Source organism: Saccharothrix sp. ALI-22-I (assembly GCF_001984175.1).
Lineage (GTDB): Bacteria > Actinomycetota > Actinomycetes > Mycobacteriales > Pseudonocardiaceae > Actinosynnema.
The window spans coordinates 57,085-172,427 of sequence record NZ_MTQP01000065.1 but is presented as its reverse complement, the minus strand read 5'-3'; the positions used below and the strand labels follow the sequence as shown (position 1 = coordinate 172,427).

Genomic DNA, 115,343 nt, shown 5'->3' with positions numbered 1-115,343 from the left:
GATTTCGCCGCCGAACGCCGGTCAGATGGGTAAGTACGACGGACGAAAGGCCGAGGCATGTCCACACTCACCATCACCGCGAACTACCGGCGCGATGGCGACGATTGGGCGAGATCGCGGTCGGGTGCACCGACCGGCTGTCGCACACCTGCTGAACGGCGACGCGTTCGTGTTCTCGGTGGCCTACCTGCCCACCCCCGCGCGGACCTCCCGCCACCACCCCAACGGGTGAAACCGAAGCGAGTACCGCTCATGAGCAGGTGATCGAAGTCTGAACCCCGGGCGCCGCGGCCTAGGATGTCCGGCCAAAGGCGACAGGAGCGCAAAATGGCCACACCGGTGTACAGCGGGCCGGCACGGACCCCACAGCGAGGCAGACCGAGGGACGCCAGCCGGGACGACGCGCTGCGGCAGGCGGCGCTGGAAGTGATGGCCGAAGTCGGCTACCGGGCGTTGACGATGGACGCCGTCGCGGCACGCGCCCGTGCGGGCAAGGCGACGATCTACCGGCGGTGGGAGTCCAAGCTCGACCTGGTCATCGACACGTGCACACAGCTGGCGCAGCAGAACCTGGCCGAGCCGGACACCGGATCGCTCGGCGGCGACCTGCGGGAGTTCCTGAGCGCGTTCGCCGCGTTCCTGTCCGGCCCGATCGGCAAGGCGGCGCAGGCGCTGGTCGGCGAGCTGCCGCACGAGCCGGAGCTGGCGGCGGCGTTCCGCGACACGTTCCTCATCGCGCAGCGCGACGTGCTGCGCCGCATCCTGGAGCGCGCCGAGGAACGTGGCGAACTGCGCCAGGACGCGCCGCGCGGCATGGCGGTCGAAATCGCGGGCGCGGCCCTGATCTACCGGTTGATGCTCACCGGTGACCCATTGGACCTCGCGTTCGTGGACCGCGTGGTGGATCAGGTGCTGCTGCCCCTCGTCGCCAAGGGGCATTAGGTCACCGGAAGAGCTTGCGCAGCAAGGCGAACCCGACGAGCACGGCCACCGCGATCAGCGAGTACCGGATCTTGGGTTCGTCGAGCTTCGCGCGCACGCTCTCCTTGCCGGACTCGACGAAGCGCTGGGGATTCGCCCTGGTCCCCAGCTCGTCCAGGGTCGCGGCCAGCGCGTCACGAGCCTGCTCGATCTCGCGCTGGATGGTGTCGGGATCGCGGGCCACATCTCCTCCTAGCTGCGGTCTGGGCACAACCGTAGATCAGACGCCGGAACGCCGTTGACCGGACCGGCCGGTCGATGGTTCCATAACGATGTTTCCATTCAAGTGGAGGAGCGTCATGGCCGCCATCCGGTTGTCCCTCGCCTCCCGCCGGCTGGCGGGCGTGTTGTTGCTGAGCATCGTCGGCGTCGAGTTCGGCGGTCGGTTCATGACCACCGTGGTGCAGGGCGAGGTGGAGCTGACCGAGTTCCAGCAGTCCTTCTTCCGCGCTGGTCACGCGCACGCCGGCGTGCTGCTGATCCTGGGCCTGGTGTGCCTGCTCTACGCCGACGTGGCGGACGTGCGCGGCACGCTCGGGTGGGTCACGCGGCTGGGCGTGCCCGTGGCCGCGATCTTCATGCCGGCCGGGTTCTTCCTGTCCGCGCTGGGTACGGGCGTGACCGAGGCCAACGGCCTGATCGTGCTGCTCTACCTCGGTGGACTGAGCCTGGCGGCGGGTGTGGTGTCCCTCGGCATCGGCCTGCTGAAGCCTGCCGATAAGCTGGTGACGACGGGCTCGTAGCCCAATTGGCAGAGGCACACGGTTTAGGTCCGTGCCAGTGAGAGTTCGAGTCTCTCCGAGCCCACCGTCACCGGTGGCCCTCGGCGTTGTCGCGCCGGGGGCCACTCATGCGGTGTAGCGCAGGACTTCCAGCATCGACTGCGGGTCCACCTCGGACGGGTTCGGTTCGACGCAGGCGGCCAGCTCGGCTTTGATCGCGGCGACGTCCAAGCCCGTGCCGATCAGCACCAGTTCGGTGCGCCGGGGTCCCGGCCAGGCGGAGCGTTCGAACCGCAGGAACGCGCCGACGGTGTGCAGGCTGAAGCGCTGCCGGTGCCCCGGCACGTCGAACCGCACGAAGCCCTTGATCCGGTACAGACCCTTCGGGCGGGCGTCGAGGAACGCCATGAGCCGCACCGGGTTCATCGCTTCACCGGTGAACTCGACGCTGTCGTAGCGCACGTGGTCGTGCTCTTCGTCCAGCAGGTCCTCGAAGGACAGCTGGCCGATCCGTTCGCGCGGGCGTGGGTCGAACAGCAGGGCCGGGTCGACGCGGCCGAACGACGAGAGCAGCACGGGCACGCCCGGCTTGAGCCGGTCGATCTCGGCGGCCAACGCCGACGGGTCGTCGACGCGGTCGACCTTGTTCAGCACCACCAGGTCCGCCACGCGCAGGTGTTTGGCCAGGTCGTCCGGGAACTCCGCCGCGTCCACCAGCAGCACCAGGCCGCCGTAGGTCAGGCGCGGGTTCTCGCTCGCGAGGACCATCCGTGCCATGGCCTGGGGCTCGGCCAGGCCGCTGGCCTCGATCACGATGACGTCGACCAGCGAGTCGAGCTTGGCCAGCATCTCGTCGAGTTCGCTGACGTCGACCGCGCAGCACAGGCAGCCGTTGCTGAGGGAGACCGTGGAGTCGACCTGTCCGGCCACGCTCATCGCGTCGATACCGATGGCGCCGAAGTCGTTGACCACCACGCCGATCCGAGTACCGCGACTGCCGCTGAGCAGGTGGTTGAGCAGCGTGGTCTTGCCGGAGCCGAGGAACCCCGCGACCACGATCACCGGGATCCGCTTCACGTCGACCGATCCTAGCGGTTTCCGCAGGTCGCATGTTCTGGGCGTTGAACTCGGGTGTTCCCGACGTTGGACACGCGCGTTCCGAACGTTGGACACGCGCGTTCCGAACGTTGGACACGCGCGTGAGTCGAACGTTCGCGTCGCGAGTCGAACGCTCAGGTACCCCGAATTCAACGCTGCGCAGGTGATGCGCATGGGGTCGGCGAGGTCCGGGTATCCACAACCGAGGCCGCACAGCGCTCACGAGGGAGGAGATCGTCGAACTGACGCCGAACCGGCGGGTGGGTTACGTCCTGCTGTCGGGTCTCGCCATTCGCGACTACCAGGCGTTCATCGACCTCGCGCCGGACGGCGACGGCACGGCGATCCGCCTGCACTCGTCGTTCGAGCCGAAGACGCGCGGGACGGGTTGGCTGTACCGGCTGGTGCTCCAGGCCGTAATCTCGCGATACGCCAAAGGCTTGGCCGGGTACGCCGCCAAGAAGGCCGCACCCGGTAACAAGCAGCACTGAGGTTTTCCACACCCCGGTGTGCGGTCAGCTTCATGGTGGTCGCCTCGGCGCGTTCGTAATGTGAAGATCATGGATGTCGTCTCATGGGTAACCGACCTGATGGAAACGCTCGGCGCGCCCGGCGCCGGGATCGCGATCGCGATGGAGAACCTGTTCCCGCCCCTGCCCAGCGAGTTGTTCCTGCCGCTGGCCGGGTTCACCGCGAGTCAGGGTGGGATGAGCCTGATCGCCGCGATCCTGTGGACCACCACCGGGTCGGTCGCGGGCGCACTCGCGCTGTACTACCTCGGCGCGATGTTGGGCCGTGACCGGATCAGGGCGATCGCACAACGGATGCCGCTGGTGAAGGTGTCCGATGTGGACCGCACGGAGGAGTGGTTCGCCCGGCACGGCAAGGCGACCGTGTTCTTCGGCCGGATGGTGCCGATCTTCCGCAGCCTCATCTCCATCCCGGCCGGCGTGGAACGCATGCCGTTGCCCGGTTTCGTGCTGCTGACGGCGGCGGGCAGCTTGATCTGGAACACCGCGTTGATCCTCGCCGGGTACGTCCTGGGCGCCAACTACCACCTGGTCGAGCAGTACATGGGTGTCGTGTCGAAGGTCGTGCTGGGTCTGGTGGTGCTGGCCGTGGGGTGGTTCGTGGTGTCACGGATCACCAGGAAGAAGTCCGGGGACGAGGACGTGGAACAGGCTCAAGCGCGCAGGTAGCGCAGGATCGCCAGCACCCGCCGGCTGTAGCCGTCCACATCGGACAGACCGAGCTTGTCGAAGATCGAGTTGATGTGCTTCTCCACCGCGCTGCGCGACACGTGCAGCCGGGACGCGATGGCGTTGTTCGTGTGCCCCTCCGCCATGTGCGCCAGCACCTGGCGTTCCCGCTCGGTGAGCACGTCCAACGGGTGGCTGGTGCGGGCCAGCAGCCGTCGCACCACCTCCGGGTCGAACGCCACGTCGCCGGCGCCGACCCGGCGCAGCGCGTCCAGGAACTCCTCCACCTGGACCACCCGGTCCTTCAGCAGGTAGCCGACGCCGTCGGCGTGCTCGGTGAGCAGGTCGACGGCGTAGCGCTGCTCGACGTACTGCGACAGCACCAGCACGCCGACGCCGGGGAATCGCCGGCGGATCTCCAACGCGGCCTTCATGCCCTCGTCGGAGTTCGTCGGCGGCATCCGCACGTCGGTCACCACGACGTCCGGCCGGTGCACCGCCACCGCGCTGACCAGCGCTTCCGCGTCGCCCACGGCCGCCACGACGTCGTGCCCCTCCTCGACCAGCAGCCGCACCAGGCCCTCGCGCAGCAACGTCGAGTCCTCGGCCAGGATCACCCGCACGGGACCTCCGCGGTGATCACCGTGGGACCGCCGGCCGGGCTGGTCACGTCGAACGTGCCGTCCAGCGCGAGCACCCGCCGCGACAGGCCGGCCAGCCCGCCGCCCGCCGGGTCCGCTCCCCCGACGCCGTCGTCGGCGACCCGCACGCGCACCGCGCCCGCGTCCTCGGTGATGTCCACGCCGATCATGGTCGCACCCGAGTGCTTGGCGGCGTTCGTCACCGCCTCGCACACCACGAAGTACACGGCCGTCTCGACCTGTGGTGCGGCGTGCAACTCGGCACAGCTGATCCGCACCGGGATGGCGGAACGGTCCGCCACCGCCTCCAGCGCCTCCACCAGGCCCAACGAGTCCAAAGCCGCCGGGTAGACCCGCCAGGCGACTTCGCGCAGGTCCTCCAGCACGTGCCGGGACTCCTCGTGCGCCTGGGCGAGCAGGTCGTCGGCGTGGGCGGGGTTGCGGCGGGCGCGGCCGAGCAGCATGCCCAACGCGACCAGCCGCTGCTGCACGCCGTCGTGCAGGTCCCGTTCGATGCGGCGGCGTTCGGCGTCCACGGCCGCCACGATGCCCGCCCGGCTCGTGGCCAACTCGTCGATGCGCAGGCGCAGCAGTTCGGCTTCGCTCGGACCGAGCCACCGACGGGCGACCTTCCCCTCCAACGCGACCACGCCGATGATGCCCTGGATCTCGATGTAGAGCAGGACCACGCCGACGGCGCCGGTCCACACGAACTCGACCCAGTCGGCGGCCCAGTCCAGACCGTCCTCGATCCCCTCGCCGAACAGCCGGAACGCGATCACCCCGGCCATGGCGAGCCCGTAGAACAGCCAGGCCAGCACGAACCCGCCGAACAGCCCGACCGGCGCGCGGACGGCCAGGTAGCGCACCGCCTGCGCCTTCGTCGGCTCGGCGCTGTCCACCCCGAGGAACGACCGCAGCCGCCGTCGTTCCCACCCGGCTACCGAGACGGCCGCCTTTCGGGCGAACACCACGACGAGCAGATCTACCAGCGCCGACAAGAAGCCGAGAAACAGACCGGCAACGACGCGCAACCCCCTGTGCACCTGGTCGAGGCTAGTAGACCCGATTGCGCTATTGGCGAGTGCACATACCTCTGCCAAGGATTTGTCCGTGGGCACAATTGCCGTCATCGGCGCCGGTCAAGCGGGTTTGGTGTTATCGGCGGCGTTGTTACGCGCCGGGTGGCGGGTCTCGATCTACTCCGACCGGACGGCAGAGGACTACCTCGCCGATCGGGGCCGACCGACCGCTTGCCTCTTCGGTGACCAGGTCGAGTACGAGGCTGAGCTGGGCCTCGACTTCTGGCCCGAGGCGTCCCGGATGCGACGCATCCACCTGGACCTGTTCACCGACGGCGGCGCGGTGGCGTTGTCCATCGACGCGCCGCTGCGCAAGGCCGCGCTGGCCGTCGACCAGCGGCTGAAGTTCTCGTTCGGCCTAACCGAGCTCGAATCGCGCGGCGCGACGGTGGTGATCGGCGCGGTGTCGGCGGAGGACCTGGACCGGCTGGCCGCGACGCACGACCTGGTGGTCGTGACGTCCGGGCACAAGTCCCTGACCGGCCTGTTCGAGCGGGACCCGACCCGGTGCGTGCACTCCGAGCCGCAGCGCAGGCTGTTCATGATCAACATCCACGGTTACGACATGGCGGCCCGGCCGCAGCACCGGGAAGGGGTGTTCTCGTTCCTGCCGGGGACCGTGGAGATGTTCTGGATCCCGTTCCACGACAAGGACGTCGGCGAGTCCCGCAGCATCGTGGTGGAGACCGCGCCGGGCGGCCGGGCGGACCGGTTCGGCGACGTGACCTCGGCCGACGAGGGACTGGACGTGCTCAAAGCCGTGGTGGACGACCTGCTGCCGCACGAGTCGGCGTTCCTGCGGCCCGCGCGGCCGACCAGCCCGGTGACGTGGATCAAGGGCGAGATCCTGCCTGTGGTGCGCAAACCGGTGGCCGTGCTGCCGTCCGGCCGGCACGTGCTCGGCCTCGGTGACGCCGTCGTGCTCAACGACCCGCTGGCCGGTCAGGGCGCGAACAACGCCACCCGGATGGCCCGGTTCTTCGCCGACGAGCTGGCCGGGCACGACGGGCCGTTCACCCCGTCGTGGCTGACCGGGCGGTTCGACCAGTGGTGGGAGCACGGCCGCTACACCAACGACTTCTCCAACGGGCTGCTCGCGCCGCTGACCGGCGCGCAGAAGAACGTGATGATCGCCGCGTCCCGCCGCGAGGACATCGCCGAGCAGCTGTGGGAGGGGTTCAACGACCCGTCGTCGCTGTTCCCGTGGTTCTTCGACGCGGCGGCCACCCGGGAGTTCCTGGCCCGGCGCAAGATCGGTCAGCTCGACCTGCTGCGGTACAAGCTGGGTGTCGGCGCGGGGTTGCTGGCCGGAAAGCTGTTCAAGCGGCCTGTCGGCGGGACAGCAACTCCTTGATCTCCTTCGCCGCCGCACGCCCCGCACGCGTAGCGCCGACCGTGCTGGCCGACGGGCCGTAGCCGACCAAGTGCACGCGCGGATCGGCGACGACCCTGGTGCCGTCGAGCTGGATACCGCCGCCGGGCGCGCGCAGGTGCAGCGGGGCCAGGTGGTCGAGCGCGGCGCGGAACCCTGTCGCCCACACGATCGCGTCGACCTTCTCGTGCCTGCCATCGGGCCAGACCACGCCGTCCTCGGTGATCCGCTCGAACATCGGCCGACGGTCGAGCACACCTGTCTTCAGGGCTTCACGAACGGCCGGGGTGAGGCTCAAGCCGGTCACGCTGACCACGCTCTGGGGCGGCAGGCCCTGGCGGACCCGCTCCTCCACCTTCGCGACCACGGCACGGCCCAGTTCCGGTGTGAACGGCTCGTCGGAGAACTCCGGCTCACGGCGGGTGACCCAGGTGGTGGCGGCCGCGTGCTGGGCGATCTCCAGCAGCTGCTGGACCGCGGACGTGCCGCCGCCGACCACGACCACGTGCTGCCCGGCGAACTCCTCCGGGCCCCGGTACCGCGAGGAGTGCAGTTGGCGGCCGGTGAACAGCTCCTGGCCGGGGTAGCGGGGCCAGAACGGGCGGGTCCACGTGCCGGTCGCGTTGACCAGCGCGTCGGCCTCCCAGATGCCGCGATCGGTCTCGACGCGCAGCCGGCCGTCGTGGTCGCGGACGGCGTGCACGCGCACCGGGCGTTCTACGGCGATGCCGTTGCGGCGCTCGAAGTCGGCGAAGTACTCGGGCAGCACCTCGTTGGCGGGCGCGGTCGGGTCCGGCTCGGTGAACGGCATGCCCGGCAGGTCGTGGATGCCGTGCACGGTGGCCATCCGCAACGTCGGCCAGCGGTGCCGCCACGCGCCGCCGGGGCCGACGCCTGCGTCCAGCACGACGTGGTCGAGGTTCGCGCGCTTGAGGAAGTAGGCCGCGGACAACCCCGCCTGACCTGCACCGATAACCACCGCGTCCATATCCCGACCAACGCCGGGCGAAGCCGCGCGCTTCCCGGTGTGATCGTCGCGACGGTCACACCCCGGAAGGCATCCGAGGGCGCCCGCGTTGGATCACAACATGAGCCGACTTCGTGACGTACCGCTGTCCGCACTCGACCTGGCCCCGGTCACCACGGCGACGGACGCGCGCACGGCCCTCGCGCACACGCGTGAGCTGGCCCAACACGTCGAACGGCTCGGCTTCACCCGGTTCTGGCTGGCCGAGCACCACAACATGCCCGGTATCGCCAGCTCCTCCCCCGCGATCCTGATCGGCCACGTCGCCGACGCCACCACCACGCTGCGGGTCGGCTCCGGCGGCGTGATGCTGCCCAACCACCCGCCGCTGGTGGTGGCCGAGCAGTTCGGCACGCTGTCCGCCCTGCACCCCGGCCGCATCGACCTCGGCATCGGCCGCGCGCCCGGCACCGACCAGCGCACCGCGCAGGCGTTGCGCCGCACCACCGGCCCGCTGTCGGTGGACGACTTCCCGCAGCAGCTCAGCGAACTGACCGGCTACTTCGACGGCACCGAGGAGCTGAACGCGATGCCGGCCGAGGGCAACAAGCCGGACGTGTTCCTGCTCGGGTCCAGCGGGTACAGCGCGCAGGTCGCCGGTCTGCTCGGACTGCCGTTCGCGTTCGCCCACCACTTCAGCGCGGAGAACACGCTGCCCGCGCTGGCCCTGTACCGCGAACGGTTCCGGCCGTCGGAACGGCTCCAGCAGCCGTACGCGCTGGTCTGCGCGTCGGTGATCGTGGCGGACACCGACGAGCACGCCCGCTGGATCGCCGGTCCCGGCGCACTCGCGTTCGTCCGGCTGCGCAGCGGCCGGCCCGGTCCGCTGGCCACCGACCAGGAGGCCGCCGACTACCCGTACACCGATGTCGAGCGGCTGATCTTCGAGGACCGGATGGCGTCGCAGATCATCGGATCGCCGAAGACCGTCGAGGCGGAGCTGGAACGGCTGCTGGAGGACACGAAGGCCGACGAGCTGATGGTGACCACGATGGTCGCCGAGCAGCCCGACCGCCTCCGGTCATACGAACTCCTCGCGGAGATCGCACAGCGTTCAACTCCCGTTCGTTCACCCGAACGAGTGAAGACTGAAGTAGAGGTGTAGCGGTTGGCGCACCGCTGACGATGATCAGAGTGGAGCGCGCACGCCCCCCGACGCGCTCCCCAACTTCCGGGCGGATCACGCCCGATGCTCGGCCGCCGCCGAGCCGCGTGGGCGCTGCCCGGTGTGGCGCCGCCCACGCGGAAAGCCATGTGTCATCACGGCTTGGCCACAGGCAGGCACCAGGTGCGAATCAAGGCCCTGGTTCGGTCCCCGGGCACCCTCCGACACCGTCATGGTGGTGGCAGTCGCAGTCAAGCCCACCGCCGGGCGGGAAGGGGAGGTTCGTGAAGTTCGCCAGTCTGGCCGCCGGCATCTGCCTGGGCCTGGCCTTGGCGGGATGTGCGGACCCTTCCGACATTTCCACGCCAACGGTCCCGTCCGCGGTGGCCGAACAAGGTGCCGACACGGCCTCCGGGTCCGCGTACACCGCGTTCGGCGCGCAGCGGGTGTGGGCCAACGGCATGGCGGTCACCGTGTCGCCGCCCACCTCGCTCAAGCCGAGTGACACATCGTTCCCGCCGGCACCGCGCACCGCGGTGTTCACGCTGACCCTGGTCAACAGCTCCAAGACCGCCTACCGCACCAGCCAACTGGCCGTGCGCGCGATCGTCGCCGGCGTGCCGGTGGCCGAGGTGCGCGACTCGGTGCAGGGCCTCAACGGGATAGCCGCCGCCGTGACGGAGGTGGAGCCCGGTGCGGAGACCGTGCTGACGATGGCGTTCGCCGTGCCCGCCGACCCCGTGCTGCTGCAACTCGTGGTCGAACCGAACGGCGCCAACCAGGAGCCGAGCGCGCGGTTCGAGGGCATCGCCTGACCCGGTGACGTCGGGGTTGTCGGTCCCGGGTTGTAGCGTCTGGGGCCATGACCGAGCAGAAGCGCCTGTCACCGGGTGACCAGGCCCCGGCGTTCACGCTGCCCGACAGCAAGGGCAAGCCCGTCTCGCTGTCCGACTACGTCGGCCGTTCCGTGGTCGTCTACTTCTACCCGGCCGCGGGCACACCGGGCTGCACGAAGCAGGCGTGCGACTTCCGCGACAGCATCGGCGACCTGGAGTCGTCGGGCTACGAGGTCGTCGGCATCTCGCCGGACAAGCCGGAGAAGCTGGCCAAGTTCGCCGCGGCGGAAGGCCTGAACTTCCCGCTGCTGTCCGACGTGGACCGCAAGGTGCTGGCCGAGTGGGGCGCGTTCGGGGAGAAGCAGAACTACGGCAGGACCGTCATGGGCGTGATCCGCTCGACGTTCCTGGTCGACCCCGAGGGCAAGATCAAGAAGGCCATGTACAACGTCCGCGCGACCGGCCACGTGGCCAAGCTGCTGCGCGAACTGCCCGCCTGATCACCGGGAGGACGCCATCACGGGGTTGGAGGCGGCCGCGGCGAAGATCGGCCAAGCCGTGGCTCAGCACGCCACGAAGTCGTGGCTGGAACGGCGGCGCAAGTCGCGTGACCGCACGGCTTCGTTGGCCGAGCTGGCCGCCGAGGAGCTGTCGTCGGTCCGCCAACGGGCGCGCCTCGACCACCTGATCACGGGCATCGGCCACCAGGTCGGCGACCAGCTCGAACCTCTGCTCGCGGCCAAGTTCGCGTCCTCGCCGGAGCACGAGATCGGGGCGGCGATGGACGCCGTGGTCGACGGCCTGGCCGAGCTGGACCTGTCCGACGAGGCACTGCTGGCCACCGACGCCGATCCCGAACTGCTGGCCCGCCGGGTGCGCGCCACGCTCGTCCGCGACGCCGGCCTCTCGGAACCGGCGACCCGGCTGTACGAGATCGCGCTGGACCAGGCGTGCCGCTACCTGATCCAGGTGATCCGCCACCTGCCCGCGTTCCAGCCGCGTGCGTTGGCGGAGGTGCTCAACCGCGCCTCTCAGCAGACAGCGATGCTGGAAGACGTCCTGTCGAGGCTGCCGCGCACCAGCCTGCACGCCCCGACCGGCACGGACACCGACGAAGAGTTCCGCGACGAGTACCTGCGGCACGTGGCGAACAGCCTGGACCGCCTGGAACTCCTCGGCCTGACCATGCGCCACCGGCCGAAGCTGGCGCTGAGCGTCGCCTACCTGAGCCTGAGCGTCACCGACCAGGACAACCGCGGGTCCCGCTTCGAGTTCGACCGCTGGTTCGGCGCCGACGTGGACCACGTGCACGGCTCGCTGCGGGTGGAGGCGGCGATCGGCAACGCCGACCGCACGCTGGTGCGCGGCGAGGCCGGGTCCGGCAAGACGACCCTGCTGGACTGGCTGACCGTCACGGCGGCACGGGAGGCGTTCACCGACCGGCTGGCGTCGTGGAACGGCCTGGTTCCGCTGGTCGTCCGGCTGCGCCGGTACGCGGACTCGCCACTGCCCCGGCCCGAGCAGTTCCTCGACCACGCGGCCGGGTGGCTGGTCGGGCTGATGCCGTCCGGCTGGGTGCACCGCGTGCTGCGGTCCGGGCAGGGGTTGGTCCTGGTCGACGGCGTGGACGAGGTGCCTGCGGGCCGCCGGAGGCTGGTGCGCGAGTGGCTGCGGGAGCTTGTGACCGCGTTCCCGGCCGCACGGGTCGTGGTGACGTCCCGCCCGGCGGCGGCCGACCAGCGGTGGCTGCACGACGAGGGCTTCGGCTCGGTGCTGCTGGAGCAGATGAGCCCGGCCGACGTGCGGGTGTTCCTGCAACGCTGGCACGAAGCCGCCCGCGACGCCGAGTCCCTGCCGTGCGCGCCCGAGGACCTGCCGGTGGCCGAACGCAGGCTGCTCCAGCAGTTGGACAACCGGCCGCACCTGCGCGCACTGGCCGCGAGTCCGTTGCTGTGCGCGATGCTCTGCGCCCTGAACCTAGGGCGGACCTCCGAGCTGCCGCAGAGCCGGATGGAGCTGTACCAGGCTGCGTTGACCATGCTGCTGGACCTGCGTGACGCCGAACGCCAGATCGCCGGGATGCTCACCGGCACCGAGAAGACCGTGCTGCTGCGCGACCTGGCCTGGCGCCTGATCCAGGCCGGTCGCAGCGAACTGCCACTGGACCGGGCGACGTCGTTCGTGTCCCGGAAGCTCCCGAACCGGTTCGCCCTCCTCCACGGGGTTCCCAACCTGAAGCAGCTGATCCAGGACGACGTCACCGGTGAGGTCGACCTCTCCTCGCTGCTGGAGCACCCTGGACTCGAACAGCTCCTCGTCGACGGTTCGCACAGGTATCTCAGCCTGCGGTCGCTCGAACGATTACCGGCGCTGCGCTTGCTGGAGCTGGGCAGCCTGACCGAACTCGACGCGTTGGAGCGACTGGAAAGGCTCAACTACCTCTCTGTCAAACTCCCTGACCCGGGAACAACCCTGGCGCCTTTGCGCCACCTGCCCGCGCTGCGGATGCTCAGCCTGAAATGGGATACCGCGCCGGAAGTCGTCTACGGCATTCAGAGCCAGCTGCCGGACCTTGCAGAGCTGTCGCTGTTCGGAAAAGCCGCCCACGCCATCGCCACCGTGGCCGATCTGGAGCACCTGCGCCTACTGAGGCTGGGAGCCAGCGACTCCGGACCGCTCGATCTGCGCCCCCTCCGTGGGAGAAGCCTCGACCTCTGGCTCGCGCGGGAGGACGAGCACATCGGCTTGGACGTGCTCGGCCCCGGCGTGCGGATCCGCTACTACGGTTGAGCGAGTTCTCGCAGGTGGGGCAGGAGGAGGCGTAGGGCGCGGCCTCGGTGTGAAAGTTTGTCCTTTTCCTCCGGCGACAGCTCGGCGGACGTGACGCCGTGGCCCTCGGGGCGGAAGATCGGGTCGTAGCCGAAGCCGTTCTCGCCGCTCGGCTCGCGGGTGATCGTGCCGCGCCACTCGCCGCGCACCACGGTCTCCGTGCCCGGACCGGCCACGAACGCGGCCGTGCAGACGAAGGCCGCGCCACGGCGGTCGTCCGGCACGTCACGCAGTTGGCCGAGCACCAAGTCCAGGTTGGCCTGGTCGTTGCCGTGCGAGCCGGACCAGCGGGCCGACAGCACACCCGGCATGCCGTTCAGGGCGTCGATGGCGATACCCGAGTCGTCCGCGACAGACGGCAGGCCGGTCGCGGCGAACGCGTCCCGTGCCTTGGCCAGGGCGTTGCCCTCGAACGTCGGGTCGGTCTCCGGGGCCTCCGGGAACGGCGGCACGTCGTCCAGGCCGAGCACCTCGATGCCGGCCAGCCCCTCGGCCAGCAGGATCCGGCGCAACTCGCCGAGCTTCTTCTTGTTCCGCGACGCGAGCAGCAGCTTCACAGCAGGCCCTTCACTTCTTCTTCGCCCTCGGCTCGGGCAGCACGCCGGGGTACGGCAGGGCCAGTGCCTCGGCCTGGATCTGGTTGAGCTGGGCGCAGCCCTCCAGGGCCACGTCGAGCATCTTGTCCAGCGTCGAGCGCGCGAACGTGGCGCCCTCGCCGGTGCCCTGCACCTCGATCAACGTGCCGGCGTCCGTCGCCACCACGTTCATGTCGACCTCGGCGCGCGAGTCCTCTTCGTACGGCAGGTCGAGCCGCACCCGACCGTCCACGACACCCACCGAGACGGCCGACACGGCGCACGACAGCGGCTGGGGGTCGGCGAGGCGGTTGGCCGCGCCGAGCCACGTCACGGCGTCGGCCAGGGCCACGTACGCGCCGGTGATGGCCGCGGTCCGGGTGCCGCCGTCGGCCTGGATCACGTCGCAGTCGATCACGATCGTGTTCTCGCCGAGTGCGGCCAGGTCGATGCACGCGCGCAAAGATCGCCCGATCAGGCGGCTGATCTCGTGCGTGCGTCCCCCGATCCGGCCTTTCACCGACTCGCGGTCGCTGCGGGTGTGGGTGGCCGACGGCAGCATCGCGTATTCGGCGGTGACCCAGCCGAGGCCCGAACCGGAGCGCCAGCGCGGCACGCCCTCGGTCACGCTGGCCGCGCACAACACCCGCGTATTACCGAACTCGATCAGCACCGACCCGGCCGGCCACTGCTGGTAGCCACGGGTGATCCGAATATCGCGCAGTACGTCGTCGTTCCTGCCATCGGTCCTCAGCACGGCACTACCCTATGTCGCTGAACCCGGGAGCAACCCACCGGCGTAGGGAGAGGCATGGCACTCGCAGACGACCTGGTGACGATCTTCGGTCTTCCGGCGCACCCGTTGCTGGTCCACGCGGTGGTGGTGTTGCTGCCGCTGTCGGCGGTGGCGGCCGCCGCGTTGGCGGTGGTGCCGCGCTGGAGGCAGCGGTACGCGTGGCCCCTGCTGGGCGTCACGCTGATGGGCGTCGGCTCCGTGCCGTTGGCCCAGGTGGCGGGCGACCAGCTGAACGCCAAGCTCGCCAGCCTGGAGAACCCGCTGATCCAACGGCACGCCGAGCTGGGCAACGACCTGCTGCCGTTCGCCCTGGGCTTCGGCGTAGCAGTGGTCGCGCTCCTGGTAGCCGGCCGCCTGGCCGACCGTGAACGCGCCGCCGCAGCGGACGACACCGCCGTTCCGAAAACCTGGCGGCGCATCGCCGTGGTGGTGGCCGTCCTGGTCATCGCCGCCGGCGCCGCCACCACGGTCCAGACGGTCCGAATCGGACACAGCGGCTCGACGGCGGTGTGGGACGGCGTCGGCACCACCTGACCGAGCGTCGAACCTCCAGCCCCCGAGGGTCAGTCGGGGAGGGACAGGGGGGTGGTGGGGGCGTTTTTGAGGGTGCGCGTCACCGTGCAGAGTTGGTCGATGGCGCGGCGGATCGCGGTCTCCAGGGCGGCGCGCTGCTCGTCGTCCAGCTGTGAGATGTCGTAGTCGAGCGTGACGGGAACGACGTCGAACTCGTGGGCGCCGGCGGGGCGCACGTCGTCGGCACGTGCGACCACGTCGCCGTCCACGCGGCGGGTGATCAGGGTTTCCGCGGTGACCACCGCGCAGCCCGCGGCGGCTGCCAGCAGCAGCTCGACGGGCGTGAACGTGCCCTCGACGCCCTTGCGGCCGACGCGCACCGAGGCGCCTCGGCCGTTCGTGGCCACGAACTCGTGCTGACCGACCCGACGCACCTCGACGTTCGACACGCCATCGACGTTAGTCGATCCGGTCCTCGGTAGCGGCGGCGATCTTGCGCACGTAGGTGATGTCGCCGCAGTCGTCGCCCAACCGGTCCTGGCGGATCTCCACGAACAGCCGACCCAACTCGTCGCGCCGCTCCTCGGACACCTGCTCCCGCGCGTCGTTGAGGATCGTGCGCTCCTCCTCGTCCACGTGGTGGTTGAGCGCCTGGACCAGCTCCTCCAGCTTGCTCTCCCACTCGTCGGACTGGGTGTCGCCGACCTCCATCAACGCCAGCAGCGCCTGGTGCCCCTCGGCGTGCTCCTCGGCACCGTGGTCGACCTCAGCGTTGTCGACCTCCCGGTACCGCTTGAGCGCCGGGTACACCTCGGCTTCCTCGGCCTCGGCGTGCGCCACGAGCAGCGCCGCCAGCTCCGCCAACAACGTCGACCGGTCGGAGTTCCGGTCGCGCAGACCGCGGAACAGCTCCTCGAATCTCCGGTGGTCCGCCAGGATCAGCTCGACGACATCAGTTGCCATGGCCGCCGATTACCCGGACCACCGGCTCGCCAACCGCGTACGTGCCGCCCTGGTTGACCACCTCCACCGGCCCGGCGAACTGGCCGCGCGCCTCGGCCAGCACGGTGTCCCGGTCGGTCCACGGCGCGATGTGGGTGAGCAGCAGCCGGCCGACACCGGCCTCCGCCGCCACCCGCCCCGCCTGCACGCCGGACAGGTGCTTGCCGGTCGGCCGGTCGTCGGCGTGCGTCCACGTCGCCTCGGACAGCAGCACGTCCACGCCCTGCGCCAGCGTCCGCAACGCCTCGCACGGCCCGGTGTCGCCGGTGTACGCGAGTGTCGCGCCCTTGGTGGCGATGCGGAACCCGTACGCCTCGGTCGGGTGATCGACCCGAACGGCGGTGATCCCGAACGGCCCGATGCGGGTCTCCGCGCTCTCGTCCAGAGTGTGGAACTCGAACACGTCGGACAGGTCGGTGGTGAGCAGTTCCTCGTCGGTCTCCGCGTAGGCGCGGGCGAACCGGTCCGCGGTCTCGGACGGCCCGTACACGGGCAGGCGGCGTTCGCGCGTGTCGTACGGCGGGTGTGTGTGGTAGCGGCGTGTGACGGCCAGGGTGGTGAAGTCTGCGCAGTGGTCCGGGTGCAGGTGGGAGAACAGCAGCGCGTCCAGCGAGAACGGGTCGTGGTGCGTCTGGAGCTCGGCCAGCACACCGCTGCCCAGTTCGATCACGAGCCGGCAGCCGTCCGCCTCGACGAGGTAGCCGGATGCGGGCCCGTGCGGTCCCGGCAGGCTGCCCGAGCAGCCGAGAATGGTCAACAGCACTCGTGGCAGCCTGCCAGGTCAGCCGTGGGCTTGGAAGGACGCTTTTTCCAACCCGGGGAGGAATCGCCGGGCGAGCCGGGCGAACGGTTCCACTGGACCGGTGCAGCTGAACCGCTGGTCGGCGTCGCCGGTGCGGAACAGGTCACGCTCGGTCAGCACCCGGACCACGTCCTTGACGGTCTCCTCGGCGCTGGAGACCAGCGTCACCCGATCGCCCATGACGATCTGGAGCACGCCGGTCAGCAGCGGGTAGTGCGTGCAGCCCAGGACCAGGGTGTCGACTTCGGCGCGCTGCAACGGTTCCAGGTAGGCCTGGGCGAGGCCGAGGACCTGGCGGCCCGAGGTGATGCCGCGTTCCACGAAGTCCACGAACCTCGGGCACGGGACCGCGGTGACCTCGATGTCGCGTGCGGCGGCGAAGGCGTCCTGGTAGGCGCCGGACGTGACCGTGCCCAGCGTGCCGATGACGCCGACCTTGCCGGTGCGCGTGGTCGCGACGGCCCGGCGCACGGCGGGCAGCACGACCTCGATCACCGGGATGTCGTAGCGCTCGCGGGCGTCGCGCAGGCACGCCGCAGAGGCGGTGTTGCAGGCGATGACCAACATCTTCGCGCCGTCGGCGACCAGCCGGTCGGTGACTTCGAGGGCGAACTTGCGCGCCTGGGCGATGGGCAGCGGACCGTAGGGGCAGTTGGCCGTGTCGCCGACGTACCGGATGCGTTCGCCGGGCAGCTGGTCCATGATCGCCCGTGCGACGGTCAACCCGCCGACGCCGGAGTCGAAGATCCCGATGGGCGAATCGGCGGTAACGGTCACGCGTTGAGCGTAGTACCGGCGCTCTTCCTGGCATCCCGGGCGACGCCCCAGGCGGCGAGGACACCGCCGAGCGCGCCGAACAGGTGGCCTTCCCACGAGATGCCGGGCTGGCCGGGCAGCACGCCCCACAACGCCGCGCCGTACATCGCGAACACCACGACGGCCAGCACGATCTGCAGCGCGCTGCGCGCGAAGATGCCGCGCACCAGCAGGAACACCAGGAAACCGAAGACGAGGCCGGACGCGCCGATGTGGCTGCCGTACGAGCCGAAGATCCACACACCGAGGCCGCTGGTGAGCCAGATGACGGCGGTGATCTGGAGGAACTGCTTGACCCCGCCGGACGTGGCCAGGTAGGCCAGCACGAGCAGCGGCACCGCGTTGCCGGTCAGGTGGGTCCAGTCGCCGTGCAGCAGCGGGAACCAGAGGATGTTGTCCCACTGGGAGAAGTCGCGCGGGATCACGCCGTCGTCGTCGAGCCGGCCACCTAGGACGGTGTCGATGCCCTCGATCAGGTAGAGCACTCCGACGAAGCCGAGCACGACCACGGCCGACAGCACGGGCCTGGGCGGCACGACGCGCTTGGCCAACGGCTTGGCGGGCCTGGCCGGCTTCGGCAGCTTGGGCGCGCCGACCACCGGCTCGGGTGTCGGTGAGGCGAAGGGGCCGGTGAGGTCCACAGCTCCAGGCTACGCGTCGATCAGGGCGTTGAGCGGTGAGTTCGCGGTGATCAGAGGGGTGACCCGCAGTGCCGGAACCGATGAGCCGCGGGATAGGGGTTGAGGGCCCGCGGGTGACCGTAGGCTGTCCCGGTGTCGATCGAAGTGGCGGTGCGGGCCGAAGCGGCGCTGGGTGAGGCCCCCACGTGGGACCACGCCAGCGGAACGTTGCTCTGGGTGGACGTCCTCGGCAACGAGGTGCACCGCTACAGCCCGTCGCGTGACGACGACGCGGTCCTCGAAGTGCCGCAGCACGTGGGTGCGGCGAAGCCCCGGTCCAGCGGTGGTCTGGTGGTGAACCTGCGCGACGGGGTGGCCTTGATCGACCGGGACGGCGCCAAGACGTGGCTGGTCTACTGGGCGCGGGACGGCGTGCGCGGCAACGACGCGGCGGTCGACCCGGCGGGGCGGCTGTGGGCGGGCACGATGCGCTACGACGAGGAGCCGGGCGGCTGGCTGGCGCGGGTGCAGCCCAGCGGTGACGCGAAGGTCGTGCTGGACAAGGTGAGCGTCAGCAACGGCATCGGCTGGAGCCCCGACGCCAAGCTCATGTACTACGTCGACTCGGCGGAACGGCGGATCGACGTGCTGGACTTCGACCGCGACACCGGTGAGGCGACGAACCGCCGTCCGCTGGCCGACGTGCACCGGGGGTTGCCGGACGGGCTCACCGTGGACTCGTCCGGGGCGGTCTGGGTGGCGTTGTGGGGCGGGGCGGCGGTGCACCGGTACACGCCGGACGGGCGACTGGACGTGGAGATCGAACTCCCGGTGGGCCAGCCGACCGCGTGCTGCTTCGGCGGCATCGACTTCACCGACCTCTACGTGACGACCGCTCGCGTCGGGCTGAGCGAGGACGCGTTGAGCGAGCTGGCCGGTTCGGTCCTGGTGATCCCCGGCGCAGGCGAAGGCCTGCCCTCCACCGCCTTCGCCGGCTAGCCACTCCTGAACGTTCAACTCAGCCGTCCCGAACGTAGGACACGCGCGTTCCCAACGTTGGACACGCGCGTTCCCAACGTAGGACACGCGCGTTCTGAACGTTCGGCTCTCGGGGTCTGGGGTTCGACTCTCGGGGGTTAGAGGGTGTAGGTGGCGCCGGGGGTGGCGAGGGTGACGGGGCCGGGGAAGGCGTTTTCGGCGTCTTTGAGGATGCCGTCGCGGTCGGACCAGGGCAGCACGTGGGTGAGGACGAGGCGGTGCGCGCCGGCGGACGTGGCCACCTCGCCCGCTTCGCGGCCGCTCATGTGCAGGTAGTTGGCGCGGCCCGCCTGTTCCCGCCACGCCGAGTCGGCCAGCAGGAGGTCGGCGCCTTCGGCGAGCCGGACCAACTCCGGGCACGGGACCGTGTCGCCGGAGAACACCAGCGACGCGCCCTCGTACGAGATGCGGAACCCGTAGGCCTCGCAGATGTGCCGCATGGCGGCCACCTCGACGTCCACCGGCCCCACCGCGTACTTCCCCGGTGCGAGCGGCACGAAGTCGAACGTGTCGGTCAAGTCCGTCGCCGCCAACTCGGCGCGGCCGGCGGCGTGCGCGGCGGCGAGGCGGGACGGCGCGTGCGCCGGCGCGAACACCGGCAGCCGGCGTTCGGTGACGTCGTAGGGCGGCTCGGGGTGCTCACGCCGGTAGACGGTGAGCGAGCTGAAGTCGGCGCAGTGGTCGAGGTGCAGGTGCGACAGCAGGACGGCGTCGATGTCGAACGGGTCGCAGTGCCGCATGAGCGCGCTGAACACCCCGCTGCCCAGTTCCACCACGATCCGGACGCCGCCCGCCTCCACCAGGTACCCGGAGGTGGGCAGATCAGGTCCCGGGGCACTGCCCGCGCACCCGAGCACCGTCAATTGCATGGGCGGAACGATAGCAGCCCAACGGACGGCAAAAATGCGGGAAAGACCATGGGTCGGAGCCGCGAACATAGATCCCCTATAAGTTCACTCGAATGCATCAACCCGCGCAGGACGGAACTATCTGCGGCTTACCGAAGTCGGGCGAGAGCCCGGCATGTCGACCAACGGATGCGCAGGTGAGCGGCTTATCACAACGACCACATCGCGTTGGACTGAACGGGCGGCGGTATTCGTGGAAGCGTCCAGTGGCGAACTTCCCGCCCCCGAGCCCGGGCCGACACCCGAATGGCTTCTTGAAATCGCGTGGCGGTCACGCAAAGGACGTCCGCGAATCAGGTGAGCGATAGCTCTCGCCCCTCCCCCGGAGCAGGCGGCGTGAGACGGCACGAGGCGGCACGGGTGCTCGACCCACGATCGGGCGAGCCGGCGGTCGCGCGGTCGGCAACACCTCGCCGGTCGCCCGAAAGTTTCTCCGTGTAAACCACGCCACCAAATGGGTGCATTGTGTGTTCGTGCAGCTCAGCACACCATTTGAGACTCGCAACTTCACGAAACTCGTTGTCGACGGCGGCGCGGTGAACACATAGTGACGACAGCTCTCGACGTGACCTCAAGGAGGAGGAAATGGTCTTGAGAAGCCTTCTGGCCGTGGTGCTGATGCTCGCCGCTGCGTTGTTCTCCACGAGCGCCGCCGGCGTCGCCGGCGCCGCGAACGCCGTATCCGGCGGACCCACCGCCCTCGCGTGCAACGGGTACGTCGCACTGACCTACGACGACGGGCCGAACCCGCAGACCACTCGCTCCCTGCTGGCCGCCCTGCGCGCGGCGGGTGCTCGGGCCACGTTCTTCGACATGGGCTCACGCGTGCAGCAGCAGCCGCAGTTGGCGCGGGAGACCAACTCGGCCGGCATGTGGTTGGCCAACCACTCGTGGTCGCACCCGTACCTGACGAACCTGAGCGCGGCGGCCGTGGCCAAGGAGTTGGGCGACACGCAGAACGCGATCCGCAACGCCACCGGCGTGACGCCGACCCTGTTCCGCCCGCCGTACGGCGCGACGAACGCCACCGTGCAGAACGAGGCGAGCAAGCTCGGCCTGCGGCAGGTCACCTGGTCGGTCGACACGCAGGACTGGAACGGCGCGTCCACCGACGCCATCGTCCGCACGGCGACCGGCGCGAACGCCGGCGCGATCGTGCTCATGCACGACGGCTACCAGAGCACGATCAACGCCGTGCCGCGGATCGTGCAGGGCCTGGCGGCCAAGAACCTGTGCCCCGGTCGCATCAACAGCTCCGGACAGGTGGTGGCACCGTGAGAACCCGCGCGAAGGTCCTGAGCGCCCTCGCCACCTCAGTCGTCGCCACGGCGGCCTTCGTGCTGGCCTTCGTGGCCGCACCGCAGGCGTCGGCCGCCACGCTCACCGAAGTCACCGGCCCGGCGTTCCACTCGGGCACGGACTTCGCCCGGCTGGCCGACCAGTACGGCCAGGTGCTCAAGACGCCGCAGGAGTGGGGCGACATCGCGCGTTCCGCCTACCCCGGCTACAGCGGCGCACGGCCGCGCGTGCAGCTGTGGCACGACACGGCGGACGACATGCTGCGGTACCCGAACTTCGGCGAGGAGATCGACCAGTGGACCAACGTCCTGTCCACCACGCCGACGGCCACCGACAGCCCGCAGTCCGGCTGGACCCGCACCCGTTACTAGCACCACAACCACCACGCCGACGACAACCACCACGGGCAACCCGCCGACCGGTGGCTGCAAGGTCACCTACGGCGTCAACGCCTGGAACACGGGTCTGACCGCGAGTGTCACCGTCGCCAACACCGGCACCAGCGCCATCAACGGCTGGCAGCTCGCGTTCACCCTGCCCAGCGGGCAGACCATCACCAGCGGGTGGAACGCCACGTACTCACCGACCAGCGGTGCCATCACGGCGCGCAACGCGTCCTACAACGGCACCATCAACCCGAGCGGGTCGGTCGACATCGGGTTCCAGGCCACCCACAGCGGCAACACCGGCAAGCCGACCTCGTTCACGCTCAACGGAGCCGCGTGCGCGATCGCTGAAATACCGGCTGGAATACCGGCTGCAACGAGGAGAAGGGCCCCGCGCGCTGCGGGGCCCTTCTCCTGTCCTACCAAGGCTTTCCGGTCCTACAAAGGCTTCCGGTCCTACCGACGCTCCCGGGGGCGTCACGCCCAGAGGTGTCCGTCGAGCCGTTCAGCGGCCTCGTCCAACGTGCCCGCGTACGCGCCGGTGGACAGGTACTTCCACCCCGCGTCCGCCACCACGAACGCCACGTCCGCCGACTCGCCGCGCGCCGCCGCCTTCTCCGCCGCGGCCAGCGCCGCGTGCAGGATCGCGCCGGTGGAGATGCCCGCGAAGATGCCCTCCACCTCCAGCAGCTGCCGGGTGCGGCGCAGCGCGTCGTACGAGCCGACCGAGTAGCGGCCGGTCAGCACCTCGGCGTCGTACAGCTCGGGCACGAAGCCCTCGTCGAGGTTGCGCAGGCCGTACACCAGCTCGCCGTACCGCGGCTCGGCCGCGATGATCTGGATGTCCGGCTTCTGCTCGCGCAGGTACCGACCGGTGCCGACCAGGGTGCCGGTGGTACCCAGGCCCGCGACGAAGTGCGTGATCGTCGGCAGGTCCTTGAGCAGCTCGGGCCCGGTGCCGTCGTAGTGCGCGCCGGGGTTCGACGGGTTGCCGTACTGGTAGAGCATCACCCAATCGGGGTTCTGCCCGGCCAGTTCCTTCGCCAACGCCACGGCCTGGTTCGAGCCGCCCGCCGCGGGCGAGTACACGATCCGCGCGCCGTAGGCCTGGAGCAGCTGCTTGCGCTCGGTGGACGTGTTCTCCGGCATCACGCACACCAGGCCGTAGCCCTTGAGCTTGGCGGCCATGGCGAGGGAGATGCCGGTGTTGCCCGACGTCGGTTCGAGGATCGTGCAGCCCGGCGTGAGCACCCCGGTCCGCTCGGCCTCCTCGATCATCATCAGGACCGGGCGGTCCTTGATCGAGCCGGTCGGGTTGCGGTCCTCCAGCTTCGCCCACAGCCGCACGTCCTTCGACGGCGACAGCCGGGGCAGGCCCACCAGGGGCGTGCCACCGACCGTGTCGAGCAGTGACTCGTACCGGGCCACGATGAATCCTCCGTCGGTGGATCAGGCCGGATCGGCCTGGATCGGCCTGGCTCAGCCGCCGGCGACGGCCGGGAGGATGGTCACGGTGTCGCCGTCCTTGACCGCGGCTTCGAGGCCGCCCGCGAACCGCACGTCCTCGTCGTTGACGTAGACGTTGACGAACCGGTGGAGCGCGCCTTCCTTGACCAGGCGCTGCTTCAGGCCACCGTGGTTGGTCTCCAAGTCGTCGATGACCTGGGCGAGCGTCTCGCCCGCGGCCTCGACCGACTTCTTCCCGCCCGTGTGGGTGCGCAGGATCGTGGGGATGGAGACGATGACGGCCATGCTGGAACCTCCGAGGAGCCGGGTTTGGTGAAGGTGGTGCGAAGACGCAGCTCAGGGACAGTCGGGCGTGTCGTCGGCGCCGGTGTGGGCGAACATGTACGACTCGACGACCTCGACCGGTTCTTCGGTCACCACGCCGTCCACGATCCGGTAGGAGCGCAGCTCGTGCTGCTCCGGGTCCCGGGTGGAGATCAGGACGTAGTGCGCGTTCGGCTCACTGGCGTAGGAGATGTCCGTGCGGGACGGGTACGGCTCCGTCGCGGTGTGCGAGTGGTAGACGACGACCGTCTCTTCGTCGTTGCGTTCCATCTCGCGGTGCACCCGGAGCTGTTCCATCGAGTCGAAGCGGTAGAAGGTCGGCGAGCGCTCGGCGTTGTCCATCGCGACGAACCGCTCCGGGCGGTCGGAGCCCTCGGGGCCCGCGATGATCCCGCATGCCTCATCCGGGTGGTCACGACGGGCATGAGCCACCATCGCGTCCACGAGGTCACGGCGAATCACCAGCACGCCTTCATCCTACGTGGTGGGGGAAGGTGTCCCGCCGTGTGAGAACCCGCACTACACCGGTTCGCGGACCGGCTCGCGGACGCTCGCGGAAGCCGTCGAATACCCCGGCCGGGCGCCCAGCAGACCGCCCCCGCCCAGCAGACCGCCCGCGCCGAGCGCCGCCAGCCCGAGCGCCGAGACGCCCCTGGCCACCACGCCGAACCCGTGCCCGCGCAGCCGGAACGACGTGAGGTAGCACACGTCCGCCGCCGCGTTCGCGACCAACTGCACGAACGCCGCCCGCCGCTGCTTCTCGTCCAACGTCCCGTACTCGGCCAGCTCCGTCGCCAACGACGCCGGCGCCACCGCCAACCCGGCCCCGATCGCCACCCGAGCCGCCCTGCTGCCACCCGGCATCAAATCCAACGCCGCCGACGCCGCGTACAACCCGATCGGCAACACCACCACAGCCGGATGCACCGGCCGCCCCCAAGCCCGCTTGCCCAGCAGCCCCGTCACCTCACGCCGCCGCAACGCCGCCGGCACCACCTCCGCCAACGCCCCGGCCGCCTTGTCCACCGCCGGACTAGTCCGCACCCACCTGAACACCCTCTGCACACCCGACATGCCCTCCGGGTACCCACCCCCAGCCCTCCACACCCCCTCCACCCCTTCGAGGCCCATCCCACCCCTCACTCCCTCACCCCCGAGAGTCGAACCCCCAGGACCGATGAGTTCAACGCTCAGAACGCGCGTGTCCAACGCTCAGAACGCGCGTGTCCAACGTTCGGAATGGGTGAGTTGAACGTTCGGAATGTGGGGTGGGTGGGCGGTTAGGGGTTTTGGGCTGCGTGTTCCAGGGCGTCGGCGGCGGTGGTGCAGAGGTCGTTCAACGGGGTGCCGGTTGGCGCGCCTGTGGCCACGGCGAACACGGTGGCGGGCACCGTCACGCCGGCTCGTGCGAACCCGTCGTGCGCCGACATCGCGACCCTTCGGCATTCGGCCGGACCGACTTCGGCATCCACCACGACCAGGCCCACCGCTGTGTCGCCGACGACGGCCAGGGCCGTGGGCACGTCGTCGGACGCCGCTTCACAGGCCGCGTACCCGTCGCCCGAGGCGAGCCCCAAAGCCGCCGCCGCGGGCACGATCGGCACGACCTCGAACGGCCGCACGCCCACCGGGAACCCGTGCCCGCGCTCCGCCAACCACCGCACGACCCCGTCGGCAGCCGCCAGTCCACCACCGGCCAGCACCACCGCGTGCACCCGCTGCACCAACGTCGACGGGTCCAGCAAGTCCAGCTCACGCGTCCCTACCGGCGCACCGCGAACGTCCACCCCGGCCACCGCGCCGGCAGGCGTCAACAGCACCGCCACCCCTGGCGCGCGCCCGACCAGCATCAGCTCATGACCGCTTCGACCAGCGTCTCCTGCACCCACGTCAGCCAGTGGTACACGCCGAGGTGCGGCGACCGCGGGTCGTCCGGTGGCAGCTCGTCCGGCATGTCCTCCTGCACGTCCAACGCCGTCCCGAGCGCCAGCCGCACGTCGTTCAACGCCGACAGCCAAGCCTCGGCCTGCTCCAACGCCAACCGCACCTCACCGCCGTCGGGCGGGCACGTCTCCAGCACCACCGCCGCGACACCGGTCTTGAGGTCCAGCAGCTCCGGCTCGTGCAACGACCGCAGCGCGTTGGCCGAATCGACCTCGGCCGGGTCGGGCGCGTCCGGATCGAGCCGGTGGAAGTCGGGCAGGAGTCTGCCCAGGATCGGGTCGTCGGGCGGCGTGGACGGGCCGGTGCGGATGCCGGTCAGCTCCGCCAACTCGTCCTGCGGCGCCTCTTCGGCACGTGCCAGCAGCATGTCCTGGATCTGGCTCACCAGGCCGCGCACCACCGCGGCCTCCTGCCGGTCGAACCGGCCGAGCACCACATCGCCGGTGCGTGTCCACTTCTTCACGACGAACGCTGCATGGTCGCCCAGAGCCCGGCCGCGTGCAGCTTGGCCACGTCGGCCTCCACTTTGTCCTTGCTCCCCGACGACACGATCGCCCTGCCCTTGTGGTGCACGTCCAGCATCAACTTCGTCGCGTGGTCGCGGCTGTACCCGAACAGCTTCTGGAACACGTACGTCACGTAGGACATCAGGTTCACCGGGTCGTTCCAGACCAAGGTCTGCCACGGGCGGTCCTCCGTGCGGACCTCCTCGCCGGCCGGGTCAACCTGCGTCCGCTCATGCTCGACGGGCGTGGTCATACCGCCAATGGTGTCATGTTCTCGTCGGTGGTGGAGCCCACAGGTCCACGTGTGTGCACGGGCCTGGGCTTCTGCGCGCACGGGCCTAGGCTCTGTCCCCATGTCGACGTCGCTGTTCACCGACCACTACGAGTTGACGATGCTCGCCGCAGCGCTGCGCGACGGCACCGCCGACCGGCCGTGCGTCTTCGAGGTCTTCGCCCGACGATTGCCCGAAGGCAGGCGGTACGGCGTGGTCGCCGGCACCGGCAGGCTGCTGGACGCGATCGCCGACTTCACCTTCTCCGAGCGTGATCTGGAGCTGCTGGAGCGGACGAACGTGGTCGACCGGGCCACCCTGTCGTGGCTCGCCGACTACTCGTTCACCGGGGACGTGGACGGCTACCCGGAGGGTGAGCTGTACTTCCCGGGCTCGCCGATCCTGTCCGTGCGGGCGCCGTTCGGGGTGGGCGTGGTGCTGGAGACGCTGGCGCTGTCGATCCTCAACCACGACAGCGCGATCGCGTCGGCGGCGGCGCGGATGGTCGGTGCGGCCAACGGCCGGCGGATGATCGAGATGGGGTCGCGCCGCACGCACGAGGAGGCAGCGGTGGCGGCGGCCCGTGCCGCGTACCTGGCGGGGTTCACCGCGACGTCGAACCTGGAGGCGGCGCGGCGGCACGGCATCCCGACCGCCGGGACGTGCGCGCACGCGTTCACGCTGTTGCACGACAGCGAGGAGGAGGCGTTCCGGTCGCAGGTCGAGGCGTTGGGTGTGGGGACGACGCTGCTGGTGGACACCTACGACATCACGAACGGGATCAAGACGGCCGTGCAGGTCGCGGGGCCGTCGCTGGGGGCGGTGCGGATCGACTCCGGTGACCTCGGCGTGCTGGCGCGGCAGGCGCGGGACCAGCTGGATTCGTTGGGGGCGCGGAACACCCGGATCGTGGTGTCCGGCGACCTGGACGAGTACTCGATCGCGATGCTGCGGGCGGAGCCGGTGGACGCTTACGGCGTGGGCACTTCGCTGGTCACGGGGTCCGGCGCGCCGACCGCGGGCATGGTCTACAAGCTGGTCGAGGTGGAGGGGCGACCGGTGGAGAAGCGCAGCTCGCACAAGGAGTCGCGCGGTGGGCGGAAGAACGCGTTGCGGCGGCACAAGGAGACCGGGACGGCATTGGAGGAGGTCGTGTTCCCGCACTCGGCGGAGCCGTCGCTGGGGGCGCACGACCGGCTGCTCGCCGTGCCGCTGATGCGTGCTGGACAACGGGTGGACGGCGTGGACACCCTGGGGGAGAGCCGGGAACGGCTGCGTGCCGCCCTGGTGACCGTGCCGTGGGAGGGGCTGAAGCTGTCCCGCGGCGAGCCCGCGATTCCGACGACTTTCCTGCAGGGGGCGTGATGAGCAAGGCGCTGATCGTGGTGGATGTGCAGAACGACTTCTGCGAGGGCGGCTCCCTGGCGGTGGCGGGTGGTGCGGCCGTCGCGGCGGCGATCTCGGCGCACGTGGCGTCCTCGTCGTACGACCACGTCGTGGCGACCCGTGATTATCACGTGGAGCCGGGGTCGCACTTCAGCGAGACGCCGGATTTCGTGGACTCGTGGCCGGTGCACTGCGTGGCGGGGACGGCCGGGGCGTCGTTCCACCCGGAGTTGGACGTGACGGCGGTGGAGGCGGTGTTCTCCAAGGGGGCTTACGCGGCGGCGTACTCGGGGTTCGAGGGGGCGTCGGGGGCGGGTGAGCGGCTGGCGGACTGGTTGCGGGCGCGTGGGGTGGAACAGGTGGACGTGGTGGGGATCGCCACCGATCACTGCGTGCGGGCCACCGCGTTGGACGCCGCTGCCGCCGGGTTCTCGACGACCGTGCTGCTGGACCTGACGGCCGGGGTGGCGTCCACGACGGTGGACAACGCGTTGACGCAGCTCGGCGAGGCCGGCGTGACGCTGTCCGGAACACCCCGCCTCAGCTGACCCAACCGCGATCCGCACGTTCTGAGCGTTCAACTCGGGTGTTCCGAACGTTGGACACGCCTGTTCTGAACGTTGGACACGCGCGTTCTCAACGTTGGACACGCGCGTGAGTCGTACGTTCGCGTCGCGAGAGTCGAACGCTCAGGTAGGGCGAGTTCAACGCTCAGGACGGGGCACGGGTGTCCTGAGCGTTGAACTCACGGGGCCTGAAGGTTCGACTCTCGGGGTCTGGGGGTTCGACTCTTGGGAGTTGGGGGTTGGGGTCAGGGGGTGGGTGAGCAGGCGGTGGTGCCTAGGAGTACTTCGCCGGTGAGGGTGGAGGCGGGGGTGAAGCGGAGGTGGAGGAGGTTCATCGCGATGCTGCCGTCGTTAAGGGTGGGGAGGGTCGTCTCGCCGAAGGTGGCGGTGGCCAGGAGGGTGCCGTGGGGGTCTTTGACCTCGTGGACGTGGTTGGCGGGGAGCTGCTCCGGTAGGCCGGGGAAGCCTTGAATGCCGCCGAGCGACAGGCCGGCGTTGGTGCCGGACTCGGTTGCGGTGCAGGTGACCTTCCACCTGGCCACGCGCAGGCGTGGGCCGCCCGCCGGGATCAGGGCGGACAGTTCGAAATCGGTGCCGGTCGCCTCGGACGTCGTGGTCGTGGTGCTGTTCGCCGGGTCCACGACCGTCGTGGTGCACGACGACGTCCCGGCGCCGAACCGGACGCCCGGGCGGACCACCGGCTCGGCTTTGTTGGACGTCGTCCCGTCCACCGCGCACGGCGCCAGCGGCGGCACGCTGACCTGCTTGCCCGCCTTGCCGAACTCGGCGGAGCCGACCGACGCGACGCCCGCCGGGTTGGCCGCCCACGCGGGCGGCGCGACGACCAGGCCGAGCACGAGCGCCGCGGTCAGAGCCCCGACCCGGCGCGCTCTGATCTGCTTCATGGTGTTGCCCTTTCGGTTTCCATCCCAGAGGGACTATCGAACTCAGGGGCAGGTGAGCTGACGGTCTCGCGCGCACATCACCCGTAAGAGGAAAGACCGATACCCGGTCGAGTGACTAATAACCCGGTGCGATCAAGATGGAATCCGCACAGGCAAGGGCAGACTGGAAAAATCACTCGGCAAACCGATCAATCGCTCCAACGCGCCGCGCACCCGGGACGCGGCGCAGCCGTCGCCGAACGGGTTGTGCCCCAGCGGCAGCCGCAGTCGCGCGCCGAGCACCCACCCCGCCTCTGCGACGATCCGGATCGGATCGGTGCCGACCAGCCACGCGCAACCCGCCTCCACCGCGGACATCCGCTCGGTCGTCTCGCGCAGCACCAGCACCGGCACCCCGAACGACGGGGCCTCCTCCTGGATGCCGCCGGAATCGGTGAGCACCAGCGCGGCCCGGCGCAGCGCGCGCACGAGGTCCGAGTAGTCCAACGGCTCCGTCACCACGATCCGGTCGTGCCCGCCGAGCACGTCACGTGCCGCCGCCCGCACAGCCGGGTCGGGGTGCACGGGCAGCAGCACGCGCACGTCGGGGTGTCGGTCGGCGATGGTCCGAACGGAGTGCAGCACGCGTCCCAGCGGCTCACCCCACGACTCACGCCGGTGCACGGTGACCAGCACCAGACGTTCGGAGCGCTCGTCGAGCACGCGTTCCAGCAACGCGAGGTCCGGGTCGCGGGCGGGCAGGTCGGCGGCGGCGACTCGTTGCACGGCGTCGACCACGGTGTTGCCGGTGACGACGATCTCGCGGCCCGGCAGGTTCTCGCCGACGAGCACGGCGGCGGCGTCGTCGGTCGGCGCGAGGTGCAGGGTGGCGATCCGGGCGATCATCTGCCGGTTGCCCTCCTCGGGGAACGGTCTCGCGAGGTCACCGGTGCGCAGGCCGGCTTCGAGGTGCGCCACCGGGATGCCCCGCCAGAACGCCGTGAGCGCGCCCGCCAGTGCGGTGGTCGTGTCGCCCTGCACGAGGACGACGGCAGGGTCGCGGGTCCGCAGCACCCGGTCGAACTCCAGTACCAGGCGCGCGAGCAGTTCCGCCCGGCTGCCGGTGGCCCGTGGCACGTCCAACTCGATGTCCACGAGCAGGTCGAACGCGCGCAGCGCCGGTTCCACCATGCCGGGATGTTGTCCACTGCGGACGATCACGGGCCGGAGCACCGGGTGGTCGGCCAGCGCCAAGGCCACCGGTGCGATCTTCACCGCTTCGGGTCGGGTGCCCACCAACAGCATTACTTCCTTCACCTTGCTCCCTACGTTCAAATAGTCCAAAGCCGAGTAGTCCAAGCGCAGGTAGTGCAGAGCGGGTGCGGTGCCCCGGAGCGCCCTGGGGGTGTGGGCGGCTCCGGGGCACACGCGCGCTACTCGTCGGCTGTCGCTCGTCGCCCGCGGACCGCGTGGGTCGGGAACAGGCCGGTCACGAGGAGCACCGCACCGGCCACGACCCACCACGTGACGCCGGCGCCGGTAGCCGCCAACGAGCCGATTCCCGTGCCGACGGCCACGCCACCGCCGGGGAACCGGTACACGCTCAGACCGCCACGAGTTCGTGCCGGCCGCGGATCGCCGCGGCGACGACGGGCGCACCGAACAGGGCGAGCAGGCCGAGTCCGATCCACAGGCCCTCACCGGAGGCCATCGCGATGGGCAGACCGGCCGGGCCGCAGGTGGCGGACGACAGCACCAGGTCACCGGTGCCGATGGAGCCGAGCGCGCCCCCGATGAGGATGAGGCGGAGGGCGTTGACCGTGAGGCTGCCGTCGGCATTGTGGATCTGCTCGTTGAACACGAACTTCGCGATGTCCACGCCGAGGAGGTCGACGTCGACGGCGGTGTTGGGCGCGGGGTCGGCGTCGATCGCGCCCAACCTGCCGAGCTTGAGCCCGGCGAGCTTCGACTTGCCGGTGAGGCCCTTCTGGGTGGCCGCGCACTCGGCTTCGACCAGTTCGGCGGACACACCGCCGGTGACGGTTTCGAGCAGGTCCAGCCGCACGTCTGCGGCGCCGGCCCTGGAGTGGACGCCGCCGGTCTTGTCGTCCCTGGAGGCGGACGCGTTGATCACGCCCGTGTTGACGGTGTGCGGCAGGTCCACTCCCGCGAACGTGGTGGAGGTCGGGCCGTTCGCGTCAGCGTCGGCGAACGGGCCGGCGGCGAAGGGGTCGGCGGCGAAGGGGTCGGCCGACACCGCGTGGCCGCCCAGCAGCGACAGGTTGAGCTTCGCGCCGTAGGCCGAGGCGTCTCCGAGTGCTGCCGAGGCAGGCGCGGCGCCGACCACCACCGCCGCGACGGCGACCAGTCCCGCCACAGCGGCGCGGCGCCTCATTCGCACACGCATCGAACTCCTTTCTCGAAACCTCGTATCGAGACAATCACCCCAATCGACGCTCAACCGGTTGAGTTAGAGATTGCCGACCGTAAAGGGGGACGACCACCACTCGAATCGCCCAACTGCTGCCACCGAAAGTGGGTCAACAAGACCGAAAAGGTTTCACTTTGTCACTCGATCCGGGGGTGATGTTTGCCGTACGCATGTCCGATGACCATCAGCAGCCCTATCGGGCTATCCCCGATCGATGAAACGGAAGCGTTCAGTGACGTTTGCTGTGCTCCGTACCGAACACCTCAGCGCATCTCAACCGGGTGGTCGTCGTCGTCCTGGTGACGGCTGCGGCCGGCCTCCGTGCCCATCACGTCGTGGCGCGCGTTCCTGCGTGACGTGGCCAACTTTGTAGAGCTTCGACAAAGACCGAACGAGTGATCGCCGGTTAGCCTGCGGGAGAAGTCGATCCCTCTGGGAGGTCCCTCGTGTCCGTCCTCGCCGTTCCCGGCCGTCGCGCGGTGCTCGCCGACTTGGTCCCGGGCGCTCTCGCGCGTGACATCGCCCTGGTCGTCGCGGGCGCCGGGCTGACCGGGCTGGCCGCCCAGGTCGCGCTGCCCGTGCCGGGCAGCCCGGTGCCGATCACCGGCCAGACGTTCGCCGCCCTGCTGGTGGGCGCCGCCCTCGGGTGGCAGCGCGGTGGCGCGTCGATGGTGCTCTACCTGATCGCCGGTGTCGCCGGTGTGCCGTGGTTCCAGGGCGGTTCGTCGGGCACGCCCGCGTCGCTCGGGTACGTGGTCGGGTTCGTGTTCGCCGGCGCGCTCGTCGGCCACCTGGCCGCGCGTGGCGGTGACCGGACGCCGTTGCGCACCGTCGGCACGATGGCGTTGGGCAACCTGGCGATCTACGCGTGCGGTGTGCCGTGGCTGATGGCCGCCGCCGGCGTCGGCTTCACCAAGGCCCTGCAACTGGGCGTAACCCCGTTCCTCCTGGGCGACGCACTCAAGATCGCCCTGGCCGCCGGCCTCCTCCCCACCACCTGGGCCCTCCTCAACCGCAAGTAACCCCAGAGCCCCACCTCCACAACCCGCGTGTCCAACGTTCGGAACGCGCGTGTCCAACGTTCGCGTCGCGCGTGTCCAACGTTCGGAACACCCGAATTCAACGCTCAGAACACGAAACGCGGGTCCGGCCGACTGTGACGGGGTGGGCGGGTACGGTCTTCGCCGTGCCCGCCACCACCGCGATCCCCGACACCAGAACGTTGCTCGCCGTCGCCGTGGAAGCGGTAGGCGGAGCCGAACGCCAAGGCCAGGTCGACATGGCCGAAGCGGTCGAGCGGTCGATCCGGACGGGCGAGCACCTGGCCGTCCAGGCGGGCACCGGCACCGGCAAGTCGTTGGCGTACCTGGTGCCGTCGCTGCGGCACGCGGTGGCCGAGGAGTCGACGGTCGTCATCTCCACCGCCACCATCGCCCTGCAACGCCAGCTCGTGGACCGCGACCTGCCCAGGCTCGCCAAGGCGTTGCGCAAGGAGCTGGGCCGCGAGCCGCGGTTCGCCATCCTCAAGGGCCGCCGCAACTACCTGTGCATGCACCGCCTGCACACCGGTGCGCCGGACGAGCCGGAGGAAGCGGGCCTGTTCGACCCGTTCGCGGTGTCCAAGATGGGCCGTGAGGTCAAGCGCCTGCACGAGTGGTCGTCCGACACCGAGACCGGTGACCGGGACGAGCTCGTGCCGGGCGTCACGGACCAGGCGTGGCGGCAGGTCTCGGTGACGGCGCGCGAGTGCCTCGGCGTGAACAAGTGCCCGATCGGCGTGGACTGCTTCGCGGAGAAGGCACGTGCCGAGGCGGGCAAGGCGGACGTCGTGGTGACCAACCACGCGATGCTCGCCGTGGACGCCCTGGAGGGCTACCAGGTCCTGCCGGACCACGACGTGGTCGTGATCGATGAGGCGCACGACCTGGTCGACCGGGTGACGTCGGTGGCGACGGAGGAGCTGAGCGCGTCCCTGGTGGCCACGGCCGCACGGCGTTGCGGGCGGCTCATCGACCAGAACGTGGCCGACCGGATGGCCGAGGCGAGCGACGGCCTGGCGATGATCCTGGAGGAGTTGCCGGTCGGCCGGCTCGACAGCCTGCCTCAGGCGCTCGCCGGGGCGTTGCGGGCGACGAAGGACGCGGCGCACGCGTGCATCACGTCGTTGGGGCCGGAGCGCAAGGAGGACGTGGACGGCGCGACGTCACGCAAGCTGGCGTTGTCGCTGTTGGACGACGTGCACGACTGCGCGGCGCGGATTCTGACGGCGTTCGACGAGGACCACGACGTGGTGTGGGTGTCGGGTGACTTCGCGGATCGCAACAAGGCGCCGTCACTGCGGGTGGCGCCGTTGGGGGTCGGCGGGCTGCTGCGGGAGCGGCTGTTCGCGAAGCGGACCACAATCCTGACGTCGGCGACGCTCACGTTGGGTGGCACGTTCGACACGTTGGCCCGGCAGTGGGGGCTGCCGGCGGCTTCCAACGCGAAGAAGGCCGAGGGGACGGCGACCGACAAGGAACCGCCGTCGGACGTGAGCGGGCCGCGGTGGAGCGGTCTGGACGTCGGCTCGCCGTTCGAGCACGGCAGCAGTGGGATTCTGTATGTGGCGAGGCATTTGCCGCCGCCGGGGCGTGACGGGCTGCCTCCGTCCTATGTGGACGAGATCGAGGGTCTGGTGAACGCGGCGGGTGGGCGTACTTTGGGGTTGTTCTCGTCCATGCGTGCGGCGAAGGCGGCAGCCGAGGCGTTGCGGGGCAAGGTCGACTACCCGGTGCTGTGCCAGGGTGACGACGCCACGGGGCAGTTGGTGAAGCGGTTCGCCGAGGATGCGGAGACGTGCCTGTTCGGCACGTTGTCGCTGTGGCAGGGCGTGGACGTTCCGGGGCCTGCGCTGCAACTCGTGGTGATGGACCGCATCCCGTTCCCCCGGCCGGACGACCCGTTGGCGTCGGCGCGGCAGAAGGCGGTGGAGTCCAGGGGCGGCAACGGTTTCCTCACCGTTGCGGCGACCCACGCGGCGCTGCTGCTGGCTCAGGGCGCGGGGCGGCTGCTGAGGTCGATGAGCGACAAGGGTGTCGTGGCCGTTCTGGATTCGCGCCTGGCCACGGCACGGTACGGCGGGTTCCTGCGCGCCTCGCTGCCGCCGTTCTGGACGACGTACGACCCGGAGGTCGTGCGGGCGGCGCTCAAGCGCCTCGACGCGGCGAGTGCCTGACCCTTCGCCATCACCACACAAACGTGCAGGTCGCGTGTTCTGAGCGTTCAACTCGCCTGTTCTGAACGTTGGACACGCGCGTTCCCAACGTTGGACACGCGCGTTCTGAACGTTGGACACGCGCGTTTTGGACGTTGGACACGCGGGGGTGGGGGTTAGCCGTCTACTAGGAGGCCGCGTAGGGGGCCTTGTAGGCGGCTGGCTCGGCGGGAGACGCCTGGTAGGGCGGTTATTCGGTGTTTGCCGGGGGAGTTCAGGGTGGGGCGCCAGAGGGTGTCGATTACGTGGTCCGGGGGGCCGGAGACGTCTGGTTCGGGGAGTTGCAGGTGTTCGGACCAGAGGCGTAGGCGGGTGTGAAGGGCGATCTCGGGGTCGTCGGTTACTACGTTGACCTCGGTGTCGTTGAACAGGGAGTGTTCGTTGAGGTTCGCTGAGCCCAGGGTCAGCCATCGGTCGTCGATGATGGCCAGCTTGGCGTGGACGTAGACCGAAGAGGACGTTTCGCCGTCGTGTGACGACAGGGTGGCGGCGACCAGGCGGTGGTTGCCGTCGTCGGCGTCCAGCAGGCGTCCTAGTTGGCCGCGGGTGGTGTCGGCGCCGTTGGTCGGTTTGCGGGGTAGGACCAGGACGATGCGGAACCGCGGGTCTGGTGGGTTGCGCAGCTTCGAGATGAGGATCTCGGTCACTTCGGGGGACCAGAGGAACTGGTTCTCCAAGTAGATCAGGCGAGAAGCGGAGCGCAACGCTCTCAGGTACGAGTCGAGCAGGCTGAATTCGCCGCGTGGTGCGAAGTCGTAGGTGCGCTCCGGGATTGTTCGCACCAGTTGGGCTGAGGACGACCCTGCCGGGGTCAAGGGCGGCACGGATAGCGGAGGTGGCAGGGACTCGCGGGCGATCTCCTGCCAGCGCTGTCTGAAGTGTTCGGCGACGTCGGCGACGATCGGGCCTTCGAGGCGCGCGCTCAGGTCGTGCCAGCCCAGTGGTTCGCGGGGCGGGTGGGACGCCGTGTCGTGCCGGTCGCCGTCCAACGCGGTCAGGTCCATTCCGCCGACGAACGCCACCGAATCGTCCACCACCACGATCTTCTCGTGGTGGCAGTGCAGCGTCCGCTCCCGCGAGTCGACCGCGCACGACACCGCGCTACCGCGCATGAACTCCCGTTGAGCCGCCAGCACCCGCGCACGGGTCGGCTCGAACAGCGGCACCGGCGGCCCCGCCCACAGCAGCACCCGCACCGGCACACGAGCGGCGGCGGACGCCAGCAACTCGCGCAACGTCGGTGAGTCAGGGGTTCGGGTCAGGCGGAAGTCCGGGCTGGCGCACCACCCGGCGATGTGCACGGATCGCCGTGCCGAGGCCACGGCCGACGCGATGGCGGGCAGCACCTCGTGCCCGTCGATCAGCACCTCGATCCGGTTGCCGGACCGCACGGGCCGTCGAGGCGTCCACCACCCCGTGTCGGAGGAGAACACCGAGCCCCAGCCCAGCTTGCGCAACCGCCTGGTGTGGTGCGAGCACAACAAGCTCTCCAGCCCGTCACCGAGCCGGGCGTCCAGCACGTCCAACAGGCCCACGACGGGGATGGTTACCGCAAAACCGGCAAACCAAACGTCAGCCCGAACGTCAGCGGAAGTCGGCGACGTGGTCCAACTCGGCGGAGTCGGACGACTCCGAACCGTGAGGACCGATGTAGGTCAGCTCACGGCCTGTTCACGGCCACCGTCGCCGTTCCGGGCGCGACCTCCGTGTACCCGGCGTCCCGCACCAGCACGACGTCCGGACGCGCCACCAAGGCGTCCCAAGCGGCGGCGGACGGTGTCCGGACCGCGCACCGGTAGTCCAGCGCCGCCCACTCCTTCAGCTCGGCGTCGGACAGGTGCGGTGCGAGCAGCATCGACGCGTGCCCGACCTGGGCCGCCGCCTTACCCGCCGTCATCTCCACGCGCGGGTTCAGCCACAGTTCGTGCGCACCGGGGGGCACGGGACCGGGCGTGTCGGAGGGCAGCTCACTGCCCGAGATCTGCAACCGGCTCAGCTCCTTGGGCAGGTCGACGACCCGACCGGGCACGAACGCCCGCACCGAAGCGCTGCCCACGGTGATCGTCACGCCCGGCAACGCCTGCACGGCCTCCCAGTGCGCGCCACGGGCCCGCCGCGACACCTTCCGGATGCGGCCGCGCACCCACGCCACCAGCTCGTCGTGCCACTCCCCGTCCGGCTCCGCGCGCTCGTCCAGGCACACCGCGATGGCCGCCGCAGCCGCAGCCTCCAGCACGTCCGTCCGGGACGGCGGCGCGGACCGTTCGATCCGCAGCACCACCGGCATGGCCCGCACCGACTCCGGGTCTTCGGTATCGGCCGCGTAGTGCCGGTCGACGAGCATCCGCAGGATCGGGTTCACAGCCGGTTCAGCTCCATACCGTCCGCCGCGTCCGCGGCCTCCACCTCGGCCCGGGTCACGCCGAGCACGAACAGCACCGCGTCCAGGAACGGGTGCGACAGCGCGGTGTCGGCGACCTCCCGCAACGCGGGCTTGGCGTTGAACGCGATACCCAGCCCGGCCGCGCCCAGCATGTCGATGTCGTTCGCACCGTCACCGACAGCAACCGTCTGGGCCGGCGGAATCCCCTGCTCCTGCGCGAACCGACGCAACGCCACCGCCTTGCCCGCCCGGTCCACCACCTCGCCGAGGACCCGACCGGTCAGCTTCCCGTCCACGATCTCCAGCTCGTTGGCCGCGCAGAAGTCCAGTCCCAGCTCGTCCACCAGCCGCTGGATCACCCTGGTGAAGCCGCCGGACACCACACCGCAGCGGAACCCGAGCCGCTTCAACGTCCGCACGGTCGTGCGCGCGCCGGGCGTCAGCTCCAACGACACCGCGACCTCGTCCAGCACCGACTCGTCCAGACCCTCCAGCAACGCCACCCGCCGCCGCAGCGACTCGGTGAAGTCCAGCTCCCCGCGCATCGCCGCGTCGGTGATCTCCTTGACCTGCGGTTCCACCCCGACGTGCGCGGCCAGCATCTCGATCACCTCGCCCTGGATGAGCGTGGAATCGACGTCGAACACCACGAGCCGCTTGGCGCGCCGGGTCAGCCCGGCCCGCTCCACCGCGATGTCCAACCCGCCGCGCACCGACACCTCGGCCAACGCCGACCGCAGCTGCGCGTCACTCTCCGGCGTGTCGTCGGCCACGGAAACCCGCAGCTCAAGGCCGGTGACCGGGTAGTCGGCCACGCCCCGGATGGCGTCGATGTTCACGCCGAGCGACGCCAACCGCCGGGCCACCTCGGTGAACGCGCGGGCGGTGACCGGGCGGCCGAGCAGGATCAGCACGTGGCTGGACTCCAGCCGGGCGGTGCGCTTGGAGTCGGCGCCGATCTCCACCTCGACGTGCATGGACACCGTCGCCATGGCTTGCTCGACGGCCTCCTGCAACCCCTCCGGGTCGTGGTCGGCCGCGACGAGCACGCCGAGCACCAGCCGGCCGCGGATGACGACCTGCTCGACGTCGAGGATTTCCACGCCGTGCCGGGTCAGCACCGCGAACAACACCGAGGACACCCCCGGTTTGTCCGGTCCGGTGACCGTGATCAGGACGGGCGTGGCGCTGGGCTTGCTCACTGGTGGCTCCTATGCCAGACATGCCAGACAGAGGCGAGCCCCGACGACCAGGAGGAGGTCGTCGGGGCTCGTCGTTGAACCTGGGTTCAGGTTACAAGCGTTACTTGTGGTCGCCCTCGGTGTTCTCCGAGGCTGTGCCCGATTGCACAGCGCCGGCGGCCACTTCGGACGGCGCGCGCTTGGCGTCCTCGTGCGCGATGGCCTTGCCGGTGAACGTCACGTGCGCTTCGCTGTGCAGCCGCTCGATCATGTGCGGGTAGTGCAGCTCGAACGCCGGACGCGCCGAGCGGATGCGCGGCAGCTCGGTGAAGTTGTGCCGCGGCGGCGGGCAGGAGGTGGCCCACTCCAGCGAGTTGCCGAAGCCCCACGGGTCGTCCACGGTGACCGTCTCGCCGTAGCGGTAGCTCTTGAAGATGTTCCAGATGAACGGCAGCGTGGACGCGCCCAGGATGTACGCGCCGATCGTGGAGATCGTGTTCAGCGTGGTGAAGCCGTCGCTGGGCAGGTAGTCCGCGTACCGGCGCGGCATGCCCTCGTTGCCCAGCCAGTGCTGCACCAGGAACGTGGCGTGGAAGCCGAGGAACGTGGTCCAGAAGTGCAGCTTGCCCAGCGGCTCGTCCAGCATCCGGCCGGTGATCTTCGGGAACCAGAAGTAGATGCCCGCGAAGGTGGCGAACACGATCGTGCCGTACAGCACGTAGTGGAAGTGCGCGACCACGAAGTACGTGTCCGACACGTGGAAGTCGATCGCCGGCGCGGCCAGCAGGATGCCGGACAGACCACCGAAGAGGAACGTGACGATGAAGCCGATGCTGAACAGCATCGGGGTCTCGAACGTCAGCTGCCCCTTCCACATCGTGCCGATCCAGTTGAAGAACTTGATACCGGTCGGCACCGCGATCAGGAACGTCATGAACGCGAAGAACGGCAGCAGCACCGCACCGGTGGCGTACATGTGGTGCGCCCACACGGCCACGGACAGCGCCGCGATGCCGAGCGTCGCGTAGACCAGGCCGTTGTAGCCGAAGATCGGCTTGCGGCTGAACACCGGGAAGATCTCGGACACGATGCCGAAGAACGGCAGCGCGACGATGTAGACCTCGGGGTGACCGAAGAACCAGAACAGGTGCTGCCACAGGATCACGCCGCCGTTGGCGGGGTCGAACACGTGGGCGCCGAGGTGGCGGTCGGCCAGCAGGCCGAACAGCGCGGCGGTCAGGATCGGGAACGCCAGCAGCACCAGGACGCTGGTGACCAGGATGTTCCAGGTGAAGATCGGCATCCGGAACATGGTCATGCCGGGCGCCCGCAGGCAGACCACGGTGGTGATCATGTTGACCGCGCCGAGGATGGTGCCCAGACCGCCGACGATCAGGCCGGAGATCCACAGGTCGGCGCCGACGCCGGGCGAGTGGATGGCGTTGGACAGCGGGGTGTAGGCGAACCAGCCGAAGTCGGCCGCGCCACCCGGCGTGAGGAAACCGCCCATCACGATCAGGCCGCCGAACAGGTACAGCCAGTACGAGAAGGCGTTGAGCCGCGGGAACGCCACGTCCGGCGAGCCGATCTGGAGCGGCAGGATGAAGTTGGCGAAACCGAACACGATGGGCGTCGCGTACAGCAGCAGCATCACCGTGCCGTGCATGGTGAACAGCTGGTTGAACTGCTCCTGGGACAGGAACTGCATACCCGGGCGTGCCAGCTCGGTCCTCATCAGCATGGCCATCGCGCCGCCCACCATGAAGAAGGCGAACGACGTGACCAGGTACATGATCCCGATCTGCTTGTGGTCCGTGGTGCGGAACATCCGCAGCAGGAACGAACCCTTGACCGCCTCGCGAGTCCCGAAGGGCCGCGTTGCGATCGGCTGCGGGGCTACGGCCGTCACGGTGCCTCCTGCACTGTCTGGTTCTGGCTTCGCCGGTGGACGGGGCCGCCGGCTCATCGGATCGTAGACGGGTGGGTTCCGGGGGTGTCGGCTGGGCCGCCCCCTGGATCAAGTGAGGTAGCGCAGGTCACAACCGTCGCGGGTCGCACGCGTCGAGGGCCGCTCCCGGCGGTGCGGGAGCGGCCCTGTGGTTCGACGCGGGTCGGCGGCGGTGTCCGACCCGGGGGTCAGCGGCGCAGCAGGCCGCGGAGCTTCGGCGAGGCGACGAACGCGGCGCCGGCGGCCACCAGGGCCAGGCCGAGGACCAGCATCCAGGTGCCGTCGAAACCGGTGTTGGCCAGCGCGTTCTCGGCGCCGGCCGCAGCCGCGGCCGTGGTGGTCGTGGTCGCCGCGGCGGCTTCGGTGGTGGTGCTCACCGGGGTGGACGAGGCGGTTTCCTCGACCGGCGTCTCGGGCGTCGTGGGCGTCGTGGACTCCCCCGGGACCTCTTCGGCGCAGAAGAACCAGTGGCTGATCGCGGGGATCTCGGCGGCACCCTTGTTGTCGTGCTCCGGGGAGTGCAGGTCCTCCCACGGGAACTCGTCGAAGTTGGCCGACGAGTAGACGTTGTAGGCGTTGGCGCCCTTCACCACGACACCGGTGACGGTGTAGCCCTCAAGACCGCCGGTGATGGTGAGGTGGGTGGAGGTCGCGGTGTTGACCAGCGTCGGCGTGTCGCCGTCGACATCGCCGTCGAACGCCTCGCCCGTCAGACCCGCCTTCACGCACGCGTCGTCCCAGTTCCATTCCAGGTTGCCGCTGTGGGACACGGCGCGGTCGTCGCCCGACGGAGGCGGGGGCGTCTCACCGGGGGTGGCCGAGGCGATGCCGCTCAGCAGGCCGGTGGCGGCCAGGGCGAGCAAGGCGGCGGTTCTGGCAAGGCGGCGGGTGGTCATGCGCATGGGTGCTGCTCCGCAGGTTTCGAGGGCCGACCGGGGGATCGAACTACACCGGACACCCCTCTATCGAGGTAGGCCATTCGCGCGAAGCGGGTTGCCGTCTATTCGTTATGACACGGTGATGTTGAAACCCGGCGGTGGCCACAAAGGACCACCACCGGGTGACGTGAGCGTCACGGCACGGTCAGTGATGTCGGCCGGGAGGTCGCTCGTTACGCGGTCAGCGGCGCAGTCGGGCGCGGACCTTCGGCGAGACGAGCAAGGCGCCCGCGGTCAGCAGGGCGAGGCCCAGCAGGACCAGCCACCAGCCGTTGAAACCGGTGTTCGCGAGGGTGTCGCCCGAGTCGGGGCTGACGAATACCGGGGCGCGGGTGGTCGTCGGGAGGATCACGCCGGGCACTTTCGTGGTGGTGGTCGTCGGGACGACCGTGGTGCTCGGGACCGTCGTGGTGGTCGGAACGGTGGTGGTCGTCGCGTCCGTCGTCGTCGTGGTCGTCGTGGTCGGCTTGGTCGTGGTGCTCGGCTTGGTCGTGGTGCTCGGCTTGGTCGTGGTGCTCGGCTTCGTCGTGGTGCTCGGCTTCGTCGTGATGCTCGGCTTCGTCGTGGTGCTCGGCTTCGTCGTGGTGCTCGGCTTCGTCGTGGTGCTCGGCTTCGTCGTGATGCTCGGCTTCGTCGTGCCGGTTCCGCCCACGGTCGTGGTGGTCGTGGTGGGAGGCGTCTTGGTGTCCTCGCAGACGAACCAGTGGCTGATCCCCGCCGGTTTGTCGCTCTCGGCCAACGGCGCGTGCAGGTCCGTCCACGGAATCCCGCCGACGTCTTCGGCGCGGTAGACGTTGTAGGCGGGGCCGCCCTTCACCACGACACCGGTGATCCTCGCGTCCTTGGGGGTCGACGTGATGTCGATGAAGGTGCCGTCGCTGCTGAACGAGCCGGACGGGAGTGTCGCCTCGTTGCCGGCCAGGCCCACTTTGTCACAGGCGTCACCGGGTTGACCGATGTCGATGTTGCCTGTGACGGCGGTCGCGCGCGGGTCACCGGAGGCGGGTGAGTCCGGCGCGGCCGACGCCACCGAGGTGATCACCCCGGTGGCGATCACGGTGAACAGCGAAACTGCTCCGAACAGAAGGCGAGTTGTCTTACGCATCTACGCTCCACGGGCTCGATGAGCTGATCAGCGGATCAGACTGCTCCTTGTAGCTCTATCGCCTTAGTCCGTTCAGCACATTCGCTCCGTAATCAAGTTGTTATCCCCTGTTCGCGCGCCCTGCCAGAATTCACCCGGTGGAGACCTCCGCGGTGGTGCGTGAAGTCGGGGTGCCGGCCGGTCGGCTCGGGTTGCCGGGCGACGATCCGGAGGTGCTGGAGGACGGTTACAACCTGCTCGGGCGGTCCTGTGTGGAACGACTTCGAGGACGCGTGGCGCGGGCCGGTCGGGTGGGACGTGGCGTGCGCGAACAGCCTGTTCGACGAGCCGATCCCGTACCCGGCGGCGGACCTGGCGTTCTGGCTGGAGCTGCGCGGGCTGTTCGGCGTGTGCTGGACGCGGGTGCGCGACCTTTACCGAACCCGAACACTGCCGCGGCCCTGATCCGGGGCGCGCCCGTGCCACCATTCGCGGCGTGCAGGGACTCGTGCTGGTCGTGGAGGACGAACGGGCCATCGCCGACCTGATCAGCCTCTACCTGCGGCGGGACGGGTTCGGGGTGCACGTGGAGTCGGACGGGCACGCCGCGTTGGCCGCGGTGCGGCGGCTCAGGCCGGTGGCGGTGCTGCTGGACGTCGGCCTGCCCGGTCTGGACGGGGTCGAGGTGTGCCGGGCGATGCGCGCGGCGGGCGACTGGACCCCGGTCCTCTTCGTGACCGCGCGGGACGACGAGGTGGACCGGGTGCTCGGGCTGGAGCTGGGCGCGGACGACTACGTGACCAAGCCGTTCAGCCCGCGTGAGCTGGTGGCCCGGGTCCGCACCGTGCTGCGCCGGGGAACACCGCAGGTCAACCCGGTGCACGTGGTCGGCGACGTACGCCTGGACGGCGACCGGCGGCGGGTGTGGGTCGGTGAGGCCGAGGTGGCGTTGACGTCCACCGAGTTCGAGCTGCTGGCACACCTGATGCGCCACCCGGGACGGGTGTTCGCGCGGGAACAGCTGCTGAGCGCGGTCTGGGGTTACGCGGCGGCGGCGGGCACTCGGACGGTGGACGTGCACGTCGCGCAGCTGCGGGCGAAGCTCGGCGAACGCAGTCCAATCCGGACCGTTCGCGGGGTCGGCTACTCGGCGGAGGCACCGTGAACAGCGGCGCGCGGACGAGCCTCGCGTTCCGGATCACCGCGCTGTGCCTGGCCGTGGCCGGAGTCGCGGTGATCGTGGCCGGTCTGGTGTCGGCACGGCTGGTGATGACCGCGTCCCGTGAGGTCACCCGTGAGGCGTTGGCGGATCAGGCGGACGTGGTGGCCGAGCAGCTCGGCGAGGTCGGCAGGCCGGGGCGGTTGCGGGTGGCCGAGGTGCTGCGGGGGCAGGGCATCGCGGTGGTCCTCATCGGACCGGACGGTGGTCTGGTCGGTGATCCGCAGGCGGTGCGCGCGGTTCGGGAGGCGGGGTCGAAGTCCGGCACGGTCGGCACGCGTCTGGTGGAGGTTCGGGCCGGGGTCGCGCTGGTGCAGGAGGCGGCGACGGGCGGCGGACCGGGGCGCAGGCTGTTGCGGAACATCGCGTTCGCGTTGGGCATCGGGCTGCTGGTGGCGGCGGTGGCGGGGTTGTTGCTCGGCAAGGTGGTCGCGCGACCGTTGCGGCAGACGGCGGCCGTCGCGCACACCATGAGCGGTGGGCGGCGGGATCTGCGGGCACCCGAGCACGGGCCGGCCGAGGTGGCGGAGGTCGGTGGCGCGGTGAACGCGCTGGCCGACGCGTTGGCCCGCAGTGAAGCCCGGCAGCGGGAGTTCCTGCTGTCCGTCTCGCACGAACTGCGGACACCGTTGACCGCGGTGACCGGGTTCGCCGAATCGCTGGCCGACGGCGTGGTGTCCGGGCCCGATGTGGCAGGCGTGGGCCGCACCATCCAGCAGGAGGCGCACCGGCTGGACCGGCTGGTCACCGACCTGTTGGACCTGGCCCGGCTGGGTGCGGACGACTTCCGGGTCGACCTCGCCCCGGTCGACCTCACCGAACTCGTCTCCCACGCCGCCGAGGTGTGGCGGGCCCGGTGCGCGGCGAAGGGCGTCGAGTTCCGGCTCGAACTGCCCCCGCACCCGACCGTCCGCACCACCGACGCCCGCCGGCTGCGCCAGGTGCTGGACGGGCTGTTGGAGAACGCGCTGAGGCTCACGCCCGCGGGCCGGCCGGTGGTGCTGTCGCTGCACGACGTGCTGCAAGTGCGCGACGGCGGCCCGGGGCTGTCCGAAGAGGACTACCGGGTGGCGTTCCGCAAGGGCGCCCTGCACGCGAAGTACGAGCGGTCCCGGCCGGTCGGCACGGGTGTCGGGTTGGCGCTGGTGCACGGCCTGGTGACCAGGCTCGGTGGCACGATCGAAGCCGGTCCCGCGCCCGAGGGCGGCGCGGCTTTCACGGTGAGGTTGCCCGATGCTCGAAGTGTCATGGCACGACGCGGTCCGCGAGCTGGGCGGCACGCACGACCCCGGTGACCTGGCCGAACGGTACGCCGAACCGCACCGCGGCTACCACAACGCCGACCACGTGCTCGCCGTCGTCCGGGACGTGAACGTGCTGGCCGAAGCCGACCACCGCACCGCGCGCGAACGAGCCGTCCTCACCCTCGCCGCCCTGGCGCACGACGTCGTCTACGACGGCAAGCCGGGCGACGACGAGCGCCGCAGCGCCGAGTGGGTCCGCGAACGGCTCGCCGGGCTCCCCGAGGCCGACGACGTGGCCGACCTCGTGCTGGCCACCGTCAACCACACCTCCGACGACCCGCTGACGTGCCTGCTCCTGGACGCCGACCTGGCCATCCTCGGCTCCGACCCCGCCACCTACGAGCTCTACCGGACCGCCGTGCGCACCGAATACGCGCACGTCCCGGACGACGCCTGGCGGATCGGCCGCGCGAACGTCCTGCGCACCCTCGCGCAACGCGACCCGCTGTACGTCACGCCGCAGGCACGCGACCGGTGGGAGGCGCGCGCCAAAGCCAACCTCGCCGCCGAACTCAGCTCGCTCGGCGACCTCGGTGGCCTCAGCGACCTCGGTGACCGGCCATGAGCACGTCGAAGGTCGGGAACGACCGGGCGATCTCGCTGCCGGTGAAGTTGCCGACCCAGCCGTCGTCGTCGTGGAAGAACCGGATCGACACGTAGTCCGGCCGGGTGCCCATGTCGAACCAGTGCGTGGTGTTCTCCGGCACGCTCAGCAGGTCGCCCGCCTCGCACAGCACCCCGTACACGCGCTCCTTGACGTGCAGGTAGAACACCCCCGCGCCCCGGGCGAAGAACCGGTCCTCGTCGTCGTCGTGCGTGTGCTCGGCGAGGAACTTCAGCCGCGCCTGACCGGCCGACTCCAGCCACTCCGGGTCGTCCGACGGGGTCATCTCCATCGCGTCGACCAGGATGTAGCCCTCGGTCTCGGTGACGTGCGCGACCTGCTCGGCGTACACCTCCAGGGCGTTCTCCCTGGTCACGCCGGGCACGACCGGCCACTGCTCGTAGCGCACGCCCAACTGCTTGAGCTCGACGGCGATCTCGGCGGGGTCGGCGGTGCGCAGCACCACGGTCTCCGGGTCGGTGTCCGACCACACGGTCAGCAACGTCATCGCGTCTACCTCCTCAGCTCTCGCGGGTCTCCAGTTTGAAGCGCAACAGCCACTCCAGGCACTCCAGCCGGTGCCGGGCCTGGTGCAGGTCGTCGCCCCACACGTACACGCCGTGCCGGGCCACGATCAAGGCCGGCACGTCCTTGCGGAACCCGGCCTCGAACGCGTCGCCGAGCACCCGCATGTCCTGGCTGTTCGGCACGACCGGGATGAGGACGGTCTCGTGCGCCTGCCGTCCGAAGCCCTTGAGCATCTCCAGGTCGCGCAGTTCGACGCCGTCCGGCCAGTGCTCGGCCGCGACCACGGGCGCGAGGGCGTGCACGTGGACTACCGCGCCCGCCCCGGACACCGCCGCGATCCGCCCGTGCAGGCCCGCTTCGGCGCTCGGCACCCGCACCGGGTCGTCGGTGCGGCCCTCCGCGTCGATCAGCACGACGTCGTCGGGCGTCAGCTCGCCCTTGTCCTTGCCGCTGATCGTCACCGCGAGCCGCAACGGGTCGCGGTCCACGACCACCGACAGGTTGCCCGACGTGCCGCGCATCCAGCCCATCGCGGTGTACCGGGCGCATTCGGCGGCCAGCGCCTCACCGGGCGTCACAGCGCGTCCACCGTCCGGTGTGGACCGAAGTCCGCGTCGCCGTACGGCTCGCCGGGACGCGCGACGCCGACCGTCTGCCAGCCCGCTTCGACGGCGGCATCCAGTTCGGCGGGCACGTCGGAGTAGAACGTGATGTCGGTCGAACCGAGCACGGACGCGATCTTCAGGTACGAGGAGGCCTCGCGCTTCGGGCCCGCGTTCACCGTGTCGAAGTGGTACTCGAACAACGACGTCAGGTCGCCGTCGGTGGTGTGGGCGAAGAACGCCACCTGACCGGCCACCGAACCGGATGAGAACACGGCCAGCTTGACGCCTTGCTCATGCCACTCGCGCAGGGCGGGCACGACGTCGGGGAAGAACTCGGCCACCAGGTCGCCCTCGGCGTAACCGCGCTGCCAGATCAGGCCCTGCAACGTCTTGAGCGGGGTGACCTTCCGGTCGGAGTCCATCCACCCGTGCAGCACCGCGACCAGCTCGTCCGTGCCGCCGTCCACACCGGACAGCTCGCGGATCTGCGCGACCGCCTCGACCACGGCCGGGTCGTCGGCGTGCTCGTCGATCCACGGACCGAGCCGCGGCCGGGCGTAGTCGTACAGCGTGACCAGAACCTGGTCGGTGGCGCTGAGCGTGCCCTCGATGTCCAGCACTACCCACTCAGTCATGAACCGCTCCACCATCTCCATCGGCCTCAACGTAGTAATCAGCCAGCTCGTGCGGAGCGTACGCACCGCGGTCGGTCACCACCGAGGTCACGAACCGCGGCGGTGTCACGTCGAACGCCGGGTACAGGCCGCGGGCCCGGTCGGTGGCCGTGCGGCGGCCCAGCGTGTGCAGCACGTCGTCACCGGGCCGGTACTCGATCGGCACGTCGGCGGCGGCGGGCGCGAGCCGGTCCGGCGCCTGCACCATGGCCAGGAACGGCAGGTCGAACGCTTGCGCGGCGACGGCCAGGCCGAGCGTGCCGACCTTGTTGACCACGTGCCCGTCCATGGTGACCCGGTCGGCGGCGGTGAGCAGCACGTCCACCTGGCCGGTGGACATGACGGCCGCGCCCATGCCGTCGGTGATGAGGGTCGTGTCGACGCCCATCTCGGCCAGGGTCTCGGCGGTGAGGCGGGCGCCCTGGAGGTACGGGCGGGTCTCCGTGCACACGAACCGCAAGCGTTTGCCCATGGCTTGAGCTGCGGTGACGGTCTCGGTCAGGTAGAGGTCGGCCCAGCAGTGCGTGAGCACGGCGCCTTCGTCCGGCAACAGCTCGGCGGTGTGCGTGCCGAGCTTGCGGCTGCGTTCGCGGTAGCGCTCGTCCCCCGCCTTCGCGCCTTCCAGCGCTCCGGCTTCGAGGTCGTCGTTGGCGTCCACGCCGGCCAGCACGGCGGCGACGGCCTTGCGCAGGTGGTTGTTGGTGCGGCGGGTGGCGATCAGCAGCTGTCCGGCCTGGTCGAGGTAGGCGCGGGCGTCTTCCCTTGGCAGGCCGCGGGCTTCGCGGGCGGCGAGCACCATGCCCCACAGCGCGGCGAAGTACGGGCCGGAGGACTGGGTGACCATGTCCTCGATGGCCTTGGCGACCTCGGCGACCGTGCCGCAGCGCACCCACACCTTCTCGAACGGGAAGTTCCGCCGGTCCAGCACGTGCACGCCGTCGTCTTCCAGGCGCACGCTGCGCGCGAGCAGCGGCTCCATCAGCTGTACCCGGTGAACGGCGCGTGCTCGCCGGTGAGGAAGTACGCGCCGACCTCGCGGGCCTTGTACGACACGGGGTCGTGGAGGGTGAGCGTGCGGGCGTTGCGCCAGAACCGGTCGAACGCGTAGCCGGCCGCGGTGGCACGGGCGCCGCACAGCTCGAACACCCGGCTGGTGGTCTGGTTGGCGACCTTCGTGGCGACGATCTTGGCCGACGAGATGGCGGCGGCGGTCTCGGCGCGTTCGTCGGCGGTCAGGTCGGCGCCGCGCTCGGAGGCCTGGCGCAGCCGGCCCGAGGCGTGGTCGGTGAGGAAGCCTGCCGCCTGCGTCTCAGCGACCAGTTCGCCGTAGGTGCCGACGATGTACGGGTCGGCGGTGGCCTTGTCGACGCCGCTGAGGAACCACGGCCGGGTGGTCGTGCGGGTGTACTGGGCGGCTTCGGCCAGGGCGCCCTCGGCCATCGCCACGTACAGCTGGGCGAGCGCGAGTTGGAAGCCCAGGGCGGCCAGTGAGAGGCGCGGGCTGGTCTCGTCGTGCACGCCCAAGACCTGGTCGGCGGGCACGTGGACGTGGTCGAACACCACGCCGCCGCTGGCGGTGAGGCGTTGGCCGATGTTGTCCCAGTCGCCCGCGTAGGTGATGCCCTCGGCTTTCGCGTCGAGGGTGAAGGTCAGCTTGGCGCCGTTGTCGGTGCGGGTGGCGCTGACCACGAGCCGGTCGGCCACCGAGGCCCCGGTGGCGAACGTCTTGCGCCCCGTGACCTCGAACCCGCCGTCGACGGGCCGCAACTCCAGCGCCGCGTCCAACGGGTTGCTGACGCCTGCCCAGAAGAGGTTGTCCCCGGCGTCGAACGCCGGGTTGTCGAACAGTCCGCTGCGCCAGACCTGGAGGTAGTGGTACCCGAGGAGGTGCCCGACGTTGGCATCGGCCGCACCGACCACCCGTGTGACCGCCTGCTGGGTGACCCAGTCACCGATCGTCAGCACGCCGGACTGCCGCAGCGCGGCAACCTCGGCCACCGGTTCAGCTCCTCGCCGATCCCGCTCGGCCGCGTCCACCCGCAGCCCAACAGCCAACTCCTCGGCGACGGTCAGCCACTTCTGCCGACCATCGGTGCTCGTCATCCACGTCCTCCACGCTCGTCGCCCCAGCAACCCGAGCGTAATGGCCGCGACACGCGCCGAGCCGTGCGTTCCGCCACGTGGACGCCTCCACCGGGAAGCTGCGCCGGGCGGGCGACCTAGCGGGAAGCCCGGCCCGTCACCGCGTGACGTGTCGGGTGCAGCTGAGCAAACCGAGTTCCACCAACGCCTTTTCCAGACCGAGTTGCACAGTGGCGTTGCGGTGCCGCTTCCTCGGCAACCAGCGGGCGTGCAGTTCTTCGATGTGGACGCGCCACATATCGCGGTCACGGCGCCAGGCCGTCATGTAGTCGACGTAGATGTCGGGCGTGATGAGCTGGCAGCGGCCGCGCGCCGCTTTCAGCGCCACGAGCATTCTCTGCTTTTCCACCGAGTCGGCACGGGCGGCGACCTTGTCGATGATGTCGCTGATCATCGCGCGTCGATCGGCGATGAACCGCTCGAAGAAGTACGAGTCCGCGTGGGCGAGCGTGCCGCCTTCGTCGAGCAAAGCGAACAAACCCTCCCCCAGGCAGTCGCCGAATTCCTCGGAACGCGCCCGGATGTCGTTCGCGAACGGGTCGTAGACCTTTTGCAGCGCTTGGCCGACCACGGCCGACGAACCGATTCCCTGGTCGTCCAGCAGGAAGAACCAGTCCTCGTTGTAGACGTTCGGGAAGAACGATTTCAGCAGCGAACGCCCGATCACCAGGGCGCCGCCGCCGATGAACGTGTCCTGAGGGCCGCCGACGTCCCTGAAGGCGTGACACACGACCGAGTTGTCCGGGAACCCCTCGACCGCGAGGGCGGCGGCCGTGCTCGACTTGAGCAGGTCGGCCGCGCGGTTGAGGTCCAGCGGGTCCGGGACCACGATGTCGTCGTCGAGGAACGCGATGCGCTCCCACCCGACCACGCCGGCCAGGAGCAGGCCCAGGTTGCGCTTGAGGCTGGTGTCGACCTTGCGCTCGAAGATCGTGCCTTCGAGCATGGTCGTGGTCTCGAACGCCGGGAGCAGGCCCGGCGGGAGGTGGCCGACGTCGACGGCCACGAGTTCGGCTCCGGCTCGGCGCGCCATCTGCGCGATCAGGGCGGGTGACGAGTAGCCGCTGCACAGCGCGACCACGACGCACCCGAGTTCCGCGGCCAGGGCCACGGCGTTCTCCATGGCTGCGGCGCGGCGCGCGGTGGGCACGATGATGGCGTCGATCTTCGACATCGGCGCGGCCGTGCTGGTCGTCGTCAGCAGCAGCTCGCGGTGCGATCCGTGGTGCCGGGTCGCCCGCGAGTCGACGGTGGTTTTCACCCCTGGCCCTCCGGCCATTCGAACAGTCGTGATTCGGGCAGGTTCCAGTCCGGCGTGACCACTTGGCCGTTCACGACCTGCACCCTGGTGAGGATGCTGTACGAGTCGAGGTCTGGGAATCGCTGCTTCAGGTACTCCGCGTTGCGATCGCGGAACCTGCCGTCCGTGAGCGCACGCACGACGCCGAGGGTCCCCCGGCCGTACATGCCGTTGCAGACCGTCACCGTTCGTTTGTGGTTGAACGGGTTCGTGCCGCGAAAGAAGTGCGCGACGTCCTCTTGGAGGACCTCGTTGCCGCCGATGTTGGCGAGTTTGGGTGCGAACAGGCGTTCGCCGGCACCTTGCGCGTGCACCACGAACCCGCCCGACTCGGAGTCGTCGTGCCGGCCGACCTGCGTGACGGGCAGGTCGACGCGGGTCAGCAGCTCGCGGGTGACCAGGTTCCAGTCGACGCCGCCCAGCAGCACGAGGTGCGTGGTGTAGTCGTCCGGCGCGAGGTCGGTGGCGATGCGGAAGTTGACCTGGCTGTTCGGGTTGAGCGCGCGGATGTGGCCGTGCAGCTCGATCAGGGCGTCGAGGTCGGCGTAGGTGTAGAGCTCGACGTAGTCGGGCTGGGTGGGGTCCGCGTACGGCATCATGGCGCGTCGTTCCGCGGGGAGCTGGGCGACCACGATCGTGATGACGTGCCGGTCGTCGAAGTACCAGAAGCCCCGTTTGGCGCGGTCCGGCTCCGGTGCCGTGCCGATGTCGCGTTGTTCGGCGGCCCTGAGGTCGGTCAGTTCGCTCAATAGTTCCTCGCGGCGGCGCAGTTCGTCGGGGGTCAGCTCCTCGACCGGGATCAGCCGGTAGGGGCGGTGCTCGACGGAGCGCTTGGTGGCGAAGAACGTGGCGTAGGCGGCGAGGCGGTGCAGCGGTGGTGTCTTGGGCTTGCTGCGGCTCTCCCACGACGACAGCAGGGGCACGCTGGCGGGCTTGTCGGCGCTGAACGCTTCAGCAAGATCACTCTGGGTGATCGTCACGTCAGGCCACAGCTCCTCGCGCAACGCCCGAAGGCGGTGCGCCAGCGAGTGGGAGTCACCCGTAACAACCACGTCCGCGCGCCCTTCAGTGAACTTCAGCGTATCAGCTGAAGAGCGAAACTACACGATTGCGGAGAAAAGTCACGACCCGATACCCCCAGAAGGACCTTGTCAGTCAAGTACAGCTGGACTTACCCTCAGGTTACTGAGGTTCAGTCAACTTCAGTGAGTCTAGGTGAAGTTCACCCAGGAAGCCATCCGGGGGTCGCTATGAACATGCTCACCGCACTAGCTCAAACATCCGAGACCACCGAGTGGACGCCACTGGTGGTGATGATCATGATGGGCGCGATGGCGCTGGTCATGGGCCTGGCCCGGCTGCTCCGCCGGGTGCTGGGCATGCTCACCCGGATCCTCCTGTCGGCCGGGGCCGCCATGACGGGAATCGCCACGATGCTCGCCCTGTGCACCGTTCTGACCACCGTGCTGCTGGTCTACGTGCGCTGAACCGCCACGTGCGGCCCACCCCCTTCGACTACGGTATGCGGGCCCGCATCGAAGGGGGAGTCGCACGATGGACCTGTCGCGCAGCTCGTTCCTGGGGGGAACCGCCGTCGCCGTAGGGGTGACCGCGACCCTCGGGACGACCGCGTTGGCCCAGGCGCCGCGTCCACATCAGACGTCCACACCGCACCTGTTGGAGGCCGAGCAGCTGGTCGCCTACCTGTCGTTGCCGACCTGCCCGTTGGCCAACAACACGTACAAGGAGCCGCACCAGCCGAACGTGGTCCGGTGGGGTTCGCCCGGCGACGCGTCGGGGTGGGTGAACCAGAGCCAGTGCGCTTCGTTCCAGACGGCCGTGCTGAAGCGCACGTACAGGTGGGCGACTTCGGCTTTCTTCAGCACCCACTTTGGTGTGGCGAGCCCGTTCGCGCGTGACTACCGGGCGGCGTTCGCCGAGCGGGACATCCCGCACTTCGAGCGCGTCACCGGGGTGGCGGACCTCCGACCGGGTGATCTGATCGCCGTCGATTACCGGAACGACCAGGACACCAACACCGGGCACGTGGTGATGGTGCGTTCGGTCAAGGGCGTCTACACCGCGCCCAGCCCCAGCCTGAACTTCCCCGGTGAGACGCAGTACGCGGTGGAGGTCGTGGACTGCACGTCCGAGCCGCACGGGATGTACGGGGTGGGCAACTACTTCCGGTTCCCGGACAACCGGATCTTCAACGCGACCGCCGAGACGGACGGCGCGGGCTACGGCCACATGATGTTCTACGCCTCCGACACAACCGGCGAGTTCGCCCGCTACCGCTGGAGCGTCAACACCTCATCCACCGGCACCTACACGACGACCCAACGCCCCATCTCCGCCGCCCGCATCACCTCACCAACCACCCGCCGCCCACGTTCCGAACGTTGAACTCACCCGTTCCCAACGTTGGACACGCGCGTTCTGAACGTTGGACACGCGCGTTCCCAACGTTGGACACGCGCGTGTGTCCTACGTTCAGGTTGGGCGTGTCCAACGTTCGCGTCGCGCGTGTCCTGCGTTCGGAATAGGTGAGTTGAGCGCTCAGGTGTTGATCACGGCGGCGGAGGAGATGGCGATGGGGCTAGACGAGTTGGTCGGTCAGGTCTAGCTTGCCCAGTTCCACTCGCGAGGCGACGCCGAGTTTCGGGTACGCCTTGTAGAGGTGGTAGCCGACGGTGCGAGGGCTCAGGAAGAGTTGGGCGCCGATGTCGCGGTTGCTCAGGCCTTCGGCGGCCAGCCGCACTACCTGGAGTTCTTGCGGGGTTAGGGCGCTCAACGGGTCGGGGCCTGGCACGGCTCGGCTTTCGCCGGTGGCGCGGAGTTCGGTGCGGGCGCGGGCTGCCCACGGGGTCGCGCCCAGGCGTTCGAAGAGGTCCAGCGCGGAACGCAGGTGGGTGCGGGCGTCGGTCTTGCGGCGGGCTCGGCGCAGCCACTCCCCGTACAGGAGTTCGGTGCGGGCTCTTTCGAACGGGCGACCCTCGTTGGTGCGGTGCAGGTCCACTGCTTGGGTGAACCACTGTTCATCGTCGGTGAGCAGGGCACGGCAGCGTGACGCGACGGCCTGCGCCCACGGTTGGCCGGTGTTCAACGCCCACTCGTCGTACCAGGCGGCGGCGTCCTCGGCGGAGGCGTGCTTCCCCAGCCGGACGGCGGCTTCCACCAGGTCGGGCAGGCTGGTGATGGCGTAGAGCCGGTGCGCGCCGGCGGCGACGTCGGCCAGCCGGTCCAGCACGGCTTCGTGGCGGCCGAGACCGAGGTCCAGCAACGCCAACGCGCACGCGGCGCGCACGGACGGGGGCGGGCCGCCGGTGAACGTCGCCACCAACTGCTCGCAGCGGGCCTCGTCGCCCTCGATGGCGGCCAGTTCGGCGAGCACACTGGACAGGTAGCCGACGCTGAACTCCTGGCCGATGTCGGCCGCGATCCGCAGGCCTTCTTCGGCGGTGGCGCGGGCATCGCGGTGCTGTCCGAGGTGCAGACGTCCACGTGCCAGGTAGGCGAGGGCGCGGGGCAGCACGCCGAGAGCGCCTTGGGCACGGGACTCGCGTTCCAGCCGGTAGGCCCAGTCGTAGGCGGCGTGGTCGTCGCCGAGGATGAGGTGCCACCAGGCGGTCACCGCGTTGCCCGAGCCGCCGGCGTACGGGGATTTGAGCAGTTTCCGCAGCGCCTTGAGGCCACCGGGCACGTCGTTGCCGTCCAGACCCAGGGCCGCTTGCGCGACGGCTTGCGTGTCGGCGGCGCCGGGCAGGCCGACCGCCCGTTCCGCGATCTCCTGGATGGCGTCGAAATCCCGACCCGCCCACGCGTTCTGGGCGGCGTAGAACAGCAACTCCCCCGCCAGTTCCCGGTCGGTGTGCGCGGCGCACGTCGCGGCGCGGGCGAGCTGCGCCGACGCCTCCACCGAACGTCCCTGCTCACTGGCCAACCTGGCCTGGATGCGGGCCACCTGGGCGCCGTCGACCGGCTCCGTCACCAGGTGCCACGCCTGGTCGGCGAGCACGGCCGCGCGGTCGAACTGGCCTGCCGCGCCCGCCGCGCCGGCCGCCTGCGCCAGCCGCCGTGATCGCTGCACGGGGTCGGGGGTCAGTTCGGCGGCACGTTGGTAGGCCGACGCGACAGCGACGTACCCACGCCGGCCGCGCGCGTCCTCGGCGGTGCGGGCCAACGCCGCCGCCACGTTCTCGTCGGGCGCGGTGGTGGCGGCGGCCAGGTGCCACGCGCTGCGGTGGGCGTCGTCCAGCACTTCGGCCAGGGCTTTGTGCACGGCGAGGCGTCGTACCAGTGACGCGCTCTGGTAGGCGGCGGCGCGGATCAGGGGGTGGCGGAAGGTCAGGCGGCCCTCGTCGGAACGCAGGAGTTGGCGTTGCTCGGCGACTTCCAGGTCGTCCACGGACGCGCCGAGGAGGGCGGCGGCCTTGAACACGACGCCTGGGTCGCCGGTGTCGTCGGCGGCGGCGATGAGGAGGAGGGTGCGGGTGCGTTCGGGCAGGGTGCCGATGCGGTCGGCGAAGGTCTGCTGGATGCGGCTGTGGGTGGGGAGGGCGGCGACGCGGTAGGCGTGCGCGGCGGGCAGGTGGCCTTCACGTTGCGCGGCGGGGAGTTCCAGCAACGCCAACGGGTTGCCGCGCGCTTCCTGGGCGATCTGCTCGCGGACGTAGCGCGGGAGGTCGGCGGCGTGCTCGTCGAGGAGGGCGGTGGCGTGTTCGGGGGCCAGGCCGGTGAGGCGCAGTTCCGGCAGGCCGGGGGCGGGGAACGGCGGCGCGTGCAGGTCGCGGGCGGCGAAGAGGAGGGCGATGCCTTCGGCCTGGAGGCGGCGTGCGGCGAAGAGGAGGGCGTGCGCGGAACCTTGGTCCAGCCAGTGCGCGTCGTCCACCAGGCAGAGGACCGGCCCTTCGTCGGCCAGGTCGGCGAGGAGGGTGAGGAGGGCCAAGCCGACGAGGTAGCAATCGCCGCCGTCGGACGGGGCGAGGCCCAGCGCGCCGCGCAGTGCGGAGGCCTGGTTGGGCGGCAGTGAATCGAGGTGGTCCACGGCGCAGCCGAGGAGGAGGTTCAACCCGGCGAACGGCACGACCGACTCGGACTCGATCGCCGTACCGCGCAGAACCCTGAACGCTCCGGGCGATTGCTTCGCAGAGGTACCCGCCAGGGGTTCCCCTGTTTTCATTGTGCCAGAGGGGTCTGACAATTCCGGGCCGGACGATTCGGCACCCGACCGGCCTGAGCTCGGGGATTCGGCTTTGAGGGCGGCGTATTCGAGTAGGGCGGACTTGCCGATGCCTGCCTCGCCGCGCACGACGAGCACACCGCTGCGGCCGGCGCGGGCGTCGGCCAAGAGTTGGTCGACCACGGCCAGTTCGGCCGATCTCCCGTGCAGCATGGTCACGACACTAGCCGGCGTTCGGGACGAGGACGACTTTGCCGATGGTGTGCCGGCTCTCCATTGCCGCGTGCGCCCGCCCCGCCTCCGCCAACGGGAACGTCTGCACCACCGGCGTCAGTCGGTGAGACGCCGCCTCCGCCAACGCCCGCGCCTCCAACGCCCGCAGCCCGCCGGCGCGCTTCGCTACGTGCGGGCCGACCGCGACCATCGCCGTCAGCGAGCGTTCGAACAGGTCAGCCGTCGACACCGGCAGCAGTTCGCCCGACGACGAACCGAACATCACCAGCCGCCCGCCGGGCGCGAGGAGGTCCAGCGCGTCCCGCCCGACCTCGCCACCGACCCCGTCCAACACCGCTGTGGCCTCCCGTCCGCCCAGGTTCGCCATGACCTCCTCCTGCCAACCCTCCTGCCGGTAGTCGACCGCGACCGCCGCACCGGACCGCACCACCACCCGCTGCTTCTCCCCGCACCCGGACAGCCCCACGACGAACGCCCCGGCCCGAGAAGCCCCCTGGACCAGCATCGCCCCGACACCACCGGCGGCGGCCGTTACCAGGATCACGTCGTCCGGCCCAGGTGCGGCCGCGTCCAACACGCCCAAAGCGGCGCTGCCGGTGCAGATCATCGAGACGGCTGCGGAGAAGCCGAGCGTGTCCGGGATGACGTGCAGCGCGCCGACCTCCCGCACGGCCAGCTCGGCATACCCCCCGCTGGCCAGGCCGAGCTGCGTCACCACCCGCTCCCCCAGCCACGCATCGTCAACGCCGAAGCCGACCGCGTCCACCACGCCCGCGACCTCACTACCCGGGATGGTGGGCAGATCCGGCAACGGCACCCACGTGCCGCAGCCGCGCCGGATCACCGCGTCCACCAGGTGCACCCCTGCGGCACGCACCGCGATCCGCACCTGCCCAGGACCGGGCTTCGGGTCCTCGACCTCCTCGTACGCCAGCAGATCGGCGTCGCCGAACGCGTGCAGGCGGACGGCGCGCACGTCAGGCCCCGTAAGGCCGCTTGGCGCGGGCCTCCTTGAGTGCCGTCCCCCACCAGACGAGCTGGTCGAGCACGGTCGTCGCGGCCTTGTTGACCTCGTCCGCGTCCACCGGGTTCCCGGTCTCGTCGAACCGCTGCCACGCGCCGTGGAAGCTGACCGCGTCCCGCACGGTGACCGCGTGCAGTTCGGCGAAGACCTGCCGCAACTGCTCGACCGCCCGCAACCCGCCGCCCATGCCGCCGTACGAGACGAACCCGACCGGCTTGGCCTGCCACTCGGTGAAGTGCCAGTCGATGGCGCTCTTCAACGGCGCCGGGAAGCTGTGGTTGTACTCGGGCGTGATGACGACGAACGCGTCGGCCTCCGCCAAGCGCGGCGAGACCAGCGCGACCTCGGGCGCCGGGTCCTCACCGAAGCCGTGCAGCCGGTCCGGCAGGTCGAGGTCGTCCAAGTCCAGCACGTCCACGGTCAGGTCGTCGCGCTGCTTGGCCCGGTCGGCGAACCAGTTCGACACGACCGGTGCGAACCGGCCCTTGCGGGTGCTGCCCACGATGATCGCCAGCTTGATCATTTCGGAGTTCCTCCCTCGCTGTTGTGGTGTCGAAGCTATGAGCGAGGGGAGGTCACGGGCATCTGTCACATGACTGGTCTGTGTTGGATTGCCGCTGCTCCGGGACCACCGCGCGAGGTCGCGACTTCCAGGCGACCGAGCCCGCCGTCTGCGGAGCAGCGGCCATCAAACACAGTCAAGCGAGCAGCGCCAGGACTACGTCGGCGTCCTCGGTCCGGCCCTGGGCGCGGAAGAGGGTGAGGGCTCGTTGGCGGGCGTCACGCGCGTCGGGGTGCCGGCCGACGGCGGCGAGGACGTCGCCGAAGTGCCGTAGGACGGTGGCCTCCTCGTAGGAGTTGTCCAACTGCCGGTAGAGCTTCAGGGCGTGGCGGTAGTGCTCGACGGCGTCGGCGTCACGGCCGTGGTGGTGGGCGATGTAGCCGAGACTGTCCGAAGTGGCCGCTTCGCCTTCGACGTGCCCCAGTTCCTTGTTCAGCGCCAACGCTTCCAGGCAGTGTTCCTCGGCCCGGACGTAGTCGCCGAGCCGGGCCATGCGGTAGCCGACGTCGTTGAGGGCTTCGGCGATGCGGACCGGGATGCCGAGCACGCGGAAGCGCTCCAGCTGCGCCTGCGCGTGCTCCAGAGCGCCGGTGAGGTTGCCACGGCGTTCCATCGCCCACGCCATCGCACGGTGTGCGCCCGCCTTGCCGTAATCGTCCTCCACCAGCGCCAACGCCTGCCGCAGGTGGTGGTCGCCGTCGTCGTAACGGCCCACGTCGGTCAACGCCATGCCGAGGAACTTGTGCGCCGAGACCTGCTTGAACCGGTCCTGGAGCGCGTCGGCGGCGTCCAGAGCGGCCCGCCAGACCGCGATGTCCTCGGCCGCGTGACCCCGGCGCAGGTGGTAGTTGGTGAGCGCCCAGGCCAGGTGCCAGGCGACGTCGTGCCAGCGGTGGGAGGTGGCCAGGAGTTGGGCGGCCAGCAGCGATTCGTACTCGGCGTCGAACCAGTCCATCGCGGCGGCGGTGTCCGCCAACGGTGTCGCGGCGCCGTCCGGGGCGGGGATCGGGGGGCGGTGGGGCTCGATGAGGCGGTCGCCGTGGTACGCGGTGGCGGCGAAGTAGCCGATGAAATCGCGCAGGTTGGCGTCGGCGGAAGCAGGGGCGACTTCGGCGGCGTAGAGGCGCACGAGGTCGTGCATGCGGTAGCGGCCGACCCGGTGCTGCTGGACCAGGTGGGCGGCTTCCAGTTCCCTGAGCAGCTTGCGCGTGTTCGGCAGGCCGGTGAGGGCGGTGATCGCGCGCAGGCTCAGGTCGGGGGCGCAGGTCAGGCCGAGCAGGCCGAACAGCTGTTTCGCCTCGGGGGCGAGCACCCGTAACGAGCAGGCGAACACCGTGCGCAGGTCGGCGCTGAGGTCGTCCAACGCGTCCAGGCGCTGGTCCTTCAGCTCGTCGGTGAGCGCGGACAGCGGGAGGTCCGGCTGGGTGACGGCACGCGCCGCGATGATGCTCAGGGCCAACGGGAGGCCGCCGCACAGGGCCAGCAGTTCACCGGTGACATCCGGTTCGGCTTCCACGCGTTCCGCGCCCAGGCGGGCGGTGAGGAACTCGCGGGATTCGCGCTCGTCGAGGACGTCCAACGCGACCGAGCGCGCGCCGTGGGCCGTGAGCAGGCCGATGAGCTGCACGCGGCTGGTGACCAGGACGGTGCAGTGCGCGCCACCAGGCAGGAGCGGGATGATCTGGGTGGTGTCGCGGGCGTTGTCCAGCACGACCAGGATGCGTTTGTCGGCGAGCAGGCTGCGGTAGAGGGCGGCTTGGGCGTCGAGGTCGGCCGGTGGGTCGCCGACACCGAGGGCTTCGAGGAAACCGCGCAGGGCGGTCTGGGGCGCGACCGGGTCGCCGGCCGGGTCGAAGCCGCGCAGGTTGACGTAGAGCTGGCCGTCCGGGAAGTCGTCCAGGTGCTGGTGCGCCCAGTGCAGCGCCAACGCCGTCTTCCCGATGCCGCCCGCGCCGCCGATCGCCGTGATGACGACCGTGGACGCCGGTTCGGACAGGTCGGCGATCTCCTTCTCGCGGCCGGTGAACCACCGTTGCGGGGCCGGTAGCTGGCGCGGAACGGCTTTGCCCGACTCCTGGGCCTGCGGTTGTTCCTGACCCAGGAACCGCAGGTAGAGCTCTTGCAGTGGCTTGCCGGGGTCGGTGCCCAGCTCGTCGGCGAGCAGCCGGCGCACCGCGTCGTAGTGCTGCAGGGCCTCCGACGACCGGCCGCTCAGGTGCAGCGCGAGCATGAGCTGGCCGGCGAGGCGTTCGTCCAGGGGGTTGTCCTGGGCGGCGTTGCGCAGGGCGGGGAGCAGGGCGGCGTGGTCGCCGAGCCTGATGGCGACGTCGTTGCGGTCGAGTTCGACGGTCGCGCGTTCGGCGTGCAGGGCCTCCCTGACCTGGGCGAACCACGGCGCGTCGAGCCCGTCCAACGCCTCACCGCGCCAGAGGTTCAGGGCCTGGTCGTACAGCCAGGCGGCACGCTGGTCCGGTTCGTTGCGGGCCCGCTTGGCCAGGGCCCGGAACTCCACCAGGTCGACCCGGTCGGTCTCCAGCAGGTACCCGCCCGGTCGGCGCTGGATGTCGATGCCCGCGGCACGCAGTTTGGACACGTACCCGTACAGCGTCTCCCGGCCGCGCAGAGGCGGCTGACCTCCCCAAACGCGGCCCACCAGCCGTTCGACCGACACAGGCTGCCCAGCCTCCAGCAGCAGGGCGGCCAGCACGCTGCGTTGACGGATGTGACCGATGTCGAGGTCGTCCCCGCCCACCCGCGCCCGAACACCGCCGAGCAGTCCGAATTCCACGCTCAGCCCCCTCGAACAGCCGGTTCAAGGTTCATCCTAGGTTCGCTCCCGATCACAGGAGCAGGGTGTCCCCATGACCGCGGATCGATGAAGGAACCCCCGGCGGAGATCCCACAACCTCCGCTGGAACGAGGGGTCGACGTCCCGACCGGTTCTCTCCCCCCTGGCCGGTCGGGACGCCGCGGCCCCCCTCGCTCATGCTGCGGAAGCGGCGTGGAAGTGGGTCGGTAGTGCGGGTGCCTAGCCTGGTTCAGTGCGAAGACTTCTGGGGTTTGCGCTGGTCCTCGGGCTGATGAGCTGGACGGCGATGCCGGCTGGGGGTAGTGGCGTCCCGGCGTCGCCGTCCTCCATCGGGGTTGAACACGTGTTGTTCAAGGGCGGGACCGGTGGGTACGGGTGTTATCGGATTCCGGCGCTGGTGCGGACCTCGGCGGACACGTTGTTGGCGTTTGCCGAGGCTCGTGAGTCGCCTTCCTGTGCCGATCGCGGGGATATCGACATCGTGGTTCGGCGGTCCACCAACGACGGGCGGACCTGGGGGCCTACCCGCGTGGTGTTGAGCGGCGTTCCGGAGGATCTTGAACGGCCGTTCACGCGGGGGAATCCGTCGCCCGTTGTGGATCGGGATACCGGTCGGGTGTTCTTGTTGTCCACGTCCAACGAGGCCGTGCCGGGCGGTGCCCGGTTGCCTTGGGTGCAGCACAGTGACGACGACGGGGTGACCTGGTCCGCCGCACGGCAGATTCCGGCTTCGTTCGACGGGACCACGCGCGGCTGGTTCGCCACCGGGCCGTCGCACGGCATCCAGTTGCGCAGCGGCCGATTGGTCGTCGGAGCGCACCAAGCCGTCGGGAACGTCGTGCACGCCGGAGTGCTCTACAGCCCTGATCACGGGGACAACTGGTACGCCAGCCAGACGCCCGACTCCTACGTCGAGGGCAAGGTCCGGCCCGGCGAGATGTCCGTGGCCGAACTGGCCAACGGGGACGTGTACGTCGCCGGGCGCAACGAGATCACCACCGGCAACCACCGCACCCGCGCGATCAGCACGGACGGCGGCACGACGGTGTCCGCGTCCACGCCGATCCCCAGCCTGACCACGCCGAACGTGCAGGGCGCGGTACTGGCCCTGCGCAACGGCACCCTGCTGTTCTCCGGCCCGTCCGATCCGACCGACCGCGAACTCATGCGCATCCGCTACTCCACCGACAACGGCGTCACCTGGACCGCCGGCGGCCTGGTCAACGGCAGCCGGGCCGGGTACTCGGACCTCGCGGAGCTGGCCACCGGCGAAATCGGGCTGCTGTACGAAGGCGGCACGGACTTCTCCGCCGACGAGATCCGGTTCAACCGCTTCACCACCCAGCAGGCGCAGATCCCCGGCGGCACGAACCCGACCGCCGAGGCGACGCCGACCGCCGGCCCGACCTCGCCGGACACCACGGTCCAGGCCAACGACGCCTATGTGCGCGGCACGGTGAACGCCGGCCTCACCGGCAGCGCCGACGTGCCCTTCGCCCGTTCACTGGACGTCGGCGCGCAGGACTTCACCATCGAGACGTCGTTCCGGCACGGCGGTTCGACGGCCAACCAAGCACTGTTCTGGGCCTACGGCCAGGGCTCGGGCATCCCACAGGTCTGGGCGCGCATCCAGCAGGGCCAGTTGGTGGCGTGGGTCCAAGGCACGACCGGAGGAGCCACGGTCACGCTGAACAACGCCTACGCCGACAACGCCTGGCACCGCCTTTCCCTGTCCCGCACCGGAAGCCGGATCACGCTCACCGTGGACGGCGTCTCGGCCACCGCGACGGGCGTCGCGGGCGCGGTGACGAAGACCCGCACGGGACTGCGGCTGGGATCACGGCTCGACGGCATCGACCCGTTCTCCGGCAACCTCAAGGACTTCACGCTCCGCAAGGCCGGTGTCGAGGTGGTGAACCTGCCCTTCCAGACCGTGGACGGGGCCGTGGCGCCGACCCGGGTGACGAACCCCATCACCGACGACCTGTCCGGACGCTGCTCCGCCGGCTCACTGCTGGGCGGTTACCGGGGCACGGTCGTGGGCCGGGTCGGGGGTGCGGCGTTGGACATCGACTCCACGCACCCCGGTGTCGAAGTGCCGTACACGCCGGCGTTGGACCCCGGGACACGGGACTTCACCTTCTCCCTGTGGTTCCAGTACCAGGCGGGCACCGCCAACCACGCCCTGCTGTGGGCGTACGGGGCGACGGCGGGCAAACCGTCGGTGTGGGTGCGGGCGCAGCCCGGCTCGGACCGGCTCTACGGGTGGGTGGAGACCGACTCGGGGCAGGTCGCGGTGGCGCTCAACGACACGACGGCGGCCACGGCGTTCGGCGACGGTGAGTGGCACCAGATGTCGCTCAAACGCGTCGGTGACCGGGTGGAGCTGAGCGTCGACGGCGGCAGCCCCGCCGTGGCGACCGGGCTGACCGGGTCGGTGTCGAACACGCTCGGGGTACGGGTCGGTTCCAAGCCGGACGGGACTGATGTGCTCGACGGCAACATGGACGACGTCCAGCTCACCGTGGCCGGGCAACGCGTGCTGTGGTGGGGGTTCGAGCACCAGAACACCCAGGCGCACGACGTCGTCCGCACGCCACTCGGCCCCGCGACCGCGGACACCTCCGCGCAGTGCCACCACTCCGCCGTGCGCGGCAGTGCGGCAACCACCACCGGTTTCACGGGTCGGGCACTCGCGTTCGACGGCATCGACGACGACGTGGTGATCCCCTACCAGCCGTTGGACGGCGACTTCGCCATCGACTTCCGGATGCGGTACACCGCCGGCACGGCTGATCAGGTGTTGGTGTGGGCGTACGGCGTCGGCGCGACGGAACGCGCGCTGTGGCTGCGAGCGCAGCCGAGCCGGGACCGCCTGTTCGGCTTGGTGCAGACCGACGCCGGAGCCTTCCAGATCACGGCGGCCGGTGCCGACGCGTTCGGGGACGGCCAGTGGCACCAGGTGGTGCTGAGGCGGACCGGCGGCACGCTGGAACTGCTCGTGGACGGCGCTGTCCGGGGAACAGCCGCGATCAAGGGCTCGCTGACGTACGGCGACACGTTCGCGGTAGACGGTATTCAGCTCGGCGCGAGGCCGGGCGGCACCGAGTGGTTCAAGGGTGCGCTGGACGAGTTCCGGATCGTGCGCGGCGGGACGACGATCACGCACCTGCCGTTCGAGGTCGTGTCGGCGACGCCGTACGCCAGGGGTTGATCAGGCGGCCTCGTCCGCGTTGAGGGCGGCAAGGCCTTCGGTGAGGTTGTCGAGCAGGCGTTTGACGGCTTCTTCGCCGAGCAGGATGGTCACGCCGTTGGAGAGGCCGAGCAATTCGCTGCGTTCGCCGACGAACACTTCGAGCTGCTCGGCCACCACCTCGCAGGTCACTTGGGTGCCGGAGGCGACTTCGACGTAGGTGTGGCTGAACACGGAACTCGCGCTGAGGTGCATGACTACGACGCTAGCGATAAACGTCTACAGCCCACCATCGCACGATCAGGTGATGCGTTTAGCGTCAGGAGTTGGCTACAGTCGGATCATGTTCGAGTTGGCCGCGCCCTCGGCGCTCCAGTGGTTGATCGGTGTCGAGCTCGCGCGCTACCGGAACGAGGCCGGTCTGTCCCTCACGGAACTGTCGAAGGCCTGCGGTATCGGAAAGCCCAAGCTCGGTCACATGGAGACCGGCCGCAGCACACAGTATCCGAGCGACATCCGCAAGATCCTCAAGGCCTGCGATGTCGAGCGCGAGAACATCGATCGACTCGTGCTGCTGAGCAGTCGCGCCGATGACGCATCGTGGGTGGGGCCGTGGACCGATGTCGTGTCGGACTGGCTGCGCACCATGGTCGGGCTGGAATCCTTGGCGCGGCGGGAGTTCGTCTTCGAGCCGATCGTGCTCCCTGGCCTCATCCAGACCGAGGACTACGCGATGGCCTTGACCAACGCTTCCCCGAGGGTGAAGTCGGATTCGGCCAGCCGCTTGGTCGAGTTCAGGATGCAGCGATCGCGGTTGCTGCTCAAGGAAGAACCGCTGGAGCTGCACGCGGTGCTCAACTTGCACGCGCTTCGGCTGCGGGTCGGTGACCAGAAGTTGATGAACGAGCAGTACCAGCACCTGCTGCGGCTCAGTGACCTGCCGAACGTCACCTTGCAGGTCGTGCAGCCGGAGGCCGGACCACACGCGGCGAACACCGGGCAGTTCATGCTGCTCGATTTCGCCGACGCTCGCCCGATCGTGTACATCGAGATCCAGGATGCGGCCGTCTTCGTGGATGAACCGAGCCGGGTTCAGACCTATACCCTGAGCACGCAAAGCCTGGAGCGGGTCGCGCTGTCGCCTGGTGAGAGCGCGACCCTGATCGAGTCATTGATCATGTAGGAGACCGTCGTGTGGCGTACCAGCAGTTACAGTGCGGACAACGGCAGCTGCGTCGCCGTCAACTTTCCTGCGGCCGGCCCGGTTGGCGTCCGTGATTCCAAGAACCCCAGCGGGCCACGGCTCGCCTTCTCGGCGAGTGCGTGGGCCGGGTTCGTCAAGCGCAGCAAGTAAAAAACGGGCCGGGGCGGTAGGGCCCCGGCCCGTCATACTTGTCAGGCTTACTTGGTCAGGCTCAGGTCTGGCGGTCCACCCACCTGGGCGTGCCGTTGGGGCTGCGGAAGGTCAGGACCCAGGTGTCGCTGGTGCCGTTGTAGTAAGGCAGCACCGAGGGGTCGGTGGCGGAGGGGTCTGAGAGGCCCTCGATGAACGTGCCCCAGGTGCCCCACGTGTTGGCACCGATCTCGGTTTCCCAGACGCGGTAGATCTCGTTGTCGGTGCCGCGGAACATCACCGCCACCCGGCCCACGCCGGGGTCGAGAACCGCAGCCGGAGCGCCTGCCGGAGCAACGGCGGGGGTACCGACCTCGGTCCAACCACCCGGCCACGTGCCGCCGGCGTCCTGGAGCTTGGTGACGATGGAGCCCGCCGCCCCACGCACGAAGACCTGGAGCTGGTAGCCGGGCCGCACGACCACGGCAGGAGTACCGGAGGAGCCGGCCCCACCAAGATCAGTCCACGGGGACAGCGAGCCGTCGTTGTAGAACAGCACGCTCTTCACCGCACCGGCCCCATCCAGGCCGAACACCCGCACGCCGTCGCGCACCGCGACCACCGATAGGCCTCCGACCAGGTTCTGGTCGCCCAGGTTCCGCCAGAACGGCACGGTCCCCTTCTGCTGGTACACCCACAGCTTGCCGTCGACGTCCACCGCGAACTGCGCCAACGTCCCGTCGGCCAGCTTGACGGCCGTCGGCGCGGCGGCCATCGAACCGCCGAGGTTCACCCACGGGTTCCACGTCACCGCGCCCGCCGCCGTCTGGGTGAGCGACCACACGTCACCACTGCGGTGCTGCGCGGTGACCTGGATGCGGCCGTCGGACAGCTGCGCGAGCGTCGGCTGACCGCTGAACGCCTCGTTGCCCGAGACCACCGTCCACTGCACCGAGCTGAAGTTGTCCACCTGCTGCTGGTGGCCGTAGACGACCCGGCCCGAGTTGTCGGTGTAGGCGTACTCCAACGTCCCCGCCAGCGCACCGGCGACGGGCGCGGCCTGGAGCACCGTGGTCCGGGTGTTCGGCACGACCGGCACGGTGGGCAGCGGCTCGGCGAACCAGCCCTGGAGGTCCACGATCAGGTGGATGGTGTCCGCGCTGCCGTTGCGCACCCTGATCTTGCCGTCGGTTCCGGGCTTGAGCACGATCGAGTTGGCCCGCCAGCTGTCACCGTGGTCCATCATCGTCAACGACGGCTCGGCCTCGCCCACCGGCCACGCCTTCAGGTACCCGGCCGCCTCCGAGGTGGCGATGACCGTCAGCAGCGCACCCGCGATGCCCCGCGTCGGCAACCCGTGAGTGCCGCCGACCTGCACGTCGATGGTGCTGTTCGCGGCCATCGGCAGCCCCGCGCCCACCGTCCGCGTGTTGATCAGCCGACCGTAGGCCGACCGGAAACCGCTGCCCGTGGTGGCCGAGTTGGTGAAGTAGCCCTCCACGTTGAGCATGAAGTGCACCGCGGCGGCGCCCCGGTTGGTGAACGTCACCCGGCCGTCCGCCGGCAGCTGCACGACCGCCGCCGCCTGCGTCGTCCCGGCCACGTAGTTCATCACCGGGCGCGAGCTGCCACCGACCGGCGAGTACGTGAACCAGCCCTTCGCCGAAGCGCTCGGCACGGCCAGGTTCACGTACGCCGCCGTCGCACCGGCCGGGATGAGCCCGCCGGTCAACGTCACCGTCCGGCTCGCACCGGCCGCGATGGTCCCCGTGGTGGTGCCGAGGCCGTTGCGCGTGTCGATGGTGCGGGTGTGCGTCACCGGCACGAACCCGCCGCCGTTGCTGCCCTGCGCCGACTTGTAGTAGCCGTGCACCTCGATCACGACGTGCGCCTTGCCCGCCGCGTTGTAGACCGAGATCTTGCCGTTCGCACCGACCTTCACCGCGGTGAACACGACCAGGTCCTCACCGGCCTTGACGCTGACCGCGGTGACGTTCGGCCTGGTCGTGCCGTCCGGCCACACGGTCAGGAACGTCGGCTCGGTCGCGCTGAGGATCGACGCGCGCACCATCACCGAACCGACACCGGTCGTCGGCACGCCGCCGACACCGAGCACCGGAACCGTCGTGGTGCTCGCCTCACCGCGCTGGCCGGTGACGCCACCGGTCCCGTCGCGGGTGTCCAGCACGTCGGTCACGCTGTTGAGCTGGACGTAGTCCCCGCCCCCGCCTGCCGCGTCCGCGAGCGCCGCTTGTGGTGCGACCACCATCGCGAGCACTGTGGCGGCGACCGCCAACAAGCCCGATCTCTTGGGTGACAACCTTTTCTCCTTCACTTGGTCGGGTTGTTGGGAATGGAGTCCTTGACCGTCGTGAAGAGGCAGGCGCCCGCGAAGGTCAAGACCGCATAGCTCAGCTTGCGGGAGGACATGTAGGTGACCCCCGCCGTCCAGGCATTGCCCAGGCACGACGTCACTGCCTTCGCCGTCTGGTTGCGCACGTGGTGGTAGGGGCGGTAGAGGAGGAAGTTCCGCAGCCCGCCGTGACGTGCCCTGAAGGCGGAGAACTTGCGCCCGAATGCCTGGAACGGCTTGATCACCGCGTTCTTGGCCCTGCCGAGAGCGCTCGCCGCCTTGCCGAGACCGGACGTCACCGTGTCCCACGCCTTGCGGCACCGGCCCGCGTTGTGCACGAGCACGTCCGCGTCACCGGTCACGACGTGGAAAGTGTGCAGGGTGTCGACCGTCAGGTTGTAGACCGTTCGCTGCTCGGTCCACGATCGCGTGCCGACGATCTGGCCCTCGGAGATCCGTTGTCCGACAACCAGATCACCGGCCTCGTCCCACTTGCCGTCGGCCCAGAACGGGTGGCCGTCGGTGGTGGTGAGGGTGGACGTGCGGCCCTCGAACGACACGGTCAGCTCGGTCAGCTCCTTGGTGCCGGACCCGACGATCACATCGGTCACCGCGTACGAACCGCTCTGCCCGGTGGTGGGATCGGCCGCCGTCACCTGGTCGCCGACCCGCACCGAACCGATCGCCTTGGTGGAGCCGTCGCCCATCCGCACCGGGGTGTCACCGGCGAAGCTGTTGTCGTCTGCCGCGGCGACGACCGTGCACGCCGCGTTGACGACGTCGTCGGCGTACTTGGCGCCCATCCGGACGCCCTTCGCCGCACGCACCGCGCCGACGCCGTACGGACCGGCGAACACCGACGCCACCGACACCACGGTCCAGATGCAGCTCTCCGCGTCGCCCGAGGTGATGCACCGCTTGGCGTCGTTGTAGCCGCTGAACTCGGCCAGCCCCTCCACGAACCCACTGCCGAAGTCCTTGGCGGCCTGCTTCCAACCCGGCCACTTCCACGAGATGCCGCCGGACCCGGACGAGGACCCGGGCTGACTGGCCTTGGACGTGTTCTGCACCGGGTTGCCGGCCTTCTTCACGGCCTGGTCGTAGATCTTGTCCGTGCCGCGCTTGGCGTCGGCCACCACGTCACGGCTGGTCCCGACCTTGTTCGCGGGCACCTTCGGGCTGGAGGCCACCGGCTTGGGCATGTTCGTCACCGGCGAGTGCGCCGCGCCGGACACCGTCCTGGGCACGTGCCGCGCCGAGTACTGCGCCGCCGCCTTGGCCTGCGCGGTGACCCGCTTCTTCCGCTCGTACTCCGCCCGCCGAGCCGCCTCGGCACGCGCCGCCGCGCTCGCGTTGTAGCAAGCGCCGCAGCTACCGCCACCGCCGCTGCCGTTGTACGCCGGACCGGGCGCGTAGGACGGGTAGGTGCCGCTCGACCCGGGTGACTTCTTCCGCTTCTTGCCCGACAGGTTGTCCGCCTGCTGGCGGATCGCCCATGAGGTGTCTTCGTCGAAGCAGGCGAGGATGCACTGGTAGGTCTCCACCGACGTGGACGGCCCGTCGCCGCCGTCGTCATCGCCCCAATCCCACGGCCACGACCAGTGCCCGTCCGGGTCGATCTGGCCGACCGGGTCGCCCGCGCCGTAGGTGTAGCGGTTGGCGCGGACGCCCTCGCCGCCCTGGAACGGGATGTCGTCGCGGGCGTTGAAGCCACCGGTCGTCGGCTCGTACCAGCGGGCGCCCATGTCGACCTGGCCGGTGGCCGGGTCGGTCCAGTCACCCTGGTAGCCCAGCGGCCCGGTGTCGCCGGTCTTGGCGGTGACCTTGCCGAACGCGTCGTAGCTGGTCTTGTCGGCCAGCGCCTGGCCGTCCGGTGCGATCGCGCCGATCACGTCACCGTGGCCGTTGGCCACCGGCACCCGTGCGGCATCGCCCTTCTTCGTGGCCAGCAGCTCGTCACCCGGGCCTCGGGCGAAGGTGGCGGTGCCGTCGGACACGACCTGGTCGTCCTGGCCCGCGTAGGTGAACGCGGTGCCGTTGCGGGTGGAGACCCGGTCCAGGCCGTCGTAGGTGTAGGTCTGGCTGATCGCGCCGACCATCCGGTCGAACGCGTCGAACGCGTACGGCTCGGTGTGCCCGGAGCTGGTGCGGCCGGCGAGCGTGCCGCGCGCGCTGTAGGTGTAGGTGTAGTCGCCGTCGGACAGCAGGCGGTTGCGCTCGTCGTAGGTCGAGGTCTTCGCGCCCGCCTTGGTGCGGTTGCCCGCCGGGTCCCACTCGTACGCCGTGGTCACGCCGCCGGTGGTGGCGGTCTTGAGCCGGCCCAGCGCGTCGTAGGTGTAGCCGGTCTGGACGCCGTTCTCGGTCTTGCTGGTGACCAGGTCGGTGTCGTCGTGGCCGTAGGTGGTGGACGAGATCGTCTGACCGGTCGAGCCGGTGAGCACGTCCGAGATCTGGCGGCTGTAGTCGTCGTAGCCGAAGGTGCGGGTGCGGCCCGCGCCGTAGCCGACGGTCTTGACCTCGCCCGCCCCGTCGTAGCCGAACGTCTGGGTGACGCCCGCCAGTCCTTCGGCGACTGTGTTCAGTCGACCCTTCAGGTACGTGTAGGTCGAGGTGCCGGCCGCGTCACGACGGGTGGTCGGGTTGCTGTCGGCGTCGTAGCCGAACTCCGCCGTGCCGCCCGGACCGGCCGTGGTGAGCAGGTTGCCGCGGTCGTCGTAGGTGTAGGTGTCGGAGCCGATCCGGGTGGCCTGGCCCACGATGTCGTAGGCGATGTCCCGTGCGGTGGTGGGCTTCTCGGCGCCGCTGCCGGTCTCGGCGGTGAGCTGGTCGGCCGGGTCGAACGTCCGGGTCCGGACCACGCCACCGGGCGCGGTCAGCTTCACCTCGTTGCCGTTCGCGTCGTACTCCGACGTCCAGGTGCGGTCGGTCGGGTGGGCCGCGGTGGCGGGCTCGATGACCTTCTCCTGCAGGCCCCACGGGTTGTAGGTGGTGATGGTGCGGTTCCCGCGCGGGTCGGTGTAGCGGGTGAGGTTGCCGGCCGCGTCGTAGCCGAACTCCTGCGTGACGCCCTCCGGCTCGATCTGCTTGACCAGCCGGTTGCCCGCGTCGAACTCCAACGTGGTGACGTTCTGCTTGGCGTCGGTGACGGTGGTCGTGTTGCCCGCCGTGTCGTAGCCGTACTTCGTGGTGCGCAGGACCGTGCCGTCCGGCTTCAGCTCGGACTGCGCGACCTGGTCGCCGAACAGGTCGTAGACCAGGCGGGTGGTGCGGCCGAGGCCGTCGGTGACGCGGACCGCGTTGCCCGCCGCGTCGTAGCCGTGGTGCGTGGGCACGCCGGCCGGGTCGGTCTCCTTGATCAGCTGGCCGAGCGTGTCGTAGGTGAACGACGCGGCGGCACCCGAGGGGGCGACGGCCGAGATCACGTTGCCGAGGTCGTCGTAGCGCCCCCACGCGGTGAACGTGCCGGTGGTGGGCTTGCGCTCGTACTGGGTCGAGGTGATCTCGCGGTCGAGGTCGTCGTAGGTCGACTCGGTCCGCGCGCCGTCCGGGGCCGTCGTGGACAGCAGCTGACCGGAACGGGTGTAGGTGAAGCGCGAGATCGCCCGGCCCGTGGTGGCCGGCTCGTCCACGGTGACCACGCGGTCCAGCTGGTCGTAGCTCATCTTCGTGGAGAAGCCGCGGGCGTTGACGACCTCGGTGACGTTGCCGTTGCCGTCGTAGAACGTCCTGGTCGTCGGTGTGATCGCCTGGTGCGTCGGCAGTGTCGTGGACACGACCCGGCCGAGGCGGTCGTACCCGGCGGTGGTCACGTTGCCCAGCTCGTCCGCCACCGCGACGATCTCGTCGAACGTGTTGTAGCCGGTCTTGGTGGTCGGCTTGGTGGTCGTCGGCGCGCCGCCGTCGCGTTCCACCGGCACTTCCGCGCCCGTGGTCGTGACCTGGCGGCCCAGCTCGTCGAACGCGTAGGTGGTCGTCTTGAGCCTCGGGTCGGTGACCGAGATCTGGTGACCGCGCTGGTCGTAGCCGAACTTGGTGACCCGGTTGGTGATGCCGTCGGTGACGGTCTCCTCGATCACGTTGCCGAGGTCGTCGTGCTGGTAGCTCACGATCTCCGGCGTCGCGGACACCTCCCACGGCACGTTCGACGCCTTGCCGCTGGTCGTGGTGCGGGTGACGTTGTCGCCGGCGTCGTAGGTGTAGCTGGTGGTGCGGCGCAGACCCGCCGGGTCGACCACGACCGTCGACACCCGGCCGAGCCGGTCCATGGTGTGCTCGGTGACGAGCTTGCCGTTGCCGGTGACCGTGCGGGTCAGGTTGCCCGCGCCGTCGTAGGTGTTGTCCTCGATGACGTAGTCGCGCTTGCTGCCGTCGGGGTTGTCGAAGTCCTTGAGCACCTTGCGGCGCAGCAGGCCGTCACCCCAGTACTGGAACTCCGTGCGCCGGCCCATCGCGTCGGTCTCGCTGGCGAGCCTGCCCGCGAAGTCGTAGGAGAACGACTTGACCAGCAGGTACCCGTTGGCCGGCGCGGGCACGCCGGCCGGGTCGCTGCGCCAGTCGCGCAGCCGCACCTCGGCCAGGCTGCCCCGGGTGGTGTAGGCGAAGTCGAACCGGTTGCCGTTCGGGTCGGTCTCGGAGGTCCGATGACCGAACGCGTCGTACTCGTACGACGTCTCGTTGCCCTCGGCGTCGGTTTCCCTGACGAGGCGGTTCTGCTGGTCGTAGTCGAACTTGGTGACGCGCGGCGGGTCGTTGCCCTGGGTGTCGGTGCTCTCGACCTGGGTGACGTTGCCGTCGGCGTCGAACGTGTTCGTGGTCCGCAGCTGGTGCGTCTTGCCGGTGACGGCGTTCGTGGTGATCGGGCCGGTCGTGGTTTGCAGCCTGGACATGGCGTCGTAGGTGAAGGAGGTGACGACGCCGTTCGGGAAGGTGTCCGAGATTTCCTTGATCGTGGCCGTGCGGCCAAGGTTGTCGTAGGTGTACTCGGTGATCAGGCCGTTGGACCGGGTGACGCGGGCCAGGTCGCCGTTGTTGTAGTAGGCGTAGCGGGTCGTCCGGCCGCGTGCGTCCACGGTGGACAGCAGCAGCGCCGCGGGCGGTGAGCCGCCGTTGACGGCCACCTCCGCGCCGTTGGTGTAGGTGTGCTTGACGATGCTGCCGTCCGGCGCGGTCTCCTGGAGCAGCTGGCCGGTCGAGTGGTAGCTGAACGACGTGCGGTAGGTGGTGTCGGTCGCGCTCGCCGAACGGCCGTCACGCGATTCCAGCGGCAGGAAGTTGCGCGGGTCGTACTCGTTGGTGATGGTCGTCGGGAACGTCTCGTAGCTGGTGTGGCACTCGGTGGCGGTGCGGCACGTCTTGCGGGACGTGACGTTGCCGCGCGCGTCGTAGCCGAGGGTGACCGTGTCGCCGTTCTCGTCGGTGACGACGCTGAGCTGTCCGTTGTCGTCGTAGGAGTACGAGCGGATGCTCATGCCCTCCGCGCCGTAGCGGACGAACACCGGGCCGCCGGAGCTGTCCGGGATGACGGTGCAGAACGCCGGGTCGTTCGGGTCGGGCTTGCTGCACGTCTCGGTGGGCGGGGTGGGTGTGCTGGTCGGCTCGCCGGGGGTGTCCTCGGAGCGTGCTTCCAGGCCCAGCGGTTGGCCCAGGCGCAGCAGCCAGCCGCCCAGCGCGTCGTACTCGTACAGGCTCGGCCGGTTCGACGGGTCCAGCACCTCGACCGTGCGGCGCAGGTCGTTGTCACCGCCGTACACGGCCGGCGGGCCGACCCGCCACGTGCCGCCGTTGTCGTCGGTGTGCTCCTTCACCCGGTCCAACGCGGTGTCGTAGGTCGTCGCCGCGGCGACCTTGCCGCTGGGCAGGGTGATCTTGGCGAGCTGGTCGGCCGGGTTGTTGGCGTTGCGGTGCGCGGTGACGGTCTGCGGGCCGATCGGGCCCGAGTAGATCGCGACCTCGTCGATCACGCCCGAGTAGTGGCGCTGCGGGGTGGTGCCCCAGGCGGGCCAGGCGCCGGTGGCGTAGGCCGCGCCGATCTGGTTGAACGTCAGCTTCTCGTGGTCGATCGTCTTGCCGGTGAGCTCGCCGACCTTGGCGCCGTCCAGGAACAGGGTCTGGGTGGAGCCCATGGAGCTGAGCACGACGTGGTGCCACTTGCCGTCGTTGACCAGGGCGCCGCTGGTGATCGGGCTGATCGCGCCGATGCCGAACTGGCCGCGCAGCTTGCCGTCCGTGCCGACGTACAGGATCGGGACGCCGGTGGTGGACGTGGAGCCGAGGGCCTTGTCCTGGTAGCCGAGCAGCGGGCCGCCCGAGCCGGTGACGGAGTTCTTGAACCACAGCTCGACCGCGCCGTCACGGCTCTTCTTGACCGTGCCCTTGGGCAGGTCCACGGCGGACGTGGTGCCGTTGAAGGTCGCGGCGGTGTCGGTGGTGTTGATCCCGGGGGTGGCGAGGGTGACGTTCTTGTAGGTGCCGGAGTCCTTGCCGAGGTTGACCGCGATCTCGCTGGCCGCGGCCGTGCCCTCGGGTTCGCCGAGCCGCCAGTACGACTCGGGGCGCGAGTCGAGGACGGTGGTGCGGTAGTGCGAGCCGGCGGTGTACTCGTAGCTCGTGCAGCCGCTGGAGCAGACCTTGGTGAGCAGGTCACCGGTGTAGGTGTAGGTCCACGTCGTCCCATCGGCCTTCACCGAGGTGACGCGGTTGCCGGTCCACGTGAACGTCATGAAGCGGCCGGAGGTGTTCGTCTGGCTGTTGGAGACGTGAGCCTTGAGCAGCTTGCCGGTGGTGTTGTCGTAGGTCAGCACGACCGCGCGGTTGGCGCTGTCGGTGATCCTGGACAGCCGGCCGGTGAGGGAGAACTGATAGGTCGTGCCGGACAGGTCCAGCAGCTTCCACGCGGTGGTGTCCACGGTGAGCTTCGCCTGGCGGCCGAACGGCGCGGCGTACGTGCCGTCGGCGTTGCGGCCGAACCGGACCTGCTGGCCGTCCGGGTAGGTGACCACGACGTTGCCGGAGCCGTCGTCGTCCTGGACGATCTTCATGTCGTAGCGGGAGGACCAGCCGGCGCCGAAGATGCCGTCCCGGCGCGGGTCCAGGCTGTTGTAGGTGCGGACCAAGCGGAGCTCCGGGCCGGCGGTGGTGATCGAGGCGTCCACGGCGGCGGTGGAGTAGTTGCCCGACTGCGGGTCGAACTCCTGGTCCTTCGTGCCGTACGGGCCGCCCGCCAGGCGTGAGGTGATCTCCGGCTGCGGGACGCTGGTCAGGACCGTGGAGTACGGGGAGATGACCTCGGTGGTGGCGTCCTTGACGTACGCGCGCCAGTCGTAGGCCTTGCTCCACTTGAGCGTGCCCTCGGGGACCGTCCACGCGGTCTTGGCCAGGTAGCCGGAGTTCACGCAGTTGATCGGCTTGCCGGCGGCGTCACGTTCGCAGATCTCGAACTTGAACTGCATGTTGACCGACGGCGGGGCGTCGATGTCGAGGGCGCGGGCCCACAGCTGGGGGGTGAGGGTGGGCGCCTGGTAGCCGTTCGGCGGGTACAGCTCCTGGACTACCGGCGGGATGTCGAAGACTTCCAGCACGATCCGGCCCGGCGGGACCTGGTGGTCGGTGAACACCGGGCCGCCGGTCTTGACCATGGTGAAGTCGAGGAAGTACTTGCCCGGTGGCAGCGCCTTGATCGTGGCGTCGAGGGTGACGCGCTGGTTGCGGTTGACCGTGGCGGTCAGGTTCGCCGAGCGCTGTTGGACGACCGAAGCGCCGGTGGTGGCGTTGTAGGCGCGGTAGGCCAGGTAGTAGTCACCCGGCGCCCAAGCCGCTGCGCTCTTGTTGGTGACCGCGATCTTGACCTTGCCGTCCTGGTTCTGCAGGACCGGCGGGTTGGGGACCGGGTTGGCCAGCGCGTACGTCGCGTTGTACGGGCTGTGCGTGACGTAGAGGCGGGGCGGGTTGGCGGTGGCCGGGCCGGTGAACTTCTTGCCGGAACCGTCACCGCTCGCGCGCAGCGAGATGCCGTTGTTGGCCTGCTCGCCGTTGACCCACTTCTGCACCAGGTCGCGTCCGCCGCCGCCGAGGTTGATCAGCTCGCCGGCGGTGGGGCAGGCGGAGGACGACTGGCCGAAGGCGATGTAGCCGTGGGCGAAGGAGCGTTCGCCGAGCTGGCGGCCGGTGTTCGGGCCGGGGTAGTCGACGTCGCTGCTGGACGTCCAGCTCTCGGTGACCGGGTGGACGGTGACGTTCCTGGGCCTGCACGAGTCGGAGTCGTAGTTCACCAGCCAGAGCTGGGCGCCGAAGATCGTGTGGTTGCGGAGCTTGTCGACCAGGCTGCCGAAGCGGAGGTAGGAGGCCGCGTTGGGGCCCACTCCCAGTGTCTGGCCGCCGGGGGCGGACGTGGTGCCGTTGACGTACAGGCTGCTGTCGGCGGCTTCACCTGCCACCGGGAGCTGGACCGTGGGGTCGACCGCTACCGGGTAGGCGGCCTGGTTCAGCCAGGTGGTGTCGAGGGTGAGCTGGAGCGCCGGGCGGCCGTTGTGCGAGGTCAGGGCGTAGGTGACGGCGGTGGAGCGGATGCCGTTCGCGTCGACCATGTCGCCCGGTGGGATGACGGCTCTTGTCGTGTTCTTGTCATCCTTGAGCAGGACCTGGTTGTTCTCGACGTGCGCGGTGAGGTTCTTGAGGGTGAGCGGGAACGTGAAGCTCGTGGCGCCGGGGCGGGTGAGGACGAGAGTTTCCTTCACACCGCCCGGCTGCGACTCCAGCTTCAGGTCCACGCCGGGCTGGACCTCGGTGTAGGTGGCCGTGCTGCCTTCCGCGGTGCCGTTGATCTTGTTGGCGCCGGCCAGGCCGTAGGACACCTCGTGGTCGGCGTCCACTACGAGCTTGGCCAGCTGCTCAGCGTCCGCCTCGCGGTTCAGCTGGACGTCGACCTCGTCAGCCGCGTTGTGCCAGCCCTGGTCGTTCGGCACGAGGTCGGTCTCGATCGGCTTCCACTCGTCGCCGTCGCGGTAGTTGACGGGGCCGGCGGAGAACTCGGTGGTCTCGCTGCCGTCCGGGTTCGTGTAGACCTTCTCGTACTTCGTCCGGCCCTCGGCCTTTTCCCGGCTCTCGCCTTCCTGAAAGCCCTTCGCTTCCGTGACCGGCGGTTCTACCACCGACGCCGCGTTCTGCGGCCCGGCATCCCACTCCACCTTCGGATAACGCGATCTCAACGACTCAGGCACCGTGTTGTTGTTCGGCGCGCCCTCAAGGTGGTCCGGGTCCGCCTGAGCCTCCCCCCACCGCTGCCCGGGTCCGGGGGTCGTGACGCCATCCGCCGCGAAAGTCTCCGACCGCCCCCACCCGTTGACCGCGTCCCCACCACTGCCGGCCGTGACCGCCAGTACGACAGCGATCGCCACCACCTTCGCCGGGACCGACGCCCACAGCACCCCAAGCAGCCCGGCTTTGCGCACACGCGACGACATACCGCTCCCCCAGTCGACTGAGCAGGCCGTCGCGGACGTTAGGGAGCCTCACTTCCACCCGGCTTGCCTTCCGCTTCCACGGCTGGGCGGGCTAGGTGAGCAGGGCCAGTTGACGGAGGCAGAGGGCTTCGACGGGGCGCAGACCGCGCTGTCTGGCCAGGATCAGGGCCTCGTGGCACAGGGTGACGGCGGCGGCGGGGTCGCGGGAGGCGACTGTCGCGCCCAAGGCCGCCAAGGCCTCCGCGACCTGCCAGGGCGAGCCCCAGCGTCGAGCCAGGTCCACGGCTTGGCGGTGGTGGGTTTCGGCTTGGTCGAGCCGGCCCGCGGCTGCTTCGGCGGTGCCGAGGGCGGTCAGGGCACCTACCTCGGTCTCGCGGTTTTCCTCGCGGCGCGCGACGGTGAGGGCCTCGGTGGCGTCGGCCCGTGCGCGTTCGACGTCATTCGAGTCGGTGCGCACGAGGCTCAAGCCGATCAGGGCCGATGCCTCGCCGTAGCGGTTCCCGAGGTGGCGGTGCAGGGCGCACGCCTCCATCAGGTGCTCGCGCGCGCCTGGCAGGTCGCCGCGCGACCGGAGCACGTAGCCCAGGTTCACCCGCGCCACGGCCTCGCCCCACTGTGAGCCGTCCTCCAAGGCGATGGCGAGCGCGCGCTCCAGGTGTTCGTACGCTGTCTCGACACACCCCAACTGGCGCTCGACGAACCCCAAGTTGTTCAGCGCCATCATCCGGTCGGTCCGCGTCCCCGCGCCCAACGACCGGGCGAACAGCTCACTCGCCTCGGTGTACCGGCCGGAGGCCAGAAGCGCGATGCCCAGGCTGTTCGCGGTTGCCGCCTCGCCTTCCGGCCAGTCGGCGTCGCGGTGCGCCAGCAACGCCGCCTCCAGGTGACGGATCGCCTCGTCACGCCGCCCGAGGTGCACGCACGCCGCACCGATCCCCTGCCGCATCAACGCCTCGACCCGCGGCACACCCCGGGCCGCCTCCAACACCGGGAACGCGACGTCCAGCCACTCCGCCCGCAGCCCCCGGTGCAGGAACACCGACCGGATCGCGTCCGCCAGGTACCACGCCGCCGGGTGCGGCCCCTGCACGGCGGCCTGCCGCAGCACGGCGGTCAGGTTGTCGTGCTCCGCCTCCAACCACGCCACCGCCTCGGCGGACGACGCGAAGTCCACCTCGCACAACGGGTCCGCGTCCCGGGGCAGCCGCAGCGGGTGGCGGCTGAAGTGCCGGTCCACCGCGTCCGCCGCCGCCAGGTGGAACTCCACCAGCCGGTCCCACGCCCCGTCCTCACCGCAGAACGTCCGCGCGTAGTCGCGCACCAGGTCGTGGAACCGGAACCGGCCCGGCCCGTGCTGCTCCACGAGGTGCGCGGCGGCCAGCCGGTGCAGCAACCGCCCCGCCGCGGGCACCGGCACGTCCAGCAGCGCCGCCGCCACCCGCGGCGTGAAGTCCGCCCCCGGGACGAGACCGAGCAGCCGGAACAGCCGCTGCGAGCCGGGCGTCAGTGCCGCGTAGGACACACCGAACGCCCTGGTCAACGGGCTCTCGTCGGCGCCGTCCACGGTCAACCCGGTCAACGGGTCGGTCCGCAGTTCGGCCACCAGCTCGTCGACGCGCGGCTCCGACCCGAGGTTCGCCGCCGCGATCCGCAGCGCCAACGGCAGGTGACCGCACAGCCGCGCCAGCTCGTCCAGGGAGTCCGAGCACTCCGCAGACCCGGAAGGCCCCGAAGACGAGGGCCCGGGAGACTGCGGCAGGCCGAGCACCTCGGTGAGCAGCGCGCGCGAATCGGCGGCGGGCAGCACGGTCAGCGGCAACAACCGCGCACCCCGGTGCGCGACCAGGTCGCCCAGCCGGTGCCGACTGGTCACCAGCACCATCCCGGACGGTGGCAGCAGCGGCGTGACCTGCTCGGCGTCCCGCGCGTTGTCCAGCAGCACCAACACTTCCCGGTCCGCCAACACCGTCCGGTACAACGCGGCCAGTTCGTCCACTTCGGACGGCAACCGCTGCTGCCCGAGAGCACGCAACAACTGCGCCAACGCGATGGCCGGCGGCACGGGCTCGTGGTCGGCGTCGAACCCGCGCAGGTCCACGTACAGCTGCCCGTCCGGGAACCGGTCCCGCACGCGCCGCGCCCAGTGCACCGCCAACGCCGTCTTCCCGACCCCGGCAGCACCGGTGATCACCCAGATCCCGGCGTCGTCCAGCCGCGCCAGCTCGGCCTGCCTGCCGGTGAACCCGCGCACGTCGTGCGGCAGCTGCGCCGGGCGCGCCACCGGCGCGGACGCCGGCTCGTCCCCCTGCAACACCTGGACGTGCAGCTCCTGCAACTCGCGCCCCGGCTCGATGCCGAGTTCGTCGGTGAACCGCCGCCGCGTCTGCGCGTAGGCGGCCAACGCCTCGGGCGTGCGCCCGGAGCGGTGCAACGCGAGCATCAGCGTGGCCTGGAGGCGTTCCCGGAACGGGTACTCGCCGCAGACCCGGCGCAGTTCGCCGATCACGGCCGCGTGCCGCCCGGCCCGCAGCTCGGCGTCGAACAGGTCCTCCACGGCGGCCAGTCGCCGGTCCTCCAGCAACCGGCTCTCCTGGTCCAGCAGCGCCTCGGTCACGCCGCCGAGGACCGGGCCCTCCCACAGCGCCAGGGCGGCCCGAAGACGTGCGACGCCCGCGTCGACCCGCCCCTCGGCCAGGTCGGCGCGGGCCGCCGCGACCTCGTCGGAGAACACCTGCACGTCCAGCTGACCGGGCCCCACCTCGATCAGGTAGCCCGGCAACCGGCGCACGATGGCGGTCCGGCCGAGGAGTTTGCGCAGCTCCCAGATCCGCACCTGGAGCTGGCCGCGCGCGCTCGTCGGCGGCTCGCCGTCCCAGATGAGCCCGATCAGCTGCTCCTCGGAGACCACGCGGTTGGCGTTGAGCAGCAACGCGGCGAGCACCGCGCGCTGCTTGGGCCCGCCGAGTCGGACCGGCTCGCCGTCGACGTGGGCCGCGACCGGGCCCAACAACCGATAGCGAACTCCACCCTCGACCACGGCAGCCATAATGCCATCGAATTCACAGAAACCTCACGATTAGTCTTGCGAATCACCTCCAGTCATTGTTCGCCACTCCGAAAAGTGTCATTTGGACACCATTCACCTGTTGTTAACCACAAGGCGGGTGGACGCCGTGCCGAGCCCCGTCGGACCGCGCATCGACAGCGGCGCGACGAAGTCCGGCCGGTTGTGCTCCTCCAGCGCGGCGTCACCGTAGCGGTAGGTCTTGAGGTGCCATTCGACAATCGCGGCCATCCAGTCCTGGAGTTCCACGGCGTACTTGACCAGCGTCTTCCGGGCGCCGTCGTCGAGGTCGAACTCCTCGAACAACGCGGGCAGCTCGATGTCCACGATGTGCTGGAACTGCCTCATCCGGGCGGTCTGGAGATCGTGCACGACCTGGTAGGCGCGGTCCAGGCCGACATCGAGGAAGTTCTGCACGACGAGCACGAGGTTGTGCACCTCGCCCTCGTACTGGATCTCCTTGCGGTAGGACGCCAGGTCGTTGACCATCCACCCGTAGTCGGCCGCGGTGTTCTCCAGGTTCTGGATGGTCCGCGTCCGGTAGATCTCCGGCGGCACGGTGTTGCCGTGCCCGAACTTGGCCAGGCTCTTGGTCAGGTCCGAGCCGTACGTGCGGCGACGCATCTCCACGTAGTCGACCGGGTCCGGGATGCGGTTGAGGTGCTGGTTGTGCAGCTCCCACAGCCAGGCCTCGATCATCACCGACACGGCCCGCTTGAAGTCCTCGCGGTACTCCTGGTGCATCACTTCGGTGGTGCGCCGCCACAGGTCGGCCAGGCCCCGTTCCAGCGGGTTGACCGGCGCGATCGGCGCGGGACCGTCCAGCGGCATCAGCTGCTTGAGCCGTTCCGTGGTGATCTTCGCGGCGGCCAGGTCGGAGGTGCGGCCGAAGACGTACGGGTAGTAGTCGTCGCCGTAGGTGCCCCAGGCCAGCCAGTCCGTGGACAGGTTGATCTGCTCCGGCGTGCCGTCCGGGTCGATGCCCGCCGAGCACAGCGCGTAGTCGTAGCCGCGCACCTTCGCCTCGGTCCAGATGCGCGGCACGTCGTCGTAGATGCCCATCTCCCGGCACCACTCGACGTTGTGCTCCAGCGCGTCGTGCCGGTGCGGGTTCAGGGTGAGCGGGTAGGGCATCAGCATGTCCGGCCACTGGAGCGGCGGGACCTGCTGGAACGGCACGTGGCTGAAACTGCGCAGGCGTTGCGGCGCGGTGGCGATGAACGAGCGGACGGCGCTGGTGCCCAGGCCCGTCGGCCCTCCGAGCACCGGGTTCGCGGTGACCGCGCCCTCGTTCATGTACCGGCTGGAGCGGGCGTGCCACTCGTGACCGCCGGACTGCCAGTCCTGGAGACCTTTCACGTACGCCAGCACGGCGAGCCGGCCCGCCGGATCGACGGCGTACTCGTCCAGCAGCGGCGGCACCTCGGTGACGGCGGTGTGCTCGAACTGGTGCAGGCGAGAGGTGAGCAGGTCGTTGACCGCCTCGGCGGCCTCCTGGGTGCCGATGTCGAGGAACTTCTCCAGCACCAGGACGCCGTTGCTCAGCTCACCCTCGTCGAGCACCTCGCGCTCGTAGGAGAACAGGTCGTTGCGCAGGTGCACGGCGTCGGCGAACGTGTCCCGCAGGACGCCCATCGGGCGGCTCGACGCGATGCGCGCGGGCACCTCCATGCCGGTGACGTGCTCGACCAGGTTCGCCGACCACGGCGCGCCGCCCACCTTGCGGCGCATCTCGATGTACTCGATCGGGTTGGACAGCCTGCCCTCGGAGATGTTGAGCAACTCCCACATGGACTCGTCCAGCAGGTGCTTGGTGTTGTCCGCGAACCGGCGCCGCCAGTCGAGCGAGTGGGTGTGGACGGTGCGCGTCCACAGGTCGGCCAGGCCCTTCTCGACCGGGTTCGTCGGCTCCTCGGTGATCTGGCCGTCCACCGGCATGAACAGCGGCAACCGGTCGAGGTACGCCTTCGCGCCGGCCACGTCCGGGTTGCGCTTGTACAGCTCGACGAAGTGGTCGTCGAAGTAGAAGACCCAGACGTACCAGTCGGTGACCACGTCGAGGTCCTCGGCGGAGGCGTCCGGATGGGTGTAGGCGCAGAGCAGTGCGTAGTCGTGCGAGTCGAGGTCGTCCTCGGTCCAGATGACCGTGCCGTGCTGCGGCACGTCGATCATGTCCATCTCGTAGGCCCACTCCTTCGTGTGCGCCCGCGCGCGTTCCAGATTGGGGTTCAGCCGCGCCGGATAGGGCATGTAGAAATCCGGCAACTGGAACGGCTGCATCAGTTCACACCTCTCGGTCGTGGGCATACCCCGTGTACGCAACCAGTGCCGCACCGTGACGGCCAAGGGTCGGCGGCACTGATACACACGTTTGAGCGACGGGTCCCCCCAACTGGCCCAGTGGGGTACTGCGTTGGGTGGTCGTCGGCGTGGTCGCGTGAGGTGGCATCCGCGAGGTCGCGTCCAGGCGACCTCGCCGCCGCCTGCGGAGCAGCGGCCATTCAACACAGGCACACTGATGACGTGCCCCGCTTGGAGCCGTTCGACGTGGACTTCTTCGACTCGGCACCGCAGCGCCGCAGCTACGTGCTGGACCTGCCGGTGTCAGCCGAACGTGTGTGGCGGGGCCTGACCGCCTCCAACCCGCTGTGGTGGTGCCGACTGCTGTCGTCGGTGGACTGGACCTCGCCGCGGCCGTTCGGGGTGGGCACGACGCGGACGGCGACGGTGCTGGGTGTGCTGCGGCTGTACGACCGCTTCTTCCGCTGGGAGGAGGGACGGCGGCAGTCGTTCCTGGTGGAGCGGTCCAACCTGCCGGTGTACCGCCGGTTCGGGGAGGACTACCTGGTGGAGCGGGCGGCCGACGGCTGCCGGCTCACCTGGACGTTCGCGTACGAGCCCGCGCTGAAGGCGGGCGGTGGGGTGAACACGGCGGTGTTCGACTCGATGGTGGCCGACACGAAGCGGCATTTCTACGCCTGAAACCCGTGCCGATCTTGCTCTCCGTCACCGGATCAGCCCCGGAAGTGCACTAGATCACGCCCATCCGGACGCATGGTCACCTTAGGTTAGGCTCCCCTCATGTCCAAGGGAGACGCGCTGCTCGCCGGCGATGAGCTGGTCCTGGCGCACCACGACCACGCCGTGGTGCACGGTGTCTCGCTCGGGCTGCGCGCGGGCACGGTGACGGCGCTGGTCGGGCCCAACGGGTCCGGCAAGTCGACCGTCCTGCGGTCGTTGGCGCGCCTGCACCGGCCGCGTGAGGGCCAGGTGCGGCTGGGCGAGCGCCCGGTGTGGGGTCACTCCGCGCTGTCCGGCAAGGAGTTCGCCCGCAGCGTCACCCTGCTCACCCAGCAACGCCCGACGCCGTCCGGTGTGTCGGTGCGCGACGTCGTCTCGTATGGCCGCTACCCGTACCGGACCGGGTGGCGGGGTGTGGACCTCGAAGGCAACGCCGCCATCACGCGCGCCATGGAGCTGACCGGGGTCACCGCGATGGCCGACCGGGGCGTGGACGAGCTGTCCGGGGGCGAGTTGCAGCGCGTGTGGCTGGCGTCGTGCCTGGCGCAGCAGACCTCCGTGCTGCTGCTGGACGAGCCGACCAACCACCTCGACCTGCGCTACCAGGTCGAAGTCCTCGACGTGGTGCGCGACCTGGCCGACGACCACGACGTGGCGGTGGGCGTCGTGCTGCACGACCTCGACCACGCGGCGATCATCGCCGACGAGGTCGTCCTGCTGGCCGAGGGCAAGGTCGTCGCGGCGGGCGGGGTCCGCGACGTCCTCACCGGCGACCACCTCACCCACGCCTACGGCGTCACGGTGCACGTCGCCGACGACCCGGTGACCGGCGCGATCCACTGCCGCCCCCTCGGCAGGCACACACCACGAGCGGTCTGAAGTCCCCTCAAGCTGAGAGGTTCGAGCCATGCGCTTGTCGACCCCTGCCATCGTCGCGGCAGCCGTCCTGCTGTCCGCCTGCGGCACCACCGAGACACCGGCGACCCAGCCGACCGAGTCCGCCGGCGGACCGGTCACCGTGACCGACTCGCGCGGCAAGGCCGTCGAGCTCAAGGCGCCCGCCCAGCGGGTCGTCGCGCTGGAGTGGGCCGAGGCCGAAACCGTCGCCTCACTGGGTGTCATGCCGGTGGGTGTCGCGGACACCGCCGGTTACAAGACGTGGGACACCGCCGTGCCGCTCGCCGACGACGTGAAGGACGTCGGCAAGCGCAACGAGCCCAGCGTGGACTCGATCGTCGCGTTGAACCCGGACGTGGTGATCATGCCCGAGGGCCGGGACGAGACCCTGGCCAACCAGCTGGAGAAGTACGTCCCGGTGATCGTCACCAAGTCCAGTGACGCCGCGCGGAACTTCGACCGGCTGCGCGAGGACACGAAGATGATGGCGCAGGCGATCGGCAAGTCCGCCGAGGCCGACGAGCTGCTGTCCGAGATGGACACCGCGCTGGCCGACGGCAAGAAGGCGGTCGAGGCCAAGGGCGCGAGCGGCACGCCGTTCGTGATGGCCGACGGTTGGCTCGAAGGCAGCACGGTCAACATCCGCCCGTTCGGCAAGGGCTCGCTGGTCTCCGACACCGCCGAGGCCGTCGGCCTGAAGAACGTGTGGACCGGGGAAGTCGACGCGGCATGGGGCCTGGGTGCGACCGACGTCGAGGGCATGACCGCAGTCACCGACCCGAAGACCATGCTGTTCTACGCCGCTTCCGAGGACGACGTGTTCACCACCGGTCTGGCGCAGAACCCGGTGTGGCAGCGGCTGCCGTTCGTCGTGTCGAAGAAGGTGGTCAAGCTGGTGCCGGGCACGTGGATGTTCGGCGGGCCGAAGTCGGTCACCAGCATCGCCGAGCAGTTCGTGAAGGCCACCACCGCCTGATGCGCACCGCCGTCGTGACGGCGGGGATCGTGGCGGCCATCGCCGTGCTCTCCGCCGTCCACCTCACCCAGGGCACCGCGTCCACCGATGTGTTCGACGTGCTCAACGCGTTGGTGGGCAACGGGGACGCGCAGACCCTTGCCGTGCTGGAGGGTTCGCGGGTGCCGCGCCTGCTGGCCGCGTTGCTGCTCGGTGTCGCTTTGGGCGTCGCCGGTGCCGGCATGCAGTCGGTGGCGCGCAACCCGTTGGCGTCACCGGACACGCTCGCGGTGAACGCGGGCTCGCACCTGGCCGTGGTCGCGATCGCGGCGTTCGGGTTGAGCGTGCCGGTGCTGCCGGCCGGTGGGGCGGCGTTCGTCGGCGGGCTCGCGGCGGCGGTCGTCGTGCTCGGGTTGTCGGGTGGGGGTTCGACCAGCCCCAGGTTGGTGCTGGTCGGGTCGGCGGTCATGTTGACGTTGCAGTCGGCGACCGTCCTGATGCTGTTGATGTACGAGCAGGAGACGAGCGGGCTGTTCGCCTGGGGCTCCGGGTCGTTGACGGTGAGCGACCTGAACGCGACCGCGCAGATGACGCCGGTCGTGGTTGTCGCGGTGGCGGCGCTGCTGGTGATGGGGCGGTCGCTGGACATCCTGGCCCTGGGTGACGACCACGCGACCGTGCTGGGGTTGAAGGTGCGGCGGACGCGGGTCGGCGCGGTGCTGCTGACCGTGGCGTTGACGGCGGCGGCGGTGACGGTCGCCGGGCCGGTCGGGTTCGTCGGGTTGAGCGCGCCGGTGATCACGCGGCTGCTGACGCCGTTCGTGCCGGGGTTGGGGAAGCACCGGGTGTTGCTGCCGGTGTCGGGGCTCGTCGGTGTGCTGATCGTGCTCGGCTCGGACGTGCTGCTGCGTGCGGTCATGGGGTCCGCGGCGGCGGTGCGGGTGCCGACCGGGGTGACGACGACGATCATCGGTGCGGTGGTGCTGATCTGGTTGGCGCGGCGGGGGCGGTCGAGTGGGACGCCCCGACAGGCGCCGGCCGGGCGGGTCGGCGTGGCGGGGTCACGGCGTCGGCTGGTGGTGACTTCGGTGGTGCTGGCGGTGTTGATCGTCGCGGCGCCGGTGATCGGGTTGATGTTCGGGGACCGGTTGGTGCTGCTGGGTGATCTGGCGAACTGGTCGGCCGGGCGTTCCGGGACGGCGTTGACGTTCGTGGTCGACCAGCGGCTGCCTCGGGTGCTGGCGGCGTTGGTGGCGGGCGCGGCGTTGGCGGTGGCCGGGTGCGGTATCCAGTCGGTGAGCCGGAACCCGTTGGCGGAGCCCGGTTTGCTCGGGATCACGGCGGGTGCCGGGCTGGGCGCGATCACGTTGATCACCGTGGTGCCGATGGCCGGGGCGTGGCACATCGCCGGTGCGGCGGGTGTGGGTGCTCTGGTGGCGTTCGCGCTGGTTTACGCGCTGGCTTGGCGGTCGGGGCTGGACTCCGACCGGTTGGTGGTGATCGGCATCGCGACGTGGTCGGCCGGGATGGCGCTGATCACGCTGCTGATCGTGGTGTCCGATCCGTGGAACACGGCGAAGGCGTTGACCTGGCTGTCCGGGTCCACGTACGGGCGGACGTTGGAGCAGGTGCTGCCTACTCTGCTGGCGCTGGTGCTGTTGACGCCGCTGCTGTGGGCCAGGCACCGTGAACTGGACCTACACAGCCTCGACGAGGACACGCCACGCGTGCTCGGGATGCGGGTGGAACGGTCCCGCCTGGTGATCCTGCTGGGTTCGGGCGTGCTGGCGGCTACGGCCGTGTCGGCGATCGGCGTGGTGGTCTTCGTCGGCTTGGTCGCACCCCACCTGGCCCGATCGTTGGTCGGCGCCCGACACGCCCGTGTCCTCCCGGTCGCGGCGGTGGTCGGTGCGGTGCTGGTGAGTGCGGCGGACACGTTGGGGCGGACGGTGATCGCCCCCGCCCAGGTGCCGGCGGGGCTGGTGATCGCGTTGGTCGGCACGCCGTACTTCGTGCTGGTGCTGTGGCGGACCCGCGAGATGCGCACCTGACCGCGAGCCGACCGTCCGACCCCGGGTTGATCGACCGGGATTGTCGGACCCCACCGGCAGAATCAAACGTGGGGGACCTCCTGGCGGGTACCCCTGCGAAGCGCGTGGTCGTGTCGGGGTAGCAGGAGCGGGGTCGTCAGGATGAGGAGGCCGGCGATCACGATCGCGGTGCGGGGGCTGGTGACGGCGGCCAGTAGGCCCCACAGGGCGGTCAGGGCGGCGATGGTGGCCTTGCTGGTGATCGACCAGGCGGACAGGGTGCGGGCGGCTCGGTCGGTCGGGACCTGGCTGAGGCGGTAGGTGGCGAACACCGGGTTGAAGACGCCCATGCAGGTGATCAGGCCGAATTCAACGGCTATGACCAGCAGCAGGCCGGTGACGCCGGGGTGGACCAGGGCCAAGCCGACCGACCAGCACGTGCGCAGTGTTCCGGCGGCGAGCATGACCTTGTGCGGGCCGAAGCGCGCCACCAGCGGACGGGACAGTCGTGCGCCGACCAGGCCGCCGAGGCAGGGTGCCGCGAACGCCAGGCCGTACTCCCAGGGCGTGAACCCGAGGTCGCCGAGCATCAGCACGGCCAGCAACGGCGACGTCGCCATGATCAGGCCGCTGACCAGGACCGTGTTGGCGAACAGCCGGCGCAGCGTCGGGTGGGTCAGGATGTACCGCCACCCTTCCAGCACGTCGCGGCCTCGGAGTGGGGCCTTGGTCCGGGTCGGGGGCGGTTCCGTTCCGCCGATCGCACGGATTCCCAGGGCGGAGAGCAGGTAGCTGACGGCGTCGGCCATGACGGTCGTCACCGGGCCGAACAGGCCGATCGCGGCGCCGCCCAGGGGAGGTCCCAGCGCGGTGGTGGTCCAGGCCGTGGACTCGAACCTCCCGTTCGCGACGAGAAGGTCCTCCGGTCGCACGAGCGTTTTCAGGTACGCGCCGGCCGCCGCTTGGAAGGTGATGTCGGCCGCCCCTACGACGACCGACACGATCAGGAGTTGGACGAAACCGAGGCGGCCGAACACGAACGCGGCCGGGACGCTCATCAACGCCGCGAACCGGATCAGGTCCATCGCGACCATCACCGGTCGCTTGCGGCGGAACTCCACCCACGGGCCTAGCGGCACGGCCACCGCCGCACCCACCGCAAGGCCAGCGGCGGCCAGTAGCGACACCTGGGTCGGGCCGGCGTGCAGCACGAGGACCGCGATCAGGGGGAACGCGTCGAACGCCAGCCGGGTGCCGAACGCGCTGACGCCGTACGCCGCCCACAACCACCCGAACTGCCGGCCCAGCGAACGCATGCTGTCAGCCGAGGACGAACAGTTGGTGCGCCTGGTCGGTGCAGGGGCCCTGGATCAACTGGACACCGGGGTCGGTGCAGCCTTCCAGGACGCCGGTGCAGTACGCGGAGCCGGGGATCGAGCGGAGTCGGTAGCCGCCGTTGGTCGGTTCCAGGGTGAACGTCTGGTCGGCTCGTCCGGCGCCGCAGTCGTCGCCCGCCCGCACCGCACGGCGCTCCAATTGCCGGTAGCTCAGACCGGTGCGGACCCGCGGTTCGCGCAGGGCCGCGGCGAATTCGGCGGCGTCCCGGACTTCCGGTGGTGCCAAGCCCTCCACTGCGATTCCTCCCCCAAGGCCGGCCGACAGCATCGCACAGCGGCTCAGGCGGGGTGATCCGGCAATGGGTACGCGGTTGTCGATCTTCAGTGGCAGGGCGGTGGGCCAGCCACCCGACGCGCACACCTCGCCGTTGAGGCGTGCGCACCGGTGGGCTCAGGACGGCTGGCGCACGCGCTGGCTCAACATGGTGCTGCGCTTGGCGAACGTGTACGCCGCCGACACGAGCGTCATGTGGTGGTGCCAGCCGCGGTACGAGCGGCCCTCGAAGTCGAGCAGCCCGAAGTGGGCCCTCAAGTCCTGCAGGTCGCCCGCCGTGCGTTCGACCATCGTCCCCAGTGAGATGACCTCCGCCGCACGCAGGTCCGTGCGGTTGGTCAGCCACAGCTTCAGCCGGCCGCCCTGCCGGGACGTGCCGACGAGGTGCAGCGCCGGGCCACCGCGGCGGCCCGGTCCGGACGGCAGTCGCACGGGCACCGAAATGGCCTGCGTGGCCCGGTGCTTGCCGTCGACGCCCGGCGTCCACGTGACGACCTGGCGGTGCTTGATGTCGGCACCGCGCAGGCAGTCCCGCGCCCGCACCAGGTTGGGTCCGCGTTGCGGGCCGTAGCCGCTGCGGACGGCCGCGAGGTGCGGCCCGGGGACCACTTCGAGCGTGTCGGGCACCTCGAAGACGAAGTCCGCCCCCTGTTCGGCGAGTCGCGTCATCAACTGGTCGGCCCCTGCGGTGTGCCGCAGGTCACCCACCACCGGTGCGCGGGAGATGCCCCACTCCCCGACCTCCTCGACCATGTCGAGCGCGTACTGCCACGCCGGCTGCGCCCGCACCGAGGACGGGATGTAGGCCCGGTCCCGGCGTCGGTGGTCGTCCGTCCAACGCTGTGTCAACTGGACCCGCCAGTCCACCGGAATGCTCGCCAACTCCCCAGCCAGGAAAAGTCCGGTGCCGATCTGGCAGTTGATCGCACGACCCTCGCTCGGCACGAACCTGCGTTCCACGCCGACCGAGTGGTCCCCCCGTTTCGGAATCGTCGTGTCGGCGATCACCCAGGCGCGCGGCCGGAGCAGTTCGTCGACTTCGTCAGCTATCCGGGACCGGACCTCCCGCCAGTCCCACGGGCTCTGGTTGATGAATTGTTGCAATGACTGCGAAACCGGTAACTCCAGTACCTCCTCTGCAATTCTGCGGACAGACTTCCGACCGTGTCCAAGCAGCAGCCCCCGGAGATAAACCTCGGCCCATCGACGCTGATCAGAGCGGGGCAGGGAGCTGAACTTGTCTTGCGCGAAGTGTGCCACCTCATCATTCTTGGCAAGCGAAAGAGCAGTGCGAAGACTGTCCTCGACCACCGTGGACCCCCGAAACTGTTACATACCGTACGCAATCGATACTCCATATGGGCAACGCACCCGGCAAGCGATACTCGCCCAAGCCGACACTATCTCGTGAGGTCGAACGCAAGCGCTATCGTTGAATAGTTATCCACTGCTGCGACCATGATCACCCTCCGTAGAGGGCGACTTTGTGAGGACTGTGCGACTTCGGTATCGAAGTCGGTGCCAACAGCAAAAAGACAGCTCCGACCGGCGGAACTGAGGGGCCTCATGTTCACCGAGAGTAACAAGCCGCTACGACCACACAGTGGACACATGCTTCGTACATCCGGGTGGATCCGGTCACCGAGCGCTACACGGAGAGTGACCATGTTGACACGTCAAGTTCAACAGCCGTTGAATAAGCCGGGCGCGCGAAATCACCCGTAGGGTGATTCGCTTCCGGATTGATTCAGACCACCGGGCGCGCCGGCATTACCCGATCTCGGCGAAATGATCTTCAGCCAAGTACCCGGACCGGGTTTGCCGACGCGCCCAGCGCTGTTCGTGAATAATTTCGCAAGCGGCCTTGCGGCCATTTAGCTCAAGCGGCTCGTTCCGCGATCGTGACCGCCTGGTCGAACCCGGCCAAGCGGATGATCTCCACCACCTCCGGCCGCGCGCCCACGACGATGATCGCCGCAGACGGTGGCAACTGCTGCTGGGCGAACGCCAGGCAGCGCACGCCCGCCGAGGACATGGCCGCCAGCCCGGTCAGGTCCAGCACCAGCCGGTCCAGCGGCCGCTGCGCCGCCTGCTCCACCAGCGACCGGAACACCGGCGCGGTGTCCGCGTCCAGCTCACCGGTCAGGTAGACGGTCCCGGTCCGGCCGTTGAACCCCAGGTACGCCTCGAAGCTCACCGCAGTCCTCCCTCACTCACGTGTCGTGCCTCCAGCACGACTACGGCCTTGCCGCCGACCACCAGTCCGTCCGCGAGCCCGTCCACGGGTCCGCCCACGACCGAGTCGCCACGGCCGGTGTCCGCGAACACGTGCCACGCCGTGCCCTCCGGCGCGGGCGGCGGCACGACCGGCGCCGCGACCAGGTCGGTGTTGGCCACCACGAACACCGTGTCCACGCCCTCCTCGTGCAGCAGCATCGCCACCAGCCGGGACTCCGCGGACCAGTCCGGTTCCCACGGCCGCACGCCGTGCCAGCTCACCGGCGGGTACCGCCACCCGTCCGGCAGGTCGCCACCGGGGTGCGCGGCACGCCGCAGCACGGGGTGCCGGGCGCGGAACCCGGTGAGTTCGCGCACGAACGCCACCAGGTCCAGGTTGCGCGCCGCCAGCTCCCAGTCCACCCACGTGATGTCGTTGTCCTGGCAGTAGGCGTTGTTGTTGCCGCGCTGGGAGCGGCCGAACTCGTCGCCCGCCAGCAGCATCGGCACGCCGTTGCTCACCATCAGCAACGTGAGCGCGTTGCGCACCTGCCGGTCCCGCAGCGCCAGCACCTCGGGGTCCGAAGTAGGACCCTCCCAGCCGCAGTTCCAGCTCTCGTTGGCGTCGTGGCCATCCCTGTTGTCCTCGCCGTTGGCCTCGTTGTGCTTGTGGTCGTACGACACGAGGTCGGCCAGGGTGAACCCGTCGTGGCAGGTCACGAAGTTCACCGACGCGCCGGTGCCGCGACCGCCGTAGAGGTCGGGCGAGCCGATGAGCCGGCCCGCCAGCTCCCCCGCGCTGCCCGGCCGCGCCACCAGGAACCGGCGCAGCGCGTCGCGGTACTGCCCGTTCCACTCCATCCACCGGCCGTAGGACGGGAACGAACCGACCTGGTACAGGCCGCCCGCGTCCCACGCCTCGGCGATCAGCTTCCGGTCGGCCAGCACCGGGTCGTGCGCCAACGCCTCCAGCAGCGGCGGGTTGGGCAGCGGCGCGCCGTCAGTGCCGCGCGACAGGATCGACGCCAGGTCGAACCGGAAGCCGTCCACCCGGTACTCCACGGCCCAGTGCCGCAGGCTCTCCAGGATGAACTCCCGCACCACCGGGTGGTTGCAGTTCAACGTGTTCCCGGTGCCGCTGAAGTTGTAGTAGTCGCCGTCCGGGGTGAGCAGGTAGTACACCCCGTTGTCCAGGCCGCGGAACGACTGCGTCGGCCCTCGGTGGTCGCCCTCGCCGGTGTGGTTGAACACCACGTCGAGCACCACCTCGATGCCCGCCGCGTGCAGGTCGCGCACCAGCTGCTTGAACTCGTGCGGCGAACCGTAGGACGCCTTGGGCGCGAAGAACCCCACCGGGTGGTAGCCCCACGTGTTCAGCCGCTCCGGCGCGCCGGCGATATCGGTCTCGTCGAACTCGAAGACCGGCATCAGCTCCACGCAGTTGACGCCGAGCTCCCTCAGGTACGGGATCTTCTCGCGCAGCCCGGCGAACGTGCCGGGCGCGGCCACCCCCGACGAGTCGTGCCGGGTGTAGCCGCGCACGTGCAGCTCGTAGACCACCAGGTCCTCGACGGGCACGCGCGGCGCGCGCTCGTCACCCCAGTCGAAGTCGTCCGGCGGCACGACCCGCGCCCGGTACCGGGGCCGCTGTCCCCACACCTCTCCCCCGGCCAACTGCCGGGCGTGCGGGTCGAGCAGCAACGCGTCCGCGCCGTCCGCCCGGTACGCGTAGTGCACCAGCTCCGGGTCCAGGCCGAGCACGGTCATCGTCCACACGTCGCCGACCCGGTACTCCTCCGGGAACGGCAGGTCGGCCAGCACGTCACCGCGCTCGGGGTCCAGCAGCACCAACGACATCCGGCGCGCCGTGCTGGACCCGACCGCGAACGAGATGCCCTCCGGCGTCACGGTCGAGCCCAGCGGTAACGGCCGGGCGGGTGCGACGCGGAAGCCGTCCACCCACCGTTCGGCTGCGACGGCCGTCATGCCCCCTCCACCGGAGCCAGGCGCGCCCGCACGGTCAACGGCGACGCGCTGTCGGGCAGCCGGACCGTCATCGCCGAGGCGTCGAAGTCGGTGTACGGCTGGTCGTCCACGAAGACCTGTTCCAGCCGCACCCGGCCGGCGGGCAGCAGGTCCGGTGCGACGCGCAGCAGGCGGTCGGGGAAGTCGGCGTCCGGCCGGGGCTTGAACCACAGGTCCAGCGGCTCGCCGCGAACCAGGAGTCCGGTGTAGACGGTCGCCAGGTAGCACAGCTCCGCCGAGTGGTACATCGACATGGAGTGGCTGCCCTTGAGCCGCTCGGTGCCCATCAGGTACGGGATGCCGTTGTTGAGCACGTTGAAGTAGACGCCGCCCTCGTCGTGGTCGAGGAAGAAGGCGTTGTAGAACGCGGCGGCCTCCCGACCGTGGGCCAGGAACTCCTGGTCACGGCGGTGCCCGGCGAGCACCAGGTAGGCCAGGATCGCCTGCTCCTGCTGCCACCACGCCTTGCGGTCGTGCCACACGAAGTCGTGCGGCGGTTGCCGCTGCACCAGGTCGTACCAGCCGCCCCGCTGCGGGTCACGGCCCACCGCGGGCATCGTGCGCGCCAACGTGTCGGCCATCCGCGCGTAGTCGTACTTGGCGCGGGCGGCGTTCATCCGGGTCAGGTTCCAGGCGATCTTCAGGTTGTGCCCGACCACCGCCCGGTCCTGCTGCCAGCCCCACGAGCGGTCCGGCGTCCAGTCGGCGTGGAAGCGCTCCTGCACGAACGGGGTGCCGCGGTCGGGGAAGTGCGACACGATCATGTCGAAGGTGTGCTCCAACATGTCCAGGTGCCGCGGGTCGCCGGTGGCCAGGTACAGGTTGAACAGGTACGCGGGCGCGTGGTCGCCCACCGAGTTCCAGTTCTTGCGGGACCGGTTCGCGCCCAGCGACGGGTGGTGCGGGCTCAGGTCCACCGGGTCGATGTGCGAGTAGTAGCCGCCGCGCGCCGGGTCGGCGAAGAACCGTTCGAACAGCCGCATGGTGCCGTCGATATCGGCCTTGATCGCCGGGTCGCCGGTGATCCGGTAGTTCTGCACCAGGCCCGCCAGCGCGTAGATCTGCTCGTAGGCGGGGATGGCGTGGTAGTCGTCGTCGAACTCCGAGGTGAACAGCTTGCGCTCACGCCCGCCGTCCACGTCGATGCCGTGGTACCAGTAGGTGACGTCCTGGTCGGTGTCCACGAACCGCATGTGGTCCCGCAGGTATTGCGAGCCGCGGTCGGCGACGGTGAGGAAGTCCTCCTCACCGGTCAGCATGTACGCCGACGCCATGCCGTAGACCAGGCGCGAGACCGTGTCGGTCTCCTGGACGTGCCGCCCGCCCTTGTCGCCGCCCAACCGGATCTCGGTGCGGTAGTCGGCGTAGTCGACCTCCCCCGCGCCGAACTGCGCCCGCCGGTAGAACCGGCCCAGCTCGCGCAGCTGGTCGACCCACCAGCCGGGCCGCTCGAACACGTGGTCCTCGGTCTCGTCGCCGACCAGGAACAGCTGTGCTGCCTGGTAGCGCGGGCCGTCCGGGTAGACCGGGCCGTGCGCGAAGACCAGCCGACCGGGCGTCAGGAACGAGGCGAGCGAACCGGTGGCGTCCCGGTACGGCTCGCCGAGGTTGCGGATGATCTGGGCGGAGGTCGTGTCGGTCAGGTGCAGGACGACCTGGCGGCCGTCGAGCGTGCGCAGCCGGAGCGTGCCCGCCTGGTAGGACTCGACGCGGCCGGCCGTCGTGTCCGAGAAGGAGTAGGCGAGTTCAGCGCCCACCGTTACCCCTCGCGACCAGCAGCTCGATCACGGTGCGGGCCAGCAGGTGGCACTCCTCCACGGTGCGCGAGGTGACCAGGTCGCCGTCCACCACGACATCGCGCCCGGTGTAGACCGCGCCCATGTTGCGCACGTCGCCGACCAGGTTGTTGTGGCAGGTCACCGGCCGGTCGCGGACCAGCTCCGGCACGGCCGACAGCAGCAGCAGGCCGTGGCAGGAGAACGCCTTGATCAGGTTCGGCAGCCGGAACGCCCGCCGCATCACCTCTACCGCGGGCGCGGGCCGCTCCACGTTGTCGGTGTAGCGCAACCGGTCCGAGACCATGCCCGAGGGCACGATGAGCGCGGAGAACCGGGACAGCTCGTCGTAGTCCAACGTCTCCAGGTCGCCGGTCACCTCGATCGGCGCGCGCTGCTCGTGGCCGGTGAACGTGAGCGAGTCGTTGCCCCACAACCGGGTCAGCAGCTCGACCTGGGCGCCCTCCTCGGCGAACCGCTTCTGGTAGTAGGCGATCTCCGTCTCGACGTAGTCGCTCTCCATCAGGATGCCGATGCGCCTGCCCTGGAGCCTGCCGGTGATGTCCGGGACTTCCGTGGTCTGGGTCGTCATGTCCTTGCCTTCTTCAGGAAGTGTTTGGTTGGTGGCGGCCCAGTCCGGCGGGTTCGCCGACCCGCCGGACTGGGCTACCTGCCACCGGTTCGTCCCCGCGGCGAATCCGGTGGCGGGGATCGACGCCTGCTACGCCGCGGCGCTCTCGTGAGCGGACTCGGTCGCGCGCGGGGCGGCGGATCCCGGCATGGGGGTCGAGCCCCCGACGGTGTAGGTGCGGATCTTCGGGCGGCCGTCGCGGGTGACGACCGACCAGGTCTCCTTCGTGGTGAGACCGACCCACGCGCTGTTCGGCGAGGGCGGCACCCACATCCGGGACTGCCAGTTCACCCGCAGCGACACCTCGGCGTGCAGCGGTGACGTCGCCGCCACCTTCACGTCGAGCACCTCGTGCACCTCGTCGAAGTAGGTGCTGATGTTGTCGTCGTACCAGGACCTGAAGTCGTCGTGGCTGCGCACCGTGCGCTGCGGCAGGTGCATCACCAGGCCGGCCGTGGTCAGCAGGCCCAGCAGCACCTCGACGTCGTCGTGCCGGTCCAGTGCGGCGAACCAGTCCCGCACCAGGCGGCGGACGGCCGCCTCGGTGATCTGGTCACCGGCTCCCCCAGTCATTGCTCAAGCCTCCCCGTTCGGAGTCGATGGTTCGGTCGGTGCTCAATCAGTGCTCAGTCGATGGTTCAGTCGATGGTTCAGTCGATGACGAGATCGATGAGGTAGGGACCGTCGTGCGCCAACATGGCGTCCACGGCGCTGTCCACCTCGTACAACTTCTCCACCCGGCGCCCCGGCACACCCAGCGCCGCGGCCATGTCCGCGAAACCGATCTCCGGCTTGGACAGGTCGAACGCGGCCGGGTAGTTGTGCGGCGACATCCCCAGCTCCCGCCAGTACTGCTCGATGTTCAGGTCGAGCAGGTGGTAGCGGCGGTTGTTGCAGATGACGAACTTCGCGCCGATGCCGTACCTGGCCGCCGTCCACAGCGCCTGGAACGTGTACATCGAGCCGCCGTCGCCGGTGAACGCCACCACCGGTGACTCCGGCCGGGCCAGCTTGATGCCCAGCGCGCCGGGGATGCCGACGCCGAGCGAACCGCCGCGGGTCTGGAAGAACCGGCCGGCCTGCTGCGGCGGCAGGTGCTTGGCCAGCGGTGCGGACGCGGTCAGCGCCTCGTCGAACACCACCAGGTCCTCCGGCGCGCGACGGGCCAGCCGCCGCACGAACCGGTCCAGCACCGTGTCGTCCTGCAACGACGGCTCGGGGTGGAGCGGACGGCCCCGCGGCACGTCCAGCGGCGTGGTGTTGTTGGGCCGCTGGCGGTTCAGCTCCTTGCCGAGCGCGGCGAGGGTGAGCTTGGGGTCGGCCACGATGCCCACCGTCACCGGGTGGTTCTTCGCGATCTCGTAGCTGTCGAGATCGACGTGCACGATCTTGGCGTCCGGTTTGAACGGGCTCGCCAAGGACGGGAAGACCTCGGGGAACACGTACGTGCCGACGATCAGCACCGAATCGGCCTCGGCGACCACCCGGGCGCTGTCCGCGCCGAACATGTGGCCGAGCTGACCGCCGTAGAGCGGGTGCGTGGCGTCGAAGTTGAACTCCGAGGAGTTCACCCCCCACACCTTCGCGTCCAGCGCTTCGGCGACCGCGGTCAGCTCGCCCTGGGCCCCGCTGGTGGCGACGCCGTCGCCCATCAGCACCAGCCGGCGTCGACCGGCCAGCAGCGTGGTGGCGGCCTCCGCCACCAGCGAGGTCTCCGGGAGCACCCGGGTGTTCGGGATCGGGGTCGGGAACACCGGTTCGGTGGTGATCTCGTCCAGCACGTCGGCCGGCACGACCACCAGCACCGGGCCGCGCGGCGGCGTCATCGCGATCTTGATCGCCCGGCGCAGCACCCGCAGCGTGGACGACGGGTCGAGGACCCGCGTCGCGTACTTCGTCACCGGCTCCGCCATGGCGACCAGGTCGGCCGCCATCTGCCCGTCCATGGCGTCGTAGCGGATGCCCGCCTCGCCGACGACCACGACGAGCGGCGAACCGCCGCGCTTGGCCTGGTAGAGCATGCCGATGCCGTTGCCGAGCCCGACCCCGCTGTGCAGCTGGACCAGGGCCGGTCGCTGTGAGGCCCGCGCGTAGCCGTCCGCCATGCCCACCGCGACGCCCTCGTGCAGCGCCAGCAGGTACTCGACGTCGAACTCGCCACCCGCGTCCAGGAACCCCTGCTCGACGGTCCCCGGGTTGCCGAACATGTACTCGATGCCGTCGGCCGCGAACTGCTCGAAGATGGCGACCTTTCCTGGCCTGCCGTTCATGCTGTGTCCTCTCCCACCGGGTCTCTCTCCTACCGGGTTCCGCCCCTTACCAGCCGTACCGGCGCAGACCGTTCTCCAACGTCTGCACCAGGAGCTCGCCCGCCAGGATCGAGTCGGGCGTGGAACGGGCGGTGATGAACGGGTAGTCGACGATGACCGAGGTCTCCTTGCCGACGTTGCCGTGGAAGCGGCCGACCGGGCCGGTGGCGTCGCGCAGGATGTACTCCAGCGGGTACGGCGGCGGGCCCATGTTGAACTCGACGCCGATGAAACCGGTGCCGTCCTTGTAGTCGTATTCCTTCGGGTGGCCGGTCACGTGCTTGTTCTGGATGATGCTCTCGCGGGTCTCCAGATCACGCGCGAACGCCAGCACCGCGACGCCGTAGCACTCCGCGAGAATGGGCTTGTCGGCGTTCACGAAACCGAGCACCAATTCGTGCAGGCGCTCGTTGTTCGCCATGTCCACGATCGGGCCGGAACCACCGACGAGCACCAGCGCGTCGAAGCTGCCGACCAGGTCGGCGACCGCGCCGTCGAGCCGGCGGTGGTACTCCTCCACCTCGCGCAGGTGGTTCACCGCGCTGTAGTACGGCCGCTCGGGGATGAGGTCGGCCAGGCTGAGCGGGTTGTCCAGCCGGGGCGAAGCGTCCAGCTCACGGGCCCGGCGCGCCATGTCGGGCGTGGTGACCGAGCGGCCCAGCGGCGGGTCGAGGTACTCGGAGTCCAGGCTCGGCGGCAGGGCCTGGGGCCGCTTGCCGTTGGCGGTGAGGAAGGTGGTGCGGTAGCCGGCGGCGTCGAACGCCTCCACCGGGCCGACCAGTTCCTCACCCCAGTAACCGAATTCGGAAAGGACGACCAGCACGCGCTTGGTCATGGTTCTCCTTCAAGAGGAATTTGCGAGGTCTTGCGCTTTTTATCCAACCGTTTTCGGCGTGGTTGGACAAGGAATGCCCGACGATAAGCGGGACTTGACTAGATGATGTCTTCCGACGGGCCGATGACCCAGTTCTCGCGGACCGCGAGGGTGTGCACGTACCGGGGTTCGGTGAACGTGGCGAGGTCGGCCATGGCGCGCTGGAACTCGGGGGTGCGCATGGCGTTGCGCAGTGCGGTCGCGTCGTCGAACCACAGCTGGTAGGCGCAGTCCAACGTGGCCTCGCCGATGCCGTAGGCGCCGTCACGGGTGTGGTTCTGGTAGTAGCGGCGCAGACCGGGCACCTTGGCCATCAGCGACGCGTGCGCGTCCTTGCTGTACTGCCGGAACTCGGTGAGCGGCATGCCCTCCTTGCGCTTGACCAGCACGAAGAGCTTGGTGCCCGGCGCGTCGGCGCGCTGCGTCGGCCCGGGGACCACCACGTGCGCGTCGGTGTCGAGCACGAGCGTGCGCCAGAACGCGGCCCAACGCGGCTCGTCCAGCCGGGCGCCCTCCAGGAACTCCGGCGTCTGCAACGACGCCAGCTGCTCCTCCTCGTTGGCCAGCCAGATCTCGGCCACACCGGACCAAAGCGGCTCGGGCTCGTCCAGCGACAGCTCGATCCTGGTGTCCACGGCGTACTGCCGGATTTGCGGGATGCGGCTGGCGTACCGGACCGCGTGCTCCTCCACCCAGTACCGGTGGAACTCCTGCTCGCTCATGCCCGGCCGGGGGTAGGCGAAGATCAGCTGGTGGATCATCGGCTGGTCTCCGCCTCGGTAGGGCGGTAGCGGTTGGCCACGTCCTCGGCGAAGCCCAGGTAGTCGCGCAGCGGCCAGACCACCTCGAACTCCAGGTACTCGCGCATGGGCAGCCGGTACACCGCCCGGTCCAGCTCCTCGGCGGACTCGACGTCCACCACGCCGATGACCCGCTTCTGGCCCGCGACCTTCCACAGGCCGACGGCGAAGCCGGAGTTCAACGTCTCCTCGGCGTGCCGGGTCTCCTCCTCCTCGATCTCCCACAGCTCGTCGAGGCTGATTCGGCCCTCGTGGACCCACTTCATCTGGACGTAGAAAAGCATTGTTGTGCCGTCCTCTCGTGCTCGGTCAGCCCGCGTCGCGGATGGCGCGGGTCAGGTCGTGGTCGGCGCCGAAGCTGTCGACGGCCATGTCCAACGGCGTCTTGCCGTCGTGGCCGACGAGGTCCAGGCGTGCACCGGCGTCGAGCAGCACGCGGGCGCAGTCCTCGTAGCCGTGCCACAGGGCGTCGTGCAGCGGCGTGTAACCGTTGGTGGCGCCTTGGAAGTCGATGTCCACGCCCGGCGTTTCGACCAGGACCCGGGTGATGTCGGCGTGTCCGTTGTAGACGGCCTTGTGCAGCGGCACCGCACCGAAGGTCGGCTCGGTGGCGTTGATGTCGGCGCCGGCGGCGATCAACGCGCGGACGATCTCGATGTGCCCGTCGCGGCTGGCCACCAGCAACGGCGTGTGCAGGTCGTTGAAGCCGTTGAGCACCGGGTACCGGGCGTCCACCTCGGCGCCGTCGGCCAACAGCACCTGCACGGTGACCAGGTCGCCGGCGGTGGTCGCGGCCATCAGCTTCTGCCGCTGCACCGCGCGCTCGTCGGCTTCCATCCGCCGCTTGAGCAGCGCCTCGGCGGCGAGCAGCTTCTCTCGGCCGCGCGTGTTGACGTTGAGCTCGTACTCGAAGTGCTCGCGCATGGAGAACCCGTAGTGCGTGGACAGGTTCAGGCCCGCGTCGCGCTCCAGGAGGTACCCGACGATGTCGGGCCACTTGAACCACAGCGCGTCCATCAGCGGCGTGTGACCGGTGGTCGCGGCCACCGCGTCGACGAACGCGCCCGCCTCGACCAGCAGCTTCACTGTCTCCAGGTCACCGCCCTGCACCGCCTTGTGCAACGCGGTGGCGCCGGCGGCGCTGTCGGCGGTGTAGACGTCGGCGCCCGCGTCGATCAGCAGCCGCACGAGGTCCGCGCTGCCCTTGCCGGCCGCGATCATCAGCGGCGTCAGGCCGTCCGCGCCGCGGGCGTTGACGTCGACCCCGTTGCGCAGCAGGCCGCGCACCTCGTACAGGTCGTCCCGGCGGACCGCGTTGAGCAGCAGAGTGCGCACGGCGTCACTCATGGGAATACTCCTTGACTGGATGTCTGGGCACGGCCTGCTTCTCCGCTGTGGCAAGGAGAATCGGAGGCTTCGTACCCGGGAACGACACCCAGTCAACCGGCGTGCGGGTGGAGTCGACAAGCAACCGCGGACGACTAGCTCAACTTGACGTGGTGCGCGACGGCCGTTCGCGCACCGCGTTTTCCACGATCAGCGCTCGGAAACGTCCACTTCGGACAGCTCGCGGACGACCGCGGCGAAGGCTGCGGCCAACGGGTTCGTGCTGGCGGCGGGCCGGGCGAACGCGATGCGCAACGGCGGCACGTCGGTGATCGGCCGCCACACCAGGTCCGGGCGGGCGTAGTAGGTGGCCATCGACTGCGGGCCGATGCAGATCGCCACGTTCGCGGCGACGTGCTCCAGCATCTCCTCGACGTTGTCGTTCTCCGGTCCCCACACCGGCTCGGAGCCGTCCGGCCGCGGGTTGACCGCCCACCAGTCCACCCAGTACTTCGGCGCCTTGCGGGTCCACATCAGCGGTTCGTCGCGCAGGTCGAGGATGCTCACGCTGTCCCACGACGCCAGCCGGTGCCCGGCCGCCAGCCCCACCATCCGCTGCTCCACCGCGACGATCTCGGTGTGCAGGCCGGTGGTGTCCGCGGGCAGCCACAGGAACGCCACGTCCACCAGGCCGTCGCGCAGCGCGGCGACCTCGCCGCCCCAGTCGAAGCGCTTGGGCTCGATCGTCACGTCCGGGTGACGTGCGGCGAACGCGGTGCGCGCCCTGGTCGTCAGCGGTCCCGCGCCGGTGGCCTCGAACCCGATGCGCAGCACCCGTGACTCGACCGCCGCGATACCCCGCGCGACGCGCTGGGCGGCCTGCCAGTCCGCGATGAGCGTGCGCGCCAGCGGCAGCAGCGCCTCGCCGACCGGCGATAACCGCACCTCGCGGCTGGTGCGCTCGAACAGCGTGATGCGCAGGTCGGATTCGAGTTGCCGGATCTGCCGGCTCAGCGCGGGCTGTGAGACGAACAGCTGCTCGGCCGCGCGGGTGAAGCTCAACTGCTCGGCAACCGCGACGAAATAACGCAGGACGCGGGTGTCGACATCCATGTCCGGGGCTCCCTCGGTGAACGATCTATGCGGCCAGCGTATGGCCAGGAGTCTTGGACTTCGGTGAAGTCCGGGTGCTTTCTTGATCGTGCAGCACAGCTGGTTCACGACCAGGAGGGCCCATGAGCGTCAACGCACCACCACCCACTCCCACCGGCTCCGCGTCGTCACGAGTGTGGTTCATCACAGGCAGCTCGTCGGGCCTCGGCCGGGCGATCGCGGAACAGGCGCTCGCCGTCGGCGACACGGTGGTGGCCACCGCGCGCAAAGTCGAATCACTCGCCGAGCTGACCGCGATCGCGCCCGACCGGGTGACACCCCTGCGGCTCGACGTCACCAGCGGTATCGAGATCGCGAACGCCGTGCAGGACGCCATCACCTGGCACGGCCAGATCGACGTGCTGGTGAACAACGCGGGCCACGGTTTCGTCGGCGCGGCCGAGGAGACCCCGGACGCCGAACTGCGCGAGATGATGGACGTGCACCTGCACGGCCCGGCCGCGTTGACCCGCGCGGTGCTGCCGCACATGCGGGCCCGCCGCACCGGGGCGATCGTGCAGATGTCGAGCATGTCGGGCCAGGTCAGCTGGCCCGGCCTGGCCGCCTACTCCGCGGCGAAGTTCGCCCTGGAGGGTTACTCGGAGAGCCTGGCCGCCGAGGTCGAGCCCTTCGGCATCAAGGTGCTGATCGCCGAGCCGGGCGCGTTCCGCACCGCGTTCACGGGGTCCGCGCTGCGCTTCGGCACGGCCATCCCCGACTACGACGACGTGCTGGACCCGGTGCGCAAGATGCTCCGCGAGGTGGACGGCGCGCAGCCCGGCGACCCGGTCAAGGCCGCGGCGGCGATCCAAGCGGCGTTGGACTCCGAGCACACCCCCCTGCGGCTGGCCCTCGGCGCCGACGCAGTGGACGGCATCGGCGAACGCCTCGACCGCGTGCGGGCCGAACTGGAGCAGTGGCAGGCCGTCGGCCGCGCCACCGCGTTCGCCGGCTGAGCCGCGTCGGCCGGTGTGGACGGCCTGTCCGGGCCGGTCACACCGGCTGGTCGAACCCGCACGAAGCCGGGTGCCGCCGTGTCCGGGGTGGACTCGGCGCCCCGGCGGACTTTTCGTGGTCGGGTGGCGAACTATAGCGATGTGTAATGACGACAAGTATTGGACCTGTCCGGGCGCGCGCGCATACGTTTCGTGGTGACGGCGAATCCGGTCCCATCCGGGTTCGTAATCCTCAACCGGGAGCGAGCATGACGACCTCTGAAGACCAGGCCGGAATCTCCGGTGCCGACGCGGTGCGCGGCGCGGGAATCGTCGCGGGAGGTGTGGCGGCCGCGACGCTGCTCGACACCGGTACCGCGAGCGCCGAGTCGGACCAGGTCCACCCGAACGTCCGCCTGATCCAGGACTTCTACGGCGCCTACGGCTCGGGCGACCTGAACAAGTTGCGCCAGTTCTTCGCCACCGACATCCGGTGGACCATCCCCGGCCACCACCCGCTGTCGGGCACCAAGGTCGGCGTGGACGAGGTCATCGCGTTCTTCGGTGAACTCGGCAAGGCCGGTTTCCGCGCCGAACCGATCTCGCTGGCGGTGGACAAGGAGTGGGTCATCGACCTGCACCGCGGCTGGAGCACCAACCCGGAGGGCCTGGACATCACCTGGGCGCTGGCGTTCAAGATCCGCGGCAGGCGCATCGTGGAGGCCATCAACTTCGCCTCCGACCAGCACGCCGCCGACCAGTTCTTCTGGAAGGCCTACAAGCTGGACCGGATTCCCAACCGCCTCGACCTCGGGTAAGCCCCCTCTTCCGCGAACCTCTCCGGCGCCTGGTGGACCAGGTGCCCGGAGGGGTTTTCGTTTGCCCGGAATAAACCGGACAGGCGCGCCGGCGACCAATGGTGACGATTCCTCGAATAGCGATCTATGTCGTGAGCGTATGGGCATGAGTCTTGGACTTCGGGTGCCGCTCGGGTGTTTTCTAGTTCTGCACGAGCGAATCGGCCGTGCGATCCAGAACTCAGACTGACTGAGAGAACCGCCGTGCCCTCACCACGCCAGCCGCGGAGCACCGACTCCGCACCCAGCCGAACCGACCCGCTCCTCCAGCGCGACGGCGGCCACCCCGCCGGGACCGCGGCAGGACGAGCCCACCGGTTCGCGCCGGCAGGCGTGCGCGGCACCGTGCCCGCCACCGGCTGAGCGGGCACACCTCACCGTCTCCCGCACGGCGTCCTGCCGCCGTGCCGAAAACCTTGGAGCACCACATGTCAACCCACGTCGACCCGGTCGGCACCGGCATACCCAAGTCCGATCCCGAGCCCAAGTGGCTCGCCGTCATCGTGTTGGCCGCCGCACTCGCGCTGGACACCAGCAGCGTCGCCGTGGTCAACGCCGCGCTCCCGGTCATCGGCCAGGACCTCGGCATCGGCAGCAACGGTCTGCAGTGGACGATGACCTCCTACGCGGTCACGTTCGCGGGATTCCTGCTCTTCGGCGGACGGGCGGCCGACGTGCTCGGCCGGCGCCGCGTCTTCACGTTCGGCGTCGGCCTGTTCACCGTCGCCACGATCGTGGCCGCGATCGCCCCTGAAGCCGAAGTGCTGATGGTCGCCCGCGCGCTCCAGGGCGTCGGCGCCGCGCTCTCCGGCCCCGCCTCTCTCGCGTTGCTCACCGAACTGTTCCCGGAAGGCCCGCGCCGCAACAAGGCGCTCGCCGTCTACACGAGTGTCGGCGCTTCCAGCTTCAGCGCGGGCGTGGTGATCGGCGGTGTGCTCACCGACCTGTTCAGCTGGCGGGCCGTGTTCGTGTTCAACGTCATCATCGGGATCGCCGTGCTCGGCGCGATCAAGTCGGTGCTCCCGGCGAGCCGCCGGAAGCCGGAGAAGCTGGACATCGTCGGCGCCACCTCGGTCACCGGCGGTCTGCTGCTCGCGGTCCTCGGTCTGAGCCAGGCCAGCCACAGCAGCTGGACCGACCCGCTCACGCTGGGCCCGCTCGCCCTGTCCGTCATCCTGCTGGTCGGCTTCGTGTTCTGGGAGCGCCGGGCGGCGAACCCGCTCCTCCAGCTGAGCATCTTCCGGGTGCCCTCGGTCTCGGCGGCCACCATCGCGGCCGTCGTCTTCTTCACCGCCGTGCTCGGCGTGCTCTTCTTCGCACCGCTCTACCTGCAAGGACTGCTCGGCTACACGCCACTCCAGTCCGGTCTGGCGATCCTGCCCATGGGCATCACGGTGGTCGTCAGCGCGAACATCGCGGGCCGCGTGATGGCGAAGGTCGGCCAGCGCCCGTTGCTGATCACCGGCCTGCTGCTGATCGCGGGCGGTGTCGGGTTGTGGGCGCTCACCCCGCTGGACGGCAACTACTGGCTGCACGTCTTCCCGGCCGTGCTGGTCATGAGCGTCGGCCAGGGCGTCGCGTTCGCCGGCCTGACCGCCGCGTCGCTGACCGGCGTCCCGCAGCACGAGCACGGCGTCGCCGGCGGTCTGAACGTCACCGCGCAGCAGCTCGGCGGCAGCGTCGGGGTGGCCGCCCTGGTCACGCTCGCCGCGACGGTCACCACCACCGGCGAACCGCAGGACGTGCTCAGCGGCTACCACACGGCCTACTTGGCCTCGATCGGCGCGATCGTGGTCGGCATCGCGTTCATCATCGCGCTGATGCGAGGCACGCGGCGCACCTGACCACCCGGCTCGGGAGCCCCGCGTCGCCTCTACCGCCCCCCCAGGTCGAGGTGCGAGGGGTGTGGGTGCAAGCGGGTCTCCCGTCCGCGTGCACCGAACCCGGCCTTCGGCCCGGAGGTCCTCAGACCTCCGGGCCGGACGGTATTCCCTCTTCCCACCGACACACCGTTACCAAGTGAGGATGCGACATGTACCGACGGATCGGCCTGGCCGCGTTAGCGCTCGTCGTCACGGCGGCGTGCGCGACTTCGAATCCCAGCCCCGAGGACGAGCAGACACTCAGCGCCGTCGCGGCGAGCGCGGAGGCCGCACCGCTCTCGGACGCCGACCGCGCCGCAGCGCCGGAACTGGCGAAACGGTTCATGGAGGCGGCCAACGCGGGCAACTCGGACGCGGTCGCGGCCACGTTCGCCGAGAACGCCCGGTTCGACAGCGTGGGCCGGATCTACCCGTCCCGCAAGGACATCATGGACCGCTTCATCAACCCCGAGGTGATCAAGCCGGGCGGCGAGTACAAGGTCACCGGTGAGAAGTGGGAGGGCAACCGCTACCGCGTCGACTACGACTACTCCACCGGTTACGGCGGCACGGAGATCTTCTACTACGAGTACCTGGTCCGCGACGGGCTCATCCAGGACGTCGTCGGCCGCTACTCCTCGTAGGCTCCGTGGCCTCGTAGATCGATCGCACGACGGAACCCCGCCCACGCCTCACGAAGGCGTGCGGCGGGGTTCCGTGCTTCTTCGGCATGTTGCCGCAGTCGCCGCCCGTTCCTCGTGTCCGATGTGGATCGCTGTCAGCCTGGGAGCAGGGAGATCTCCCACCGCTGAAAGGCAATCAACATGAACAACAGGCGTATGGACACCCGCAAGATCGTGGAGGACTGGTTCGGTGCCATCGGACGCGGGGACGCGGCCGGGATCATGGCCGGCCTGTCCCCGTCCGTGGTGCTCGAACTGCCACAGGACCAGTGGAACGCGGTCATCCCGTACCTGGGCACGCACGTCGGTTTGAACGAAGTCGCCGAGGCGTTCCGCATCCGCAACGAGACCACCGAGGTGCTGGACTACGGCCTGCGCGGCCTGTTCGTGGACGGCAACACGGCCTGCGCGGTCGTCTACACCAAGGGCAGGCACACCCGTACGAAGGTGCTTTTCGAGATCGAGGACATGCACCGGCTGGTCCTGTCCGACCAGGGCAAGATCGCCCACTGGAAGGTCTACTTCGACCCGAACGGCGAGATCAGCGCGTTCAACGCGGACCGCGAGCAGCGCCTGCACGCCGCCGCCGTCGCCGGTGACGTGGACGAGGTGCGCGACCTGCTGTCCTTCGGCGGCGACCCGAACCGGCACGACGAGCGGACCGGTCTGACCGCGCTCCACGCCGCCGCCGCCCGCGGTGACGACACGACGGTCCGCACGCTGCTCAGCGGTGGCGCGGACGTGCTGGTCACCGAACGCTCCGGGCAGACCGCGCTGCACAAGGCCGCCGAGCACGGCAGCACCGAGGTGGTGACCGCTCTGCTCCGCGCCGGCTCCATCGTGGACGCCCCGGTGGCCACCACGGGCCAGACGCCGCTGCACATCGCGGTCCGGCACGGCAACGCCGAGGCCGCCCGCGTGCTGCTGGCCGCCGGCGCCCGCGCGGACCTGGTCGACCACCTCGGCCGCAGCCCGCTGGACCTGGCGCGCGAACTACTCGCGGCGGAAGTCGTGAGTGCGCTCTTCGCGTGAGCCGCACGACGAATCGAGGGAGGGCTGAAATGAGCGGGCGGTTGGTGGTCGACGACGTCACCCCCGAGGTCAGCTCGGGCCGCCACCCGGCGAAGGCCGTCGTCGGCGAGCACGTGCCGGTAGTCGCGACCGTGTGGCGGGAGGGCCACGACGCGGTCGCCGCGACGGTGGTGTGGCGGGGTCCGGGTGATCAGGGTGCGCCGGGGAAGGCCGGCACCGAGATCCGGATGGTTCCCGCGCAGGCGGGGCTGGACCGGTGGCACGCCACCGTGGTCCCGGACCGCGAGGGCATGTGGACCTTCCGCGTGGACGCGTGGAGCGACCCGTGGACCACGTGGCGGCACGCCGTGACGGCGAAGCTCGCCGCCGGGCAGGACGCCGAACAGCTGGCCAACGACCTGGAAGCGGGGGCACGGCTGCTGGACCGGGCCGCGCGCCGGTTGCGCCGGCGGGCCGAACGGCCGTTGCTGCGCGCCGCCGCGGCGACCCTGCGCGAACACGAGTACGGCCTGGCGCAGCGGATCGAGCCCGCGCTGTCCGACGCGGTGCACCGCGTCATGTACGCCAACCCGGTCCGTGAGCTGGTCAGCCGTGGCCGGACGCACCAGATCTGGGTGGACCGCGAGAAGGCGCGGTTCTCCGCCTGGTACGAGCTGTTCCCGCGCTCCACCGGTGGCGTGGACGCCGACGGCAAGCCGTTGCACGGCACGTTCACCACCGCGGAGAAGGACCTGCCGCGCATCGCCGACATGGGCTTCGACGTGCTGTACCTGCCGCCGATCCACCCGATCGGCGAGGTCAACCGCAAGGGCCGCAACAACTCCACGATCGCCGAGCCCGATGACGTCGGCTCGCCGTGGGCCATCGGCTCACGCGCCGGCGGCCACGACGCCGTGCACCCGGAGCTGGGCACGCTGGAGGACTTCCGGCACTTCGTGTCCCGCGCCAACGACCACGGCCTGGAGGTCGCGCTGGACCTGGCGTTGCAGTGCGCGCCCGACCACCCGTGGGTGACCGAGCACCCCGAGTGGTTCACCAGCCGCCCGGACGGCTCGATCGCGTTCGCGGAGAACCCGCCCAAGCGCTACGAGGACATCTACCCGCTCAACTTCGACAACGAGCCACAGGGCCTGTACGCCGAGGTGCTGCGGGTGGTGCGGCACTGGATCGAACAGGGCGTGCGGATCTTCCGGGTGGACAACCCGCACACCAAGCCGCCCGGCTTCTGGCACTGGCTGATCTGGCAGGTCAAGGAGACCGACCCGGACGTGCTGTTCCTGTCCGAGTCGTTCACCCGGCCTGCGCGCGTGCACGGGCTGTCCCGCCTCGGTTTCACCCAGCACTACACCTACTTCACCTGGCGCACCGCCAAGGAGGAGCTGGAGGAGTTCGGCCGCAGCCTGGTCGAGCACGCCGACGAGGGCACGCCGAACCTGTTCGTGAACACGCCGGACATCCTGCACGAGTCGTTGCAGCACGGCGGGCCGGGCATGTTCGCGCTGCGCGCGGCGCTGGCCGCGACGCTGTCGCCGTCGTGGGGCGTGTACTCGGGCTACGAGCTGTTCGAGCACCAGGCCGTGCGCGAGGGCAGCGAGGAGTACCTGGACTCGGAGAAGTACGAGCTGCGGCCCAGGGACTACTCCGGTGACACGTTGCAGCCGTGGCTGGCCCGGCTCAACCGCATCCGGCGCGCCCACCCGGCGTTGCGGCAGCTGCGCACGCTGCGGTTCCACCAGGTCGACAACGACAACCTGATCGCGTACTCGAAGACCGACCCGGACACCGGGCGCGCGGTCGTGTGCGTGGTCACCCTCGACCCCGACCGGCCGCAGGACGGCACGGTCACGCTCGACCTGGCCGCGCTGGGCCTGCCGGACGGCGCCCGGTTCGCGGCCCGGGACGAGGTCACCGGCGAGGTCTTCGACTGGGGCCGGTCCAACTACGTCAAGCTCGACCCGCAGCGGGCGGTCGCGCACATCGTCTCGGTGGGGGAAGTGTGACCAAGCGCGCTCATGTCCAAAAAGCCCAGGCAATGCCCGTCGACAACGAGTGGTACAAGCGGGCTGTCTTCTACGAGGTCCTGGTCCGGGCGTTCAACGACGACAACAACGACGGCACGGGCGACCTGCGCGGGCTGGCGGCCAAGCTGGACTACCTGGAGTGGCTCGGCGTGGACTGCCTGTGGCTGCCGCCGTTCTACGCCTCGCCGCTGCGCGACGGCGGTTACGACATCAGCGATTTCCGGGCCGTGCTGCCGGAGTTCGGCACCGTCGAGGACTTCGTGCACCTGCTGGACGAGGCGCACCGCCGGGGCATCCGGGTCGTCACCGACCTGGTGATGAACCACACCAGCGACGCGCACCCGTGGTTCCAGGCTTCACGGGAAGACCCGGACGGGCCGTACGGCGACTACTACGTGTGGAACGACGACGACCAGAAGTACGCCGACGCGCGGATCATCTTCATCGACACCGAGACGTCGAACTGGACCTACGACCCGGTGCGCGGCCAGTTCTACTGGCACCGGTTCTTCTCCCACCAGCCGGACCTGAACTACGAGAACCCGGCCGTGCAGGAAGCCATGCTCGACGTCCTGCGGTTCTGGCTGGACCTCGGCATCGACGGGTTCCGGCTGGACGCGGTGCCCTACCTGTTCGAGGAGGAGGGCACGAACGGCGAGAACCTGCCGAAGACGCACGAGTTCCTGAGGCTGTGCCGCAAGGTCGTGGACGACGAGTACCCGGGCCGGGTGCTGCTCGCCGAGGCCAACCAGTGGCCCGCGGACGTGGTCGAGTACTTCGGCGACCCGGCGGTCGGCGGCGACGAGTGCCACATGGCGTTCCACTTCCCGTTGATGCCACGCATCTTCATGGCCGTGCGGCGGGAGTCCCGGATTCCGATCTCGGAGATCCTGGCCCAGACGCCGGCGATCCCGGAGCGCGCGCAGTGGGGCATCTTCCTGCGCAACCACGACGAGCTGACGCTCGAAATGGTGACCGACGAGGAACGCGACTACATGTACGCCGAGTACGCGAAAGACCCGCGGATGAAGGCGAACATCGGCATCAGACGACGGCTGGCGCCGTTGCTGGAGAACGACCGCAACCAGCAGGAGCTGTTCACCGCGCTGCTGTTGTCGCTGCCCGGCTCGCCGGTGCTGTACTACGGCGACGAGATCGGCATGGGCGACAACATCTGGCTCGGCGACCGCGACGGCGTGCGCACGCCGATGCAGTGGACGCCGGACCGCAACGCCGGGTTCTCGTCCTCCGATCCGGGCCGGCTGTACCTGCCCGCGATCGCCGACCCGGTGTACGGCTACCAGGGCGTCAACGTCGAGGCGCAGCTGGGCACCACGTCGTCGTTGCTGCACTGGACCCGGCGGGTGCTGGCCGTGCGGCGCGCGCACCCGGCGTTCGGGCTGGGCACGTTCACCGAGCTGACCTGCGCGAACCCCAGCGTGCTGGCGTACCTGCGGGTGCACGGTGACGACACCGTGCTGTGCGTGAACAACCTGTCGCGGTTCCCGCAGCAGGCCGAGTTCGACCTGTCCGATTTCGCGGGCAGCCTGCCGGTGGAGCTCACCGGCGGCGTGGTGTTCGCGCCGATCGAGTCCGACCCGTACCGGCTGACCCTGCCGGGTCACGGTTTCTACTGGTTCGCCATCCACCGCATGGGAGAAGTCCGATGACCCCGGTCCGATCGTCGGCCCCGCTTCCGGCCGAACCGTCGGCTCCGCCGACGGCAGACCTGCGGCCCCGGCTGGAGCGCGCCCTGGCCGCCTGGTTGCCGTGGCAGCGCTGGTTCGGTGGGAAGGGCCGCCCGGTCGACGGTGTCGACGTCGAGCAGACCACCGAACTGGTCGACCGGCGCGCGTCCGGCGGTCCGCTGGGGCTGCTGGTCGTGGCGTCGGTGCGGTTCGCCGACGGCGGCCCGGCCGAGCGGTACCAGGTGCCGATCGGCGTGCGCTCCACGTTGCCGGACCAGCTGGCGCCCGCCGTGCTGGCCGGGTTCGACGGGTGCGTCGTGTACGACGCGACCGGTGATGCCGAGCTGAACTCCGTGTTGTTGCAGCTGATCGGGCAGCGGGCGCGGCGGGGTGATCTTTCGTTCACGCCGGAGCCGTCGTTCACCGGGTCGAGTCGGCGCGGGCTGGTCGGCCGGCCGATCGGGGCCGAACAGTCGAACACCTCGATCGTGTACGCCGACCGGTACATCCTCAAGCTGTACCGGCGGGTCGCGGCGGGGCTGAACCCGGACCTGGAGGCGCACCGCGCGCTGCGCCGGGCCCGGTCGCGGCACATCGCCACGCTGCTCGGCGCGGTCGAGGGTTCGGTGGACGGCGCGCCCGCCACGTTCGGCATGCTGCAAGCGTTTGCGGCGAACGCGGCCGAGGGCTGGGCGATGGCGATGACCAGCGTCCGGGACCTGTTCGGCGACACCGCCGCACCGCCGACCGACGCCGGTGCCGATTTCGCCGCCGAGGCGCGGCGGCTGGGCGGCGCGGTGGCCGCGGTGCACGCCGATCTGGCGCGGGAACTGGGCACGGACGTGGTCGACGCGCGGTCGTTGAGCGACGGGATGACGGCGCACCTGGAGTCGGCGCTGGCGGTGGTGCCGGAGTTGGCACCGCACGCCGACCGCTTGCGGGCCGCGTTCGCCGCAGTCGCTTCGGTGCCAGGTGGGATGCCAGGTCGAGCGACGGGCGGGTTGCCTGGCGGGGTGCCGAGCAGGGTGCCGGTGCAGCGGGTGCACGGTGACCTGCACCTCGGGCAGGCGTTGCGGACGCCGTCGACCTGGTTGCTCATCGACTTCGAGGGTGAGCCGGCCGCGCCGATCGCGGAACGGGTCGCGTTGCAGTCGCCGTTGCGGGACATCGCGGGCATGTTGCGGTCGCTGGACTACGCGGCGCAGCACCAGTTGCGGCTGTTCAACCCGGCGCCGGAGCTGCGCCGGCGGGCCCGGCAGTGGACCACGCACAACCGCTCGGCGTTCATCGCGGGGTACGCGGAGGTGGCCGGGTTCGACCCCACCGGTCCGCTGCTGACCGCGTTCGAGCTGGAGAAGGCCGTCTACGAGACGGTGTACGAGACCCGCAACCGGCCCGACTGGGTCGACATCCCGCTGCGCGCGGTGCGGCGGCTGGTGGGCCAGGAGGCCGACGATGACCGTTGAACTGTCCGTTGTGGACCTCGGGGCGCCGGACCCGGACGCGGTGGACCGGCTGCTCGCCGGAACCCACGCGAACCCGCACCAGGTGTTGGGCGCGCATCCACGGCCCGCCGGTGCGGTGGTGCGTGCGCTGCAACCCGGCGCGGCCGAGGTGACGGTGGTGACCTCGGCCGGTGAGCGGTTCGGGTTGGGGCGGTTGCGGGACGGGCTGTTCTCCGGTGTGGTGCCGGTGCGGTTGGCGGACTACCGGTTCGAGGTGGTGTCCGCCGACCGGATCGAGCTGGTGGACGACCCGTACCGGTGGCTGCCCACGGTCGGTGAGCTGGACCTGTACCTGATCGGCGAGGGACGGCACGAGCGGTTGTGGGAGGTGCTGGGCGCGCACCCCCGTTCGCTGGGGGGTGTGTCCGGCACGGCCTTCGCGGTGTGGGCGCCTCACGCGTCGGGCGTGCAGGTGTTCGGGTTGCCGATGCGGCGGCTGGACGCCGGGGTGTGGGAGCTGTTCGTACCGGGTGTGGCGGCGGGCGCGGAGTACCGGTTCCGGGTGCTCGGTGCGGACGGGGTGTGGCGCGAGAAGGCCGACCCGATGGCGTTCGCGGCCCGGTTGCCGGAGTCGGTGGTGCACACGTCCGTCCACGAGTGGGGCGACGATTCCTGGTTGGCCGCGCGGTCGGCGACCGACTGGTCGCGTGCACCGGTTTCGGTGTACGAGGTGCACTTGGGGTCGTGGCGGCCGGGGTTGGGGTACCGGGAGTTGGCCGTCGAGCTGGCCGACTACGTCACCGAGCTCGGGTTCACGCACGTGGAGCTGCTGCCGGTGGCCGAGCACCCGTACGGCGGGTCGTGGGGCTACCAGGTGACGTCGTACTACGCGCCGACCTCGCGGTTCGGTTCGCCGGACGATTTCCGGTATTTCGTGGACGCGCTGCACCAGCGCGGTATCGGCGTGATCGTGGACTGGGTGCCGGCGCACTTCCCGCGTGACGAGTGGGCGTTGGCGCGGTTCGACGGGACCGCGCTGTACGAGCACCCCGACCCCCGGCGCGGCGAGCACCCGGACTGGGGCACGTACGTGTTCGACTTCGGGCGGCCCGAGGTGCGCAACTTCCTGGTGGCCAACGCCCTGTACTGGGTGGAGGAGTTCCACGTCGACGGGCTGCGGGTGGACGCGGTGGCGTCCATGCTGTACCTGGACTACTCGCGGCCCGAGGGCGCGTGGGAGCCGAACGTCCACGGTGGACGGGAGAACCTGGAGGCGGTGCGGTTCCTCCAGGAGTTGAACGCGACCGTCTACAAGCACCACCCCGGGGTCGTGATGATCGCCGAGGAGTCCACCACCTGGCCCGGCGTGACCCGGCCGACCGACCACGACGGGTTGGGGTTCGGGTTCAAGTGGAACATGGGCTGGATGCACGACGACCTGCGGTTCTTCGGGCTGGAACCGGTCGATCGCGGGCCGCGCCAGGACGAGATCACGTTCTCGTTGAGCTACGCGTGGAGTGAGAACTTCGTGCTGCCGCTGTCGCACGACGAGGTCGTGCACGGCAAGGGGTCGTTGTGGCGGCGGATGCCGGGGGACGACTGGAACAAGGCGGCGTCGCTGCGGTCGTTGTTCGCGTTCATGTGGGCGCACCCGGGCAAGCAGCTGCTGTTCATGGGCGGGGAGTTCGGGCAGCGGGAGGAGTGGTCGGAGTTCGGGCTGGACTGGCACCTGCTGGACGCGCCGGCGCACTCGGGCGTGCGGCGGCTGGTGGCGGACCTGAACCGGGTCTACCGGTCCACGCCCGCCCTGCACAGCCGGGACACCAGCCCGGACGGGTTCACCTGGGTGCACGGGTCGGACCTGGTGTTCGCGTTCCTCCGGCACGGTGAATCGCAAGGTGACGTGGTGGCGTGCGTGGCGAACTTCGCCGGCGTGCCGCGTCCGGATTACCGCATCGGGCTCCCGAAGGCGGGCCGGTGGCGTGAGGCCGTCAACACGGACGGCGGCGACTACGGCGGGTCCGGGGTGGGCAACCTCGGCGAGGTGGTCGCGGAGGAGGTGCCGTACCAGGGTCAACCCGCTTCGGCGGTGCTCACCCTGCCGCCGATGGGCGTTTTGTGGCTGATGCCCGATACCTATACGGATGTGTAATCGCGGCAAGTATTGGACCTGTCACGCTCGGCGACCATACGGTCGGGGTGTCAACGAATTCCCATACCCCGATGGGATTCGTGACCCCTCAACCAGGAGTGAGCATGACGACGGAAGACCCTGCAGGCGTGTCCCGTGCCGATCTGCTGCGCGGTTTCGGGTTGACCGCGGTGGGGGTGGCGGCAGGCTCGTTGCTCGGCGCCGGTACCGCCACCGCCACCCCGGGCAGCCAAGACCACCCGAACGTCAAGCTGATCAAGGACTACTACGCCGCCTACGGGTCGGGTGACCTGAACAAACTGCGCCGGTTCTTCGCCAACGACATCCGCTGGACCATCCCCGGCCACCACCCCCTGTCCGGCACCAAGGTCGGCGTCGAGGAGGTGGTGGCGTTCTTCGCCCAACTCGGCAAAGCCGGCTTCCGCGCGGAGACGATCTTCCTGGCCGCCGACGGCGACTGGGTCGTCGACCTGCACCGCGGTTGGAGCACCACCCCGGTGGGCTTGGACATCACCTGGGCCCTGGCGTTCCGCATCCGCGGCCGGCGCATCGTGGAAGCCGTCAACTACGCCTCCGACCAGCACGCCGCCGACCAGTTCTTCTGGAAGACCTACAAACTGGCCCGAATCCCCGACCGCCTCGACGGCCGCTGACGTCGTCACGTCATCGCGCGTCGTCGCGCGGGCAGGTCACGCCTCCTGCCCGCGCGACCACGTCGCCGGGTCGGCGGCCGTCTGGACGTTCCGGCAAAGAAATCGCCCGCCGGCTCGGAAGCCGACGGGCGATCGCGGAAGAACGACTATCAGCGCAGCGAAGTGACGATCCGGTCCACGGCCGCACCCAGCTTGGCGTACTTCTCGGTGTACAGCACCGGGAAGACGCCGGGCCGGTCGGCGGGGCGGTAGGTGTCGACGTAGTCGGTGCCCAGGTTGGAGAACGCGACCACGATGTAGTTGCGCTTCTTCTTGCCCGGCAACGACTTCACGATGCCCGCGTCACTACCGGTCGTGTCGACCCAGCCGGTCTTGTGACCGAAGGTCACCTCGGCGACGGCGTCGCACGGGCGCACGTCGCTGTCGTACACGGCCGCACCGACGGTCATCGTGCCGTCGGCCTTGACCCAGCGCGACGGCGTGACCTGCGGGATGCCCTGGACCGGGTAGTCGCGCCCGCAGTGGTTGGT

At 69.9% G+C, this 115,343-nt stretch carries 100 protein-coding genes, 1 tRNA gene and 2 pseudogenes (1 of these 103 running past the window's edge); 42 read left to right on the top strand and 61 right to left on the bottom strand.

What is annotated here, in order from left to right; genetic code table 11:
* Positions 1-327 precede the first annotated feature (327 nt).
* Complete coding sequence (locus tag ALI22I_RS27600; protein WP_077008461.1) at positions 328-942, top strand: TetR/AcrR family transcriptional regulator; 615 nt, start codon at positions 328-330, stop codon at positions 940-942.
* A gap of 1 nt (position 943) precedes the next feature.
* Here ALI22I_RS27600 and ALI22I_RS27595 read toward each other — a convergent pair whose 3' ends face one another.
* Positions 944-1,165, bottom strand: a complete 222-nt coding sequence (locus ALI22I_RS27595; RefSeq protein WP_077008460.1) for a DUF3618 domain-containing protein — start codon at positions 1,163-1,165, stop codon at positions 944-946.
* A gap of 115 nt (positions 1,166-1,280) precedes the next feature.
* On the opposite strand from ALI22I_RS27595, the gene ALI22I_RS27590 reads away from it, so the two are divergent.
* Positions 1,281-1,724, top strand: a complete 444-nt coding sequence (locus tag ALI22I_RS27590; protein WP_077008459.1) for a hypothetical protein — start codon at positions 1,281-1,283, stop codon at positions 1,722-1,724.
* A tRNA-Leu gene (locus tag ALI22I_RS27585) sits at positions 1,715-1,788 on the top strand. Before ALI22I_RS27590 ends, ALI22I_RS27585 begins: the two co-directional genes overlap by 10 nt.
* Before the next feature lie 41 nt (positions 1,789-1,829).
* Here ALI22I_RS27585 and ALI22I_RS27580 read toward each other — a convergent pair.
* A complete protein-coding gene (locus ALI22I_RS27580) occupies positions 1,830-2,780 on the bottom strand; it encodes a CobW family GTP-binding protein (RefSeq protein ID WP_238598597.1) in 951 nt (316 codons plus the stop codon).
* A gap of 215 nt (positions 2,781-2,995) precedes the next feature.
* Between ALI22I_RS27580 and ALI22I_RS27575 the strand changes: the two genes are divergently transcribed.
* Together ALI22I_RS27575 and ALI22I_RS27570 are read left to right on the top strand one after the other, a co-directional pair.
* Positions 2,996-3,292 carry an SRPBCC family protein gene (locus ALI22I_RS27575; RefSeq protein WP_083752051.1) on the top strand — a complete coding sequence of 99 codons (297 nt, stop codon included), beginning with the start codon at positions 2,996-2,998 and terminating at the stop codon, positions 3,290-3,292.
* A gap of 69 nt (positions 3,293-3,361) precedes the next feature.
* Positions 3,362-4,000 (top strand): DedA family protein, encoded by a 639-nt coding sequence (locus tag ALI22I_RS27570; protein WP_077008657.1) that lies wholly within the window; start codon positions 3,362-3,364, stop codon positions 3,998-4,000.
* Here the strand turns inward: ALI22I_RS27570 and ALI22I_RS27565 are convergent.
* Both ALI22I_RS27565 and ALI22I_RS27560 read right to left on the bottom strand, forming a co-directional pair.
* Positions 3,985-4,623 (bottom strand): response regulator transcription factor, encoded by a 639-nt coding sequence (locus ALI22I_RS27565; protein WP_077008457.1) that lies wholly within the window; start codon positions 4,621-4,623, stop codon positions 3,985-3,987. The two genes, ALI22I_RS27570 and ALI22I_RS27565, sit on opposite strands and share 16 nt — an antisense overlap.
* Positions 4,614-5,687, bottom strand: coding sequence for a sensor histidine kinase (locus ALI22I_RS27560; RefSeq protein WP_077008456.1), 1,074 nt, complete (start codon positions 5,685-5,687; stop codon positions 4,614-4,616). The genes ALI22I_RS27565 and ALI22I_RS27560 overlap by 10 nt, the downstream gene beginning before the upstream one ends.
* Positions 5,688-5,754: 67 nt before the next feature.
* Here ALI22I_RS27560 and ALI22I_RS27555 point away from each other — a divergent pair, with 67 nt between their 5' ends.
* The gene (locus ALI22I_RS27555) at positions 5,755-7,077 is read left to right on the top strand and encodes a styrene monooxygenase/indole monooxygenase family protein (protein WP_077008455.1); all 1,323 of its coding nucleotides are present in this window, start codon (positions 5,755-5,757) and stop codon (positions 7,075-7,077) included.
* Here the strand turns inward: ALI22I_RS27555 and ALI22I_RS27550 are convergent.
* Positions 7,043-8,083: an NAD(P)-binding domain-containing protein gene (locus ALI22I_RS27550; RefSeq protein ID WP_077008454.1), complete on the bottom strand. Its 1,041-nt coding sequence runs from the start codon at positions 8,081-8,083 to the stop codon at positions 7,043-7,045. The genes ALI22I_RS27555 and ALI22I_RS27550 overlap by 35 nt on opposite strands.
* A gap of 100 nt (positions 8,084-8,183) precedes the next feature.
* Here ALI22I_RS27550 and ALI22I_RS27545 point away from each other — a divergent pair, with 100 nt between their 5' ends.
* The 4 genes from ALI22I_RS27545 to ALI22I_RS27530 all read left to right on the top strand — a co-directional run bounded on the left by ALI22I_RS27545 (position 8,184) and on the right by ALI22I_RS27530 (position 12,853).
* Positions 8,184-9,227 carry an LLM class flavin-dependent oxidoreductase gene (locus ALI22I_RS27545; RefSeq protein WP_077008453.1) on the top strand — a complete coding sequence of 348 codons (1,044 nt, stop codon included), beginning with the start codon at positions 8,184-8,186 and terminating at the stop codon, positions 9,225-9,227.
* 284 nt (positions 9,228-9,511) lie between these two features.
* The gene (locus tag ALI22I_RS27540; protein WP_077008452.1) at positions 9,512-10,042 is read left to right on the top strand and encodes a hypothetical protein; all 531 of its coding nucleotides are present in this window, start codon (positions 9,512-9,514) and stop codon (positions 10,040-10,042) included.
* 47 nt (positions 10,043-10,089) lie between these two features.
* The gene (bcp, locus tag ALI22I_RS27535) at positions 10,090-10,563 is read left to right on the top strand and encodes a thioredoxin-dependent thiol peroxidase (RefSeq protein ID WP_077008451.1); all 474 of its coding nucleotides are present in this window, start codon (positions 10,090-10,092) and stop codon (positions 10,561-10,563) included.
* A 25-nt stretch (positions 10,564-10,588) separates the two neighbouring features.
* A complete protein-coding gene (locus ALI22I_RS27530; RefSeq protein ID WP_077008450.1) occupies positions 10,589-12,853 on the top strand; it encodes an NACHT domain-containing protein in 2,265 nt (754 codons plus the stop codon).
* Here ALI22I_RS27530 and rdgB read toward each other — a convergent pair.
* Together rdgB and rph are read right to left on the bottom strand one after the other, a co-directional pair.
* On the bottom strand, positions 12,844-13,449 hold the full coding sequence (rdgB, locus tag ALI22I_RS27525; protein ID WP_077008449.1) for an RdgB/HAM1 family non-canonical purine NTP pyrophosphatase: 606 nt from the start codon (positions 13,447-13,449) through the stop codon (positions 12,844-12,846). The two genes, ALI22I_RS27530 and rdgB, sit on opposite strands and share 10 nt — an antisense overlap.
* Positions 13,450-13,459: 10 nt before the next feature.
* The gene (gene rph, locus ALI22I_RS27520; protein WP_077008448.1) at positions 13,460-14,224 is read right to left on the bottom strand and encodes a ribonuclease PH; all 765 of its coding nucleotides are present in this window, start codon (positions 14,222-14,224) and stop codon (positions 13,460-13,462) included.
* A gap of 54 nt (positions 14,225-14,278) precedes the next feature.
* Here rph and ALI22I_RS27515 point away from each other — a divergent pair, with 54 nt between their 5' ends.
* Positions 14,279-14,797 carry a DUF2231 domain-containing protein gene (locus ALI22I_RS27515; RefSeq protein WP_077008447.1) on the top strand — a complete coding sequence of 173 codons (519 nt, stop codon included), beginning with the start codon at positions 14,279-14,281 and terminating at the stop codon, positions 14,795-14,797.
* 29 nt (positions 14,798-14,826) lie between these two features.
* Here ALI22I_RS27515 and ALI22I_RS27510 read toward each other — a convergent pair whose 3' ends face one another.
* From ALI22I_RS27510 to ALI22I_RS27490, 5 genes are read right to left on the bottom strand one after another with little or no spacing between them, the layout of a single operon-like run.
* Positions 14,827-15,225, bottom strand: a complete 399-nt coding sequence (locus ALI22I_RS27510; RefSeq protein WP_077008446.1) for an OsmC family protein — start codon at positions 15,223-15,225, stop codon at positions 14,827-14,829.
* A 10-nt stretch (positions 15,226-15,235) separates the two neighbouring features.
* Positions 15,236-15,739, bottom strand: coding sequence for a hemerythrin domain-containing protein (locus tag ALI22I_RS27505; protein WP_077008445.1), 504 nt, complete (start codon positions 15,737-15,739; stop codon positions 15,236-15,238).
* Entirely contained in the window at positions 15,729-16,541 is an 813-nt protein-coding gene (locus ALI22I_RS27500) for an MBL fold metallo-hydrolase (RefSeq protein WP_077008444.1), read from the bottom strand. The genes ALI22I_RS27505 and ALI22I_RS27500 overlap by 11 nt, the downstream gene beginning before the upstream one ends.
* A gap of 18 nt (positions 16,542-16,559) precedes the next feature.
* On the bottom strand, positions 16,560-17,357 hold the full coding sequence (gene murI, locus ALI22I_RS27495) for a glutamate racemase (RefSeq protein ID WP_077008443.1): 798 nt from the start codon (positions 17,355-17,357) through the stop codon (positions 16,560-16,562).
* Complete coding sequence (locus tag ALI22I_RS27490) at positions 17,354-18,037, bottom strand: rhomboid family intramembrane serine protease (protein WP_443216969.1); 684 nt, start codon at positions 18,035-18,037, stop codon at positions 17,354-17,356. Before ALI22I_RS27490 ends, murI begins: the two co-directional genes overlap by 4 nt.
* Before the next feature lie 132 nt (positions 18,038-18,169).
* Between ALI22I_RS27490 and ALI22I_RS27485 the strand changes: the two genes are divergently transcribed.
* A complete protein-coding gene (locus ALI22I_RS27485; protein ID WP_077008442.1) occupies positions 18,170-19,015 on the top strand; it encodes an SMP-30/gluconolactonase/LRE family protein in 846 nt (281 codons plus the stop codon).
* Positions 19,016-19,152: 137 nt separating this feature from the next.
* Here ALI22I_RS27485 and ALI22I_RS27480 read toward each other — a convergent pair whose 3' ends face one another.
* On the bottom strand, positions 19,153-19,923 hold the full coding sequence (locus ALI22I_RS27480) for an MBL fold metallo-hydrolase (protein WP_077008441.1): 771 nt from the start codon (positions 19,921-19,923) through the stop codon (positions 19,153-19,155).
* Between the two features lie 624 nt (positions 19,924-20,547).
* Between ALI22I_RS27480 and ALI22I_RS27475 the strand changes: the two genes are divergently transcribed.
* The 3 genes and pseudogenes from ALI22I_RS27475 to ALI22I_RS52510 form a co-directional block, all read left to right on the top strand.
* Positions 20,548-21,240: a polysaccharide deacetylase family protein gene (locus tag ALI22I_RS27475; protein ID WP_077008440.1), complete on the top strand. Its 693-nt coding sequence runs from the start codon at positions 20,548-20,550 to the stop codon at positions 21,238-21,240.
* Positions 21,241-21,407: 167 nt separating this feature from the next.
* Positions 21,408-21,629, top strand: a pseudogene (locus ALI22I_RS52515) (PHB depolymerase family esterase); the annotation flags it as partial.
* Between the two features lie 97 nt (positions 21,630-21,726).
* Positions 21,727-21,927: pseudogene (locus ALI22I_RS52510) on the top strand (cellulose binding domain-containing protein); the annotation flags it as partial.
* A gap of 197 nt (positions 21,928-22,124) precedes the next feature.
* On the opposite strand, the gene ALI22I_RS27460 reads toward ALI22I_RS52510, so the two are convergent.
* The 7 genes from ALI22I_RS27460 to clpS all read right to left on the bottom strand — a co-directional run bounded on the left by ALI22I_RS27460 (position 22,125) and on the right by clpS (position 26,141).
* A complete protein-coding gene (locus tag ALI22I_RS27460) occupies positions 22,125-23,075 on the bottom strand; it encodes a PLP-dependent cysteine synthase family protein (RefSeq protein ID WP_077008438.1) in 951 nt (316 codons plus the stop codon).
* A gap of 51 nt (positions 23,076-23,126) precedes the next feature.
* Positions 23,127-23,399, bottom strand: a complete 273-nt coding sequence (locus tag ALI22I_RS27455) for a MoaD/ThiS family protein (RefSeq protein WP_077008437.1) — start codon at positions 23,397-23,399, stop codon at positions 23,127-23,129.
* A 51-nt stretch (positions 23,400-23,450) separates the two neighbouring features.
* Complete coding sequence (locus ALI22I_RS27450; RefSeq protein ID WP_077008436.1) at positions 23,451-23,906, bottom strand: Mov34/MPN/PAD-1 family protein; 456 nt, start codon at positions 23,904-23,906, stop codon at positions 23,451-23,453.
* A gap of 51 nt (positions 23,907-23,957) precedes the next feature.
* Entirely contained in the window at positions 23,958-24,482 is a 525-nt protein-coding gene (locus tag ALI22I_RS27445; protein ID WP_143532460.1) for a DUF2231 domain-containing protein, read from the bottom strand.
* A 236-nt stretch (positions 24,483-24,718) separates the two neighbouring features.
* The gene (locus tag ALI22I_RS27440) at positions 24,719-25,288 is read right to left on the bottom strand and encodes a P1 family peptidase (protein WP_077008434.1); all 570 of its coding nucleotides are present in this window, start codon (positions 25,286-25,288) and stop codon (positions 24,719-24,721) included.
* A complete protein-coding gene (locus ALI22I_RS27435; protein WP_083752050.1) occupies positions 25,288-25,845 on the bottom strand; it encodes a DUF2017 domain-containing protein in 558 nt (185 codons plus the stop codon). Before ALI22I_RS27435 ends, ALI22I_RS27440 begins: the two co-directional genes overlap by 1 nt.
* Positions 25,842-26,141, bottom strand: coding sequence for an ATP-dependent Clp protease adapter ClpS (gene clpS, locus ALI22I_RS27430; protein ID WP_033438448.1), 300 nt, complete (start codon positions 26,139-26,141; stop codon positions 25,842-25,844). Before clpS ends, ALI22I_RS27435 begins: the two co-directional genes overlap by 4 nt.
* Before the next feature lie 100 nt (positions 26,142-26,241).
* Between clpS and ALI22I_RS27425 the strand changes: the two genes are divergently transcribed.
* Positions 26,242-27,525 carry a nicotinate phosphoribosyltransferase gene (locus ALI22I_RS27425; protein WP_077008433.1) on the top strand — a complete coding sequence of 428 codons (1,284 nt, stop codon included), beginning with the start codon at positions 26,242-26,244 and terminating at the stop codon, positions 27,523-27,525.
* Positions 27,525-28,094: an isochorismatase family protein gene (locus ALI22I_RS27420; protein WP_077008432.1), complete on the top strand. Its 570-nt coding sequence runs from the start codon at positions 27,525-27,527 to the stop codon at positions 28,092-28,094. Before ALI22I_RS27425 ends, ALI22I_RS27420 begins: the two co-directional genes overlap by 1 nt.
* 263 nt (positions 28,095-28,357) lie before the next feature.
* Here the strand turns inward: ALI22I_RS27420 and ALI22I_RS27415 are convergent, their stop codons facing one another.
* The 4 genes from ALI22I_RS27415 to ALI22I_RS27400 all read right to left on the bottom strand — a co-directional run bounded on the left by ALI22I_RS27415 (position 28,358) and on the right by ALI22I_RS27400 (position 31,403).
* Positions 28,358-29,017 carry a hypothetical protein gene (locus ALI22I_RS27415; protein ID WP_077008431.1) on the bottom strand — a complete coding sequence of 220 codons (660 nt, stop codon included), beginning with the start codon at positions 29,015-29,017 and terminating at the stop codon, positions 28,358-28,360.
* 132 nt (positions 29,018-29,149) lie between these two features.
* Positions 29,150-30,313: a non-hydrolyzing UDP-N-acetylglucosamine 2-epimerase gene (gene wecB, locus ALI22I_RS27410; RefSeq protein WP_143532459.1), complete on the bottom strand. Its 1,164-nt coding sequence runs from the start codon at positions 30,311-30,313 to the stop codon at positions 29,150-29,152.
* Between the two features lie 116 nt (positions 30,314-30,429).
* The gene (locus ALI22I_RS27405; protein ID WP_077008429.1) at positions 30,430-30,597 is read right to left on the bottom strand and encodes a peptidase; all 168 of its coding nucleotides are present in this window, start codon (positions 30,595-30,597) and stop codon (positions 30,430-30,432) included.
* A 2-nt stretch (positions 30,598-30,599) separates the two neighbouring features.
* Entirely contained in the window at positions 30,600-31,403 is an 804-nt protein-coding gene (locus tag ALI22I_RS27400; RefSeq protein ID WP_077008428.1) for a choice-of-anchor P family protein, read from the bottom strand.
* 470 nt (positions 31,404-31,873) lie between these two features.
* On the opposite strand from ALI22I_RS27400, the gene ALI22I_RS27395 reads away from it, so the two are divergent.
* On the top strand, positions 31,874-32,449 hold the full coding sequence (locus ALI22I_RS27395; RefSeq protein ID WP_077008427.1) for a biotin transporter BioY: 576 nt from the start codon (positions 31,874-31,876) through the stop codon (positions 32,447-32,449).
* Positions 32,450-32,613: 164 nt separating this feature from the next.
* Positions 32,614-34,641: an ATP-dependent DNA helicase gene (locus tag ALI22I_RS27390; protein WP_077008654.1), complete on the top strand. Its 2,028-nt coding sequence runs from the start codon at positions 32,614-32,616 to the stop codon at positions 34,639-34,641.
* A gap of 155 nt (positions 34,642-34,796) precedes the next feature.
* Here ALI22I_RS27390 and ALI22I_RS27385 read toward each other — a convergent pair whose 3' ends face one another.
* From ALI22I_RS27385 to ALI22I_RS51225, 6 genes are all read right to left on the bottom strand, one after another.
* On the bottom strand, positions 34,797-36,215 hold the full coding sequence (locus ALI22I_RS27385; protein ID WP_083752048.1) for a phospholipase D-like domain-containing protein: 1,419 nt from the start codon (positions 36,213-36,215) through the stop codon (positions 34,797-34,799).
* A gap of 125 nt (positions 36,216-36,340) precedes the next feature.
* The gene (locus ALI22I_RS27380; RefSeq protein WP_083752080.1) at positions 36,341-37,024 is read right to left on the bottom strand and encodes a peptidyl-tRNA hydrolase; all 684 of its coding nucleotides are present in this window, start codon (positions 37,022-37,024) and stop codon (positions 36,341-36,343) included.
* A 14-nt stretch (positions 37,025-37,038) separates the two neighbouring features.
* Positions 37,039-38,265, bottom strand: coding sequence for a phosphoserine phosphatase SerB (gene serB / locus ALI22I_RS27375; RefSeq protein WP_077008424.1), 1,227 nt, complete (start codon positions 38,263-38,265; stop codon positions 37,039-37,041).
* 100 nt (positions 38,266-38,365) lie between these two features.
* Positions 38,366-40,153, bottom strand: coding sequence for an aa3-type cytochrome oxidase subunit I (ctaD, locus tag ALI22I_RS27370; RefSeq protein ID WP_077008423.1), 1,788 nt, complete (start codon positions 40,151-40,153; stop codon positions 38,366-38,368).
* 227 nt (positions 40,154-40,380) lie between these two features.
* A complete protein-coding gene (locus tag ALI22I_RS27365) occupies positions 40,381-41,094 on the bottom strand; it encodes a hypothetical protein (protein ID WP_077008422.1) in 714 nt (237 codons plus the stop codon).
* A gap of 217 nt (positions 41,095-41,311) precedes the next feature.
* Entirely contained in the window at positions 41,312-42,235 is a 924-nt protein-coding gene (locus ALI22I_RS51225; protein WP_179118380.1) for an LPXTG cell wall anchor domain-containing protein, read from the bottom strand.
* 249 nt (positions 42,236-42,484) lie between these two features.
* Here ALI22I_RS51225 and ALI22I_RS27355 point away from each other — a divergent pair, with 249 nt between their 5' ends.
* From ALI22I_RS27355 to ALI22I_RS27340, 4 genes are read left to right on the top strand one after another with little or no spacing between them, the layout of a single operon-like run.
* Positions 42,485-42,679: a hypothetical protein gene (locus ALI22I_RS27355; RefSeq protein ID WP_077008420.1), complete on the top strand. Its 195-nt coding sequence runs from the start codon at positions 42,485-42,487 to the stop codon at positions 42,677-42,679.
* 31 nt (positions 42,680-42,710) lie between these two features.
* Positions 42,711-43,379, top strand: coding sequence for a response regulator transcription factor (locus tag ALI22I_RS27350; protein WP_083752046.1), 669 nt, complete (start codon positions 42,711-42,713; stop codon positions 43,377-43,379).
* Entirely contained in the window at positions 43,376-44,728 is a 1,353-nt protein-coding gene (locus tag ALI22I_RS27345; protein ID WP_077008418.1) for a HAMP domain-containing sensor histidine kinase, read from the top strand. The genes ALI22I_RS27350 and ALI22I_RS27345 overlap by 4 nt, the downstream gene beginning before the upstream one ends.
* Positions 44,667-45,302, top strand: coding sequence for an HD domain-containing protein (locus ALI22I_RS27340; RefSeq protein WP_143532458.1), 636 nt, complete (start codon positions 44,667-44,669; stop codon positions 45,300-45,302). The genes ALI22I_RS27345 and ALI22I_RS27340 overlap by 62 nt, the downstream gene beginning before the upstream one ends.
* Here ALI22I_RS27340 and ALI22I_RS27335 read toward each other — a convergent pair.
* The 7 genes from ALI22I_RS27335 to ALI22I_RS27305 all read right to left on the bottom strand — a co-directional run bounded on the left by ALI22I_RS27335 (position 45,277) and on the right by ALI22I_RS27305 (position 51,570).
* Positions 45,277-45,849, bottom strand: a complete 573-nt coding sequence (locus ALI22I_RS27335) for a 1,2-dihydroxy-3-keto-5-methylthiopentene dioxygenase (RefSeq protein ID WP_077008417.1) — start codon at positions 45,847-45,849, stop codon at positions 45,277-45,279. The genes ALI22I_RS27340 and ALI22I_RS27335 overlap by 26 nt on opposite strands.
* A gap of 13 nt (positions 45,850-45,862) precedes the next feature.
* Entirely contained in the window at positions 45,863-46,447 is a 585-nt protein-coding gene (gene mtnB, locus ALI22I_RS27330) for a methylthioribulose 1-phosphate dehydratase (RefSeq protein WP_077008416.1), read from the bottom strand.
* Positions 46,444-47,109, bottom strand: a complete 666-nt coding sequence (gene mtnC, locus ALI22I_RS27325) for an acireductone synthase (protein ID WP_083752079.1) — start codon at positions 47,107-47,109, stop codon at positions 46,444-46,446. Before mtnC ends, mtnB begins: the two co-directional genes overlap by 4 nt.
* Positions 47,102-48,127, bottom strand: a complete 1,026-nt coding sequence (locus ALI22I_RS27320) for a s-methyl-5-thioribose-1-phosphate isomerase (RefSeq protein ID WP_077008415.1) — start codon at positions 48,125-48,127, stop codon at positions 47,102-47,104. Before ALI22I_RS27320 ends, mtnC begins: the two co-directional genes overlap by 8 nt.
* Positions 48,127-49,251, bottom strand: coding sequence for an acyl-CoA dehydrogenase family protein (locus tag ALI22I_RS27315; protein ID WP_077008414.1), 1,125 nt, complete (start codon positions 49,249-49,251; stop codon positions 48,127-48,129). The genes ALI22I_RS27320 and ALI22I_RS27315 overlap by 1 nt, the downstream gene beginning before the upstream one ends.
* 136 nt (positions 49,252-49,387) lie before the next feature.
* Positions 49,388-50,551, bottom strand: coding sequence for a hypothetical protein (locus tag ALI22I_RS27310; RefSeq protein ID WP_077008413.1), 1,164 nt, complete (start codon positions 50,549-50,551; stop codon positions 49,388-49,390).
* The gene (locus ALI22I_RS27305) at positions 50,548-51,570 is read right to left on the bottom strand and encodes an XRE family transcriptional regulator (RefSeq protein WP_238598595.1); all 1,023 of its coding nucleotides are present in this window, start codon (positions 51,568-51,570) and stop codon (positions 50,548-50,550) included. The genes ALI22I_RS27310 and ALI22I_RS27305 overlap by 4 nt, the downstream gene beginning before the upstream one ends.
* A gap of 276 nt (positions 51,571-51,846) precedes the next feature.
* Here ALI22I_RS27305 and ALI22I_RS27300 point away from each other — a divergent pair, with 276 nt between their 5' ends.
* Together ALI22I_RS27300 and ALI22I_RS27295 are read left to right on the top strand one after the other, a co-directional pair.
* Positions 51,847-52,077 carry a hypothetical protein gene (locus ALI22I_RS27300; protein WP_143532457.1) on the top strand — a complete coding sequence of 77 codons (231 nt, stop codon included), beginning with the start codon at positions 51,847-51,849 and terminating at the stop codon, positions 52,075-52,077.
* 67 nt (positions 52,078-52,144) lie between these two features.
* A complete protein-coding gene (locus ALI22I_RS27295) occupies positions 52,145-52,996 on the top strand; it encodes a hypothetical protein (protein ID WP_077008410.1) in 852 nt (283 codons plus the stop codon).
* A gap of 193 nt (positions 52,997-53,189) precedes the next feature.
* Here the strand turns inward: ALI22I_RS27295 and ALI22I_RS27290 are convergent, their stop codons facing one another.
* The 4 genes from ALI22I_RS27290 to ALI22I_RS27275 all read right to left on the bottom strand — a co-directional run bounded on the left by ALI22I_RS27290 (position 53,190) and on the right by ALI22I_RS27275 (position 60,380).
* Positions 53,190-55,985: a helix-turn-helix transcriptional regulator gene (locus tag ALI22I_RS27290; protein ID WP_077008651.1), complete on the bottom strand. Its 2,796-nt coding sequence runs from the start codon at positions 55,983-55,985 to the stop codon at positions 53,190-53,192.
* Between the two features lie 10 nt (positions 55,986-55,995).
* Positions 55,996-56,982: a zinc-binding dehydrogenase gene (locus tag ALI22I_RS27285; RefSeq protein ID WP_077008409.1), complete on the bottom strand. Its 987-nt coding sequence runs from the start codon at positions 56,980-56,982 to the stop codon at positions 55,996-55,998.
* 1 nt (position 56,983) lies between these two features.
* Positions 56,984-57,553, bottom strand: a complete 570-nt coding sequence (locus ALI22I_RS27280; protein ID WP_077008408.1) for an NADPH-dependent FMN reductase — start codon at positions 57,551-57,553, stop codon at positions 56,984-56,986.
* A gap of 175 nt (positions 57,554-57,728) precedes the next feature.
* Positions 57,729-60,380 (bottom strand): AfsR/SARP family transcriptional regulator, encoded by a 2,652-nt coding sequence (locus ALI22I_RS27275; RefSeq protein WP_238598594.1) that lies wholly within the window; start codon positions 60,378-60,380, stop codon positions 57,729-57,731.
* 292 nt (positions 60,381-60,672) lie between these two features.
* Here ALI22I_RS27275 and ALI22I_RS27270 point away from each other — a divergent pair, with 292 nt between their 5' ends.
* Positions 60,673-63,615 carry a LamG-like jellyroll fold domain-containing protein gene (locus ALI22I_RS27270; RefSeq protein ID WP_083752045.1) on the top strand — a complete coding sequence of 981 codons (2,943 nt, stop codon included), beginning with the start codon at positions 60,673-60,675 and terminating at the stop codon, positions 63,613-63,615.
* On the opposite strand, the gene ALI22I_RS27265 is transcribed toward ALI22I_RS27270, so the two are convergent.
* Entirely contained in the window at positions 63,616-63,849 is a 234-nt protein-coding gene (locus tag ALI22I_RS27265; protein WP_077008405.1) for a hypothetical protein, read from the bottom strand. It lies immediately after the preceding gene.
* Positions 63,850-63,937: 88 nt separating this feature from the next.
* On the opposite strand from ALI22I_RS27265, the gene ALI22I_RS27260 reads away from it, so the two are divergent.
* Both ALI22I_RS27260 and ALI22I_RS27255 read left to right on the top strand, forming a co-directional pair.
* Positions 63,938-64,777, top strand: a complete 840-nt coding sequence (locus ALI22I_RS27260) for a helix-turn-helix domain-containing protein (protein WP_077008404.1) — start codon at positions 63,938-63,940, stop codon at positions 64,775-64,777.
* A gap of 9 nt (positions 64,778-64,786) precedes the next feature.
* A complete protein-coding gene (locus ALI22I_RS27255) occupies positions 64,787-64,948 on the top strand; it encodes a DUF397 domain-containing protein (protein WP_077008403.1) in 162 nt (53 codons plus the stop codon).
* A gap of 61 nt (positions 64,949-65,009) precedes the next feature.
* On the opposite strand, the gene ALI22I_RS27250 is transcribed toward ALI22I_RS27255, so the two are convergent.
* The 4 genes from ALI22I_RS27250 to ALI22I_RS27235 all read right to left on the bottom strand — a co-directional run bounded on the left by ALI22I_RS27250 (position 65,010) and on the right by ALI22I_RS27235 (position 82,082).
* Positions 65,010-67,247 carry a hypothetical protein gene (locus ALI22I_RS27250; RefSeq protein WP_143532455.1) on the bottom strand — a complete coding sequence of 746 codons (2,238 nt, stop codon included), beginning with the start codon at positions 67,245-67,247 and terminating at the stop codon, positions 65,010-65,012.
* Between the two features lie 11 nt (positions 67,248-67,258).
* Positions 67,259-76,738: an RHS repeat-associated core domain-containing protein gene (locus tag ALI22I_RS27245; protein ID WP_083752044.1), complete on the bottom strand. Its 9,480-nt coding sequence runs from the start codon at positions 76,736-76,738 to the stop codon at positions 67,259-67,261.
* A gap of 91 nt (positions 76,739-76,829) precedes the next feature.
* Positions 76,830-79,775, bottom strand: coding sequence for an AfsR/SARP family transcriptional regulator (locus tag ALI22I_RS27240; RefSeq protein ID WP_238598593.1), 2,946 nt, complete (start codon positions 79,773-79,775; stop codon positions 76,830-76,832).
* Positions 79,776-79,877: 102 nt separating this feature from the next.
* Positions 79,878-82,082 (bottom strand): terpene synthase family protein, encoded by a 2,205-nt coding sequence (locus ALI22I_RS27235; RefSeq protein ID WP_077008400.1) that lies wholly within the window; start codon positions 82,080-82,082, stop codon positions 79,878-79,880.
* Between the two features lie 243 nt (positions 82,083-82,325).
* Between ALI22I_RS27235 and ALI22I_RS27230 the strand changes: the two genes are divergently transcribed.
* The 4 genes from ALI22I_RS27230 (at position 82,326) to ALI22I_RS27215 (ending at position 86,726) form a co-directional block, all read left to right on the top strand.
* On the top strand, positions 82,326-82,784 hold the full coding sequence (locus ALI22I_RS27230) for an SRPBCC family protein (RefSeq protein ID WP_077008399.1): 459 nt from the start codon (positions 82,326-82,328) through the stop codon (positions 82,782-82,784).
* Positions 82,785-82,883: 99 nt separating this feature from the next.
* Positions 82,884-83,702, top strand: a complete 819-nt coding sequence (locus tag ALI22I_RS27225) for an ABC transporter ATP-binding protein (RefSeq protein ID WP_077008398.1) — start codon at positions 82,884-82,886, stop codon at positions 83,700-83,702.
* 28 nt (positions 83,703-83,730) lie between these two features.
* Entirely contained in the window at positions 83,731-84,696 is a 966-nt protein-coding gene (locus ALI22I_RS27220; RefSeq protein ID WP_077008397.1) for an ABC transporter substrate-binding protein, read from the top strand.
* Positions 84,696-86,726 (top strand): iron ABC transporter permease, encoded by a 2,031-nt coding sequence (locus ALI22I_RS27215; RefSeq protein ID WP_077008396.1) that lies wholly within the window; start codon positions 84,696-84,698, stop codon positions 86,724-86,726. The genes ALI22I_RS27220 and ALI22I_RS27215 overlap by 1 nt, the downstream gene beginning before the upstream one ends.
* Before the next feature lie 62 nt (positions 86,727-86,788).
* On the opposite strand, the gene ALI22I_RS27210 is transcribed toward ALI22I_RS27215, so the two are convergent.
* From ALI22I_RS27210 to ALI22I_RS27145, 14 genes are all read right to left on the bottom strand, one after another.
* Positions 86,789-88,021 (bottom strand): MFS transporter, encoded by a 1,233-nt coding sequence (locus ALI22I_RS27210; protein WP_077008395.1) that lies wholly within the window; start codon positions 88,019-88,021, stop codon positions 86,789-86,791.
* A 4-nt stretch (positions 88,022-88,025) separates the two neighbouring features.
* Positions 88,026-88,337, bottom strand: coding sequence for an RICIN domain-containing protein (locus ALI22I_RS27205; RefSeq protein ID WP_077008394.1), 312 nt, complete (start codon positions 88,335-88,337; stop codon positions 88,026-88,028).
* 156 nt (positions 88,338-88,493) lie between these two features.
* Complete coding sequence (locus ALI22I_RS27200) at positions 88,494-89,687, bottom strand: IS701 family transposase (RefSeq protein WP_077008393.1); 1,194 nt, start codon at positions 89,685-89,687, stop codon at positions 88,494-88,496.
* A 568-nt stretch (positions 89,688-90,255) separates the two neighbouring features.
* Complete coding sequence (locus ALI22I_RS27195) at positions 90,256-90,573, bottom strand: STAS domain-containing protein (protein WP_077008392.1); 318 nt, start codon at positions 90,571-90,573, stop codon at positions 90,256-90,258.
* Positions 90,570-92,579, bottom strand: a complete 2,010-nt coding sequence (locus ALI22I_RS27190; RefSeq protein WP_077008391.1) for a glycogen debranching protein — start codon at positions 92,577-92,579, stop codon at positions 90,570-90,572. Before ALI22I_RS27190 ends, ALI22I_RS27195 begins: the two co-directional genes overlap by 4 nt.
* Complete coding sequence (locus ALI22I_RS27185; protein ID WP_077008390.1) at positions 92,576-94,375, bottom strand: AGE family epimerase/isomerase; 1,800 nt, start codon at positions 94,373-94,375, stop codon at positions 92,576-92,578. The genes ALI22I_RS27190 and ALI22I_RS27185 overlap by 4 nt, the downstream gene beginning before the upstream one ends.
* Entirely contained in the window at positions 94,365-94,985 is a 621-nt protein-coding gene (locus tag ALI22I_RS27180) for a DJ-1/PfpI family protein (protein WP_077008389.1), read from the bottom strand. The genes ALI22I_RS27185 and ALI22I_RS27180 overlap by 11 nt, the downstream gene beginning before the upstream one ends.
* A gap of 129 nt (positions 94,986-95,114) precedes the next feature.
* On the bottom strand, positions 95,115-95,597 hold the full coding sequence (locus ALI22I_RS27175) for a hypothetical protein (protein WP_077008388.1): 483 nt from the start codon (positions 95,595-95,597) through the stop codon (positions 95,115-95,117).
* A 77-nt stretch (positions 95,598-95,674) separates the two neighbouring features.
* Positions 95,675-97,294 carry a thiamine pyrophosphate-binding protein gene (locus tag ALI22I_RS27170; RefSeq protein WP_077008387.1) on the bottom strand — a complete coding sequence of 540 codons (1,620 nt, stop codon included), beginning with the start codon at positions 97,292-97,294 and terminating at the stop codon, positions 95,675-95,677.
* Between the two features lie 46 nt (positions 97,295-97,340).
* Complete coding sequence (locus ALI22I_RS27165) at positions 97,341-98,168, bottom strand: type 1 glutamine amidotransferase domain-containing protein (protein WP_077008386.1); 828 nt, start codon at positions 98,166-98,168, stop codon at positions 97,341-97,343.
* 98 nt (positions 98,169-98,266) lie between these two features.
* The gene (locus ALI22I_RS27160) at positions 98,267-98,968 is read right to left on the bottom strand and encodes an EthD domain-containing protein (protein ID WP_077008385.1); all 702 of its coding nucleotides are present in this window, start codon (positions 98,966-98,968) and stop codon (positions 98,267-98,269) included.
* Complete coding sequence (locus ALI22I_RS27155) at positions 98,965-99,291, bottom strand: muconolactone Delta-isomerase family protein (RefSeq protein WP_077008384.1); 327 nt, start codon at positions 99,289-99,291, stop codon at positions 98,965-98,967. The genes ALI22I_RS27160 and ALI22I_RS27155 overlap by 4 nt, the downstream gene beginning before the upstream one ends.
* 25 nt (positions 99,292-99,316) lie before the next feature.
* Positions 99,317-100,354, bottom strand: a complete 1,038-nt coding sequence (locus tag ALI22I_RS27150) for an ankyrin repeat domain-containing protein (protein WP_083752043.1) — start codon at positions 100,352-100,354, stop codon at positions 99,317-99,319.
* Between the two features lie 189 nt (positions 100,355-100,543).
* Positions 100,544-101,446, bottom strand: a complete 903-nt coding sequence (locus ALI22I_RS27145) for a LysR family transcriptional regulator (protein ID WP_077008383.1) — start codon at positions 101,444-101,446, stop codon at positions 100,544-100,546.
* Between the two features lie 122 nt (positions 101,447-101,568).
* Between ALI22I_RS27145 and ALI22I_RS27140 the strand changes: the two genes are divergently transcribed.
* From ALI22I_RS27140 to ALI22I_RS27095, 10 genes are all read left to right on the top strand, one after another.
* Positions 101,569-102,441, top strand: a complete 873-nt coding sequence (locus tag ALI22I_RS27140; RefSeq protein ID WP_077008382.1) for an oxidoreductase — start codon at positions 101,569-101,571, stop codon at positions 102,439-102,441.
* 248 nt (positions 102,442-102,689) lie between these two features.
* Positions 102,690-103,238 (top strand): nuclear transport factor 2 family protein, encoded by a 549-nt coding sequence (locus tag ALI22I_RS27135; protein WP_083752042.1) that lies wholly within the window; start codon positions 102,690-102,692, stop codon positions 103,236-103,238.
* A gap of 467 nt (positions 103,239-103,705) precedes the next feature.
* Complete coding sequence (locus tag ALI22I_RS27130; protein ID WP_083752041.1) at positions 103,706-105,121, top strand: MFS transporter; 1,416 nt, start codon at positions 103,706-103,708, stop codon at positions 105,119-105,121.
* Positions 105,122-105,309: 188 nt separating this feature from the next.
* Positions 105,310-105,783, top strand: coding sequence for a nuclear transport factor 2 family protein (locus ALI22I_RS27125; RefSeq protein WP_077008381.1), 474 nt, complete (start codon positions 105,310-105,312; stop codon positions 105,781-105,783).
* Between the two features lie 180 nt (positions 105,784-105,963).
* Positions 105,964-106,854 carry an ankyrin repeat domain-containing protein gene (locus ALI22I_RS27120; protein ID WP_083752040.1) on the top strand — a complete coding sequence of 297 codons (891 nt, stop codon included), beginning with the start codon at positions 105,964-105,966 and terminating at the stop codon, positions 106,852-106,854.
* A 29-nt stretch (positions 106,855-106,883) separates the two neighbouring features.
* Positions 106,884-108,854 (top strand): maltotransferase domain-containing protein, encoded by a 1,971-nt coding sequence (locus tag ALI22I_RS27115; protein ID WP_077008379.1) that lies wholly within the window; start codon positions 106,884-106,886, stop codon positions 108,852-108,854.
* Positions 108,851-110,545, top strand: coding sequence for a maltose alpha-D-glucosyltransferase (gene treS, locus ALI22I_RS27110; RefSeq protein ID WP_077008378.1), 1,695 nt, complete (start codon positions 108,851-108,853; stop codon positions 110,543-110,545). Before ALI22I_RS27115 ends, treS begins: the two co-directional genes overlap by 4 nt.
* On the top strand, positions 110,542-112,029 hold the full coding sequence (locus tag ALI22I_RS27105; RefSeq protein WP_179118378.1) for a maltokinase N-terminal cap-like domain-containing protein: 1,488 nt from the start codon (positions 110,542-110,544) through the stop codon (positions 112,027-112,029). Before treS ends, ALI22I_RS27105 begins: the two co-directional genes overlap by 4 nt.
* The gene (gene glgB / locus ALI22I_RS27100; protein WP_077008377.1) at positions 112,019-114,160 is read left to right on the top strand and encodes a 1,4-alpha-glucan branching protein GlgB; all 2,142 of its coding nucleotides are present in this window, start codon (positions 112,019-112,021) and stop codon (positions 114,158-114,160) included. Before ALI22I_RS27105 ends, glgB begins: the two co-directional genes overlap by 11 nt.
* Positions 114,161-114,264: 104 nt before the next feature.
* Positions 114,265-114,813, top strand: a complete 549-nt coding sequence (locus tag ALI22I_RS27095; protein ID WP_077008376.1) for a nuclear transport factor 2 family protein — start codon at positions 114,265-114,267, stop codon at positions 114,811-114,813.
* Positions 114,814-114,962: 149 nt separating this feature from the next.
* On the opposite strand, the gene ALI22I_RS27090 is transcribed toward ALI22I_RS27095, so the two are convergent.
* Positions 114,963-115,343, bottom strand: the final stretch of a protein-coding gene (locus ALI22I_RS27090; protein WP_077008375.1) for a serine hydrolase. The gene runs 1,083 nt beyond the window's last position; the window shows 381 of its 1,464 coding nt (coding positions 1,084-1,464); the start codon falls outside the window, past its right edge; it ends in the stop codon at positions 114,963-114,965.

Bases quoted from the DNA above. Each gene is read 5' to 3' on its own strand.
- ALI22I_RS27335 (WP_077008417.1), bottom strand. From the start codon at position 45,849: ATGACGTTGCTGACCGTGTGGTCGGACACCGACCCGGAGACCGTGGTG.
- ALI22I_RS27225 (WP_077008398.1), top strand. From the start codon at position 82,884: ATGTCCAAGGGAGACGCGCTGCTCGCCGGCGATGAGCTGGTCCTGGCG.
- ALI22I_RS27570 (WP_077008657.1), top strand. From the start codon at position 3,362: ATGGATGTCGTCTCATGGGTAACCGACCTGATGGAAACGCTCGGCGCG.
- ALI22I_RS27125 (WP_077008381.1), top strand. From the start codon at position 105,310: ATGTACCGACGGATCGGCCTGGCCGCGTTAGCGCTCGTCGTCACGGCG.
- ALI22I_RS27145 (WP_077008383.1), bottom strand. From the start codon at position 101,446: ATGGATGTCGACACCCGCGTCCTGCGTTATTTCGTCGCGGTTGCCGAG.
- ALI22I_RS27140 (WP_077008382.1), top strand. From the start codon at position 101,569: ATGAGCGTCAACGCACCACCACCCACTCCCACCGGCTCCGCGTCGTCA.
- ALI22I_RS27150 (WP_083752043.1), bottom strand. From the start codon at position 100,354: ATGAGTGACGCCGTGCGCACTCTGCTGCTCAACGCGGTCCGCCGGGAC.
- ALI22I_RS27135 (WP_083752042.1), top strand. From the start codon at position 102,690: ATGACGACCTCTGAAGACCAGGCCGGAATCTCCGGTGCCGACGCGGTG.
- bcp (WP_077008451.1), top strand. From the start codon at position 10,090: ATGACCGAGCAGAAGCGCCTGTCACCGGGTGACCAGGCCCCGGCGTTC.
- ALI22I_RS27105 (WP_179118378.1), top strand. From the start codon at position 110,542: ATGACCCCGGTCCGATCGTCGGCCCCGCTTCCGGCCGAACCGTCGGCT.
- clpS (WP_033438448.1), bottom strand. From the start codon at position 26,141: ATGACCACGCCCGTCGAGCATGAGCGGACGCAGGTTGACCCGGCCGGC.
- ALI22I_RS27440 (WP_077008434.1), bottom strand. From the start codon at position 25,288: ATGCTGGTCGGGCGCGCGCCAGGGGTGGCGGTGCTGTTGACGCCTGCC.
- ALI22I_RS27210 (WP_077008395.1), bottom strand. From the start codon at position 88,021: ATGCGTTCGCTGGGCCGGCAGTTCGGGTGGTTGTGGGCGGCGTACGGC.
- ALI22I_RS27600 (WP_077008461.1), top strand. From the start codon at position 328: ATGGCCACACCGGTGTACAGCGGGCCGGCACGGACCCCACAGCGAGGC.
- ALI22I_RS27165 (WP_077008386.1), bottom strand. From the start codon at position 98,168: ATGACCAAGCGCGTGCTGGTCGTCCTTTCCGAATTCGGTTACTGGGGT.
- ALI22I_RS27475 (WP_077008440.1), top strand. From the start codon at position 20,548: ATGGTCTTGAGAAGCCTTCTGGCCGTGGTGCTGATGCTCGCCGCTGCG.
- ALI22I_RS27120 (WP_083752040.1), top strand. From the start codon at position 105,964: ATGAACAACAGGCGTATGGACACCCGCAAGATCGTGGAGGACTGGTTC.
- ALI22I_RS27095 (WP_077008376.1), top strand. From the start codon at position 114,265: ATGACGACGGAAGACCCTGCAGGCGTGTCCCGTGCCGATCTGCTGCGC.
- ALI22I_RS51225 (WP_179118380.1), bottom strand. From the start codon at position 42,235: ATGCGTAAGACAACTCGCCTTCTGTTCGGAGCAGTTTCGCTGTTCACC.
- ALI22I_RS27175 (WP_077008388.1), bottom strand. From the start codon at position 95,597: ATGACTGGGGGAGCCGGTGACCAGATCACCGAGGCGGCCGTCCGCCGC.
- ALI22I_RS27260 (WP_077008404.1), top strand. From the start codon at position 63,938: ATGTTCGAGTTGGCCGCGCCCTCGGCGCTCCAGTGGTTGATCGGTGTC.
- ALI22I_RS27130 (WP_083752041.1), top strand. From the start codon at position 103,706: ATGTCAACCCACGTCGACCCGGTCGGCACCGGCATACCCAAGTCCGAT.
- ALI22I_RS27340 (WP_143532458.1), top strand. From the start codon at position 44,667: ATGCTCGAAGTGTCATGGCACGACGCGGTCCGCGAGCTGGGCGGCACG.
- ALI22I_RS27215 (WP_077008396.1), top strand. From the start codon at position 84,696: ATGCGCACCGCCGTCGTGACGGCGGGGATCGTGGCGGCCATCGCCGTG.
- ALI22I_RS27590 (WP_077008459.1), top strand. From the start codon at position 1,281: ATGGCCGCCATCCGGTTGTCCCTCGCCTCCCGCCGGCTGGCGGGCGTG.
- ALI22I_RS27415 (WP_077008431.1), bottom strand. From the start codon at position 29,017: ATGAAGCAGATCAGAGCGCGCCGGGTCGGGGCTCTGACCGCGGCGCTC.
- ALI22I_RS27295 (WP_077008410.1), top strand. From the start codon at position 52,145: ATGGACCTGTCGCGCAGCTCGTTCCTGGGGGGAACCGCCGTCGCCGTA.
- ALI22I_RS27365 (WP_077008422.1), bottom strand. From the start codon at position 41,094: ATGCGCATGACCACCCGCCGCCTTGCCAGAACCGCCGCCTTGCTCGCC.
- ALI22I_RS27300 (WP_143532457.1), top strand. From the start codon at position 51,847: ATGCTCACCGCACTAGCTCAAACATCCGAGACCACCGAGTGGACGCCA.
- ALI22I_RS27420 (WP_077008432.1), top strand. From the start codon at position 27,525: ATGAGCAAGGCGCTGATCGTGGTGGATGTGCAGAACGACTTCTGCGAG.
- ALI22I_RS27190 (WP_077008391.1), bottom strand. From the start codon at position 92,579: ATGACGGCCGTCGCAGCCGAACGGTGGGTGGACGGCTTCCGCGTCGCA.
- ALI22I_RS27265 (WP_077008405.1), bottom strand. From the start codon at position 63,849: ATGCACCTCAGCGCGAGTTCCGTGTTCAGCCACACCTACGTCGAAGTC.
- ALI22I_RS27170 (WP_077008387.1), bottom strand. From the start codon at position 97,294: ATGAACGGCAGGCCAGGAAAGGTCGCCATCTTCGAGCAGTTCGCGGCC.
- ALI22I_RS27550 (WP_077008454.1), bottom strand. From the start codon at position 8,083: ATGGACGCGGTGGTTATCGGTGCAGGTCAGGCGGGGTTGTCCGCGGCC.
- glgB (WP_077008377.1), top strand. From the start codon at position 112,019: ATGACCGTTGAACTGTCCGTTGTGGACCTCGGGGCGCCGGACCCGGAC.
- ALI22I_RS27455 (WP_077008437.1), bottom strand. From the start codon at position 23,399: ATGGCCGTCATCGTCTCCATCCCCACGATCCTGCGCACCCACACGGGC.
- ALI22I_RS27235 (WP_077008400.1), bottom strand. From the start codon at position 82,082: ATGCAGCCGTTCCAGTTGCCGGATTTCTACATGCCCTATCCGGCGCGG.
- ALI22I_RS27480 (WP_077008441.1), bottom strand. From the start codon at position 19,923: ATGCAATTGACGGTGCTCGGGTGCGCGGGCAGTGCCCCGGGACCTGAT.
- ALI22I_RS27220 (WP_077008397.1), top strand. From the start codon at position 83,731: ATGCGCTTGTCGACCCCTGCCATCGTCGCGGCAGCCGTCCTGCTGTCC.
- ALI22I_RS27180 (WP_077008389.1), bottom strand. From the start codon at position 94,985: ATGACGACCCAGACCACGGAAGTCCCGGACATCACCGGCAGGCTCCAG.
- ALI22I_RS27290 (WP_077008651.1), bottom strand. From the start codon at position 55,985: ATGCTGCACGGGAGATCGGCCGAACTGGCCGTGGTCGACCAACTCTTG.
- ALI22I_RS27505 (WP_077008445.1), bottom strand. From the start codon at position 15,739: ATGGCAACTGATGTCGTCGAGCTGATCCTGGCGGACCACCGGAGATTC.
- ALI22I_RS27515 (WP_077008447.1), top strand. From the start codon at position 14,279: ATGGCACTCGCAGACGACCTGGTGACGATCTTCGGTCTTCCGGCGCAC.
- ALI22I_RS27245 (WP_083752044.1), bottom strand. From the start codon at position 76,738: ATGTCGTCGCGTGTGCGCAAAGCCGGGCTGCTTGGGGTGCTGTGGGCG.
- ALI22I_RS27320 (WP_077008415.1), bottom strand. From the start codon at position 48,127: ATGGAGCCGCTGCTCGCGCGCAGCGTGCGCCTGGAAGACGACGGCGTG.
- ALI22I_RS27270 (WP_083752045.1), top strand. From the start codon at position 60,673: ATGAGCTGGACGGCGATGCCGGCTGGGGGTAGTGGCGTCCCGGCGTCG.
- ALI22I_RS27280 (WP_077008408.1), bottom strand. From the start codon at position 57,553: ATGATCAAGCTGGCGATCATCGTGGGCAGCACCCGCAAGGGCCGGTTC.
- mtnC (WP_083752079.1), bottom strand. From the start codon at position 47,109: ATGACTGAGTGGGTAGTGCTGGACATCGAGGGCACGCTCAGCGCCACC.
- ALI22I_RS27155 (WP_077008384.1), bottom strand. From the start codon at position 99,291: ATGCTTTTCTACGTCCAGATGAAGTGGGTCCACGAGGGCCGAATCAGC.
- ALI22I_RS27400 (WP_077008428.1), bottom strand. From the start codon at position 31,403: ATGCGTGTGCGAATGAGGCGCCGCGCCGCTGTGGCGGGACTGGTCGCC.
- ALI22I_RS27315 (WP_077008414.1), bottom strand. From the start codon at position 49,251: ATGACGAGCACCGATGGTCGGCAGAAGTGGCTGACCGTCGCCGAGGAG.
- ALI22I_RS27425 (WP_077008433.1), top strand. From the start codon at position 26,242: ATGTCGACGTCGCTGTTCACCGACCACTACGAGTTGACGATGCTCGCC.
- ALI22I_RS27380 (WP_083752080.1), bottom strand. From the start codon at position 37,024: ATGCTCGTCGACCGGCACTACGCGGCCGATACCGAAGACCCGGAGTCG.
- ALI22I_RS27160 (WP_077008385.1), bottom strand. From the start codon at position 98,968: ATGATCCACCAGCTGATCTTCGCCTACCCCCGGCCGGGCATGAGCGAG.
- ALI22I_RS27115 (WP_077008379.1), top strand. From the start codon at position 106,884: ATGAGCGGGCGGTTGGTGGTCGACGACGTCACCCCCGAGGTCAGCTCG.
- ALI22I_RS27545 (WP_077008453.1), top strand. From the start codon at position 8,184: ATGAGCCGACTTCGTGACGTACCGCTGTCCGCACTCGACCTGGCCCCG.